This is a genomic window from Streptomyces sp. NPDC048636 (assembly GCF_040650655.1).
Taxonomy (GTDB): Bacteria; Actinomycetota; Actinomycetes; order Streptomycetales; family Streptomycetaceae; genus Streptomyces.
On the sequence record NZ_JBEZHR010000005.1, the window covers coordinates 333402 to 448744 of the forward strand.

The following is a 115343-nucleotide window of genomic DNA, read 5'->3' on the forward strand; positions in this document are numbered from 1 at the left end:
GCGTCCCATGTCGCCGGGACGCCCGCGGCCCGCGCGATGGTCGCGGTGACCGCCCCGGCCTCGGCCTGGTCGCGTGCCCCTGCCGGGATGCTCTGGGCGATCGCACGCCGGAACAGGCCCCGCGCCGCGGGTGCGGCCATCAGCAGGACGGCGGACGCTGCTCCCGCGGACTGGCCGAAGACGGTCACCTTGTCGCTGTCGCCCCCGAAGGCGGCGATGTTGTCCCGCACCCATCGAAGGGCGGCGATCTGGTCGCGCAGCCCGCGGTTGTCCGGCACACCGGGCAGATGTCCGAAGCCCTCGAAGCCGACCCGGTAGTTCATGGTCACGACGACCACTCCGGAGTCGGCGAGTGCGGCGGGGTCGTAGTGGGGCATGCTCGCCGAGCCGTGTTTCCACAGCCCCCCGTAGATCCACACCATGACGGGGAGGCTGGCCGCACCGGGGTCGGGCGTCCACACGTTCACCGTCAGGCAGTCCAGGCCGTCACCGGGCTCCCATATGGCCGGGGCGCCTGGTGCCGGGGCCAGCTGTGGAGGCGCGGCCCCGAACGCGCGGGCGTCCCGGAGTCCGTCCCACGCCGGGGGCGGTACGGGGGGCCGGAACCGCAACCGGCCCTCGGGCGCCGCGGCGAACGGGATCCCCTGGAAGCACGCGCCCCCAGCGCGTCCGGTCCCTCGGACACTCCCGGAGGACGTCACCACCACCGGATGCATGCGGGCCTCCTCGAGCAGAGCGGCTTCTCCGGCCACGACGGGCCCAGGGCGATCCTACGGTCGGCGACGCGGCCACTGCCGGACGAGGAGGGGTCCGTGGCGCTCCGCGGTCCGGTGCGCGCGGCGGTGCGGATGCCCGCATACACAAGTAATTGCCGTGTGTTGGAGACTCCGGGGACATATGGTTGCCGCCGCGTGTCCGATGAGGTGAGTGAAGGGGCGAGGCGGCGTGGGGATGGAAGAGCGGACTCGTTGGACCGGATCGGGGGTCAGGCTGCGTCGTATTTCGCAGTGCGAGGGCCGGTGGAACTGGCTGTTCGTCCCGGGCGGCCCTGGGCTGGGGTCGGAGTCCGTGCTGGGATTGGCTCGGGCGGCCGAGGTCCCGGGCGCGGTGTGGCTGGTCGACCTTCCGGGAGACGGTTCCAACCGTGGTGTGCCGCAGGTACCCGCTCGTCCCTACGAGCGGTGGCCGGATGCGCTGGCCGAGGCGGCCGACGCACTGGACGACGTGGTCATGGTCGGCCATTCCACCGGGGGGATGTTCCTGTTGTCCGTTCCCGGACTGGGAGAGCGGCTTGCCGGTATGGCCCTGGTCAGCAGTGCGCCCCACGCCGGATGGCGCGAGGCGTTCGGCCAGTGGTCCGAGGCCCATCCGATCCCGGGTATGGCGGAAGCGGTCGACGCCTACGGACGGGACCCGGGCGACGAGACCCTGGGCGCGCTCGCCCTCACCGCGGCCGAGTGGAACTTCACCCCCGAGGGCCTGGCCGCAGGCCGCGCCCTGCTGGAAGACCTTCCCTACTGCCATGACGCGGTGGCCTGGGCGGACGCCCACTTCGACGAGACCTACCGAGCCCGCTGGAAACCGCACGACACCGGGCTTGCGACACTCATCCTCAGCGGTGCCGAGGATCACGTGGTCGACCAGGACCTCTGGCAGGACGACCCCGCCTTCGACCAGCCGCATGTGTTGCGACGCACGATCGAGCGGGCCGGGCATTTCCCGTGGATCGAGAATCCACAAGCGGTCCGTACCGCGTTCGCGGACCTGACCTCGCAGCTGGACAGCACCAGCACCTGATGGCCATCCGCGGGCCGAGCCCGGACCAGATGGTCCGGGCTGATACTTGGCGTTCCGGTCGGCCCTCGAGTCCTTGAGCTGGGCCGGTTGTGCGTCACGGTTCGGGCGGGTGATCAGCACGGTGGCGGTGTCGTTCCGACGCGTGCCGGGGAGGCTCTGCGCGGGGGAGGCCGCCCGTCAGCGCCGCTTGTCCCAGGCAGCGCTGGTCAGAAAGTGGTTGTCGTAGCGCTCCTGCACCTCGAGGAGCGATTCTCGGCTCAACTCACCGAGCGCGACGCGCTGGAGGTGCCGGAAGTATGCGAAGCGCTCGACACCGGGTGTGATGACGATGAGCAGGTCGGCGTCCGAGCCGGGGACGGCGGCGAAGGCGTGGGGCATCCGTGGCGGTACCACGACCAGGTCGCCCTTGCCGGCCGTGATCACCTCGTCGCCCGCGAGGAACTCGGCCGCGCCGTCGAGCACATAGAACATTTCGGCGCTCTTCTCGTGGTGGTGTGGAGTCGCCCCGTTCGCACCGTCGCCGAGGGTCACGCGCTGCGTGGACAGTGCGCCGCCGGTGGCATTGCTGTCGGCGAGCAGCCGCACGGTCGTGGGTGCGCGGCCGACCACCTCGGCGTCCGCGGAGCGGACGAGCACGGACGAGTCGAACTCCGGGATGATGAGCGACATATGAGGGCTCCCTCGCTTCTTGAGACGGTGTCAGACGGCGAACAGCAGACCGGCGCTGATGAGGACCGTGACGGCGGTGGCGAAGTGGATGCCGAACGCGATCGCCTTCGTGCCTCCGTGGCGCAGCACTATCAGTGTGTCCCCGAGAGGCGCCAGCGCCACGAGGAGCATGAACCACGCCTCGGCGCGGGCGCCGGCGAACGCCAGCAGTGCCAGGCCCATGAGGCCGAAGGTGAGGTCCCGCAGCCCCTTGATGGTGAGGTACGCGGAGTCGCCGCCGCTCGGCGCCGCGGGCACGCCGTAGCCGGTGGCCGCCGCGACCGGCTGGAGCAGGAAGCGCGCTCCGATGACGACGACGAGCAGGTCGAGGACGACGGCGAGGGTGTACGCGGTGACGGTCATGACGGCTCTCCTTGAGCTCACTCGATTGCTAGCAGTGCTAGCGACAGGAGTGAAGCTATCAGAGCATGGACAGAAGTTCTAGCGTTGATAGAAAGCCGTGCATCGCGATCCAACAGGATCGTCGCCCGCACCCGCGCGTGTGACACTCTGGCCGCATGAGGTGGAACGGTGACGAGTACCAGTCGCGGTTTGACCGCATCGCCGCCGAAGGAGGGGACATTCACGGTGAAGCCGCGCTGGTCCGCTCCTTCGGGCCCATCACGGTCCTCGACGCGGGGTGTGGCACCGGCCGGGTGGCCATCGAGCTGGCCCGTCATGGGATAGACGTGGCGGGCGTGGACACCGATGAGTCGATGCTCGCCACCGCCCGGCGGCTGGCCCCGGAGATCAGCTGGTACCACCAGGATCTGATCGACCTCGACCTGGGGTTGTCCTTCGATGTCGTGGTGCTTGCGGGCAATGTCCCCCTGTTCACCCCGCCGGGAACGGAACCGGCGCTGGTGGCCGGGGCGGCGGCCCATGTGCGTCCGTCCGGCCGTCTCGTCGCGGGTTTCGCCCTGGATCGCGGTTACTCGCTGGACGCCTACGACGCGCATTGCCGTGCGGCGGGACTCACCCTTGAGGCCAGGTACGCGACCTGGTCCCGTGACCCTTATACCGACGGGACGTATGCCGTTTCCGTGCATGGCAAGCCCTGAATGCCCACCGGCGGGCCGACGTTCAGGACTGTCCGGGCCGGCCCGGCGGCCCGCACTGCTCCTCCGGGCGAATCCAGGTCCGGGCGAGCTCCGCGACCCAGGTGGCCGCCGCGTCGGGCGCGGGCGGGGGAGCGCCGACGACGACCAGTTCGGTGACGCCCGCCGCGGCGAGTGCGGGGAGGTGCTCCGGGGCGCCGTCGCTCAGCGCCACGGCGACCGTGAGCTCGTCGAAAGCGCGACCGTGGCGGGCGCACTCGTCGGCGAGAACGGCGATATGGGCCGGAACGTCGGCAGCCGGGACGTTGAAGCCGTACCAGCCGTCGGCGAGCCTGACCGCCCGGCGCAGGGCGGCGGCGCTGTTGCCGCCCACCACAACCGGGAGCCGGCCGCCGCGCAGCGGCTTCGGGTTGACCCGGATCGCGTCGAAGCGGGTGAACTCCCCTGTGAAGGAGGCCGGGTCCTCGGCCCAGAGGGTGCGCATCGCGGCAAGGTACTCCTCGGTGCGCCGCCCGCGCCCGGCGAAGGGGACTCCGAGCGCTGCGAATTCCTCGGTCGACCAGCCCACCCCGACCCCGAGGCTGAACCGCCCGGCGGAGAGCACATCGAGTGTGGCGGCCTGTTTGGCGACCAGGACCGGGTTGTGCTCCGGCAGCAGGAGTACGCCGGTGGCGAGCTCGATCCGGCTGGTGACCGCCGCCGCGAAGGTCAGGGCGAGCAGCGGGTCCAGCCAGTCCGCATCCGCGGGCACGGCGATCCGGCCGTCCGCGGAGTAGGGGTAGCGAGAGACGGGCGTGTCCACAAGGACCACGTGCTCGCCGCACCAGAGCCTGGCGAAGCCGTGCGCCTCCGCGGCCGTGGCCACCGCACGGATCACCTCGGGACGGGCACCGTCACCGATACCGAGCGCGTGGAATCCCACTCGCATGCTCCACCTCCGGGCGTCACCCTAAGCGCGAACCGCGGATGTGCTGGGGTGACGTGGCGCGGCGCGCACGGGCGTGGCGCGCCACGTCGTCCGGACGAGCGAGCCCACCCGCCCCGAGCTGCCGATGTCACCGATGATTTCGGGTGGCGGATCCGGTCTGCCCTTGCATGACCCGAATCATCGCTGACATCTCGGTCTCTCTGGACGGTTTCGTCACCGGGCCCGCGCCCGGCCCCGACAGTGGTCTGGGCACCGGCGGGGAGGCCCTGCACACCTGGGCGTTCTCCGACGACCCTGAGGATCGGCGGATCCTGCGGGAGGCGACCGCCCGCTCGGGCGCCGTCGTTCTCGGCCGTCGGCTCTTCGATGTGGTCGACGGCCCGAACGGCTGGGACGACACCCGTGGCTACGGCGCCGATGAGGTCGGCAAGCCTGCGTTCGTCGTCGTGACGAGCTCGCCGCCGGAGTCGGTGCGGCTCACCGACCTCGACTGGACGTTCGTCACCACCGGTCTGCGTGACGCCGTCGCCGCCGCGCGCGAGCGTGCCGTGGCCGCGTCGCAGGACAGCGGCAGGGACCTCGATGTCGTCCTCATGGGGGGTGGCGCCACGGTCGGTTCGGCGCTCGACGCCGGGCTGGTCGATGTACTGAGCCTGCACCTCGCGCCGGTCGTGCTGGGCGCCGGGACGCCGCTGTTCACCGGCGGAACGCCGCGTACGCTGGTGCGGCGGAGTGTGATCCCCACATCGACGGCGACGCACCTGACCTACGAACTCCTGTGACCCCATGCTGTAGTGGGGCAGATGCGCACTCTGCCCACGGCAGAAGCCTCTTGGCGTGATCGGGCCGCGCTGATTGAGTTCCGATATGGAACGCATGGAGATCCTTGTCCTTGGCGGTACGGCCTGGCTGGGGCGTGAAGTGTCCCGGCAGGCCCTCGACCGCGGCCACCGCGTGACGTGCCTGGCTCGTGGCGACAGCGGGCCCGTGGCGGAAGGCGCGCGGCTGGTGGCCGCGGATCGGCGCGACCCCGACGCGTACGCGTCCCTGCTCGGCCGGGAATGGGACGCTGTGCTCGAGGTGTCCTGGCAGCCAGGCTTCGTGCGGAGAGCCGTCGCGGCCCTGGGTGCGCGGGCACGTCACTGGACCTACGTCTCCTCGGTCAGCGCATACGCCTCCCACGGCGAGCCCGGCGCGGACGAGTCCGCCGCCCTGCTGCCCGCCACGGACCTCGAAGAGGTCGACCGTGACCTGTACGGCGAGGCCAAGTCCGCCTGCGAAGCGCTCACCGAGACGGCCCTGGCCGACCGCCTCCTGATCGCACGCGCCGGACTCATCGGCGGGCCCGGTGACCACACCGACCGCTCCGGCTACTGGGTCGCCCGCGCCGCCCGTGCCCCCCAGGCGCCGCTGCTCGTCCCCGACACCCCGAAAGCCCCGACGCAGGCCATCGATGTGCGCGACCTGGCGGCCTGGCTCCTCGACGCCGCGGCACACCGAACCACAGGCACATTCAACGCGGTTGGCCCGGCTGTGCCCTTCGCCGAGTGGATCGAGCTGTCCCGCGGCATCGGCGGACACACCGGACCGGTCGTCACCGTGGCGTCCCAGCAGCTCCTCGCCCACGGAGTGGCCGAGTTCATGGGCCCCGACTCACTGCCCCTGTGGGTGGTCGAACCAGGGTGGGAGGGCTGGTCGGCGCGCGACGGATCCGCCGCCACCGCCGCGGGGCTGCGCCACCGCTCCCGCACCGACCTCCTCGCCGACACACTGCGCTGGGAACGCGAGCAGGGGCTGCACCGGCCACGCCGCGCGGGGCTCGCCCCGGACCGGGAGCGTGAACTCCTGGCGTCCCTCGGATGAGAACCCGTCCGGCTCGGTGGCCGGACGACGCCGGGCGCCGCTGATCGGGCTGCGGCGCAGGCGGGGGAGGGGTACCGGGCTTCAGCGGTCTGCCGGGCGGCCTTCGGTGGTCAGGCCCGCCGTGAAGAGGGTCAGCCAGCGGTTGCGGGCGGATGCGGGCTGGTCGGTGGGGGCGGTGGAGAACAGCAGGTAGATGTCGTCGACGGTGACGTCGGGGTGGATGTCCCCGTCCGCCTGGGCGGCGCGGATGAGGTCGGTCACGGCGCCGCTCGCCCGCTGCTCGGCGGCAGGGTTGCCCGGCTCGGCGCCGAGCGACTGGGCGGCGGCCTTGACGGCGCGGTCGGCCGCGGACGTCTCGACCACGCGGCCGAGGAAGCCGGTCAGCTCGTCCAGAGCACGGGCACCGTCGGCGACCCGCCCGAGCGCGGCCTCGGCGTCGTCGGTGACGCGTGCGACGAATTCGGCGACCACGGCCGCGACCAGGTCGGTCTTGGTGGGGAAGTGCCGGTACAGGGTTCCCACGGCCACGCCCGCGGCGGCGGCGATCTCGTCCATGCCGACGTCGGGACCATGCGTGGTGATCTGCTCACCGGCCGCGGTGAGGATCTTCCCGCGGTTTCGGATCGCGTCCGCGCGGGGTGCCCTGGCTGGGGTCATGAGGTCGGTGCCCTTCCGCTCCGCTTGCATAAATGTGAACCGTGGTTCAGGATAAATGATGAACCAGCGTTCATCTTACCTGTGAGGACCCTTATGCCCGCCAAGACCGCCCTCGTCACCGGCGCCTCCTCCGGCATCGGTCAGGCCACCGCCCTGAAGCTTCAGGGTCTCGGCTACACCGTCTACGGAGCCGCCCGCCGCACCGACCGTCTCCAGGAACTCGCCGGCCGCGGCATCCGCCCGCTGGCCATGGATGTCACCGACGACGACTCGATGCGCGCCGGTGTCGACCGCGTCATCAGCGAGACCGGGCGGCTGGACGTTCTGGTCAACAACGCGGGCTACGGCTCCTACGGCGCCATCGAAGACCTCCCCCTGGACGAGGCCCGCCACCAGTTCGACGTCAACGTCTTCGGCGCCCTCCGCCTGACCCAGATCGCCCTGCCCCATATGCGCGCCCGGCGCAGCGGAACCGTCGTCAACATCACCTCGATGGGAGGCAAGATCTACACACCGCTCGGCGGCTGGTACCACGGCACGAAGTTCGCCCTCGAAGCCCTCAGTGACTGCCTGCGCATCGAGACCAAGCCCTTCGGTATCGACGTCGTCATCATCGAACCCGGCGGCATCGCCACCGAATGGGGCGCCATCGCCGCCGAGAACCTGGAGAAGTCCTCCGCCTCGGGCGCCTACTCCGACCAGGCCGACGCCGTGGCCGCCGCCCTGCGCTCCGAGGCCATGGCGAAACGCCTCTCCCCGCCCACCGTCATCGCCGACGCCATCGGCAAGGCCGTCACGGCCCGCCGCCCCAAGACCCGCTACGCCACCGGCTTCAGCGCCCGCCCCCTCATGGCCCTGCGCCGCCTGCTGTCCGACCGCGCCTACGACGCCCTCATCTCCAGGTCGGTCGGTCTGCCACGCTGAACCACTCGGGGGCGGGGCCTGTTGCTCACGGTGGGCGAGGCTCGGACCGGCTCGGGAACCGTTCCCCTGGATCCTGCGTGATCTCTGGTTGTGTTGTCGGTGGTGGGGCACGACCGGAGGGGACCGGATGAGAGCGCGGACGATGGTGGGCGTGGCGGTATCGGCCTGTGTGGCGCTGGCGGCCTGCGCGTGCGGCCCGGAGGAATCGAAGGGGGACGCGGACGCGAAGCCTTCGCGGCCGTCCACGTCCTCACGGGCAAAGGAACCGTCGGCCACGCCGTCCGCGTCCGCGCCGTCGGGGAAGCCGTCGCCCACCCCGACCGGCGGCCAGCCCGTGCCCAGGACGGAGGAGGGCGCGATCCAGCGGTACAAGCAGTACCTCCACGCCCTCGGCCGTGAAGACATCGACACGGTCTGCGAAGTGGCCGGGCCCGCCGCGAAGAAGGCACAGGACCAGGGACTCGGCCCGTGCACCAAGACCTACGCCACCGTGTTCCAAATGATCTCGCCCGCGCAGAAGAAGGCGCTGCGGACCGCGACGGTCGACCCACAGCGCATCACCGTACGCACACCCGCCAAGATCGAGATGCCGCCCCAAGCGGTCAACGCCTCCGTCACCTTCTCCGAAAACGATCTCGGCAGCTACACCCTGGAATATCTCAAGAACAATTGGTACATCACCGACTGAACCCCATGCGCCCTGCACGAGTACCCGCCCGCGGCCGGGCACGCGCGTCATTCCCGCGGCGTGCCCGGCCCTGGTGTGCGGAGCTACTCCGTGTCCGTGCCCATCGCCCTCAGCATCGGGACCGCCATCGCCTGCCGTCCCGGCCACAGTGAGGCGAGGACGCCGATCGCGGCGGTCGCGGCGAAGCACAGGGCCGCCCGGTCCCAGGGGATGACCAGGGGGACGCCCGGCTGGGTGAGGACGGTGGCCACGCCGATCGCGCCGCCCGCGACGAGCCCGAGCGCGGATCCGAGCAGGGAGATGGTCACCGACTCGATGCGCAGGATGGAGGCGAGCCGCTTGCGGTCGAGTCCGAGGGCGCGCAACATGCCGATCTCCCGGACACGTTCGGAGACGGCCATGCCCATCGTGTTGACCACGCCCAGGGCGCCGATCAGGACGGTGACGCTGAGCATGGCGTACATGATGTTCAGGAACTCGGCCGAGTTGCCGCTCGCGGCCTTCCGTACCTCCGCACGGTCCTGCACCAGGAGCGCGGGATTGTCGAGCGTGTGCCGGATGTCGCGCTGGAGGGCCGCCGTACGGCCGGGGTCGGCTTCGGCGATGACCTCGGCGATACGTGTCCGGTCACCGTGGTCGGCGCGGGGCAGCCTGGTACGCGAGACGAGCGCGGAGGCGAAGTCCTCACCCTCGTAGATGGCGACGACCGGGAGGGAGGACTTCCGCTCAGCTCCGGCGAGGCTGCCCGTGACACGGCTGCCGAGTGTCAAGTGGCGGGCCGCGGCGGTCTGTTCCTCGACGGCGACACCACGGTCGAGCCGCTCGAATGAACCCTCGCGGAGGGTGATGGGTGCCAGGCGCTCCACCGTGCCGGGGGTCACGGCCGCCACGGGGAGCATGTCGGCATCGGAGATTCGCAGATCGGTGTCGACGACGGCGGTGACGGCCGCGGCGTCCGCGAGGCGTGCGACACGGTCGGCGACATCGGCCCCGACCTCCCCGAAGGCGATGGCCGTGATCCGCAGGTCCGAGGCCATGGCCGCGTCGGCCTCCTCCTCGTCCATCCGGCTGATCGACGCCACGGCGACCGTGACCGCGGTGACCATGGCGAGGCCGACCATGAGGGTCGCGGCGGTGGCCGCCGTACGCCGTGGATTGCGGCGGGCGTTCTCCACGGCGAGTTTGCCGCGGATCCCCGCCAGCCGCCGCAGTGGTGTGCGGAGCACACCGGTGACACCGAGGGCGATGAGCGGGGTGAGGACGATCAGGCCGACGAGGAGCACCGGTGCGGCGGTGTAGAGCAGGTTCTCGTCCCCGCCGGCCGCCCAGAGCAGGAGCACTCCGAGTCCGGTGACGGTCGCGCCGATGATGCCGCGGCGGCGCAGTGACGCGGGTGTGGGCGGGCGGCTGGTGCGCAGCGCCGCCACGGGGGAGACGGCGGCCGCGCGACGGGCCGGGACGTAGGCCGCGAGCAGGGTGATGGCGATGCCGACGCCGAACGCGGCGAGTACGGGGGTGGGCTGAAGGATCCGCAACGGGGCGCTGGTGCCGCCCGTGGCCCCGAACAGGGTGCTCAGCAGCGCCGCGACCCCGATGCCCAGTGCGTAGCCCACCACCGAGGCGACCGCCCCGACGATCGCCGCCTCGGCGAGCACCTGGCGCAGCACATACCGGCGGGTGGCACCGACGGCACGGAGCAGGGCGTGTTCCCGGGCGCGTGCGGCGCTCAGCATGGTGAAGGTGTTGGCGACGAGGAAGGTGGAGACGAACAGGGCGACACCGGCGAAGCTCAGCAGCACCATGGTGAGCTTGTCGTCGGAGCCGGCCGTGGCCTCGGCGCGCAGTTGCGTGGCCGTGACGGCTTCGAGTCCGTCCGGCAGCAACCTGCTTATCTGTTCGGCGAGTTGGGTGTCGGAGGTTCCGTCGGCGGCGGTCAGGGTGATCGAGGTGTAGCCACCCTGCTCCGGGGCGAACTGCCGCAGCGCGGTGGCTCCGTCGAAGGCGGTGAGCGTACCGCCGGAGGCGAGGCGGCTGTCCTCGGCGGTGAGGATACCGACGACCCGGGCGTCGCGGGCCGTGCCGTCGACGACGATCCGGACCGTGTCGCCGACCCGTGTCCCGGCACGCTCGGCCGCCGCCTCGTCGATGGCGATCTCCCCGGCGGCGCGCGGACCGCGTCCGGCGGTGAGGGGGTAGCGCGGATCCTCGCCCCCCGGACCCGGGACGTAGTTGACGCCCGCGGACTTGTACAGGTCGCCGACGAGTGCGCCGTCCGACCCCGCCAGGAACGACGGGCCCTCGACCGTGCCGCGCGCGGAGACGGCTCCCGGTACGCCACGGAGCCGTTTCAGCAGTGACGGGTCGAGCCGGGGTGGTGCGTCGGAGGAGTCCGATGTGGACTGCCGGGTGGAATCCGTGGGCCGCACCGCGACGGACACATCGGGCTGGGAGTTGGCCCGGGCCTCGGCGATGGCGGAGCTGACGGAGTCACCGTAGATCAGGGATCCGGTCACGAAGGCGACGCCGAGCACCACGGCGAGGGCGGGCAGTGTGAACCGGAGGCGGTGCGAGCGCAGCGTGCGCAGGGCGGTACGGAGCATGGCGAACCTACGGGTCGAGGGAGGGGTGCGGGAAGTGGCGGGGCCCGGTGGCGACGGTGAGCCGGTCGGTGGCCCGGCCGCCGCCGTGGACCGTGGTCCGGCCCCGGTCCGCGACCGGGCCCATCGGCCGCCGCTCATCGGGCTGCCCGCTGCCCGGCGTCGAACGCCTTCATCTGCTCCAGCACCCCGGACGCGGTGGGGTGCGCCATCTCGTGGACGAGCCGTCCGTCGGCGAGGAAGAGCGCGCGGTCGGCGTAGGCGGCCGCGACCGGGTCATGGGTGACCATCACGACCGTCTGGCCGAACACCGTCGCGGACATCTGGAGGAACGACAGGACCTGCGCGCCCGCCCGGGAGTCGAGATTGCCGGTGGGCTCGTCGGCGAAGACGACCGCGGGGCGCGACGCGAGCGCCCGGGCGCAGGCCACCCGCTGCTGCTGGCCTCCGGAGAGCTGGTCCGGGCGGTGTCCGAGCCGGTCGGCCAGACCCAGGGTGCCGACGAGTTCCCGCAACCACGCCGGGTCGGGGGCGATCCCGGCCAGGTCGCAGGGGAGGGTGATGTTCTCCAGCGCCGTGAGCGTGGGCAGCAGGTTGAACGACTGGAAGACAAAGCCGATCCGCTCACGCCGCAACCTGGTGAGCCGGGACTCGTTCAGCGGGCCGAGGTCGGTGTCGCCGATCCGCGCACTGCCGGACGTGGGTGTGTCGAGTCCGGCGAGGCAGTGCATGAACGTGGACTTGCCCGAGCCCGAAGGGCCCATGATCGCGGTGAACTCGCCGGAGACGAACCGGGCGGACACACCGGCGAGCGCCGTCACCGCGGTGTCGCCCTCGCCGTAGACCTTGGTCAGGTGGCGGCCCTCGGCGACCACCGTGCCGATCGTGGGGGCGGACGCGGGGGCGTCCCATCGCTGGCTCATCGCACATCGCTCCTGCGTGACATCGGTTCTCGGGACGGTTCGCGGCCGGATCGGCACGACCGGGTGGACCGGCCGTCCCCGCGGGCCGCGAAGGCATCCATGGCGTTCGGAAGGGCGGGGCGGCGGCGTGGTCTTCCGCGGCCGTCCCACCGGACCGTTCCGATGCTGCCGGGCCGTGGCCGTCCCCTGGATCCACCGGACAGCCGAAGGGTGAGCCGCCCGCCTCGGCCGAACGGCCGAGGTGCGACAGGAACCGACTGTCGTAGCCTGACCTGCATGATTGCCGCGTTCCGGGCACGCTCCCTCCTTCAGCGAGCCCTTATCTGTCTGGTCGGTGCGGGACTGTTCGCCCTCGTGGTGGGTGAGGGCCACAACGCGCCGTACCCCGCCGTGGCGGCGGCGACGATCGTCACCGGTGCGCTGTCGCTGCTCGCGCTCTTCGCGCCGAAGCGCTGGTTCCGGCAGTACGTCGCGGCCGCCGTCGTGGCGTCCTGGGCGCTCTCGGTCGCGGAGACCCAGCTCGCGCAGCGCCCCGAGAACACACCCGGGATGGTGGAACTGGGTGTGCTGCTGCTGGTGATCACTCGTGCGGTGCGCCGCAGCCGTCCACTGGAGGCGATCGCACTTGCGGCGGCGGCATCCTGCGCGGCGGTGATCCTTCCGCTGCGGCTCGAGGCCTGGGACGACCACCTCTATCTGTTCATCTCCGTCCTCGCCGTCTGCGTCGTGCCGTTCATGGTGGTCCTCGGACTGGCGCTGCGGCTGCGCGACACCGTGCGGACGCGCGAGATCGACGACGTCCGCCAGGCCCAACGCCTGGAGTACGCGCGGGAGCTGCACGACTTCGTGGCCCACCACGTCACGGCGATCGTCGCGCAGACCAAGGCCGCGCGCTTCACGGCGGACGCCGGCCACACCCAGAGCCCGGAGGACCTGGACCGGATGCTGGCCCAGATCGAGCAGGCCGGGGCCCAGGCGCTGGGGTCGATGCGTGCGATGGTCTCCGTCCTGCGGGATCCCGCGGCTCCCTCGGCTCCGACGGCTCCCGCGTCGACACGTCCGGCGGGCCACCTGGGCGGTCTGCGCGCGCTCACGGAGAAGTTCTCCGTGGCGGGGCCGCCCGCGACGCTGACCGTCGACCCGTCGCTGTCCGACCGGCCCGTGCCACCCGAGGTCGCCGCCACGGTCTACAGCGTCGTCCAGGAGTCGTTGACCAACGCGCGCAAGCACGCGGAGGGGATGTCCTGCGTCGAGGTGAGGGTCGTGCCCCACCCTGAACAGCCGGACCGCGTGGAGGTGTCGGTGACCGACGACGGCCGCCGCTGGGGCCGGGGCACGCCCCCGGGGGAAGCCGCGGCGCGTGGCGGCGGTGCGGTCGGCGGGGGATACGGTCTCGTCGGTCTCGCCGAGCGGGTCGAGGGGATCGGTGGGCGGATCAGCGCGGGGGAGCGGCCGGACGGCGGCTGGCGCGTCCACGCAGTCCTTCCGTTGGACACCCTGACCTCGTACTGACCCCGGGGCGTCCCCTTGGGATCATGTCCTCCATGACGATTCGTGTCCTCATCGCCGACGACCAGCCCATGCTCCGCGCCGCCTTCCGTATGATCCTGGGCTCCCAGCCGGATATCGAGGTCGTGGCGGAGACCGCCGACGGGGCGGCCGCCGTCGAGGAGGCGCTGCGTCTGCGCCCCGACGTCTGCCTGGTCGACATCCGGATGCCGAAGCTGGACGGCCTCGAAGTCACCCGTCAGCTCGCGGGCCCCGGTGTGCCGGATCCGATGAACGTGCTGATCGCCACCACCTTCGACCTCGACGAGTACGTCTACACCGCGCTGCGCAACGGCGCGTGCGGGTTCCTCCTCAAGGACGGGGCGCCCGGGCTGCTGACCGAGGCCGTACGGGCCGCGGCCACGGGTAACTCCCTGATCTCACCGTCGATCACCGTCCGGCTGCTCTCGCATATGGCCCCGTCCCGTGAGCGGCCCGCCGCACCCCCGGTGCGCGGTGGTGCCGGTGCCGGTCCGGCCCGGCCCACGGAGCCGCTGACCCAGCGTGAACGGGACGTCGTCCGTCTCGTCGCCCGCGGCCGTACCAATGAGGAAGCGGCCGCCGAGCTCTATGTGACGCTGTCCACGGTCAAGACCCATCTCGCCAACGTCCAGCGGAAGTTGGCGGCGCGCAACCGCGTCGAGATCGCCGCCTGGGCGTGGGAGACGGGGCTCTGCGGCGGCGAGGGGCGCGTCTAGCAGCGCCCCCGACGGGCCAGCGGGCACCGCGTACCGGCCCGCGACGTGACCGGTCCGCGGCGCTCAACTCGTGGCGTAGCGCGGCTCGTACGGTGGGCGGGTAGTAGCTTGCCGGGGAAGCCGGGTGGGAGGTCCTCGGACGTACGTGCCCGTGTTCGCGCAGGCAGCCAACGAGCAGGAGAGCGCATTGGACACCACAGCCCCGCGGGGCGTCCCCGTTCCGTCACCTGAGCCCGGTGCGGTGCCGCTGCCCCCGGAGCTCGATCCGGCGGCTGTCGCGCGGTGGCGCGAAACCTCGGGGGCCGTGGTCGACCTGCTGGCCCTGGCGCGTGAGCTCGGCGGGGTCAGCGCGGTGCGGCTCGGTCCGCGCCCCACCGTGCTGGTCACCGACCCCGAGTCGGTCCAGCACGTCCTGGCCCTTCACCCCGACCGTTACGTCAAGCGTTCCCACCGGGCCCGCGTACTGGTCGGAGATGGGGTGCTCGCGGCCACCGGGGAACCGTGGAAGCGCCAACGGCGGCTGCTACAGGCCGAGTTCACCGGTAGCGGGATCCGCCGCTACGAGCGGCGGATCGTCGGCGCCGCGCGCCGCACCGCCGACCGCTGGGTGGATCGCGCCCGTACCGGCGAGCCGACCGACGTCGGCGAGGACATGCGCTTCTTCGCCCTGGACACCATCTGGCGCTCCCTCACCGGCCACCCCCTCGACGAGGCCACCAACCGTGAACTCGCCGCCGTCCACGCGGTGGGAGCCGCCCTCCCGGCCACCCCTTCCGCCTCGGCCGACCTGGCCGGACTGCGTGCCGCCGTGGCCGTGGACCTCGCCAGGATCGATGCCGTCGCCGAACACGCCATCGCGGCCGCCCGGCGGGGAGAGGCGGGACCCGAGGGTCCCGGTCTGTTGCGCGTCCTGGTGGAGGCCGGGGAGAGTCGGCCCGAATACACCGACCAGCTGATCCGCGATGAGCTGGTCACCCTGCTCGCCGCCGGTCATGAGACCACGGCCAACACCTTGTCCTGGCTGTATCTGCTGCTCGACCGCCACCCCGAGGCCCGCCGCCGGGCCCTGGACGGGGGAGCCGCGGGCTCGCCCGAGCGCGAGAGGGCCCTCCGGGCCCTCGCCTCGGAAACCCTGCGGCTCTATCCGCCGGCATGGCTGATCCCGCGTCACGCCACCGAGGACGACACCCTCGCCGACTACCGTGTCGCGGCCGGTACCGACGTCTTCGTATGCCCGTACCTCACCCACCGCGACCCGGAGCTGTGGCCCGAGCCCGAGCGCTTCGACCCCGCGCGGTTCACCGCCGCCGACGAAGGCCGCCGCTCCACCCGGCACGGCGCGTACTACCCGTACGGCATCGGTGCGCGGGCCTGCCTGGGCGCGCAGTTCGCCGTGCGCGAGATGACCGTGCTCCTGGACCATCTGCTGCCCGCCTTCGTCCCCACCTTCCACACCGCCCCGACCTCGGCCGTCTTCGGGTTCACGGTCCGCCCCGACGGCCCGATGCGCGCCACCATCACGGCCATGTAGCGGCACGGGGGCGGGGCGAGCACACCAGGTCGGCTCCGGGAGGGCGGCTCGAGGCGGATGGGAGCCGAACCGGGACGCCCCGCATTCCCGCCCCGCTCCGGCCGCACTCAGGCGCGGTCACGGACCGTAATCACTCGGCCACCTCCTCCAGGCTGCCGACAGGCGCCGGAGAGGGCATAGTGGGAACGTGGCGCGGCCTGCCGAGCGCACAGGCGCCGGCCCTACCCCTGCGGACGTCGGGTTTTCCCACCGGCCGACGCAGGTCAGGAGACCGCTCATGGCAGCAGGAGCGAGCAACACCACCGCGAATGCCGACTGGGGCAAAGCAAACTTCGACGACATCTACGACTGCCACGACCCACGGCCGTACTTCGCAACCCTGCAATCCCTCGAGTACCAGATACCCCACCATGGCCAGGCCGTCTTCCGGGCACTGGCCGATGCCCTGCGCCGCCTGCACCCCGACCGGGCGCCGCTGAACGTGGTGGACCTGTGCTGCTCCTACGGGATCAACACGGCCCTTCTCAACTACCGTGTCACTCTGGCGGACCTGTTCACCCGGTACACCTCCCCCCAGCTCTCCGCCCTGTCGGCGCAGCACCTGGTGGCCGAGGACCGGACCTTCTTCGCAGCGCGCCGCCGACCGGAGGCCGTGACGGCGACAGGCATCGACTCGGCGACCCGGGCCGTCGGATACGCGCGCGCCGTCGGTCTGCTCGACCACGCCTTCGCGGAGAACCTCGAAGTCGGCGAACCGAGCCCCGCCCTGCGCCGCACACTGACGGGCACGGACCTCATCACCGTCACGGGCGGCGTCGGGTACGTCTTCACCCGGACCTTCACCAGGCTGCTCGACTCCATGCCGACCCCGCCGTGGGTCGCGGCGTTCGTGCTGCGCACCGTGCCCTACCAGCCGATCGCCGATCTGCTCGCCCGCTCGGGCCTGGTGACGGAGAAGCTCTCCACCCGTACCTTCCGGCAGCGCCGCTTCGCCAACAGCGCCGAACGGTACGCGGCGTTCGACGCGCTGGCCGTGAACGGACTGCACACGGCGGACAAGGAAGCGGACGGCTACTACCACACCGACCTGTATGTCTCCCGGCCCGCTACCGACATCGCGGCGCTGCCGCTCGCGCGGCTGCTGTGACCCGAGGCGCGACGGCGGACGGTCCGGACCGCTACAGATCACGCTCCACGGCGGGCTGATAGGCGCTGAGCCAGAGATCGAGCTCGGTGAAGACGCGCTCGCGCACCTCGGGTGTCGACAGGACCAGGTCGTGCACCCCGTCCCGGACGCGCACGGTGGTGACCCGCGGGCCGAGCCGGGGTGCGAGGCGGGCGATGTCCTCGGCGCGCAGTACGCCGTCGGTGCGGAGCAGGGCATCGTCCCACTTCGTGGTGGCGGAGCTGTCGGTCGAAGCCATCACCAGGACCGGACAGTCGATCCCCAATCCGCGGCGCACCCGCCGCTGTCCCCGTTGGATCGCCGCCAGCCACCCGGCGTAGAGGGGGAAGCCCTCGGCCGGCTTGAGCGTCAGATCGAACTCCCAGCTGCCCCGGAAACCGCGGTGGAGACTGTGGACGTAGTGCGGATTGAGCGGAGCGGGAAGTCTGCGGGTGGCCGCGAAACGTCCGAGGAGGTCGACGGCCGGGGCGGCGAGGGTGCGTATCAGCGCGGGGGCGGGCAGGGAGAGGAACGGGCTGTTGAGGAAGAGCGCGTCGATGATTCCCCGCCCAGCCCGCCGGTCGGCGTACAGCGCGCTGATCAGGCCGCCCGTGGAGTGGCCGTTGAGCAGGAGGGTGTCATGCCCGTCGACCTCGCGGATGATACGGACGGCCTCATCGAGTTCCTCGTCGTAGATGTCGAGGTCGTGAACGTAGTTGGGCGAGTGGTGCGGGCGCAGTGAGCGGCCGTACTTCCGCAAGTCCAGCGCGTAGAAGTCGTAGCCGCGCTCGGTGTAGAAGTCGGCCAGGTGGGTCTGGAAGAAGTAGTCGACGTAGCCGTGCACATAGAGCACGGCACGACGGCTGCCCCCGGCCGCGCCACCGGGAGCGCCGGCCCGGCGCCGGACCAGGGTGGCGACGACATCGCCCTCGTTGTCTGCGGTGAGCGGCAGGTCGATCGCCTCGTAGGGCTCGCCCAGGATGTCGGTGAGGAAGTCCACGGCGCTGACTGTAATGGGCACGTCCGCTCCAACACCGCCGGAGCTCCGTGGCCTTGGTCACTGCTCGCACAGGCGTCGCTCGCGCCGCCATCCGGCCGGTTCGGCGTCCCGGTGGTGGGGGAGCCGGACGGGCCGGTTCCCCCACCGCACACGGTCAGCGGGGTGATGGATCGCCGCCCCTGTCAGCCGGGGACATGGGAGGCCCGCCCGTCCCGCTGCTCCTGCTGATCCTTCGCTTCGCGGGTGCGGAGCCAGTCCTGGACGGCTTGGGCGGTCGACTCCGAGTGTTCTTCCATGACCGAGAAGTGGTCGCCCGGGACGTCCACCAGGAGGTGGGGCCATGGCCACGTGGACCGCCACTGGTCGCCGCTGGCCAGCTCGGCCGAGGGGTTGGGTGGACGGCAGGCGTGCACCTGGAGCGTCGGTGCCTCCACCGGCACCGGGGACCAGTTGTCGAACGCCCGCAGATAGCCGCCCTGGCCGGTGAGTTGTGTCCCGGTCAGCAGCTCCAGCTCACCGCCGGGAGCCCGGACCATCCGCTCGACGATCTCGTCCAGCAGCACCGTCTTGAACTTGGCGGTGTCCGGGTACGTGTCGACCAGCACCAGGCCGTACGGTCGCAGTCCCCACTCCTCCAGCCGACCCGCGACGGCGTTCGCCATCCAGCCGCCCGAGGAGTAGCCGAGCACGACGAACGGGTCACTGCCGACATGGCGGCGTACCGCCTCGGCCTGGAAATCCACCGCGGGCTCCACCGTGGCCGGGATCAGCTCCCCGGGCCGGAAGCCCGGGTGCCGGAGCACCGTCACCTTCCGCTCGCCGCTGAAGACGGTCGAGAACCGGTAGAAGAAGTTCGGGCTGGCCGGGGCGATCACCGGGGGGATGCACACCAGATGGGTACGGTCCCCGGAGGTCAGCTCGACCGAGGGCAGCGGTTCGCCCGCCTCCTGAACGGTGCTGAACATGGGGCGCACCGCCGCGGCCGCCCGCAGCATGTTCAGGCTCTCGTCGTACCGGCGCAGTCTGAACCCCTGCCGGTACAGCACGCTGATGGTGTCGTCCGGCGAGGCGGCCGTGGCCACGGCGGTCTCCGCCGCTCCGCCGCCGACGGCCAGTTCGGCACGCAGATGCCGGGCCAGCCCCGTACTGGAGGCGTGATCGAAGATGAGGGTGGTCGGCAGGCGCAGCCCGGTCGCGTGGCACAGCCGGTTGCGCAGCTCCAGTGCGGTCAACGAGTCGAAGCCCCATGTGGGCATGGCGTCGGTCGCGGCCAGTGCGTCCGGTGAGGAGTGGCCGAGCACGGCGGCCGCCAACTCGCGCACCAGGTCGAGCAGTACGCTCTCCTGCTCGGCCTCGTGGAGTCCGGCGAGCCGCGTCGTCAGGTCGGCGGCGGCCGTGGCGGAAACCGCCCGGGCGCCGGTGGCCGCGTCGCCCGCCGCGGCGGCCCGCTTCGCCGGTGGCCGTACCAGCCCGCGCAGCACCGGTGGCACAGTGGCGGCCCGCGTCCGCAGCGCGGCCGGGTTCAGCCGTACCGGGGCCACCACGGCCGGGCCGGCCACCAGGGCGCGGTCGAAGAGGGCGAGCCCGTCCGCCACCGACAGCACATCGACACCCAACCGCGCGGCCCTCGCCACGTCGGCGCCGGTCATCTCACCGGTCATGGCACCGGCCCGCTCCCACAGACCCCACACCAGGGAGACGCCCGGCAGACCGGCCGCCCGGCGATGCTGGGCCAGGCCGTCCAGGAAGGCGTTGGCCGCCGCGTAGTTGCCCTGCCCGGGGCTGCCGAGTGTGCCCGCCATCGACGAGAACAGGACGAACCCCGGCACATCCAGCCGCCGCGCCAGCTCGTGCAGATGCCAGGCGGCGTCCGCCTTCGGCCGCAGCACCCGGTCGATACCGTCGGGGTCGAGGGAGTCGACCACCCCGTCGTCGAGTACTCCGGCAGCGTGGACGATCCCGGTCAGCGGCCGGTCGGCCGGTAGGGCGGCCACCAGCGTGTCCAGTGAGGACCGGTCCGCCACATCGCAGGAGGCGAGGGTCACCTCGGCGCCGAGCCCGGTCAGTTCGTCGCGCAGTTCCTCGGCGCCGACCGCCGCTGGTCCGCCGCGGCTGACCAGCAGCAGGTGGTCCACGCCGTACTCGGTCACCAGATGCCGGGCGAGGTGTCCACCGAGGGTACCGGTGCCGCCGGTGATCAGGACGGTGCCGCCCGGCCCGAACCCGGCACGCCCGCTCTCCGCGCCGTGGTCGGACGGCGCTGCCCGGGCCAGCCGGGGCACACGTGCCGCGCCGTCCCGGAGCGCCACCTGCGCCTCCTCACCGGCCAGCACCCCGGGCAGGGCATCGAGCGAAGCGGCGGACTGATCGAGGTCCACCAGGAGGAACCGGTCGGGGTGTTCGGACTGGGCGGACCGGATCAGACCCCACACCGCGCTGTATACGAGGTCGGTGACATCCTCCGCCGGGCCCGCCGCCACCGCACCCCGGGTCACCAGGGCCAGCCGGGCCCGTGCGAACCGCTCGTCCGCCAGCCACGCCTGAACGAGTCGCAGCGCACGGTGGACGGCCTCCCTGGCCGCGGCGGCCGGGTCGGGCGCGGGGCCGTGAGCGGCGTCGGTGCCGAAGGACGCCAGCACCACGGTGGGCGCCCCGGCCGTCCCCTCGTCGATGTCATGGGCGGCGTCGGCGAGATCGCGGCAGCGGTCCGCCTTCACTCCGGTGGCGGCGAACACGCCGCCCAGATCCAGGTCGTCCTGGCCGAGGAGGATACGGCGCCCCTCGGGAGCCACCGCGGCCCGCGCCGACGGCGCGACCCAGTCCAGCCGGAGCAACGGGCTGTCGGATCCCGTACGGCTCAGGGCGAGCCGGTCCAGGTCGACCGCCCGCACGACCAGCGACTCGACGGTGGCGACCGGCTGGCCCGCCGCGTCCGCCAGCTCCACCGTGACCGCGTCCGGGCCCGCCGGGGCCAGCCGTACCCGGACGGCTGCGGCGCCGACGGCGTGCCGGCGCACCCCGCGCCAGGAGAAGGGCAGCCGGGCCCGCCCCGGGGCCCCGTCCGGGCCATCGAGCCAGCCCATGCCGATCGCGTGCAAGGAGGCGTCCAGCAGGGCCGGATGAAGTCCGTAGGCGTCCGCCTCGGCACGCTGCTCCTCGGCGAGTTCGACCTCGGCGAACACCTCCTCCCCGCGCCGCCATGCCGACCGCAGCCCCTGGAACGCGGGCCCGTACGGGAACCCCGCGTCGGCCATCACGTCGTACGCCCCCTCCACAGGGAGGGGCTCCGCACCGGTCGGCGGCCACTCCGGGAGGTGGGCCGGGGCCGTGGCGGCGTCGAGGGCGAGGACACCGGTGGCGTGCCGGGTCCATGGCTCGGTCCCGTCCGCACCGGGCATGCCGTCCGCGTTCCGCGGATCGTCCGGGCGCGCGTCCAGCGTCACCGAGCGGTGCCCGGACCCGTCGTCCTCACCCAGCGTCAGCCGCAGCCGCACTCCGCCGCGCTCGGGCAGCGCCAGCGGAACGGTGACGGTCAGTTCGTCCAGCACCTCGCACCCGACCAGCGCGCCGGCCGCCAGCGCCAGTTCCACGAACACGGTGCCCGGCAGCAGCACCACGCCACCGACCACATGGTCGGCCAGCCATGGGTGTGCGGCCGACGACAGCCGGGCGGTGGCCACCAGGCCCTGTCCGTCGGCCAGTTCCACGGCAGCGCCCAGCAGCGGGTGTCCGGCGGTGGCCAGACCCAGCTCCGCGGCGGCCCGGTCGCCGACCGGTGTGCGAGGGGCGTCCAGCCAGTACCGCCGCCGCTGGAAGGCATAGGTGGGCAGCTCGACCGGTGCCCCCCGCCGCGGTGGCACCGGCCAGCTCACCGGCACCCCGCGCACATACGCCTCGGCCAGTGAGGTGTGGAACCGCCGCCGGTCACCGTCGTCGCGGCGCAGCGTGCCGAGCGCGACGCCACCGGTGTCCCGCAGCGTGTCCTGTACCGGCATGGTCAGCACCGGATGCGGGCTCACCTCGATGAACACCTCGTGCCCCGCGTCGGCCACGGCCCGTACGGCGCGCTCGAACTCCACGGTGTGCCGCAGGTTGCGGTACCAGTAACCGGCGTCCAGGGTGGTGGTGTCGAGCTGCTCGCCGGTCACCGCGGAGTAGAACGGCACACGCGCCGCGCGCGGCCGGATACCGGCCAGCGCCTCGGTCAACTCGGCCTCGACGGCGGCGACGTGCGCCGAGTGCGAGGCGTAGTCGACCGGCAGCCGCACCGCTCGTACGCCGTCAGCCGTGGCCGTGGCCACGAGCGCGTCGAGCGCTTCCGGGTCGCCGGACACGGCCACCGTGTTCGGGCCGTTGACCGCGGCGATCGACAGCCGGTCTCCCCAGGGGGCGATCCGCTGGGTCGCGTCGGCCACGGACGCGACCAGCGACACCATTCCGCCCCGCCCGGCCAGCGCGCGCAGCGCTTTGCAGCGCAGCGCCACGACCTTGGCCGCGTCCTGAAGGGACAGCGCCTCCGCCACACAGGCGGCGGCGATCTCCCCCTGGGAGTGGCCGACCACCGCCGAGGGCGTGACGCCGTGCGCCCGCCACAGCTCCGCCAGCGACACCATGACGGCCCACAGCGCGGGCTGTACCACGTCCACCCGGTCCAGCCCCGGGGCGCCGGGTGCGGAACGCAGCACCTCGAGCAACGACCAGTCCGTATACGGCGCCAGTGCGGCGGCGCACGCCTCCAGCCGCTCGGCGAAGACGGGTTCGGTGTCCAGCAGACCCAGCGCCATGTCCGCCCACTGCGCGCCCTGGCCGGGGAAGACGAACGCGACCCGCGGGGCCGCCGTCGCCTCGCCGCGTACCACCGACGTTCCGCCGGGGGCCTCCGGCTCGTCCCGCGCGAGTGCGGCCACCGCGTCGAGCAGACCGTCGCGGTCGTCGGCGAGCACGACGGCACGGTGATCCCAGGTGGCCCGGTCGGTGAGCAGGGCGCGGCCCACCTCCGCCGGATCCAGATCCGGTCGGGCCAGCACATGGGCGTGCAACCGCTCGGCCTGGCCGCGCAGCGCGGCGGCGGTGCGGCCGGAGAGCACCCACGGGACCGTACCGGGGGCCGGTGGCGCCGCGTCCATGGCCGCGGCGGAGGGTTCATCGGCCGCCGGTGCCTCCTCCAGGACGACATGGGCGTTGGTGCCGCTGATGCCGAACGAGGACACCCCGGCGCGGCGCGGGGCGCCGCTCCCGGGCCACGGCCGGGCCTCGGTCAGCAGCTCCACCGCCCCCGACGACCAGTCCACATGCGACGACGGCCGGTCCACGTGCAGCGTCTTCGGCAGCACACCGTGGCGCATCGCCTGCACCATCTTGATCACGCCGCCGACCCCGGCCGCCGCCTGCGCATGCCCGATGTTCGACTTCAACGACCCCAGCCACAGCGGGCGGTCGGCGGCCCGGCCCTGGCCGTACGCCTCGATCAGCGCCTGCGCCTCGATCGGATCGCCGAGCCTCGTCCCGGTCCCGTGCGCCTCCACCGCGTCCACATCCGGTGCCGCCAGTCCGGCCGCCGCCAGCGCCTGGCCGATCACCGCTACCTGCGCGGGCCCGTTCGGCGCCGTCAGGCCGTTCGAGGCACCGTCCTGGTTCACCGCGCTGCCCCGGATCACGGCCAGCACCGGGTGGCCCAGGCGCCGCGCGTCGGACAGCCGCTCCAGTGCGAGCATGCCGACGCCCTCGCTCCAGCCGGCGCCGTCGGCGGCGTCCGCGAACGCCTTGCAGCGCCCGTCCGGGGCGGCTACGCGCTGCCTGCTCGACGCGACGAAAGCCCACGGCGTGGACAGGAAAGTGGCACCACCGGTCAGGGCGAGCGAGCACTCCGCGCGGCGCAGCGCCTGGCAGGCCAGGTGCAACGCCACCAGCGACGACGAACACGCGGTATCCACCGTCACCGCCGGACCCGTCAGCCCGAAGGTGTACGAGATACGGCCCGACGCGACGCTGCCGGAGCTGCCGTTGAACAGATAGCCCTCGAAGTCCTTGGGCGCCCGCGGCAACCTGGACGCGTACTCGTGGTAGATGACGCTCAGGAACACCCCGGTCCGGCTGCCCCGTGCCCGCGTCAGATCGATACCCGCCCGCTCGCACGCCTCCCAGGAGGTCTCCAGCAGCAGTCGCTGCTGCGGATCCATGGCCATGGCCTCGCGTGGCGGGATCCCGAAGAAGTCGGCGTCGAAGTCGGCCGCGCCGCGCAGGAATCCACCGTGCCGGGTGTATGTGGTGCCGGGGTGGTCGGGGTCGGGGTGAAACAGGGTCTCCAGATCCCAGCCGCGGTCGGTGGGAAAGTCGCTCACCGCGTCCCGGCCGTCGAGCAGCAGCCGCCACAGATCCTCCGGCGATGCGACCTCGCCGGGGAAGCGGCAGCTCATCCCGATGATCGCGATCGGCTCATGCTCCCGCTCCTCGGCTTCGCGCAGTCGGCGCCGGGCGGTGTGCAGATCGGTTCCGGCTCGCTTGAGATAATCGCGGAGCTTGGCCTCGTTCTCCATCTGACGTCACTTCCTGATCTCGGTGGGGCCGGTCACTGGTCGGGGTCCTGGCTTTCGAGCTCCTCGTCGAAGAAGGCGAAGAGCTCACGGTCGGTCGCGGTGCTGAGGTCGCGCTCGGTGCCGGGCTCCGGCCCGCCGTCCCGGGTGTCGCCCCACTTGGCCATCAGGGCGCGCAGCCGGGCGTCGATCCTGTCGGCGGTGGCGGTGTCGTGCGCCGGGTCCCCGGCGAGGCCGAGTACGGCGGCCTCCAGCCGGTCGATCTCGGTGAGTACCTCCGCCCCCGCCCCGGGCCCGTCCAGCGGGCAGCGGGCGAGCACGAACCGGGCGATCGCGGTGGCCGACGGATGGTCGAACGCCAGGGTGGCGGGAAGGCTCAGCCCCGTCGCGGTGTTCAGCCGGTTGCGCAGCTCGATGACGGTCAGCGAGTCGAAGCCGAGGTCCTTCAGCGCCCGTGTCGGGGTGATCCGTTCGGTGTCGGCATGGCCGAGGACCTCAGAGATCTGGGTGCACACCACGTCCAGTACGAGCTGGTGGCGCTCGTCGTCGGGGAGCGCCGCAAGACGCTCCGGCAGGGACGCGGCCCGGGCGAGGACCGCCTCGGCCGGGCCGCGGCCGGCGGGCGCGGCGGTGGTGGTGGGACGTGCCACGGTGCGCAGCAGCGGATGCGGCCCGCCCGCCGCGGCCTGGTCGCGCAGCACGGCGTGGTCCAGCCGGACCGGCACCAGCAGCTCCCTGCCGTCGGCGAGTGCCGCGTCGAACAGCGCGAGTCCGTCCTCGGTGGCCAGCGGGGAGATGCCGGTCCTGGCCAGCCGCGCGTGGTCGGTGCTGCCGAGGGTGGCGGTCAGCCCGCTCTCCTCGGCCCACAGTCCCCAGGCCAGCGACACCCCGGGCAGCCCGGCCGCCCGGCGCCGACGGACCACGGCGTCGAGGGCGGTGTTCGCGGCGGCGTAACCGGCCTGCCCCGCACCGCCCATCACCCCCGCCGCCGAGGAGAACACCACGAAGTGCGACAGCTGCGCGTCCCGGGTCAGCTCGTCCAGGTGCAGCGCGGCATCGACCTTCGGCGCGATCACCCGGTCGATCCGTTCCGGGGTCAGCGAGCCGAGCACCCCGTCGTCCAGCACCCCGGCCGCGTGGACCACCGCACCCAGGGGGCGGTCCAGGGACGCCAACAGCCCCGCCACCGCTTTCCGGTCGGACACATCACAGGCCACCACCGCGACCTGGGCGCCCAGGGCCTCCAGCTCCTCCCGCAGCGCGTCCGCGCCCTCGGCCGCCGGGCCGCGCCGAGTGGTGAGCACCAGGTGGCGCGCGTGCCAGCCGGTCACCAGGTGGCGGGCGAGCGCGCGACCGAGTGTGCCGAGGCCGCCGGTGACCAGGACCGTACGCTCGGGGTCGAAGGTGGCGGGCACGGTGAGCACCAGCTTGCCGATGTGCGCCGCCCGGCCGATGAAGCGGTACGCGTCCGGAGCGCGCCGCAGATCCCAGGTCCGGGTCGGCAGCGGCCGCAGCGCGCCGCGCTCGAACAGCTCCACGAGTGTGGTCAGCATCTCCTGGATCCGGTCCGGACCGGGCCGGGCCAGGTCGAAGGTCTCGTACGCGACCCCCGGGTAGGCGGCAGCCAGCGTGTCGGGATCGCGTACATCGGTCTTGCCCATCTCCACGAACCGCCCGCCGCGCGGCAGCAGCCGCAATGAGGCGTCGACGAACTCGCGCACCAGGGAGTTCAGCACCACGTCCACTCCCCGCCCGCCGGTGGCGGCGGTGAAGCGATCCGCGAACTCCAGGTCACGGGAGGAGGCGAGGTGGGTGTCGGGCACCCCCGAGGACCGGACCGCGTCCCACTTCCCGGGGCTGGCCGTGGCGAACACCTCGGCGCCCCAGTGCCGGGCGAGCTGCACGGCCGCCATCCCGACGCCACCGGCCGCCGCGTGCACCAGCACCGACTCCCCGGCCCGTAGCCCGGCGAGGTCGTCGAGCGCGTAGTACGCGGTCAGAAAGGCCACCGGCACCGAGGCGGCCTGCACGAGGGACCAGCCCTCCGGCACCCGGACGACCATCCTGTGGTCGACCACGGCGAACGGGCCCGACGCGCCGATGACCATGCCCATCACCCGGTCACCCACGGCCAGTTCGGTGACGTCGGGCGCGACCTCGGTGACCACTCCGGCCGCCTCGCAGCCCAGCTCGTAGCCGTCCGGACCGGCGCCCAGGGTGAGCAGCACATCAAGGAAGTTCACCCCGGTGCTGTGCACGGCCAGGCGTACCTCGCCCGCCCCCAGCGGTCGGTCCGCCGCCGGGTCGGCGACCAGGGCCAGGCCCTCCGGTGAGCCCACGCGCTCGATGCCCAGCCGCCAGGCGCCGGTGGTCGACGGCACTGTCAGCGCGGGCCGCTGGGCGGCGCGGGCGAGCCGTGGCGCGGTGATCTCACCTGCCCGCAGCGCGAGCCTGGGCTCCCCGGTGGCCAGCGCCGCGGGCAGTGCCTGACGGGACGTCAACTGGGTGTCCAGGTCCACCAGGACGAAGCGGCCCGGGTGCTCGGACTGCGCCGAGCCCACCAGCCCCCACACCGCGGCCTGCGCCGGGTCGGGGGTATCGGTGTGCACCGCGCCCTGGGTGACGAACACCAACCGGCCGGGCTGCCCGGCCCGCTCGTCGGCCGACCAGGTCCGTGCCAGTTCAAGTGCCCACCCGGTGGCGGCGCGGACCGCCGCCGCGATGTCCGCGCCGTCGTCCGCGCCACACCGCACCGGGCAGGGCGCGAGCAGCACATCCGTCGCGGCCGCCCCGTCCGGTGTTGTCATCGGCTCCACCGGCAGACCCGCGGCGGCGAGATCGGGAAGGTCCGCGCCGAGCACCGCGAGCCGGTCGCCGGGCGGGCCGTCCGGGGCGGCGACCGGCACCCAGTCCAGCTCGAAGAGCGACTCGGCGACCGCGGTGCCCGGGCCGCCCAGCCGGTCCAGATCGGCCGCCCGCATCGCCAGCGCATCGACCGAGGCGACCGGGTGGCCCCGCTCGTCCGCGATGGCCAAGGCCATCTCGCCGGGGCCGGTCGGCGTCCAGCGCACCCGGAGGGCGGCGCCGCCCGGGGCGTGGAGCCGCACCCCCGACCAGCTCAACGGCAGCCTCGTCTCGCCGTCCTGCTCCATGGCATGCAGTACCGGCGCGTGCAGGGCGGCGTCCAGCAGCGCCGGATGCAGTCCGAACGCCTCGTCCCCGGTGTCCGCCCCCTCCGGGAGGGCGACCTCCGCGTACACGTCCTCGCCGAGCCGCCAGGCGGCCCGTACCGCCCGGAACGACGGGCCGTAGTGATACCCGAGCGCGGCGGTACGGTCGTACAGTCCGGTGATGTCCAGCGGGATCGCGCCGGGCGGCGGCCAGGCGGTGAGCTCCACCGGCCGCTGGTGACCCACCGTCAGTGTGCCGCTCGCATGGTGGGTCCATGGCATGTCCGGCTCCGCGTCCTCGGCGCGTGCGTGTACGTCCACCGGGCGGCGGCCATCGCTCGCGGTACCCACCGTGACGCGCAGCTGGACCCCGCCCGGCTCGGGCAGCACCAACGGGACGAGCAGCGTCAACTCCCCGACGGAGTCGAGCCCGTGCGTCCGTGCGGCGTGCGCCGCGAGTTCCACGAAGCCGGTGCCGGGGAACAGCACCCGGCCGCCCACCACATGGTCGGCCAGCCACGGCTGGGTATCCACCGACAGCCGCCCGGTGAACAGCACGGTGTCCGACTCCGGCAACGCCACCCGTGCGCCGAGCAGCGGATGGCCGGTGGTGGCCAGACCGAATCCGGCCGCCGCCCGGCCCGCCTCGGGCGCCACCGCGGTGTGCAGCCAGTAGCGTTCGCGCTGGAAGGCATAGGTGGGCAGATCCACCCGGCGGGCGGGTCGGCCGGCCAGGAACGCGGGCCAGTCCAGCGCCGTACCCCGCGCGAACAGTCGTGCCGCGGCGGTGGTCACGGCCGCGCCCTCCGGACCGTCGCCGTCCAGCGCGGGCACGAAGGCCACGTCCGGCGGCGCGCAGTCCCGGCCCAGTGCGGTGAGCGTGGCACCGGGACCGATCTCCAGCAGCGTCCGCACATCCTCGGCGAGCAGCGCGCCGATCCCGTCGGCGAACCGCAGGGTCTGCCGGACCTGCCGGACCCAGTAGTCCGGTGAGCACAGCTCCGCCGGGTCGGCCGGGCGGCCGGTCAGCAGCGAGACGACCGGAATCCGCGGCGGGCCGAATTCCGCCTTCTCCACCACCTGACGGAGGTCGGCCGTCAACGGCTCCAGCAGCGGCGACTGGAGCGCCCGGCGGCCCGGCAGCCGCTTCACCTTTCGGCCCTGTCGCCGGAACTCCGCCGTGAGAGCGAGCACCTCGGACTCGGCACCGGAGAGCACGAGCGCGGCGGGTCCGTTGACCGCGGCGATCCCCACCCGGTCGGAGCAGGCCGCCAGCCGCGCGGTGACCTCGTCCTCGGCGGCCGCCACCGCGACCATCGCGCCGCCTGTCGGCAGTGCCCCCAGCAGCGCGCCGCGTGCGGCCACGATGGCGCAGGCGTCGCGGAGCGGGAGGGCTCCGGCCAGGTGTACGGCGGCCAGCTCACCGACCGAGTGACCGGCCATGATGTCCGGCCGCAGCCCCCAGGACTCCCACAGCCGGAACAGCGCCACGTCGAGGGCGAACACCCCGGCCTCGGCGTGGCCGGGCTCGTCCAGCGGCACACCGTCGTCGCCGAACATCACCTCGCGCAAGGGAATGTCCAGCAGCGGGTCCAGCTGCGCGCACACCGCGTCCAGGGCATCGGCGAACACCGGATACCGTTCGTACAACTCCCGTCCCATGCCCGGTCGTTGGGACCCCTGGCCGGAGAACAGCACGGCCAGCTTGCCGTCCTCCCGGACCCCGTGCGCCACCCCGGGGGAGTCCCCTCCGTCCGCGATCGCGCGCAGCCCCGCCCGCAGTTCGGCCCCGGTGGCGCCGAGCGCCACCGCACGGTGTTCCAGTGCCGCGCGGCCGGTGGCCAGCGAGTAGGCGACGTCCTCGGGCGTCGGCTCGGGCGCGGCCTCCACGGCGGAGCACAGCCGCCGGGCCTGTGCCCGCAAGGCGGCGTCCCCGCGCGCGGAGAGCACCCACGCCACCACGCCGCCGCCGTCCCGGGGCGCGCCCGTCCGCCGGTCCGGCGGAGCGGCCCCCGGCTCCTGGTCCGCGGAGGCGATCGCCTCCGGCGCGAGTTCCGGTGCCTGCTCCAGGATGGCGTGCGCGTTGGTGCCGCTGACGCCGAAGGAGGACACCCCGGCCCGGCGCGGCCGGTCCGACTCCGGCCACGGCCGGGCCTCGGTCAGCAGCCGCACCGCGCCCGAGGACCAGTCCACGTGCGAGGTCGGCCGGTCCACGTGCAGGGTCCTGGGCAGCACTCCGTGCCGCAGCGCCTGCACCATTTTGATGACGCCGCCGATACCGGCCGCCCATTGTGTGTGGCCGATGTTGGACTTCAGCGACCCCAGCCACAGCGGTCGGTCGGCCTCCCGGCCCGCACCGTATGCCTCGATCAGCGCCTGTGCCTCGATCGGGTCGCCCAGTGTGGTTCCGGTGCCGTGTGCCTCCACCGCGTCGACGTCCGAGGCCGAGAGGCCCGCGTTCCCCAGCGCCTGGTGGATCACCCGCGCCTGCGCCGGACCGCTGGGCGCGCTCAGCCCGTTGGAGGCACCGTCCTGGTTCACCGCGGTGGCCCGTACCACCGCGAGCACCGGATGCCCCTGGCGGCGCGCGTCGGACAGCCGCTCCAGCAGCAGCAGACCCGCGCCCTCACCCCAGCCGGTGCCGTCGGCCGCGTCGGCGAACGGCTTGCAGCGCCCGTCCGGCGCCAGCCCGCCCTGCCGGCTGAACTCGGCGAACGCGGTCGGCGCGACCATCACCGCCGCCCCGCCCGCCAGCGCCATCGAGCACTCGCCGCGCAGCAGCGAGGCGCACGCCAGATGCAGCGCCACCAGAGAGGAGGAACAGGCCGTGTCGACCGTCATGGCCGGCCCGCGCAGGCCCAGTACGTACGCCACCCGCCCGGACAGCACACTCATCGCGTCACCGGTGAACCGGTAGCCCTCGGTGCCCATCGGGGCCCGGTCCAGCGGGCCGCCGTAGGCCTGCGCCGAGGCACCGACGAACACCGCGGTCAGGCTCTCCCGCATCGACCTCGGGTCGATGCCCGCCCGCTCGAACGCCTCCCAGGACAGTTCCAGGATCTGGCGCTGCTGCGGGTCCATGGCCAGCGCCTCGCGGGGGGAGATGCCGAAGAAGTCCGCGTCGAACTCGGCGGCGTCGTGCAGGAATCCGCCCTCGAAGGTGGTGCTGTGACCGGCCGCCGCGGCGTCGTCCTCGTACAGCCGGTCCAGATCCCAGCCCCGGCCGGTGGGGAATGCCCCGATCGCGTCCCGCTCCGCGACCACCAGGTCCCACAGCTCCTCCGGGCCACGCACCTCGCCCGGATAGCGGCAGGCCATGGCCACCACCGCGATCGGCTCGTCCGCGACCGCCCGGGCCGCGGACGCCGCCGCGCCCGGTACGTCGTGCGTACCCGAACCCATCAGGGCCTCCCGCAGATGGCGGGCCAGTGCCTGCGGTGTCGGATGGTCGAAGACCACCGTGGTGGGCAGCGGCAGACCGGTGACCTCGTTGAGTTTGTTACGGGCCTCCACGGCGATCAACGAGTCGAAGCCCAGCTCCCGGAACGGCCGGTCGGCGGCGATCCCCGCGACCTCCGACTGTCCCAGCGCGGCCGCGGCCCGGGTACGGACCAGATCGAGCAACACCCGCTGCTGCTCGGCCTCGGGGAGCCCGGCCAGCCGCTCGGTCAGCGCGGAGCCGGGGCCGGTACCGGCCCGGTCCGGGCCCGCCGCGGCATCGACGGCCAGCCGCGCCACCTCGGGGAGGTCGTCGAGCAGCGGGCGGGGCCGGGCCGCGGTGAACCCCGCGGCGAACCGTGCCCAGTCCACATCGGCCACCGTGACGGTCGTCTCGCCGCGGTCCAGGGCCGCCGCCAGGGCCGCCACGGCCCGCTCGGGCGCCATCGGCAGTAGGCCGCCGCGGCGCAGCCGCTCACTGCTCTCGCCTGCGGACATCCCCGCGCCGCCCCACATGCCCCAGGCCACCGAGAGGGCCGGCAGGCCACGCGCCCGCCGCCGCTCGGCGAGCCCGTCGAGGAAGGCGTTCGCCGCGCCGTACGCACCGAGACCGGCGCCGCCCCACACCGCGGACGCCGAGGAGAACAGCACGAACGCGTCCAGTTCCCGGCCGTCCAGCAACGCGTCCAGATGCGCCGCGCCCGCGGCCTTCGAGGCGAGCGCCGACGCCAACTCGGCGGCACCGGTGTCGGCCACCGGCACCGAGCATCCGACACCGGCCGCGTGGAACACCGACCGGACCGGTGTGCCCTCGGCGTCCAGCCGCTCCACCAGCGCGGCCAGGGCCGCCCGGTCGCCGGTGTCACAGGCGACCACGGTCACCTCGGCACCCAGCGCCCCGAGTTCCGCCACCAGTTCCCCGGCCCCGGCCGCGTCAGGGCCACGCCTGCCGACCAGGACCAGGTGCTCGGCGCCCGCACGGGCCAGCCACCGGGCCAGATGGCCGCCCAGCGCACCGGTGCCCCCGGTGATCAGCACCGTGCCGCGCGGACGCCAACCGGACCCCTCCACCGCGTCGGACACCGGCGCGGGGGTGAGGCGTCGCGCCGACACCCCCGACGCGCGTACCGCGAGCTGGTCCTCGGCGCCGATACCGGCGAGCACCGAGACCAGCCGCTCCCCGGCCCGGCGGTCCGCGACGTCGGGCAGATCGACCAGACCACCCCACCGGTCGGGGTGTTCCAGCCCCACCGCCAGGCCCAGCCCCCACAGCTGCGCCTGGGCGGGGCACTCCACGCGGTCGGACCGGCCGACCGACACCGCCCCGCGGGTGGCGAGCCACAGCGGGGCTCCGATCTCCGCGTCGCCGAGTGCCCCCACCAGCGCGGCCGTACCGGACAACCCGCGCGGTACGCAGGCGAACCCGGCCTCCGGACGCTCATCCAGTGCCAGCAGCGACAGCACCCCGGCAGGCGGTGAATCGGCGCTCGCCGCGCGCAGCAGGTCGGCGACCGCGGCCCGGTCCAGGCCCTCGCAATCCAGGGACACCACCTCCGCCCCGTGCCCGCGCAGAGCCTCGGCCGCCGCCTCGGCCCACGGATGACCGGCCACCTCCGTGGAGACGGCGAGCAGCCACCGGCCGGACAGCCCCCCGCCCGCGGGTGGCTCGACCGGCCGCCACGTGACCCGATAGCGCCAGGCGTCGACCGTCGCTTCCGCCCTCCGCCGCTGTCGCCAGTCGGCCAGCTTCGGCAGCAGCGTGGCCAGTGGCGCGTCACCGTCGACGTCCAGGGCCCGGCCGACCGCGGCCAGGTCCGTCCGCTCGACCGCGGACCAGAACGCGTCATCGGCGGCGTCATGGCGGTGCGTGGGCGCGGCGGGTTCGATCCAGTAACGGCGGCCCTGGAACGCGTAGGTCGGCAGCTCCACCTTCCGGGCGTCCGGATACCAGCCGCTCCAGTCCACCGGCACGCCGCCGACGAACGCCTCGGAGAGCGAGGCGGCCAACCGCTCCGGGCCGCCCTCGTCCCGGCGCAGTGTGCCGACCACGACGGCGTCCGTGGCGACCGCGTCCACCGTCTCCCGCACCCCCGTGAGGAGCACCGGATGCGGGCTGACCTCGATGAAGCCCCGGTACCCCGCCGCCGCCAGCCCGGCGATCACCCCCTCGAACTCCACCGTCCCGCGCAGGTTCCGGTACCAGTACTCCGCGTCCAGCTCGGTACCGGACACATACTCACCCGTCACGGTGGACAGCAGCGGCACCTCGACCGGCCGCGGCCGGATCGGCGCCAACGCCGTCAGCAACTCCTCGCGGACCCGCTCCACATGGCGTGAGTGCGAGGCGTAGTCCACCGGTACCCACCAGGTGCTCAACTCGTCGGCCGCACACGACTCGACGAGCTCCTCCAGCGCGTCGCGGTCGCCCGCGACCACCACCGACGCCGGGCCGTTCACCGCCGCCACCGAGATCCGGCCCGCCCACCGGGCCAGCCGTTCCCGTACCGGTCCCACCGGCAGTGCCATCGAGACCATCGCGCCGCTGCCGGACAGCGTGGTCAGCGCCCGGGCGCGCAGCGCCACCGCTCGCGCCGCGTCCTCCCGGGACAACGCCCCCGCCACACAGGCGGCCGCGATCTCGCCCTGGCTGTGGCCCACCACCGCCCCCGGGCGCACCCCCATCGACCGCCACACCGCCGCCAGCGACACCATCACCGCCCACAGCGCCGGTTGCACGACATCCACCCGGTCCAGGGACGCCGCGCCGGACACACCACGCACCACGTCCACCACCGACCAGTCCACAAAGGGGCGCAGCGCCTCCGCGCAGGCCAGCAGCTCGGTACGGAACACCGGTGAGACGTCCCACAGTTGGGCGCCCATACCGAGCCACTGCGAGCCCTGACCGGGGAAGACGAACACCACCTTCCGGGCACCGCTCCCGGCCCGGCCGGACACCACCCCGGCGGCCTCGTCCCCGGCGGCCACCGCGGCCACCCCGCCGACCAGGGCGGCCCGGTCCGCACCGATCACCACGGCCCGGTGGTCGAAGAGAGTCCGGGAGGTCACCAGTGAGTGGCCGATGTCCACCGGCTCCGCCTCGGGCCGTGCCCGCAGATGCGCCACCAGCTGCCGCGCCTGAACACGCAGTGCCGCCTCGCTCTTCGCCGACAGCACCCAGGGCAGCACGGCGGCGGCCTGCGGCGGTGTCCGCTCCCTCTCCTCGACGGGCTCCCCGGCCGGCGGCGCCTGCTCCAGCAGGGCGTGCGCATTGGTGCCGCTGACCCCGAAGGAGGACACCGCGGCCCGCCGCGGGCCGTCCGTCCCGGGCCAGGGCCGGGCCTCGGTCAGCAGCCGCACCGCGCCCGAGGACCAGTCGATATGCGGTGACGGCCGGTCCGTGTGCAGGGTCCTGGGCAACCGGCCGTGCCGCAGCGCCAGCACCATCTTGATGACACCGGCGATTCCGGCCGCGGCCTGGGTGTGGCCGATGTTCGACTTGAGCGAGCCGAGCCACAGCGGCCGGTCGGCGGGCCGGTCCCGGCCGTAGGTCTCGAGCAGCGCCCGCGCCTCGATGGGGTCGCCCAGCGGCGTACCGGTTCCGTGCGCCTCCACGGCATCCACCTGCGCGGCCGACAGCCCCGAAGCCCCCAGCGCCTGGGCGATCAGTGCCCGCTGCGACGGACCGCTCGGCGCGGTCAGACCGTTGGACGCGCCGTCCTGGTTCACCGCGCTGCCCCGGATCACGGCCAGCACCGGATGCCCGTGCCGACGCGCGTCGGCCAACCTCTCCACCACGAGCATCCCGGCGCCCTCGGCGATGCCGAAGCCGTTCGCGTCGGCCGAGAACGCCCGGCACCGGCCGTCGGGGGCCAGCGCCCGCTGACGGCTGAACTCGACGAACAGCCCCGGCGAGGACAGCACGGTGACCCCGCCGGCCAGCGCCATGGCGCACTCCCCGCGCCGCAGCGCCTGGCAGGCCAGGTGCAGCGCCACCAGCGACGACGAGCACGCCGTATCCACCGTCACCGCCGGACCCGTCAGCCCCAGGGTGTAGGCGATCCGGCCCGAGGCCACGCTCGCCGTGTTCCCGGTGAGCAGATGTCCTTCCAGGTCCTGGGGCGCCTCGTGCAGCCGCGGCCCGTAGTCCTGGGCGATCGCGCCGATGAACACCCCGGCGCGGCTGCCGCGCACCGTGGACGGATCGATGCCCGCCCGCTCCAGGGCCTCCCACGAGATCTCCAGCAGCATCCGCTGCTGCGGGTCCATGGCCAGTGCCTCGCGCGGCGAGATACCGAAGAAGGCGGCGTCGAACCGGTCGGCGTCCAGGACGAACCCGGCCTCCCGCTGGTAATAGCGGCCGGGCTGCCCGGGATCCGGGTCGTACAGCTCCCCGGTACGCCAGCCCCGGTCGGATGGGAACGGGGTCTGCGCCTCGCCCTCGGCCGTCAGCAGGTCCCACAGTTCCTCGGGGCCGCGCACACCACCGGGCAGTCGGCAGCTCATCGCCACGATCGCGATCGGCTCGTCGGGGTCGGCCACGGCCAGCGGCGACACGGCCTCGTCCTCGGCGGACCGGCCGGTGATGACCTGGTCGAGACGGTCGGCGATCGCGGCCACGGTGGGATGGTCGAACACCAGCGTCACCGGCTCGGACAGGCCGGTGGCGGCGTTCAGCAGGTTGCGCAGCTCCGCCGCGCCCGTGGAGTCCACGCCCAGTTCGGACAGCGGAATCTGCTCCTCGAGCGCGTCCGGTGTGTCGCCGCCGAGGACGGCGGCCGCCTTCTCACGCACCAGCGCCAGCAGCGCCTCGTGCCGCTCGGCCGGACCGGCCGCGGCGAGCCGCTCGCGCAGCGCGTGCGCCGCGCCGCTCGGGCCATCCGGAACAGCCGGACCGTCAGCTGTCGCGGGACCGGCGTGGAACGGGTACCCGGGCAGCGGCACCCGCCGTACGTCACCCCCCGCGAACACCCCGGACCAGTCCGGATCCACTCCGCGCACATACAGCTCGGCCAGCGCGGTGAACAGGCGCCGCGGGCCGCCCTGATGGCGGCGCAGGGTGCCGGACACCACCGCCGTGGATCCGATGTCGTCCACGGTCTCCTGGACGGCATGGGTGAGCACCGGATGCGGGCTGACCTCCAGCAGCACCTCGTGCCCGGCGGCCAGCACCGCGCGGGTGGCCCGTTCGAAGTCGACCACGCCGCGCATGGTCCGGCACCAGTGATCGGCGGTGAGCGAGCGCGGGTCGAGCCTGCCGCCGGTGGTCGGGGAGTAGACGGCCACATCGGCCGGGCGGGGCCGGAGAGAGCCGAGGTCGGCGCGGAGCCGGTCGAGCAGCGCATCGATCTGGTGGCTGTGCCCGGCCAGGCCGAGCCCGATCCGCCAGGTACGCACCCGCTCGGCGCCGAGTTCGGCGACCAGTTCGGTCACCGCCTCCTGGGTGCCGGAGACGACGACCGAGCGCGGTGCGTAGACGGCGGTGAGCTCCAGATCGCCGTCGAACCGCGCCAGCCTGGGGCGTACCTCCTCGGCGGGCGCCAGCACCGACAGCATCATCCCGTGGCCCAGCAGCGGAACCTGCGCCTGGCTGAACACCGCCACGGCCCGCGCCCCGTCGGCGACGGACAGCGCACCGGCCACGGTGGCGGCGGTGATCTCCCCGGCGCTGGAGCCCAGTACGGCTGACGGTGCCACGCCGAAGGACCGCCACAGCGCCGACAGCGCCACCGTGGTCGCCCACAGTGCGGGCTGAGCCACCTCCGGCCGACCCAGTGGGGGAGTGCCGGGCGTGCCCCGCAGCACGTCCAGCACCGGCCAGTCGACGTACGGGTCCAGCGCGTCGGCGCACGTGTGGAGCTGCTCGGCGAAGACCGGTGACGCCTCGAACAGTTCCTTGGCCATACCGGGCCACTGCGGACCGTGTCCGGGGCAAACGAAGGCGATCCCGCGCCGGTCACCGGTGATGCCGCGGACAAGCCGCGGGCAGTCCTGCCCGTGCGCCAACCGGTCCAGTGTCTCGGCGAGTTGGTCCCGGTCCTCTCCGATGGCCAGGGCCCGGTGGGGGTGGGCCGCCCTGGTGGTGGCGAGCGCATAGCCGATGTCCCCGAGCGGCAGGTCAGGATGAGCGTCCAGATGGGCGCGGAGATCGCGGGCCCGGGCCCGGAGCGCGACCGGGCTGTGCGCGGTGATCGGCAGCGGAACCGTCGACCCACCGTCGGTGGGGGCGGGCCGCCGGAGGCCGGGGCGCCCGTGCCGGAGTGCGTCATCGACCAGCTCCGGTAAGCCCCGGGTTCCCTCGGCGTGCGGCCGGACCGGATAGCCGAAGCCGTCGGCGCCGGTGGGGGAGAGGACCGCGGCCACCGCCCCCGGCGAACCTTCCTCCCGCTCCCCCGCGTCCGCTGCCGTCGGCTCGTCGGTGGCGACGACCAGCGCGAGGCGGCATTCCCCGGTCCGCAGGCTCAACACCGCGGCGGCCACCGGGTCCTGCCCGGTCCACCGAGGTCCGGGCGCGTCGAACAGCCTCGCCGGTCCGTCGAGACAGGCCTCGTCGGTACCGGCGGCGAACAGGCCCACCGGCCAGGTCAGCCGGTCGGGTGCCAGCCCCGCGTCCTCCACGGCCGCCCAGGCCGCTTCGAGCACCGGGAGCTGCCCGGCGGACGGCTCGGCACCGAGGAGAGTGCGGAACAGCTCGCGCCCGGCCGACGCGTGGACGCTGCCCGGCCCCGGCCGATCCGGTGTGCTGCGCGCCACCCCGACCACGGCGATCGCGTCATCATCCGGCAGACAGGTCATCTGCATACGGGTCCCCCTCGGCTGGTGCCCATGAATTGTCGCAATGGGCTAATTCAATGAACATCGGGTCGATTTCGACTTCGCCCCCGGAATGGGCTCTGCTCGCGGAACGTGCCGCTTGTCCAGCCAAGCCAGCACGGTTCCACGAGGTCAAGCGCGGCCGGTGTGCGTTAGGGAAAGCCCTGAACCTGCCCTGTTCCAGGCATTATTGCCCCCCTGGCCGACGCCTGGCGCGGACCGAGCCGGATTCAGCGGACATTCAAGTGCACGGGGATATCCAGGAGCTGAAAGTCGACGCAGAAGGCCCGAGATGAACCCCTGAAGCGTACGAAGCCAAAGCAAATGCAGCCATGGTGAACGCGGAAATCGACGAATGGACGGGAAACCGATGCGTATGCCGGCCGACTCCATACCCCCTACCGGTCAACGGACGTCCCGACCCTTCAGCTGCTTCCTGATAGGCGGGAACTCACTGGTCGTGACCTGCGGCGAGCTGCTGCTCAGCCGTGGACACCGGGTCCTCGGGCTGGTGTCACCGGACCCCGGCATCCGTGACTGGGCGCGACAAAAGCGCCTCCGCGCACTGGACTTCGGCCCCGACCTGCTGACGCGGCTGGCCGCCGAACCCTTCGACTACCTGTTCAGCATCGCCAATCTGCGTATGCTGCCCGCGCCGGTGCTCGACCTGCCGCGTGAGCTGCCGGTGAACTTCCACGACGGGCCGTTGCCCCGGCACGCCGGTCTGTACGCCACCACCTGGGCCGTCCTGGAACAGGCGAAGGTCCACGGCGTGAGCTGGCACGTCATGACCGAACGGGCCGATGAAGGGGACATCCTGGCCCGGCGGCCGGTCACCGTGACCGACGCCGACACCAGTCACACCCTCAACGCCAAGTGCTTCGAGGCGGGTTACGCCTCGTTCGGCGAACTGCTCGACGGCCTGGAGAGCGGCCGCGTACGGCGGTCGGCACAGGACCTGTCCGCCCGGAGCTACCACGGTCGCTTCGACCGTCCGGCGGACGGCGGGTTCCTCTCCTGGGACCAGCCGCCCGCGCGGTTGCACGCCGCCGTACGGGCCGCCGACCACGGCCCCTACGCCAACGAGTTCGGCACTGCGAAGGTTGTCGCCGGGGACGCCGCCCTCCTGGTGGCGGGCCTTGAACCGGTCCCCGGGCCGCCCGCGGGACCGCCGGGAGCCGTCCTGCGGGCCGGTGAGGGCAGCCTGCTGGTGGCGGCGGCGGGCGGGACGGTGCGGCTCACCGGGCTGAGCACCCCCACGGGCGAACCGCTGACGGCCACCGCCCTGGCCGGGTACGGCCTCCGCCCCGGCCACCGGCTCCCGGTCCCCGACCCGGCCCTGCTGACCGCCGCCGCCGACGCCCAGCAGCGGACCCTGCGCCATGAGACGTACTGGACGTGTCGGCTCGCCGAGCTCATGCCCGCCGAACTGATCGGCACCGAAGGCGCCGCCCGGGGTGGCGGGCACACCGCCCTCCCCGTCCTCGTCCCCTCCGACAGCGCTGACGCGGCCGCCCGCGCCGGGCTCCGGCGCGACCAGTGGCTGCTCGCCGCGCACCTGGCCTTCCTCACCCGGATCGGTGCGGACGCCGACACCGATGTGCACTGGCGCGCGGACCACCCGCACACCGGGCACCCGTCGGTCGACGCGCTGTACGCCCCGTTCGTCCCGCTGCGCATACCCGAGACGGAGGGGCAGGGCATGGCCGCGCTCGGCGCGCGGGTCGTCGAGCGGACGGCGGAGGCGGAGCGTCGCGGAACCCACCCGCACGACCTGTGGGTCCGTCAGCCAGGGCTGCGCGGGCGGCGGCACCCCGCCCCCGGCCTGCCCATCGCCGTCGAGATCTGCGACGACCTCGGCGTCCCCGCGGTCCCTGCCGAAGGCACCTCCCTGCTCATCCGGATCCCTCGCGGCCAGGACCCACAGCCGTGCCAGTGGGTGGTGCGGGACGGCACGTGGGACCCCCGCACCCGCGCCCTGCTGACCGAGTACGCGACCACTTTCCTGGCCGAAGCCGCGTCGCAGGCCGGGGCCCGGGACCTCAGCGGTATCCCGCTGGGCAGCGACGCCCATCGCGACGCCGACGCCCACGAGAACGGCACCCCCGCGACCGACCTCCCGCTGGATCACTGTGTGCACCAGCTGGTCGCGCGACAGGCACGGCGCCGACCGGACGCCCCCGCGGTGTCCTGCGCCGGACAGGTGGTCAGCTACGCGGAACTGGACCGCCGGTCCTCGGCGCTGGCCGGATACCTGCGGGCCCGGGGGATCGGCGAGGGGGACCTGGTCGGTGTGTTCCTGGAGCGGTCGGCGCAGCTGCCCATCGCGCTGCTGGGCATCATGAAGTCCGGGGCGGCGTACGTACCGCTGGATCCCATCTATCCGGCCGACCGTATCGCGTACATGCTCACCGACACCGCGCTGCCGCTGGTCGTCACAGAGTCGCGACTGGCCGCACGGCTGCCCGCGGGCCACGACAACGCCTTGGTCCTGGACCGGTCCTGGTCCGAGATCGAGTCGGCCGACCCGGAACCGGGCGACCGGGTGAACAGCGCCCAGGACGTCTATGTGCTGTACACCTCGGGCTCCACCGGCCGCCCCAAGGGGGTGACGATCAGCCATCGCGCGCTGACGAACCTGGTCTGCGACGTATGCCGCACACCCGGCCTGACCGAGCGGGACACCCTGCTGGCGGTCACCACCGTCTGCTTCGACATCGCGGGCCTGGAGCTGTACGCCCCGCTGGTCGCCGGAGGCCGGGTCGAGGTGGCGCCGACCCGGTCCGCCGCCGACGGCGCCGAACTGCGCGACCTGCTGGAGCACACCCGGCCCACCGTCATGCAGGCGACCCCCGCCACCTGGCGCATGCTGCTCGACGCCGGATGGCCCGGCCGGACGGACGCCCCGATGCCACGCGTCCTGTGCGGCGGTGAGGCGCTGACCACCGACCTCGCCGGGAGGCTGCTCTCGTGCGGCGCCCAGCTGTGGAACCTGTACGGGCCCACCGAGACGACCATCTGGTCGTCCGTCAAGCGGGTGCGCCCCGGTGAACCGGTGACCCTCGGCCGCCCGATCGCCAACACCGCCTTCCATGTGGTGGACCGCCGGCTCCGCCCGGTGCCGACCGGCGTCCCCGGCGAACTGCTCATCGGGGGAGCGGGTGTCGCCCAGGGCTATCTCCACCGGCCCGAGCTGACCGCCGAGCGGTTCCTTCCCGATGCCTACGGCGGAACGGACGGCACCGTCTACCGCACCGGCGACCTGGTCCGCCGTCGGCCGGACGGCGAGCTGGACTACCTCGGCCGCCTGGACAACCAGGTCAAACTGCACGGTTACCGGATCGAGCCGGGCGAGATCGAAGCGGCGCTGTGCGGGCATCCGGGCGTCGCCGAGGCGGTCGTCGTGGTGCGCGAGGACCGGCCGGGCGACCGGCGGCTGGTCGCCTATCTCGTCCCCCGTCCGCCCGGTGCCCGGCCCGCCGACCTCCGCACCCATCTGCTCGCCGACCTGCCCGACTACATGGTGCCCTCCGCCTTCGTGGAACTCGAAGCCATCCCGCTGACCGCCAATGGCAAGACCGACCGGGCGGCCCTGCCGCGGCCGCCCGGCATCAGCGGTCCGCGCGCCCAGCCCGCCGATCAGCTCGAGCGGACCATCGCCGGGATCTGGCGCGAGGTGCTGCTGGCGGAAGCGGTGGGACCCGAGGACAACTTCTTCGAGGCGGGCGGCAATTCGCTGCTGCTGATGCGTGTGATGGCCCGGATCAACGCCGACCTGGGCGGTTCGCTGACCCGGGTGGAGATGTTCATGTATCCCACCGTCCGCGCGCTGGCCCGGCATGTCCGCGACCGGCTGTCGGGCCTGCCCGGACGGCGCCCGGCGGTGCCCGGCCCCCGGGCCGCCAGGCCCTCCCGCACCGGCCTGGCCGACCTGCGCGGGAGACGGCAGCGGCACCACTCGGCCGATGAGACGCCCGCTTGAGATCCGGAAGGGAATCACCATGCGCGTGTGCAGCGTATGCGCTTTGCAAGAAGACCACCCAGGAGTCAGCCTCGACGACGACGGTGTGTGCAGTCTGTGCCGACTCGGCCTGGTCGGCGATCTGCTGGAGAACTTCAGCTACACCGAGCAGGTCCACGAGGAGTTCACCCGCAGCGGCCCGAATCCCGATGGACCGTACGACTGCCTCTTCATGTACAGCGGCGGCAAGGACAGCACCTACATGCTGGACAAGTTCGTCAACGAATACGGAAAGCGCGTCCTGGCCTACACCTTCGACGTACCGTTCGAAAGCACCCATGCGGCCGACAACATCGCACTGGCCCGGGAGAAGATTCCCGCCACCTTTGTTCTCGACTCGGACGACGACAGCATCAAGATGGTGATGCGGGAGGTGTTCAACCGGCCCGTCGCCAAACCGGGGAAGTATCTCGACGAAAAGCTCCCGTGCGTATCCTGCCGTTCCTTCTTCGTCATTCGGGCCATCTTGTACGCGGTCCGGCACCGCATCCCCTACATCGCCCTGTGCGCGGACCCGCAGCAGATCCTCACCATGGAATCCGATGTCCGGGAGGTGGTCCGGGGCTTCTACCAGACCTTCGGCGCCCGGCTGACCGACACGGTCTTCAAACACGAGGCCGAGCAGGTGCTCTTCGCCGACGAAGCGGAGCTGCCCAAGATCGTCTTCCCGTTCATCGCGATGCGCTACGCCTACGACCCCGACCGCATCGTCGCCGAGCTCAAGGCCAAGGGGCTGTACGACTCTTCCCCGCTCGAGACCCACTGCACCCTGTTCCCGCTGCTGAACTACTACTCGTTCAAGCACTGGGACTGCATGTTCTACAAGCTCAACGCGGCCAGCCAGCGCCGCGCGGTCCGGCGCAACAAGAACTACGACCGCTCCACCTTCAGCATCACCTTCCCCAAGGCGGCGGACCTGCCGGCGATCGAGGAACGGATGAAGCGAGTTGTCCTCGACATCGCCGAGGAACGCGGTGACCGGGCCGCGCAAGAGACCGAACTCGTGGCCCTTTTCCGCGAATTGGGCGCCACCGAAGACGCGGCACGGTTTGTCACCGACAGCTTCCTCGGGATGCGGACCGTGGCAGCCGACCTGGGCATCACCCTTTAGACACGAGAGGCGCAGCAAACATGGAGCAGGCAGCAGCGGTCAGGGAAACCGACATCGCCATCATCGGAATGGCATGCCGATTCCCGGGAGCCGCCACCACCGAAGCCTTCTGGAACAATCTGCGGGAGGGCCGGGAAAGCCTGGTGTTCTTCACCGAGGAGGAGCTGCTGGCCGCCGGGGAGGATCCGGCGGAGCTGCGCCGGCCCGGCTATGTACGGGCCGGGCATGTGCTTCCCGACCTGGAGATGTTCGACGCCGGGCACTTCGGAATCCCCGATGACGAAGCGGAGATCCTCGATCCGCAGCACCGCCACTTCCTGGAGTGCTCGCTGGCCGCCCTCGAAGACGCCGGGTACGAACCGTCGGGGTACCCCGACGAGATCGGCGTGTTCGCCGGTGCGGGTATGAACACGTACCTCCTCACCCACCTCGCCGAGCGGTTCCGGAACGAGTCGTCGGTGGGGCACTACCGGCTGATGCTCGCCAACGACAAGGACTTCCTCGCCACCCGGGTGTCGTACAAGCTGAACCTGCGGGGGCCGAGCCTGAGCGTCAACACCGCCTGCTCCACCGGGCTGGTCGCCGTCCACCAAGCCTGTCTGAGTCTGCTCGCGGGGGAGTGCCGGATCTCCCTCGCCGGAGCGGTCCATCTGCGCGTGCCACAGCAGCGGGGCTACCTCCACCAGGAGGGAATGATCTTCTCCCCGGACGGGCACTGCCGCGCCTTCGACACGGACGCGAACGGCACGGTCATCTCCAGCGGCGTCGGCGTCGTGGTGCTCAAGCGGCTGGCCGAGGCGGTGGTGGACGGCGACACCGTGTACGCCGTGATCAAGGGGACGGCGGTGAACAACGACGGTTCGACCAAGACCGGCTACACCGCCCCGAGCGTCGAACGCCAAGCCGATGTCATCCGCGACGCCCAGCGGGTCGCCGACTGCCCACCGGACAGCATCGGCTATGTGGAGGCCCACGGCACCGGCACCCAGCTCGGCGACCCGATCGAAGTGGCCGCGCTGACCCGGGCATTCGACGGGGTGCCGGCCGGCCGGGTACTCCTCGGATCGGTCAAGACCAACATCGGCCACCTGGACACCGCCGCGGGCATGGCCGGGCTGATCAAGACCGCCCTGATGCTCCGCCACCGCACCGTGGTGCCCCATCTGCACTTCCGCACCCCCAACCCGGATATCGACCTCGCCGAGGGCCCGTTCCGGATCGCCACCGGGACGGCGGCCTGGCCACGGGACTCCGGGCCCCGGCGGGCCGGCGTCAGCTCGTTCGGCGTCGGCGGCACCAACACCCATGTCATCCTGGAGGAGCCGCCCGCCCCGGCCCCCGTCCCGGCCCCCTCCGGCGGTTCCCACCTGCTGCTGCTCTCGGCGCGTACCCCCCGGGCACTCGACCGGGCCACCGGTGACCTCGCCCGCCACCTCAAACGCCACCCGGAGCTCGACCTCGCCGCGGTCGCCCACACCCTGGCCGTGGGCCGCCGCGCCCACGCCCACCGGCGGGCCGTGGTGTGCGAGAGCCTTGCCGACGCCGCCCTGGCCCTGGCGATCGGGGACCCGGCCCGGGTGCTGACGGGGCCGGTCGAGGGCGGCCCCGCCCGACTGGCGTTCGTCTTCGCCGCCGCCGGGCCCGTCCCGGACGCGCCCGAGCTCTACCACGCCCTTGCCCCGTTCCGGGAGGCGGTGGACGCCTGCGCCGCCATGCTGCCGGCCGACAGTCCGGACGGCCCGGCACTGCTGACCGGTGGCGGCGGTGACGAGCTCGCGGCGTTCGTCACCTCGTACGCCGCGGCCCGGGTATGCCAGGAAGCGGGCGTGTCACCGGCCGCGGTCGGCGGCTCCGGCGTCGGCCGGGTGGTGGCCGGATGCCTGGCCGGTGTGTTCGACCTGAAGGAGGCGCTCGCCCTCTTCGACGGCGGCTCTCCCGGCACCCCCGTGACCTGGGATCTCCCTGTGAGCCTGGGCGGCGGCGGCCGCTGGCTGAGCCCGCGGGAGGCCGCGCTCCCGGAGACCTGGACCGCCCCCGACCCCGACGAAGGGCGGGTGACCGTGTCCTGGTGGGCGGAGAAGGGCCTGACCCCGGTGGAGCTCACGACCCCCGCCGGGCCGGGGGCGTCCGTCCGCCGGACACTGCTGCACGTTCTCGGCCGCGCCTGGACCGATGGGGCTGAGGCGGACTGGGCGGCGTGGCATGAAGCCGAGCGCCGCGTACCGCTGCCCACCTATCCGTACGAGCGCGTGCGGCACTGGGTGGACACCCCTCAGCAGCACGCCGCCGACGCGGACGGGACGGTGGACACCACCCTGCGCGACCGCTTCGAGGGCGCCGATCCGGCCGGTCGCCGAACACTGGTGGAGGACTTCCTGCGGCGGCAGATCGCCGCCATGCTCGAGCAGGACGCGGACAGCCTCCCCGAGGCCGACGCCGACCTGTTCGCGCTGGGGATGGACTCGCTGATGCTCATCGATGTCATCGCCCGGCTGGGCGACGAGTTGGGGCGCACGGTCCCCGCCACACTCGACAGCGAACACCCCACCATCAAGGAGCTCGCCGACGGGGTGACCGGGTGACGGGTACGGGTACATGCTTCCTCACGAAGGTCGACGCCCGCATCCTGGAGGGGATGGCGGTCGGCCAGACCACCCTGAACCTGGCCTCCCGGCTCCACTTCAGCCGCCAGAACATCGACTACCACGTGACCGGCCTGCTGCGCAGATTCCAGGCACCCAACCGGACCGCCCTGGTCTCCCGCGCCTTCTGTACCGGCATGCTCGACACAAGCACCTGGCCACCGAAGGTGGTCGAGGACTTCGTCCGTTGAGCCCGCCGGCCGCGGCCGGGTTCCGTGTCCGCGGCACCTGCCCCGGGTGACCAGGAGGCGGAGACCCGCCTCTCCGAGAGAGACGGGTCTCTATGACGCCTGTGGTGCGGAGCTGAGTTGTCCGCCGGGTCACTTCAGAGAAGGCGGCGCGGCCCCCTCCGAGGTGCCCCATCCGGAGGGCTTCTCCCCTACGGTGAAGGCGAGTTCGCGGGCGTCACGAATGTCCTCGGTCGTCAGATACGTCGTGTCATGGGCGACCCCGTCCAGACGCGCCGACTGGATGTACCGCTTGCTGCCCGACGTGCCCGGTGCCTTCACCGTCAGAGTGCCGCGCGGGTAGTAACGGCGGTCGAGCCTGAGGTCCACACGATCGAAGACGGGCGTCGACAATCCCCAGGTGTCCGTACCCGGCTGGACCGGGAAGACGCCGATCGAGGACAGCACGTTCCACGCGGACATGGTGCCGAGGTCGTCGTTCCCGGTCATGCCCGTCGGGGTGTCGGTGAAGAGGGTGAGCGCGGCGTGCACCACGTCGGTCGTCTTCCACGGCTGGCCCGTCGAGAGGTACGTATACGGGGCGATCAGATCCGGCTCGTTCTGGGGGTTGTACTTGTCGGCGTTGTAGTAGTCGTAGGGGCCGTTGACCCACACCTCACGCGCGGTCTTCGACGGGTCCTCGAGCAGTTGCTCGTACGCGAAGAAGGAGTCGAGGCGGTCGGTCGCGGCCTTCTTCCCGCCGATCAGGTCGACCATGCCGGGCAGGTCCTGCGGGACCAGCCACTGGTACTGCCAGGACGTGCCCTCGTGGAAGCCCTCGCTCTTGACCGGATCGGCCGGGCCGGTGAAGGCTCCGGCGGCGTCCCGCGCACGGAAGAATCCGGTCGAACGATCGTAGATCTCGCGATAGTTCTGGGCGCGGGTGGCATAGCGCTTCGCGTCCTTCTCGTGCCCGAGGTCGCGCGCCATCTCGCCGAGCATGGCGTCGGAGAGGGCGTACTCCAGCGTCGCGGACGCACCGTGGTCATAGTCCGAGTCGCCGGGCTTGGCATGCGGGCGGCCCTTGATGTACGGGGCGAAACCCCGGGCCAGATACTCCTTGTTGGCCTCGCGCCCGACCGGCGCGGAGTCGGCCGGCGGCACCCCGTCGGCGTTCTTCTTCAAGGCGCGGTACGCCTCCTCCTCATGCCCCTTCAGCAGGCCCTGCTGATAGGCGTTGGTGAGGAACGGGGTGACCGGGTCGCCGGTCATGATGTTGGTCTCGACCGTGCCGTAGCCCCACTTCGGCAGCCAGCCGCTCTCCTCGTCGATCTTCAGGACGGAGAGCGCCATATCGCGGGACTCGCGCGGGGCGAGCAGCGAGAGGAGCTGCGCCTGGGTGCGGTACGTGTCCCACAGGGACCAGTTCTGGTAGTACGTGAACCCGCCGTCGTCAGCGGTGCGGTGGATCTTCTGGTCCCAGCCGGTGTAGCGGCCGTCGACATCGCTTCCGATGTTCGGCGCGAGGAACGAGCGGTACAGCGACGAGTAGAACGTGCGGCGCAACGCCTCGCTGCCGCCCCGCGCCCGTACGTCGTCGAGCCGGTCCTCCCACGTGGCGCGTGCCGCCTGCGCCACGTGGTCGTACGAACGGCCGCCCTCCACACGGAGGTTGCGGGCCGCGCCCCTGGCGTCGACGTACGAGAGCGCGGTCGTCGCCTCGACGGTGCGGTCCTCACGCGTGTCGAACCGGACGAAGGCACCGCTGCGCTCGTCGCCCGCGGACGTCTCCTTCGCACCTTCGGTGACCGTCCCGCCCTTCCAGGTGCCTGATGTCGTGAAGGGCCGGTCGAAGCGGGTGATCGTGTGGACCGTGTACGGCTCGGTGTCCTGGCAGAAGCCGCTGCCGGTGATCGAGGTACGCACGGTGCGGCTGTCGAGGATCTCGACCTTCGTCCGCACCGTCTTGTGCAGCGACTGGCCCGCGTTCAGCAGGACGTTGGCCTTGTCGGTGGCGGGGAAGGTGTAGCGCTGTACGCCGGTGCGCTTCGTCGCGGTCAGCTCGGCGCCGATGCCGCCCTCGAGACCGACCTGATAGCGGCCGGGGCTCGCGCTCTCGTCGTCGTGGCTGAACTCGGCGGCGTACTTCGCGTAATCGGTCTCCGTCACCTCACCGGTCGTGGGCAGCACCGGCAGATCGCCACCGAGTCCACAGCCGACGCCCGAGAGATGGACGGTGGAGAAGCCGCGGATATGGGTGTCGGAGTGGTCGTAGCCGGTGTTGTGCCCGGTATCGGGGGAGAGCTGCACCATGCCGAAGGGGACGGCGGCGCCGGGGTAGGTGTTGCCCTCGTTCTCGGTGCCGATGAACGGGTTGACCAGGTCGGTCAGGTGACCGGAGCGCGGGACGTGCGCCTCGGCCGACGGGGTCGTGAGGGCTCCGCCGAGGAGCGCGGCCGTCAGGGCCACCGTTGCCGCGCCGCGCAGCCGTTGGGTCCATCTCATGCGTGGGAACGCCTCCTCGGAAACTGCTGACAACGTTGTCACCGCACCGTTTGGCGACCATTCTTGGTTCACCCGCGTGCACCCGTCAAGGCCCCGTTCCGCCATCACTCCGACTTCCGCCACACACTTCAGGCCGTGTCTTCCAACGCGCCTACCCGCCCGGCCTGTTGCAGATATGTCGTTGACTGAGGGACGGCCCAGACACGAGAGTGTCACCCCGGTCGGGATCAACGTGACGACGTGATACGTGGGATGGTGTGCGGTGGCTGGCTCGGACATGGCCCGTGACGTGCGAGTCAAGGAGACCCCGTCTGATCCGCCGCTGTGGACGGCGGACTTCCGGCTGTTCTTCACCGCCCGCACCACGTCTCTGCTGGGCGACGCGATGCTCCCCGTCACCATCACGGCTGCCGTGCTCCGGGCGGGATACGGGACGAGTGGGGTCGGCTACGCGCTGGCCGCGCTCGTGGCGCCGTTCGCAGCCCTGATCATCTTTGGTGGGGTGCTGTCCGACCGCTTCGGCGCCCGGCGGCTCATGGTCGTCTCGGACACGGCCCGGCTGTGCGTTCAGACGGTGCTCGCGCTGCTGTTCCTGCTGGGTACGCCGCGGCTGTGGCAGATCCTGGTGCTGCTGGCCCTGGTCGGGGCGGGTAGCGCGATCTTCCAGCCGGGAGTCGCCAGCATCACCCCGCGCATCGCCCGGGACGTACTGAAGGCGAACGCAACCCTGCGCATCTCGGAGTCCGTTACCGCCGTGATCGGCCCGTCGCTGGCCGGTCTGCTGCTCGTGGTTTCCTCACCGGCGACGGTGGTCGCCCTCGACGCCCTGACCTACGGCATCAGCGGCGCCTGCCTCCTCCTGCTCCGCTCGGTCCCGATGGGTCCGGCCGCGCGGGACGGCGTATCGTCGTTCCGGGCCGATCTCGCCGAAGGGTGGCGGGAGTTCCGGGCCAGGACCTGGCTGTGGAGTGTCATCGCCGTCTTCATGCTCTGGCAGCTGGCAGGCGCCGGCCCCACCATGACCCTCGGCAACAGTGCCCTGGTCACCGACTACGGAGCATCGACGTTCGGCTTGGTCATGTCGTCCCTCGGGGCGGGAAGTGTGCTGGGCGGGCTCGTCGCGATCAGGCTCCGCCCGCGGTATCCGCTCCGGGCCGGCGCCCTCTCCATGATCCTCTGGATGCTGATGCCGTTGGGGGTCGCTCTCGGCCTTCCCGCGCCGCTCATCGCCGGGTGTTACGGAGTGAGCGGCGTGGGCATGGCGTTCTGGATCGTCATGTTCCACACGAGTGTGCAGACGCATATCCCGCAGGAAGTCCTCGGCAGGGTGCACGCGTACGACGCGGCAGGCTCGCTGGTGATGAAGCCGGTCGGGCAGGCGGTGGCGGGGCCGCTCGAGGTCGTCGCGGGGACGGTGCCGCTGCTGTGCGTGTCCGCGTCCATGGCGCTCGTCGCCTGCTTCCTGCTCCTGGCGATCCCGGCCGTGCGCGGCCTGAAGCGGGTGGAGCGCTAGCTGGTGTTGTGCCACATGGGTTCACCGGGTTGATGCGTGCCGGGACGTGGGAGGCCGCCGCCCCGACACTCGGTGGGCCTGGATCTGGACTGCGTTCTTATGGCAGGAGCGACGCTTCATCTTCAGACCTTCGGCGACGTCGCGGGGGTTCCGGTGGTCGCCGTGCACGGTGTGTACGGGTACGGAGGTCGCTGGCGGGAACTGGCCACGGGGCACCTGGCCGACTTGTGTGTATGCGCCTGATCTCCGTGGGCAGGGTCGGTCCCTGTGGTCTCCGCCGTGGACACGGGAACAGCATGTCGCCGATGTGGTGGCCACGATGGACATGCTTGGTCTGCGCCAGGTCGACGTGCTCGGATTCTCCTTCGGCGCTGCGGTGTCGTCGGATCTGGCCCATCAGGCCCCCGAGCGAGTGCGCCGACTGGTCCTTCTCGACCCCGCGGTCGGTCTCGAAGCCGAGGGCGCGGCCACAAGCGCCGCGAAAGCGCTGGAGGCGCCTTCGTTCCTCGATCCGGCCGAGGCACGGGCGACGGTGGCCGACGTCGACTCCGGCCACCAACTCCTGCTGGAACGCCCCGCAGAGACTGGCGTACTTGTGCGGAAGTTCCTCGACGCCTGAGCGCTGTCCCGTGACTGGGGATGGCCCCAGCCCCGTTGTTCCACGGCATCGCCCAGCGGACCGACCGCAAGTGTCGTGCCGACTGTCCTGGCAGTTCCGTGCCGGTGGAACAGCCACCAGCAGCACCCGGTCCGCCAGCGACAACCCCCACGGACGGCCGAACCGCAGCGGCTCAACGCCCCACCCATGCACGGTGGATGCCCGCTGCACGGCCTTCCGCGACACGCCTGAGAACCGCCACGGCTCAGCCGCGTATGGTCACTCCGTGGCTCGTGCGCAGTCGGCGCAGTTCCCACAGGGAGAGCGCGGTCACCGACAGCGGGCCGCCGAACAGGGAGCAGAACTGCGCCCACAGCGGCCCGCCCGGCATACCGCTCCCGGTCACGTTGAAGACGGCGATGATCCAGACCATCACCACGGTGATCACGGCTGGCAGCGCGGCGTGCACATAGGCGGTGTTGAAGGCGGAGCGGGCGATGTAGGCCGAGGCCAGGAAGAAGAACGGCAGCAGCCACAGCACGAACCAGAGCGCCGGGACGGCGGCCACGAACAGCCATACCCCGTGCAGCCCGTGCAGCAGCGTGGTGCCCAGGACCAGGTACATCAGGCCGGCGAGGACGGCCACGGTCAGGACGTACCAGCCGACGGTCTTGAGCGGGACGCCCAGCCGGGAACGCAGCAACGGCCGCCGCTCCGCGGGCGCGTAGCGGATGAAGAGGGCGATGACCACCGGTCCGCCGAGGATCAGCAGGATCGGGGTCAGGATGAGTTGGCCGACGCTCTCGTTGGCCTTGCCCTCAAGGCCGTCGTCCGACCCGTACGCGTAGTAGAGCGCGAGCGTCGCGAGGACGCCGAGCACGGTGCGGATGATCTGAACGCGGTTGACCACGGGGTCGTGGACACGCCCGCCGCCTTCCTGGTCGAACAGCCGCCGCGCGGCCCGGTGAATCGAGCGGGCCAGGGGGACGACCAGGACGAGGATGGGCACCCGCCGGTACCCGCGCCGACCCCTGGGCGCCGGCCGGTAGGGCCCGGGTGGCGGGGGCGGTGGCGGTCCGTAGGGGTTCGGCGGTGGCGGCCCGTATGGACCGGGTGTCGGTGCCGGTCCCCAGCGATTGCCGCCCTGCCCGGGGTCGTTCGGCAGACCCCATCCCCCCGTTGCCATCGCGGCTCCTCCTCATCCCTGCGCTCGACCACGCGTTTTTCGCCAGTGGCCGGGGAATTGTAGGGTATGAAGACGAACCGCGCACTGCGCTGGCAGTCCACATACTGGCACCACGCTCCCCAACGGGTGGACGGGACCTCCGCGTTGCGGCTCGGGCGGCGGAGCCGAAGCGTATGGCGATGCTCGGCCCTTCTCGGACTTGCCGCGGCCATCAGTGGGAAGTGGCGCCACTCCGAGGCTTGTGCGGGCGACCCGAACAGACCCCGAGTGGCGCACCAACCCACCCCGCCCACCGAGGAGACGGAGCCTCCGCAAAAACCTGTTGGCGGACCGCGGGGACCACTGTTAGTTTTTTGCCGGCCGTGCGAGAGAACGAGGAGGTGGTACCCGTGAACGCAGTATCGACATGGGTGCTCCCCTCAGGGGTCACGGTCGGGCGATAGGTCGTCCGGGAGCGCCGTTCAAGCGCACTCCCGAAAGGCACGACCATGCGATTCACTTCTGAACAGCGCCTCGACGACGGCGTCCACGAACGCGAATTCACCCTCGGTGAGATCCCCGGTGTCCTGTGGACGCCCGGATCGGCTCCGGCCCCGCTGATCCTTATGGGTCACAACGGCGGCTTGCACAAGCGGGAATCACGGCTGGTGGCCCGGGCCCGGCACTCCGCGGCGGAATACGGCTACGCGGTGGCCGCCATCGACCACCCCGGGCACGGTGACCGGCCCCGTTCCGCCGTCGACGAGCAGGCCCGCGCCGCTCTCCGCCGGGCGATGGCGGCGGGAGAGCCGGTCGAGGAGATCTTCGAGTCCTTCGTCGTCCCGCTGGTCGAAAAGGCGGTCCCGGAATGGCGGGCCACCCTGGACGCCCTCCTTTCGCTGCCCGAGATCGGCGGACCGATCGGGTACTCGGGGATGGCCGCCATCGGCATTCGGCTGGCGGTGGTCGAACCGCGCATCTCGGCCGCCGGTTTCTTCGCCGGGGGATACGTGCCCCGCGCCCAGCGCGAGGAGGCCCGGCAGGTCACCGTCCCGCTCCAGTTCCTTATGCAGTGGGACGACGAAGGTAACGACCGGCAGCGAGCCCTGGACCTGTTCGACGCCTTCGGCGCCAGGGAGAAGACGTTGCACGCCAATACGGGCGGGCACGCCGGTACCCCGTGGTTCGAGGTGGACGCCGGGAACCGGTTCTTCGCCCGGCACCTGAAGTGAGGCCGGGCCGTCGGACTGCCTGGCCGGACGGTTGGTACAGATCGATCTCGCGGTATCCCGTCGAGCATCACTGCCCCGCATCCTTAATGCATGGTGACGTGCATTAATATCTCTGGCACAGTGCGGGTTCGGCGACCCATCCCGCTACGCGGTCCGGATGGGTTCGCGCGAGATGAATGACCGTCGTCGAGCGCGCCGTGCCCGGCTGCTGCCTGGACCAGGGCGGAGCGCGGGCGGCGAGTAGTCCGGGGGTGGGGGTGAGGATGGCGGCGGCGACATCGGCGGTCGAGGGCCGAGGGCCGAGGGCGCTGGCGCGACCGTGGCGACGCGGGCACGCAGCCCCCACCCCATGCACCGGGCACCCCCTGCACCGGCCCGAGGCGCTGCCCATCCGGCGCCGGGCCGGTGCACGGCCGGGACGGGGCCACCACGCCGTCGTCGCCCTCCCACCCCATGCGCCAGCCATGCCGGCGCCATTCACCGACGCTCCGGAAAGAGATATGACCAGCATCGCTCCCGTCGGTACGACGGCCTCCATATCCGACCCCGCCCAGGCCCAGTCCCACATCCTGCGCGTCCTGATCGCCTCTCAGATCCTCAGCGGCGCGGGCCTCGCCGCCGGAGCCACCGTCGGCGCCCTCCTCGCCCAGGACATGCTCGGCTCCACCAGCACCGCCGGGGCGGCCCTCGCCGCCATCGGCGTCGGCCGTATCTCCCAATCCCGGGGCAGACGCCCCGGCCTCGCCGCCGGCTACCTCACCGGCGCCATCGGTTCGGTCGGCGTCATCATCGCCGCCATCCTGGACAGCCCCGTCCTGCTGTTCACCGCCCTCTTCGTCTACGGCGCCGGCACCGCCACCAACCTCCAGGCCCGCTACGCCGGGGCCGACCTCGCCACCCCCGACCACCGCGCCCGCGCCGTCTCCACCGTCCTGGTCGCCACCACCCTCGGCGGCGTCGCCGGACCCAACCTCGCCGCCCCCACCGGCCATCTGGCCGAAACCCTCGGCATGCCCAACCTCGCCGGGCTCTTCCTCCTCTCCGGCCTCGCCTACGCCCTGGCCGCCCTCGTCCTCGCCGTCTGGCTGCGGCCCGACCCGCTGCTTCTGGCGCGCACCCTCGCCATGTCGAAGGAGACCAAGGCCGCCGGCGTGACCACCGCGGACGACGTGGACACGCGGGAGGGCCGCAAACGCGTCGTCCTCGGTGCGCTCGTCATGGTCCTCAGCCAGATCGTCATGGCCGCGATCATGACGATGACACCGGTTCATATGCACCACCACGGCCACAGCACCGCCGCTTCCGGCCTCGTCATCGCCATCCACATCGGCGCCATGTACCTGCCCTCACCACTGACCGGCTGGCTCGTCGACCGCTACGGCCATATGAAGATCGTTGCCGCCTCCGGTATCACCCTCATGGCCGCCGGCATCCTCGCCGCCACCGCACCCGGCGACTCCGTCGTGCTGCTCGCGCTCGCCCTGGCCCTACTGGGGCTTGGCTGGAACTTCGGCCTGGTGTCCGGCACCGCGATCATCTCCGACACCGTCCCGCTCGCCACCCGTGCCAAGACCCAGGGAGTGGTCGACGTCTCCATCTCCATCGCCGGTGCCACCGGCGGCATGGCCTCGGGATTCATGGTCGCCGCCACCAGCTACCCCGTCCTCGCCTTTACCGGCGGCATCCTCTCCCTCGCCCTCCTGCCCGCTGTCGCCGCCACCGCCTACCGCCGATGAACACCCCGACGCATCCCACCGCGCCCCGCACCCCGACACCACCCGCACCTGACATGAGCGGCGCCGCCCGGCCGGCAGCCCGCGAAATCAGGCTGCCGGTCCCGATCAGCGACGGCAGAGTCTGACGCCATGCCCTTCCTGCACTGCGAAGCCGTCCGATGGGTCGGCGACGAACCCTTCCCCGGCCTGGTCGAGGTCTGCTTCACCGACGCTCACCACCAGCAGCGGAGCGTCATCGACAAGGCGCCGGTATTCGACGACTCCGACGCCCTCACGCCGACCGCGGACTACCCCGTCACGGTCAACGTCCTCTGCGACATCCTTCAGCGCACCGCCAGCCACTCCGCCACGCGGACAGTGACCGTTTCCCTCGCCCCGTGGGGACTGGAGTCGGTCGACGGCGATGTCGAGTTCCAGGTACGTGCTGATCAATTGACTACCAGCTGAGAGCGTCAACAGCGCGGGGTGTCGGGCAGCTCCCGGACCAGCCATGGTCGCGGCGAGGCCGCGTCCGACACGTGGATCATGTTCCTGCCATCTTTGGCGGGCAACACTCCCATGTCGACGAACCGCCCCTACGATCAAGCCGGTTGGCAGCGGACGTGATCTCACCACACACCCGGTGTGCCGTCCGGTCGAGTCGAAGGGGCTGGAAAAGTGAAGAGCCGCATAAGAATCGCCGTCGCGTCGGCAGCGTCCCTGGCCGCCCTGCTGGGCGTGACAGGGACGGCGACGGCACAGGACTCCGGCACGGGTGCGAAGCCCTGTCACGGTGTCCGGCTGACCGGCGACCTCCCGGCTCCGTCGGCGGGCCGAGCCGTTTCACGGCAGATCACCATCGGCCCCGACTGCGAGGCCACTCTCGGGCCGGTGCGGCACACCGCGGCGTCCCCCGGGGCTCGTCGGGCCGCGGCCCCCGCCGCCGCTGTTGCGGGCCATCAGCTGCGTGGCTGGAACGAGATGTACGACTGCTGCAACATCCGCATGACCGGTCTGTACACCACCTCAGCCTGGGACACCACGGACCAGCGCATCACCAAGGCCACCACCACCCCGACGCAGGAGTGGAACCGGGAGCCGTGGGGCGCCGGGTGGTCCCTGGCGTCCCACACCTCCAAGGACGACTGCGCGGCCGACTGCCCCGCGGTGAACTCCCAGGCGGACGCCGACTTCACCTACAAGGGCGTCTTCGACCCGATCGGCAGCTGGTACGCCAACGTCCACCACTCCACCGTCCGGCTGAACGCCGACGGGACCTCGAGCTGCCACTTCGATGTGGAGCTGCGGCACACCTTCGTCGGCTGGAACTGGCGGTACGGCTGCGAGTGAGCCGCCCGGCCGGGCCGGCCCCTCGGCGGGCCGACCCGGCGTGCGCGGCGGACTGCTCTCCCGCGGCCACCCGGTCGGCGCGACCGGGACGGCGCAGATCCGCGAGCCTTACTGGCAACTGACCGACCAGGCGCACGGCGGACAAGCCGAGCGGGCCGAGGTGGGGCTCGCCTACGGCAACGGCGGCTCGGTCAGGGGAACCGACGGTGCTTCGGTGACCACCGTCGTCATGACCCGCTGACCCAAGGGAGTACGGAGCCCGGCGCGAGGGGCGGTGTGCCGCACCCGGAAACGGCACGGCCCGGCCATGGCCCGGTGCGGGGGCCCGGCCGCCGTCCATGGGGGGGCGCCGCACACCCAGGCACGGCTGGGCCTGGTTGCCGGAGCGGGCCCCGAGGAGGCTGATGGCCAACGCCCCTCGGCGCCTGATTCCCCTCCCGACCCCTGAACGGACCACTCTCGTGAACCACGACGCCACCGCGCCCCAGGCCGTCCTCGATCAGTTGCGCCGTACCGCTTCCGACCCGCACCGTCGCATCCTTCTGACGGGCGCCACCATCGTCACCATGGACCCGGAACTCGGTGTGCTCCAGGATGCCGACCTGCTCATCGAGGGTCGTACCATCGCCGCCGTCGGCCGCGACCTGCCCGCCGCCGACAACGCGATCGTCATCGACGTGACCGGCACGATCCTCACTCCGGGCTTCGTCGACACCCACCGCCACGCCTGGGAGGCCCAGCTTCGGCGGATCATGCCCGACGTCGACGACCTGGGCGCCTATGTGACCACCACCCTCCTCGGCTACGCCCCCGCCTACCGGCCCGAGGACATGTACACCGGCACGAAGCTGGCCGCGCTGACCGCGCTCGACAGCGGAATCACCACGATGCTCGACTTCTCCCACAACTCCCGTACGCGCGCCCACTCCGACGCCGCCGTGCAGGCCCTGGTGGACACCGGCATCCGCGGGATCCACGCGGCGATGGGCCCGCACTTCGGCGAGTGGGACCGCCAGTGGCCGGCCGACCTGGCACGTGTGCAGGACCAGTTCGGCAGCGATCTGCTGTCCTTCCGTCTGGCCACACTGGCGACCGACGAGATCGCGGGTCCGGAGCTGGCCTACGGTCCCGAAATCGCCCGCCTGGCGAAGGAGTTCGGGGTCGGTGTGAGTGTCGACGCGGTCTTCGGCGCGTCTTCCTCACAGGCGATCCTGAAGTGGGAGCGCGAGGGCCTGCTCGGCCCTGATCTCACCCTCATCCACTCCACCGGACTGACCGGTGAGGCGTGGAAGGCCATCGGCGACAGCGGCACCACGATCTCCCTCGCCCCGACCTCCGACGCCCAGATCGGACTGGAGACCGCGATCCCGGCGGTGGACGAGGCGCTCGCGGTGGGGGTGCGTCCCGGGCTGAGCATCGACGTCGAAGTCGCCCTGGCCAGCGATATGTTCACGCAGATGAGGGCTCTGCACGCCATTCAGCGCATGCGCGCGGTCAACGCCGTCCACGGTACCGACCGCGCACCGGTGCGCATCGGCACGGCGGATGTGCTGGACTTCGCCACGTTGCAGGGCGCGCGTACCAACGGGCTCGAAGACACCGTCGGTTCGCTGACCCCCGGCAAGCAGGCCGACCTTCTGGTGATCACCGCGGAGGAGATCAACAACATGCCGTTGAACGACGCGGTCGGCACCGTCGTCCTCGGCTCGGACACCCGGAACATCGACGCCGTCTTCGTCGCCGGTCAGGTCCGCAAGTGGGACGGCCGTGTCCTGGACGTCGACCTCCAGGCCCTGCGCCGCGAGGTGGCCGCCTCCCGCGACTACATCCTCGCCACCACTGCCTCCGCCTGACCCACCACCCCGAGGCGGGCCGGGGGCGCTCGTCGCACCGTGCGGCGCTGCTGGAGGCGACGGCGGTGTTCGCCAACGGTGTGTGGTGGTCCGGCGCCGAGGCTCGCCACGCCTTGCCCGCCCCGGCACTGCCCCCCGGCGCCATCGATGACGAGCCCTGAGAGCCGGGCGGGGCCCGCGGTCGGGGCCGGGCCCCGGACCGCTCGGCTCAGCCCAGCGCGTCCATCAGGGCGGTGACATAGCCATCCAGCCGCTCCTCCACGACCGGTGTCGTCAGCTCTGTCCTCCCTGCCTCCCGCCATGGCTGCGACACCCACCGCACTTCTTCCGAGAACGCCAGCCCACTCCGCACCCGCCAGTACAGCTGCTCGCTCGCGGTCGCGGCCAGCACCCCGCCGGCCTCCTCATACGCCTCGGCGAACCGCTGACCCCACGCCGGGCCGTGCAGCAGCGCGAGATTGGTCGAGCAGTGCGCCACATCGAGATCCGTCGGGCCCCAGGAGGTGGCCGCCCAGTCGACCACGCCGGTGATGCGAGCACTTTCTGGTCGTGAGGGCGGCACGTCGAACAGCACGTTGCCGGGTTGGAAGTCCCGGTGCAGGAAACGCCCTTCATAGGGCGGCGCGGGCCTGCGGATCACGTCGATCGCGGCGGTCCACACCGCCGCGTCGGCGCCCTTCGGCGTCACGACGGTGTCGGCGGTCGTCAACGCCACATACTTCCGGGGCCGCTCAGTGGGGCGCACCGCGTGGATCGCCACGAGTTGACGGGCCAGCAGAGGAACGCGCGTCTCCAACCCCTCATCGTCGAGGACCGTCCGGCCCGCCAGATGTGTCATCAGGAGCGAGGGATACTCGCACTGCGCGGCGGTCGGATCCACCGCGACCAATCCAGGAGCAGGTACGCCGGTCCCCGTGAGCAGGGTCAGGGCGCCGGTCTCCCTGTGCAGCCACTCCTCGGCGCGCTCCATGTCGACGAAGCTCCGCAGCACCAGGTCACGGGTGCCTCCGTCCCGCGTGCCGATGGTCAGCCTCCGCATTTCGGCGGTGATGCCGCCGTGCAGCGCCTCGGTTCCGACGATCCGTTCGCCGACCTCCAGGTGTCGGCTCACCCAGGCGAGTGTCAACGGTCGGACAGCCGCCGCCTCATCGTGGTTGGTCACCGTGCCACCCCATCATCCGCACGACGGCACGCGCAAAGGCCTTTCGTCGGTGAGGACCTCGTCGCGGCGCAATCGCAGCACGCCGTCGGGCAGCATCCGGCTCGCGGTGGGCGCCGCGGTCTCCAGCCGTGCGGAGGGCAGCAGTTCCAGCTGCTCACAGTGCCATCCGCCGGTGTCGAAGACGGACAGGTCGGTGAGGCCGTGCATCTCCAGCGGTGCCCCGGCGGCCCGCGAGGCATGGGTGAGGCCGCGCGCGGAGGAAACGGAGAGGACATCGCAGATCCAGCTCGCGCCCGTGCCCAGGCGGGCCACGGCAACGGCGAGGTCCCGCACGGCGCTCCGCGGCAGGTAGGTCAGCAGCCCCTCCGCGAGGATCACACACCGCCGCCCGGCGGTACGAGGCAGCAGCAGGTCGGCGAGCCGGTCGGTGTCGCGGAGGTCGGCGCGCAGCCGCTCGACGGGGACCTTCGCGTCGGCCGACGGCAGGAGCCGGTCCTTGAGGTCGAGTACCGGAGCGGAGTCCACCTCGATCACCCGGCAGTGGCTCGGCCAGCCCATGCGGTAGGGCCGTGCGTCGAAACCCGCACCCAGGTTGACGCAGACGTCCACTCTCCCCCGTGTGAACACCTCGGTCAGCATGCGGTCGATGAGGACCGTGCGCGCCACCACGACCGACGTTCCGGCGGTGTGCCGGGTGACCCCGCGGATGGTCGCGGGGCAGAGGTCGGCGAACCGGGCCGCGAACGGATCGTCGAGGGCGCTGTCCGGATCGGCCGTCGCCCGGGCCCGGCCGACGGCGGTCAGGAAGGCGGTGGCGGGGATATGGCCGGTGGACACCGGCTACTCCCAGCGGAAGAGCCGTACGGCGGCGGCCGCGGCCAGCGCCAGCAGACCCGCCAGCACGCCGACGTCGAGGGCGACGTTCGTGGCGCTGTCCAGCCAGGCGTGCTGAAGGAGCTTCACGGCGTAGGTGGCCGGTACGGCATCGCTGATCGCCTTCATCGTGGAGGGGAAGATCTGGAGCGGGATGGTCGCCCCGGAGAGGAAGATCATCGGGAAGTAGAGCAGATTCGCCACGGCCGTCGCCGACCGCTCCGAGGGCGCGACCGCCGCGACGACCCCGCCGATCGCGTACATCACCAGCGTCACCAGAACCAGCGAACCGGCGGTCGCCACCGCCGCGCCCGCCGAGTCCGGCAGGTGCAGATCGAAGAAGAGCCAGCCGGTCGCGACCAGCAGTACGGCGCCCAGCAGGCTGAGGGCGATGTTCACCAGCCCCTGGGCGATCAGCAGGGCCGAGGCGCCCAGGGGAGTCGCGCGGAAGCGCTTGAGCACCTTGCGGTCCCGGTACTCGGCCAGTCCGAGCGGAAAGCTCATCAGCCCGGTGACCGCGATCACCAGGACCAGGTAGGCGGGCACCGACATGTCCACCGTGCCCCGTCCGTCGAGACGGCTGGAGGGCTCGTTGCCGTAGATACCGCCGAACATGCACAGCATCAGCACCGGAAAGGCGAGTGCGAAGAAGACCGGCGCGAAGTTCCGCATCATGCGCCGTGATTCGAACCTGACGACCTGCCAGAGCAGTCCCATGTGTCAGTCGCCGCCCTTCTCGCTGGAGTCCTTCTCGGTCCCGGCACGGTCGGTCGTGGCGGTGTCGGTCCCGGCGGCTTCGCTGCCGATGCCGACCAACCCGAGGTAGGCGTCTTCGAAGCTCGGTGCGCGGTGGCTCACCGCGGAGGGCGGCAGGTCGGCCGCCACCAGCCGCTGGAGGACACGGTCGTAGTCCGTGGGGAAGCTCGCCGCGTACGCGACGTGCCGGTCCGTCCCGGTGGCCAGCCGGGTCAGCCCGAGTTCCTCGAGCTGTCGCTCGATGCCAGGAGCCGCGTCGACATCGACCGAGATGGTGGCCGGTCCGCCGTGTGCCGAGGCCAGCCGTGCCGGGCTGTCCAGCGCGACCAGTTCGCCGCCGCGCAGCACCCCGACCCGGCCGCACAGCGCCGCCACCTCCTCCATCGAATGCGAGGTGAGCAGCACCGCGACACCGCGCGCGGCCAGATCGAGCACGGCGCGCCAGGTTCCGCGGCGCTGCTCGGGGTCGAGGCCGGTGGTCAGTTCGTCGAGGATCACCAAGCGCACCTCGCCGACCTGCGCCAGCGCCAGCGCGAGGCGTTGACGCATCCCTCCGGAGAGTTCGGCGATGAGGCTGCGCCGCCGATCGGTGAGGCCGAAGGTGTCCAGCAGCCGCGCCGCTGCTCCCGGGGCGGAGTAGAGCGCTTCGTAGAGGTCGCACAGTTCACCGACGCGGGCGCGGCTGGGAAACTGCGACTCCTGCAACTGCATGCCGATGAGGCGGCTGGCGTTCTGTCGGTCGCGGTGCGGATCCAAGCCGCAGACGGAGATGGAGCCTTCGCGGACGGGCCCGCGCAGGCCGCCGACCGACTCGGCGATCGAGGTCTTGCCTGCGCCGTTCGGTCCGACCAGCCCGAGGATCTCCCCGGGGCCCACCTGGAAGGAGACGTCGCGCACGGCGACGAGGGAGCCGTAGGCGACGCTCAGCCGCTCGACCCGCACCACCGGGCCGTCCTCCGCGGCCGCCGCCGGCCGGGGCACGGACGCCCCGGAGTTCTTCGGTATCACAGGCTCAGCCTCCTGGGTGCTGACGAGGCGCGCGCACGGGAGGTGGCGCTCAGGTTGGTGTAGAAACCGGCGAAGGACATGTGCAGGGCCAGCGCGGGCAGGACGCTCCCGGTGGCGGCGGTCAGCAGACTGCCCGTCGTGCCGAGCACGAGGCTGGACATACCCAGCACATAGGCCTGGACCCAGGTGGAGACCAGGACGACCTGGCCGACGGCGAACAGCACGGTGCTGAACGCCGCCGCGCACACGAAGCCGCCGCCGGTCGCGCCGAGCCCCAGCAGGACGGCGCCCCGGAACACCAGCTCCTCGACCAGCGCGGCCACGGCGGGGACCGCCCAGTGCAGATGCCGGGGCAGGGACAGGATCGAGGAGATCCACTGCACCCGGGTGATCTCGCCGGGCACATCCACCCGCGGGTTCGCCCGGTACAGCAGCGAGACGCAAAGGATGTTCAGACTCGACGTCCCGCACACCGCGAGCAGCAGGGCGAGCAGCGCGTCGGCCGAGGGCCGGCCGACGAGCCGCTGGACCGAGAGTCCGGCGAACGCCATGAGCAGCGTCAGTGCCGCGACACCCAGCAGCAGGTAGAGCACCGTCCCGAAGAGCGCGAAGGCCGCGTCCGGACGCAGCCCCGTCCTGTCCGCGAGCCACAGCCCTATCCGCCGTCGGCGCGCCGGATCCCCGAACGGCAATCGGTACAGCGCCAGCCAGCCACCGATCGTCGCGACGCACAGCCATGCGTAAGGAACCACGTTCACCGGCGCACCGCCTGACGTACCGCCAGGACATGGACCGTCAGGTTCTGTGCGAGGTGGCCGAGCACCGGTACGAGCAGACTGCCCGAAGCGACCAGCAGCACCCCGAACACCACCCCGGACAGCGCCTTCTGGACCATGGCGAGGCCGCCGAAGAAGAGGTGTCCGAGCGCGTAGCCGACCGCCGCGCAACAGACCGCCGCCCATGTGGGCAGGTCCAGCCACTCTTCGAGACCGCCGATCCACAGTCCCCGGTAGAGCAGTTCCTCGGCCACCGCGGTGAGCAGGATCGAGGCCAGATACCCGGCCCCCGCGGGAGCGCCCCCCTGGACGGAGAGGCGCAGGCTCCGCTCCCCGCGCAGCAGCTTCGGCGCGGCCCCGAGCGCGAACTCGGCCCCGACCAGGACGACCCCGGACCCGAGCGCGATCAGGAGCCAGAGCGGACCGGTACGCCATGCGCCGAGGCGATCGGGTACGAGGTGTCCGGACGCGACGACGGCGAGCGCCAGCCCGGTGACGACCAGATACGCCAGGGGAACGCCGACCGTCGCGGTCCGCGCGCGGTTCCCGGCATGGTCCTTGCCGGTGCGGAACGATCCCGCGATGCGGACCAGCTCGGCGGGGGCCACGGTCGCCACCAGCACCAGGCTCTCAAGGGAGCGGGTGGGGGACCACATGCGTCACACCCCCGTAGCCGCGCATCCGGGGATGGCCGCTCGCGGGGAAACCGGGAAGGCACATGCTGAGCAGCTCCGGGATGAGTACCCGGACCACCTTCCATGGGGTGTCCGCCAACGCCGGCGGAGTGATGTCCAGGTAGCCCGCCCATTCGCTGATCGCGGCGATCTCGGTCAGCAGGGTGCGGATGGCGGACTCGTCGTCGGGGGCGTAGGGGTTCACCGAGCCGAGCTCCATGCGTCCGGCCGTGCGGCTCTCGACGGCGGCGAGTTTGCGCTCGGCGTCGTGCGGGGCGGCGAAGTACAGCACATTGGTGTCGAGATCCGTGAACGCGGAGCTCGTCTGCGCGAAGTGCACATGGGGGAGGTCGAAGACGGTGCTGAACATGCCGATGGCGAGGATGGCCGTCGCCTCGGCCGCTCCGCGCAGCAGTGCCTGGCGCGGATCCGGATCGGCCTGTAGCCCGAACGCGATGTACGGCAGCTCCCGGTCGCGCCGTACCAGGGTGACGCCCACGTTGGGGAGCGACAGCTCGGGCCTGGTCAGGTAGGTGGCCCGGACCTCGTACGGCCCGTCCGGCTCCAGTCCGGCGGCCGCGAGCAGCGCGCGCCCGTCCGCGTCCGGCTCGATCACGGGGGCCTTCGCGTCCGTGTACCAGTTGAGGATGAACGCGTCGATCTGCACGGCCTCGATCAGCGCGCTGAGCAGCGCCTTGTCCAGCGAGACATGCGCGGCCGTACCGGTGGAGAAGGACGGGGTGAACAGTTTGTCCCCGTACGCGGCGTTGCTGCGGAAGCCCAGGAAGAACAGCTGCGCGGGCAGATAGACCTCCTCGCCCTGCCGGGTGAGCGACGGGCAGGCGATCCACGCGATGACGTCGTCCTCCTTCGGCAGCTCGGGGGAGTAGCGGTGCATCATGCCCGCGATGCGCTCCTGTTGCGCCGCTTCGAAGATGCCGAGCAGCTCCATCGGCATACAGCGGTGGCGTGAGGAGAGCGAACGGTAGGAGGCGTACTCGATGCGGTGCTGGAAGAGCGGCATCGCCATCATCGCGGCGTACCGCTCGACCGACTCACCGGTCAGCCGGGTCACCGCCTCCTCGTTGGTCGACCCGTAGCCGGCGAGGTGGTACTGCATCTGCATATGGGGGTCCCGCAGCGCCAGCCGGTGGTACTGGGGCATCGCCGCGGTCGCCGACCGCAGGTTCGGTTCGCCCGCGACCGCGGCGGGGGAGACCAGCATGCCGGGAAGGATCCCGCCCTGGTTGCCACCGATCCGCGCGTACCGGGCGAGCGCGGTGGTCATCCCCGGGTAGCCACGGGTCGGGATGGGGCTCATCGCGTTCCCCCGAGCGCGTTGCGGACATGGCGGTCGATGACGACCCGGCTGCTGAAGTTGATCTCTTCGACGATGTCCCGTGAGACATGTCCGCAGGCCGGGCAGGTGCCGATGCGCAGTACGTCCTGGGCCTGCATCTCGTACGTCGGCAGGTAGATGCTCAGCGCACGGCCGAGGAAGCGGGAGGTGCCCAGCGAGCGCAACAGGACGGCCTCGTTGACCAGGAACGCGCACAACAGCCACTCGACGCCGCTCGGCCCGCCACCCGCTTTGGGCACGGTGGCCCCGACGAACGCGTGGTAGCCGATGTGGTCTTCCAGCCGGGCCAGTGAGCGCTGCTCGAAGCACTCCAGACAGCCGGTGCGCGGGCTCTCTGCCCCGACCACCGTGGCGAACGGGCCGTCGATCAGCCCCACCAGTACCGGCTTCTCCAGCTGACAGGCGAGGCGGTTCAGATTGCGCAGCGTCAGGATCGATGCCTGGCTGATACAGACGATCAGCGAGTCGCAGTGCTCGACGTACCCGCTCAGCCGCTTGAGCGCGTCGGCCGCCGCCAGGCCCCCCATTCCGGATGTGAGATCGGCCTGGCCCAGCTCGGCCAGGAACTCGGCGGGCAGCAACTCCACCGGCGTGCCGAGGGCATCGGTCTGACGGGACATATAGGCGGTGGCACTGGGGGAGTCGGCCACGAAGGCGACCGTGGCCCTGGACGACTCGGCGGCACCGAAGAGATCCAGGTTTCCGAGCAACGCCCGCGCCATCTCGGCGCCGTGTGCGGAGGGGCGGTCATGGGCGAGGAAGCCCGCCTGCCGCAGCTCGGTCACCGCCAGCCGCAGGTTCGCGCGCTCGACGGGGGAGAGGCCCGTGGCGCCGTCGAAGGACCCGTCGGCCGTTTCGCCCGCGGCCAGTGTGTCGAAGAGCGCGGTCATGGCGGTACGGACGGCCGGAGATTCCGCCCGCAGATCGACGGTCACCTCGGAGAAGTTCCATATGCCCCAGCGGAGTCGGATGACGCCCGGCTCGACGGCCAGGAGCCGCACGGATGTCGCCAGGACGATTCCCGGCTCGGAAGCTGCAACGGTCATTGCGGGTTCTCAGACCTCTCCGTGTCCGATGAGCGTGAAATGGACGACATGGCGTGACGTCCCGTCGTACCCCAGCGTCTTCTCGAGGCTCTGCTTGTTGTATCCGCCCTGGTCGCAGCCGATCAGGCCGAGCGCGGTGCGGGCCAGATGGATGTTCTGGGAGATCCCGCCGACCTCGATCAGGGCGAAGACGACCCCGCTGTCCCCGTATTTCTGCGAATTGACATAGAGGTCGTAGACGTACACGAGCGCGAAGGCCACCTTGTCGAGCTCCACGTCCGCCGTCCACAGCTGCGCGGACAGGTCGACCGGGCCGGGGGTCCGGTGCAGGGGGTACAGGGTGTGGCTCTGCGGCTGGTACTCGTACGCCCCCGGCTCCAGCCCCTTGACGTGCTGCGCGAGGACCGCGAGCCGTACCGGGTAGAGGCCGCCGCCGGACGGCACGGTGCGCAGCGACACCGCCGCGTCGGTGTCCTGGGCGGTCGGGACCGGCAGGCTGCCCGTGACGCCCTGCCCGTGCCAGAGCACGGTGGCCAGCTCGTCCAGCGACGCCGACCGTCCGGAGAACTGCCGGCCGCTGCGCCGGCCTTCCACGGTCGAGGTGAGTCCACCCCTCAGCCGACGGGGCCCCGGCAGCGCGAGGGCGCGATCCTCCCGCTCCCGCAGATCGCTGTGCGCGCTGGAGAGCACGGCGTCATGGGCGTAGTAGCGCGAGACGCCGAGCTGCATGCCCAGATCACGGCCGCTCCGGCGGTGATTGAGCAGCAGCTCCTCACCGACGAACCCCTCCACGGCCGGGCTCCACCGGCCCCGCACCACTGCCTCCGGCGCTCGCACCACCGTGGACGGGCTGTACACGGAGACCGAGGTGTGCTGCTGTCCGAACGCTCCCGTCGTCGCTAAATGGCTTTGCTGGTCCAGGTATTCGGAGACCGCTTCTTGGGAGTCTTTGAGCGACATCCTCGGGCCCTTCACTCAAGGAGTGGTGTGGAGATCGAAATGCGGTGGCGCGTGTCCTCGCGGACGAGTCGGGCGGAACCGCCGAGGCTGCCCCGCCCGACGGTTTGCCTACCAGCTACAGCAGGACGTGCAGGAGCAGTTGCCGCCACCGCATGTAGTGCTGGCACCCGGTGCGACCTGGACGAACGCGCCACCGGTGGCGGTGCTGCCGACCTGGCTGGAGAAACTCAGCATGTTGCTTCACCTCCGATCGGATAGGGAAGAGTGATGCCCTATAACTGACCGGTTCGGAGGCTAGCAGTCGGGGTGCATGACCGGGAACGGGCGAGAAGGAGGAAATTCCCTAGTCATGTCCCCGAAGTGTTCGCCTTCGTAATGGAATTGAGGGGCGGGGCGCTGCTCGTCGCCCATCCCTTCACGGATTGCGGCGCCATCTTCTGCGGGAGGGTCTGCGCCTGCTCGCCGTTGTCGTATGCCCATGTCCCGAACGCACGCCGTCCGTGGCTCTTCCGCCAGCCCGCATGTCCGGCGTGTCCCTGAACAGACCCTTTGCGATACCTGCCGCATGGGGACATGAGTGAAACTGGTAAAACTGTGGTGGCGGAGAGCCTCTCGCGCGTGGACACTGTTCACCGGCCACAATGCATCCGGACGGAATGGTTCCCACCTGGTGACCGTGATCCCAGGCCCGGCCGTCTCATCGCATGGTGATGAGCCGTCAGGATGCATTCGCCCGTCCGCGTCGGTCCCCCGGGATCGCCCCGGTCGCTGTCGATGCCCTCGCGCGCGCGTACCACCCGCCCTCACCCCGGCTCGATGGCTGGTCACGGGAACGGCTTTTCGGGCGCGGCAATCACCGATGCGGCTTCACGTGGCTTCGGCATTCGGAGACCACCCCGAAGAACAGCTCGTCGACCCACTCGCCTTTGGCGTGGCGGTTCGATTTGCGAAGGCTCCGAACCGGAACCGACTCTCTCGAGCAAGGCCGCGGACCGTGGATGTTCCGCGCGTCGCAGTCCGCAGAGATGCGACGCAAGCCTCGTGCGAGATAATCGTCGACAGTAGCCGCCGTCGCCTCTGTTGCAAGTCCCATGCCTTGATGAGCGGGAGCCAGGGTGAAGCCAATGTCCGCCTGCATCATGTTCTGGTGGAGGTGGACGCCTATTTCCCCGATGAGCAGGCCGCTCGCTTCGGCCTCGATGGCGTACAGGAACCATCCAGGTGCAGAGGGGTCCGTTCCTCCGTATTCCGTACGATGGTTCGTTCCGAGTGATTTCCCTAGCGCATGCTCCACGGGCGGCGCATGCGGTCGCGGACATCCTGGTCATTGAGGAGAGGAGGTCCTGTCGTCGGGCGGGGAGCTCGCGAATAGGGTCCGCAGCCCACGGCCAGCAGGGCTGGCTGCGATGAGGCGGCCGCGGCGTAGGCCGACACCGCGCGGGGCGGCCACGCGGCGGGTGTCGGAGGACCTGCTGACACCGGCGCGGCGGCCGGTACCGGGCCCGTGGACCGGAGTGCGGCCCGGCCGGAGGACGATCCTGGACCGCTACGACGCCGGGTTCAGCGACTACGCCCGCGGTCTGACAAGGACGCCCGAGCATGTCGAGGAGCACCTCCTCGAAGGACCGGCCCTCACCGTGGACACGGCGTGTTCCTCGTCCCTGGTGGCCCTGCACCTGGCGGCCCAGGCGCTGCGCCGGGGCGAGTGTGCCTTCGCGTTGGCGGGCGGCGCCACGGTGAGGTCAGGGCCCTCGTCGTTCGTGGAGTTCAGCCGTCGGCGGGCGCTGGCACCGGACGGCCGCTGCAAGGCGTTCGGCGCGTCCGCCGACGGCACCGTGTGGGTCGAAGGCGCTGGAATGCTGCTGCTGATCCGGTTGTCCGAGGCGCGCCGCGCCGGACTTCCGGTCCTGGCTGTGGTGCGTGGCCCGGCGGTGAACCAGGATGGGGCGAGCAATGGAATGACCGCACCGCACGGACCGGCGCAGCAGCGGGTGATCCGGCAGGCGCTCGCGGACGCGGGGCTGAATCCCGGGGACATCGACGCGGTAGGGTGCGACAGGTTCCGGGTCCGGCCTCGGTGGCCAGTCAGATGTCGGGCAGGAGCGTGCCGGGGCTGCGGGCCCAGGCACGACGGCTGCACGACCATGCGGTCGCCGCCCCCGATGCGTCCCTGGTGGACCTCGGGTACTCGCTCGCCACCACGCGTGCGGTCTTCGATCACCGGGCCGTGGTGGTGGCCCGGGACCGTGCCGAACTGCTCGACTCCCTGCGGGCCGTGACGGAGGGCGACGGTCGCCCGGAGTCCACACGGGTCCCCCCCCCGCCACCACGGCCCGGCGGCCCTGTTGTTCACCGGCCAGGGCAGCCAGCGCCCCGGCATGGGACGTGAACCGTACACGTCGGGGCATCTGTATCCGGCCTTTGCCCGTTCGCTGGACGAGTGCGTGCCCTGCTCGACCTGCTGCCGCCGGTGCCCCCGCGGACCGTGATGTTTGCCGGGCCCGGTACGGAGACGGGCATGCAGCCGGAGACGACCCCGTTCGCGCGCAGTCGGCGTTCTTCGCCCCGGACTCAAGGCTGGTTGGCCACCTGCCGCAGGCCATACATCCCCCTAGAGTCGTCCCATGAATAGCCTTCGTACGCCTGATGAGCGGTTCGACAACCTTCCGGACTACCCCTTCGCGCCCCACTACACGGACGTGGCGGCGGGCGACGGCAGCGACGAGTCGCTGCGGGTGCACTACGTCGACCACGGCGACCGTTCCTCGGGCGAGACCGTGTTGCTGCTGCACGGGGAACCGACGTGGTCCTACCTCTACCGGCACATGATTCCGGTCCTCGCCGCGGCGGGACACAGGTGCGTCGCGCCCGACCTCGTCGGATTCGGCAGGTCGGACAAGCCGGCACTGCGCTCGGACTACACCTACCAGCGCCACGTGGACTGGATGTGCGAGGCACTGTTCGACCGGCTGGACCTGCGTGGCATCACCCTGGTGTGCCAGGACTGGGGCGGACTCATCGGCCTGCGCCTGGTGGCGGAGGCACCCGACCGCTTCGCGCGAGTGGTCGTGGCGAACACCTTCCTGCCCACCGGGGACCGCGATCCCGGCGACGCCTTCCGCGCATGGCGTGAATTCAGCCAGAAGACCCCGGAGTTCCGCGCGGGCGACATCGTCAACGGTGGCTGCACGACCGCACTCGCTCCCGAGGTCGTCGCCGCCTATGACGCGCCGTTCCCCGACGAGACGTTCAAGGAGGGGGCGCGGCAGTTCCCGCTGCTGGTACCCGTCTCCCCGGACGATCCCGCCGCCGAGCCCAACCGCAGGGCGTGGCAGACGCTTCAGAGCTTCGCCAAACCCTTCCTGTGTTCCTTCAGCGACCAGGACCCGATCACCCGCGGTGCCGACCGGGTCTTCCTCAAGCTCGTTCCCGGCTGCGCGGGGCAGGAGCATGCCGTGGTGAAGGACGGCGGACACTTCCTCCAGGAAGACCGGGGTGCCGAGTTCGCGGAGATCGTGAACCGCTTTATCGCCGCAAGCTGACTTCCCTGGCGCCGTGCGCCTCCCCAGACACACGAGGGGCGATGCCACCCCGGTTCCCGACCGTCGTCCGGCGCGGTCTTCCGCGTCAGACGGCTCGGTACCCCCGGCAGCCGTCCGGCCCGACCTCATATCGTCTGGACCGGACGGCCGTCGGCGCGGGAGTACTCCACCCATCTCGTGGGGGTTCAACTCGCAACCCGTTGTGCGGCATGCTCTGGGGCGGCCCAGAGCTGGCACACGGGAGACAGTTGCCAGGAGCGGCTGGCAGATCTCGCCGAAGCTGTCAGATCACCACAAACGCGCGTTCTCCGGTCAAAAGATGACCGGCCCCGGCTTGACCGCGTGCGGCATATCCAGGTGACGGATCGAAACCGAATCATCCCCTATCGCGTGCTGGTCAAGGATCAGCACACTGACCTGCGTGGAATCGCCCGTCCCCCACCACTTCGGGTCGTAGCACAGTCCCTCGGCCTCATGTGGATTGCCGACCGGGCCGTCGCTCGTGTCCGGAACGACGTAAGTTCCCTCGTACGTCATCGGTTCCCGGTCTTCAACACCATTCGTGTTGCGACGGCCGAACCTGTAGCAGCGGACCTCGCATGAGCCGTCCTCGGGCTCGATGGACAAGTAGAGCCGACCTTCCATCACAAACCCGCCGGCGATGCCGTCAATGGTGTGCGGAAGCCGGGACGTCCGGGCGATCTTCATGTAAGGAGGGCGCGAGGCGGCGCCAGGAACCATCTTGTAGCCATAGATGATGTGGTCGCTGCTCTGGGATGTGTAGAGCAGGCCACCGCCACCCTGATCAGTGCGAACGGGGGCAGAGGAAGGCGTTTGGTCGGGTGAGCACCAGGCGAACGTATTCTGATGCCAACTGTCGCTGGGGTGGCCTAAATTGTAGATGGAGCCCTTGGAGCCAAGGTTTTCCGGAACGCACCAGACTCGCGGCTGCGGACCGTGCTCGATGGGGACCCAGATGTTGCCGTGGTACAGGTCGTGCTGAGGAGCGCCGATGTGGTGATTCCCATTGCCGTCAGGCCACCAGGACTCGTTCCAGATCAGCGACTTGTCCGGGGTGTATTCCCCGTTCAGGCGCCAGATGCCCTTGTATCCAAGGTCGGCGTCCGCGTTGGTGGTAACCCACCTGTATCCGTTCTTGCCATCAGAGGTGATGCCCTGGGCTTCATCCGTCCAGGGGGATCCACCCCGCTCTGTCACACGCTTCTGAAACCAATCGGCCAGCCGGCCGTCGTCGGCGGCGGCGGGCGTTGCACCGCCAAGTGCGAGGCCTTCACCGATCGCGACGGCACCAAGAGCACCGGCACTGGCTGCGAGGAATCTTCGGCGATCCATACATGTCTCCCTGAACAAAACCCATTGACGCCCCGTCGGATGCGCCGGTGCCCCATCGTGTGACTGACCGATTTGCGGGCGATACAGTATGTGCTACTCACAACAGCCCCCGGCAGCGCGGCAGTGTGCGGCTCCCGGTCGCGGGTTCGGCCCGCCTCCCGCGGGTCTCGCGATGGACATCTGCCCATGATCCCGGGTGGGCCACGACGTGGTTCTTGAGTACGAAACACTCTGATCAGGTCGCAGAGTGCCCATGGATGATCGATCTCGTTCATGTCACTCGCGCAAGATCAGGAACCGGCCTCGCATGTCCAGAGAGACCACCTCGCCCGATCGTCACCGGTTCTCTCCGCTCGGCGCTCGCCGGTGGGATCGGTTTGCCCTCGTGGTCTGCGCGGTCCTGGCGCTTGTGGTCGGGCTGCTGTCTCGAGAGAACACTTCTCATCACTTGTGGGGAGTTACGGCCGCCGCGGGGTACCTCTGCGCGGCCCTGTACGCGGCACGGTCATCCGTCCCCTGGGCACATGGCTCTGCCGTGATCGCGGTCATGGGCGCGGTTGTCCTGCCGCTGGTGTGGCTGACAGCAGTCGGTAAGGCTCAGATGGAGGTCGGCGTCGTCGAGAGGGGCGCGCATCTGCTGCTCTCGTCCGGGAGCCCCTACCAGGAAACGCCGCACGAGGTGCGCGACTTCAACCCCTACCTGCCGGGCATGTCGCTCTTCGGCATACCCCACGCGTTGTTCGGCGACGGACTGTTGGCCAGCGCCCGCTGCTGGCTTGTCCTTGGCTTCCTCGCAGTCCTCTTCGGCGCCGGCCGCATCGTCAAGAAGGGCGGGAGCAGCACGGCGGGCCGCCGTGCCCCAGGCTCGTGGGCGCTGTGGCTGACGGCCTGTCCGCTCGTCGCTCTGCCACTTGCCATCGGCGGTGTGGATCCGCCCGTGGTGGCACTCGTGTGCCTGGCGCTGACCTGCGCGCACTTCGGCCTTCCTGGCCGGGCGGGCCTGGCGCTGGGTGCCGCGGCGGCACTGAAGTGGACTGCCTGGCCCGCGGTGCCTGTGGTGATCATTCTGCTCGCTGGACGCGGAGGCGGACGAGACGCCGTGAAGTGTGCCACCGGAGCCGCGGGAGCCGCCTTGGCCGCCGTTCTCCCCGTTGCCCTGGCGGACGGACGGGGTTTCATGGAGAACGTCGTCCGCTATCCATTCGGGCTCAGCGACACTCCATCCACCGCCGCGAGTCCGCTGCCCGGACGCCTGATCGCCACCGGGCTCCCGCACGGGAAGGCCGTCGCCGTGGCTCTCCTTGTGCTGGCCGCCTTGGCCATAGGGATGTCGCTGCTGTTGCGTCCACCTCGGCATGCCATAGCAGCCGCCGACCGGCTGACCATGGGGCTGACCTTGGCCATCGCACTGGCGCCTGCTTCGCGGGTCGGCTACGCCATCTACCCGATACTGCTCCTCGCATGGCCTCGCCTTCTCCTGCTGTCGTCGGTCAGACCGGCGTCGCCACGAGCAGCCATAGCGGATCGCTCCCTGACTCAGCCCGTGTGACAGCCCTGCGCACCGCGGGCACGGTTCGTCTCAGCGCGACCGGTCACGCTCTTGGTCGAGAGTTGCTTCGATCGGAGACACTCCGCCATCCGCTGGTGCGGTCGGTGCGATGCCGCCCGGTCCGTCCCCTTCAGCTGGATCTTCATCCTCCAGGCGCCACGCGAGAATCGCCGTCGGCAGCCAGATCAACATCTCCAGAAGCAAGAAGATCCCGACGCTGGCGACGCGGACCGGGTGTCGTCCGATACTGAACAAGAAGAGGGCCAAGACGACACACGCAGCCGCCGTGATGATGCCGTAGGCACGGCGATAAGCGCTGTGAACCTGCTGAAGTTGCAGTTCGTCCAGCAGGTGCGAAGGAGCGAGGGACAGACCGCGGATCCCGCGCCAGGCTATCCAGCGGAAGGCGCCCTGGCCAAGGACAAGTCCCGCAAAGAGCCACCACCCCACCTGCCACGGATTCATCACGGCCACCGTCATGGCGATGACGCTCAGCGCCAGGATGATGAGCAGAACCCGTCGTGTACGCCTCCGCAGCATGGGTTCTGGCGCCGACTGGCCCAGCCGGAACAGACGTTCATTACGCAGGAACGTGTTACGGACCATGGAGGCTCTTCTCCTCGGAAGTGACGGATGCCGGCGGACCAGGCTCCGCCGGTTGGGAGGGCGGATCGGTGACGAGGGCCTCCCCGGTGAGCCGGGGGAAGGGGTGCGGAGAAAAGACGGCCTCCACGGGGAGGTCGAAGCAAGCGCAGATCCGGAAAACCAGCTCCAGGCTCGGGTTGTATTCGCCCCGCTCCAGGTAGCCGATGGTCTGGTAGTTCACCTTGGTGACCTCTGCGAGGTCACGTCGCGACCAACCGCGCTCGGCCCGCAGCATCGCGAGCCGGTTGTAGATGCGCATCGGTTGATCGTTTGACCCCCGTGTCTTCCTCATGCTGTCGAGTGTTGCATTTATGCAACATGCGGGTCAATGAGTAGACCGAGCTGTCGGATCTATGGGAGCCGCGTTGTCAGCGGCTTGCCTCGCCCTGGGCGACTTCGATGTCCTGGTGGATGCTGAGTGCGCCGGTCGTCGCGGTGGCGCAGGAGAACACCGCGCAGGCGGCGAGGAGAACGGCGATCCACGGCGCGACGCGCGGTGTTCGTCCGACGGGGGACAGGAGGGCGGCTACGCGCCGGGGCACGGGGCCCGTGGTCGCCGCCGGTGTGAACGCCGGGCGATCCGAGTCCGCCGCGTGCGCGGCCAGGGCGGCTCGGGCGATGGCGCGGGCGGTCAGGCGCCGGTCGCCGACAGCAGTGGCGGCCGCCTCGTCGGCGGCGCGTTCCGCGACCAGCCGGACAGCCTCACGGACCGGCCGCAAGGCGGGGTGGCAGTGGGCGGCGAGCTCTGCCGCGGCCAGGAAGAAATGGTGGCCACCGGTGTTGTGGGCACGCTCGTGCGCGAAGAGGGCTTCCCGTTCGTCCGGCCCCAGGGCACGCAGCATGCCGGTGGTGACGACGATGCGGTGCGGGCGGCCGGGCAGGGCATAGGCGTCGGGACGCGGGGAGTCCACGACGCACAGGTCGCCCACGGCGGCCCGGCATGTGGCCTGGGAGCGGGCACTTCGCAGACCGGCGGCCTGGCGCACGGCCGAGCGCCCGAGCGCAAGCGTGCCGAGCGTGAGCAGGCCGGCGGCCAGCGCGGCCACGGGCAGGACCAGCCGTTCGGAGGGCGTCCGCAGAGGGTGGATCAGCTCGCCCAGCGCGGCAATGGCCGGGACCTTGAGCAGGCCGGTCATCGCGAGGGTGCCGAGTGCCGCGACGGTACCGCCCGCGAGGAGGAGCGCGGAGACGGTGAGGGCCCACAAGGCGGCTACCGGTGCGCAGTGATCGAGAATCCGGCGAGCCAGGGGTGGCGCCACAGAGGGCAGGAAGAGCGGGATCAACAGAAGCGTGATCGTCATAGGCCCTCCTCCAGCAGCCGCCGCAGGACCTGCTCGTCGTCCGGGCTGAGCTGGGCGACGAAGCGGGCCAGAACGGTCTCCCGGTCGCTGTCGCGATCGAGTTCGCCGCGCATGCGCAGAGCGGTCAGACCCTGCGGGTCCTGTGTGGGGCGGTAGGCGTAGCCGCGGCCCTGCCGCTCCCGCTCCAGGGTTCCCTTCTCATGCAGGCGGGAAAGGATCGTCGTCACGGTCGTCCGCGCCAGGCCCGAGCCGAGTTCAGCCTGGACCTGTGCGGAGGTGAGCGGCGTGTCCGCAGCCCACAGGGCGGCCATCACGGCGGCCTCCAGCTCACCCGCGGGTCGGCGCTCGTCCTTCGAGTCGGTCATGGGAACGATTCTCACCCCATCATCGTCTACAGTGACGTAGACCGTCTACAGAATTGTAGTCGGTCGGGGTGCCGTGTATCCGGTCGTCCGCCGGGAAAGGACTCACGCCGATGACCACACCCGTGGCTCTATCGTCGCAGCTTGCTGTGAACCCACTCGCCGCTCACTCGCTCGACGCGCACTCGTCGCTGGCCGCCTTCGGCGTACGGGGTGTCGGCGCCCTGGCCGGTGCGCAGTGCGGCGATGACCGCTGTCCGCTGCCGCTGGTGACGCTGACCGGCGTGATTTCGCTGATTCCGCTCGCCGCCGAGCCGTACCGCAACCACGGGCGGGCCAGGGCGAAGGAGTCCCGCGGATGACCTTCGCGTTCGGCGGAGCGTCGATCGACGGCTCCGCGTATACGCATGCGGTGGACCTGGCGCGGCGCTCGCCCGACTGGCTGGACACCGCGGTGACGGCGTGGTCGGCGTACGGGCTGGCGGTGTTCGCGCTGCTGATGACCCTGGGCTGGTGGCAGGCCCGGCGGATGGGAGCCGTGGCGGCGGTGACGGCGTTGGCCGTTCCGGTGGTCGTGGTCCTGGCCTACGGCGTCGATACCGTCCTGAAGCTGGCGGTGCGCGAGGACAGACCGTGCCGGAGCCTGCACATGAGGACACTGGAGGCGTGCCCGGCACCGGGTGACTGGTCCTTTCCCAGCAATCACGCGGCGATCGCCGCGGCGACCGCCGTGGCGCTGGTGTTCGTCTCACATCGCCTGGGAGTGCTCGCCGCCGTCGCCGCGCTCGCCATGGCGGCCTCCCGGGTCTGGACCGGCGTGCACTACCCGCACGACGTCGCGGTCGGAGTGCTCGTGGGCGGGATGGTGGCCTTCGCCGCGATGATCCTCTTGCGGCGGTGGGCGCAGACGCTCGCCCGTCGCCTCAGTGCCACTGCGCTGCGTCCGCTCCTGGCCGCCCCGTGAACCGCAGGGACGCCGCGGAGGTGGCGGGCAGCGTGGGCTTCGGTGCCTGGACGGCGCTGGGAGTGCTGACCACGGTGGTCGTGGTGGGCGGTGGTGCTCCGCTGTGGCTGGACGACGGTCTTCTCTCGTGGTCCGTCGGCCACCGTCCCGATGTGGCGCTCGCGTTGGCACGCGGGCTGACGGCCACCGGAACCGGTGTCATCCCGTACGTTCTCGCCCTGCTGGCAGGCGTGGTGATGGTGCGGACGGTGCGGCGCAGGCTGCTCGCCGCCGCGCTCTGTACGGCCTGCGTCGGTGTCGGACAGGCGCTTCGGTACGGCGCGATGGAGCTCATCCACCGGGCCCGCCCGCCGCGGGACGACTGGGCCACGCACGCGAGCGGCTGGGCGTTCCCGTCGGGCCACGCCACCACGGCCGCACTGACCGCCGGGCTGCTGATCGTGGCGCTGAGCCTGCGCGCCCCCCGCGGGGGGACGGCCCTCGTCGTCGTCGTTGGCTGCTGGGGCCTGCTGGTCGGATTCACCCGCGTCTACCTCGGGGTGCACTGGTTCACCGATGTCGTCGGCGGCTGGCTGTTCGCCGTCGGCTGGCTCGGAGCGTGCCTGTGCGCCGCGGCCCACTGGCTGCCCCCATCCTTCCTCAGCGACTCGACCCACCCGGCCGCACGGCCAGCGGAGGAGGACCATGCGCCCCAGAATCCTGGTCGTCGAGGACGATCACGCCCTGCGTGACGTCCTGCGGCGCGGGCTGTACGACGAGGAGTTCGACCCCGTCGCCGCCGCCGACGGCGCCACCGCCCTGCGGCTGGCCACGGCGGACGTCGCGGCGGCCGTGCTGGACATCGGCCTGCCCGACGCGGACGGACGGGACGTGTGCCAGGCCTTCCGCGCGAACGGGTTCCTCGCCCCAGTGATCTTCCTGACCGCTCGGCACCACCTCACCGACCGGCTGTCCGGGTTCTCCGCAGGAGGCGACGACTACCTGCCGAAGCCGTTCCACCTCGCCGAACTCGCCGCCAGGCTGCGAGCCGCACTCAAGCGGTCCTCCCCGCGTTCCACGGCCGCGGCCGGAGACCTGACGCTGGACGCGGTCCGGCACCGCGTGACCGTTGGCGACACCCCCGTCGCCCTGACCCCGACAGAGTTCCGGCTGCTGGCCGCGCTCGTCGCCGCGAGCGGAGACCTCGTGCGCCGCCGCGACCTGGCCAGGGCCGGCTGGCCCGAGGGCGCGCAGGTCAGCGACAACACCCTCGACCAGTACCTGACCCGGCTGCGCCGCAAGCTGCGCGAAACCGGCAGCGCGCTGACGATCGGCACGGCACGCGGGATCGGCCACCGGCTCTCATGAGGCCCTTCCTGCGCCCCCTGGCTCCACGCACGCTGCGGGGACGGCTCTCGCTCATCGCACTGACCACCGCCGCCCTGCTGATGACGGTCCTGACCGTGGTGTTCCACACCATGGTCGACCGACACCTGCATCACCAGGCGGACGACGAACTGCGGACCCGCGCGGACGCGGTGGCCACCACCGTCGACACCCACGGTTCACGGGTACGCGTGCTGGAGACCGCCAACGACCAGCTCCTCGACACCAATGTCTGGATCTACGACGGCACCCACCTGCTCGAACAGCCGGCCCCCACCGCGGCCGACAGCCCGCTGACCCGGGCCGCCGCCCGGCTGGCCGCACAGGGCGGTCCCGCGTGCGCGACCGTCCACGCGGACCGTCCCCACTCCGTCCGTCTGTGCTCCCGGCCCGTATCCGGCCGTCACCACTCGGCCATGGTGGTAACGGCATTGGACCTCGCCCCGTACCGGAACTCGTCCGACACCCTGCTGCTGGGATCGCTCGTCCTGGACGCCGTGATGCTGATCTGCACCTATGCGCTGACCCGCCTCTCGGTGGGCCGGGCACTGCGCCCCGTGCGGGCCATGACCGAGCAGGCCACCCAGCGGAGTGCGGTGGCCGCCGTGGACCGCTTCGGCCTCGAGGAGCACCCGGCCGAACTCGCGGCCCTGGGCACCTCCCTCGACGCACTGCTGGACCGCATACGCGCGGTGCTCCGTCACGAGCGGCAGCTGACCGGAGAGTTGTCCCACGAACTGCGCACCCCGCTCACCCGCATCATCGTGGAACTCGACTGGTGGCGGGGACGCCCCCGCTCCGCCGAGCAGACCCGCGCCAGCCATCAGGTGATAGCCGAGGCCACCCAATCCATGCTCACGATCTGCGACACGTTGCTGAACGATGCCCGCGAGAACGCGCTGAACCCCTCAACGGTCCCGGGCACGACCGGTGTTGTCCCTGTTCTGCGCCGTCTTGCCCAGCGGCTCGACGCACCGCGTCAGGTGAGGACCGCGGTGGAGGCGGCCTGTCCGGAGCCGGAGGCAGGTGTCACACCGGCTCTGCTCGAACGTATCGTCAGCCCGCTGCTCTCCAACGCCGTCCGATACGCCCGCTCGCGCGTGACCATGTCCGTGCACCGCGGGCCCGGCTCCGTTCTGATCGACGTCGTCGACGACGGGCCCGGTGTACCGGAGACGTTCTCCGGCGAGCTGTTCCAGCCGGGTCGGCGCGCCACCGCGACGGACGGGCACGACGGCGCGGGACTGGGGCTGCCGCTCGCACGGCGCTTGGCCCGCGCCGTCGGCGGCGAGGTGTCCTACGATCCCGGGCACACGCCAGGGGCCCGGTTCACGGTCACCCTGCCTGCCGGGTGAGGGGCTGCCACGAGGACGGCGAGCGCACCGGAGACGAGGAGAGCGCCGCCCAGCTAGCCGAGGCCGGAACTGTCCGACAGGAAATCACCCATGGAGGTGCCGAGGGTGTTGGAGACCAGGATCGCCCACCAGAACGGGACCTCGCCGCGAAACGTGACGATGTCGCGGATCTGGAACGTCATTCCGGACACCTTCCAGACCGCGAAGATGACCAGCAGGATCGAGATCAGGATCGCCGCGCCGGTCGGGTAGCCCAGGCCGAGGCCCTGCGGACCCCAGCCGAGCGAAGTGGCGCCTTCCGACAGGAACTTGGCGCTGGCATCGCGGTTCATGAAGTCGGACATCGTGGTGCCGGCCATGCTGGTCGACAAGATCACGGTCCAGTAGAAGAACGGGTTGTAGTGTCGCGATCGAAGCTGGACCACCAGGGTCACCACGAAGATCAGGAACAGGGCGATCGTGGTGAGGAAGTAACCCGGCTTCAGCGTCTGCGCGAACAGGTCACCGGCCGTCTCACCCAGCGTTGTCGCGGCGATCTTCATGACCCAGAAGGCCAGGGTGACCTCCGGCAGCTTCTTCATCACCGACGTGGTCATGCCCGCCGCGGACCGGTGCGTGCTCGCGACGTCGAGGTCGGTGTGGAGTTCGGGGTTCTCCAAGGTCGACGCTCCTTGTCGAGTGGAGGCTACGACGACAGGGCGCTCGCCCCCCAGTGGCGCGGGCGCCCTGTGAGCTCGGCCGACCGCCCGCGGCGGCCGAGGCGTTCGACGCTGTCAGATGCCGCCTGAAGGCATCCTGAACGCCTTTCACGCCGGTCAGGCCGCTCGGCGTGCCGCACTCTCCGGCTCGACGACATCCCCGCGGGTCACTGTCAGGTACACCACCAGGCCGAGAATGACCGCCAGGAAGAGCGCGCTGGTGACGACGGTGCCGAGGCCAAGACCGCCCTCTGCGTGCGGCTGGGAGAGGTAGTCGCCGATCGAGGCACCGAGGGGGCGGGTGAGAATGTAGGCGATCCAGAAGCTCCATACCGCGTCCAGACCCAGCGCGAAGCGCGCGACCGCCACCGCGGCGATGGCGAGGGCGAACAGGACGGCGGAGAGCCAGTAGCCGAGGTCCATACGCTCGGAGACCAGGTCACCGGCCGCCGTACCGAGGGCGAAGGTGAACAGCACCGCCAGCCAGTAGAACGACTCGCGGCCGGTGGTGTCGACGCGGTGGATGGACAGGGTGCCCTCGCGCCGGTACCAGACCACGAACACGAGGGCGAGGACGAGTGCGAACGCCGCGGTGCTCTTCTCCAGCGGGACGCCCATATTGTCGGTGAGGTTGTCGCTGATCAGCGTGCCGACGACGCTGATGAGGGCGACGGCGGGCCAGTACACGCCCGCGCGGTAGGCGGCCGTACGGAACTGGAAGACGAGCACGACCGCCAGCACCACGCTCATCAGCACCGATACACCGGTCAGGCCCAGCCCCGCCTTCTCATTGAGCAGGTCGGCCGCGGTTTCGCCGACCGTGGTGCACAGCACCTTGATGATCCAGAAGTAGAGGGTGACCTCGGGCACCTTGCTCCAGCGCAAACGATGTCCGTGCCGGGCGGGAGTGGTGCCGCCCCGTGCGCCTTCGGGAGTCTTGGACAGCTCATACGTCATGAGGCCAGACCGTGCCATCGGCTGCCTGAAAACATCCTGACCGCGCCCGGCGGCCCACCCCTTCCGCGCGGAGCAGCGAACTGAGCCCAAGCCCTGAGGCGGGTCGAACTACCTACAGATCAGCGACGACAAGCCGGTATCCGACGTCGAGTGTTTCTCGGCCGAGCAGGTCGGCGTGGCGTTCGTGCCAGCGGCGGGAGGACAGGTCGTCCGCGAGCCTGGCGAGCCCCGCCCGGAGGACTCTCTCGCCGGTCAGAGCGAGGTGTGACATCCCGGCCCGCACCACCGGATCGAGATATGCCTCGGGCCGACGCCAGTACGCGGCGCCGAATCCGTCGGTGCAGTCGTGCGGGATCGGGACGGTCTCGATACGGGCACCTCCCAGCAGTTCGACAAGTCGGTCGATAGCGACGGCCCGCGTCTCATCGAACGCTGCCGCTTCGGGCACGTACTCGTCCAGCAGCCAGAACTTACGGCTGATGTTCTGGTCCCACGTGAGGATGACGATGCGTCGTCGGGCGATCCGGCGCAGTTCCCTGACGCCGGCCGTCAGGTCGGACCAGTGGTGCACGGTCAGCAGCGCCATCACCGCGTCGGCCGCGCCATCCGTCACAGGGATGGACTCAGCAGTCGCCTGTATGGCCGGCGCGGACTCTGCCGGACGCTGGGCGATCATCGCCGAACTGGGCTCGACCGCGAGCACTGTCCGCGGCGGCTCGTAGGAACCGGCTCCGGCCCCCACATTGATCACTGTCTCGGCGTCGCCGAGTGCCGCGTGGATCTGCACCGCAACCCGAGGGTCCGGTCGGCGCGTGCTGCGATAGGTCCTACCGATGGTGTCGTATGTCGTCACGGCGGCCAGTATGGCGCGGCTACGCAAGCCGTCCAGCGCTGCGTTGGGCCATTCACAAGCCGTGAGGTGCCAGCGTTTCAGGTCGCGCGGATAGGTGGTGTCTTCGATGCCGGGGGCGAGTCGGTCCAGGACGGTCCGGGCAGGGAGTGCGGGTCGGCACCACCCCGCCCGGAGTGTTCCCTCGAGGCTCACCGGACATCGGCATGGTGCGAGGCCATGTGGCCGCGGCAGGTGACCCTGACGCAGGGGCAACCTCTCAGGGTGGGGGGCATGACGACGAGAACCAATGCCATCGAGGTCGCCGGGCTGCGCACGTCGTACGGCGACCATGAGGTCGCGGCGTCTCTACCGGACCCGGGCCGCGAACTAGGAGACTCGTCTGATGCTGACCATCGGCGAGCTGGCGTCGTATGCCGGGGTGACGGTGCGCGCGGTGCGGCACCATCACGCCAAGGGGCTGCTCCCGGAGCCGGAGCGCGACCACTCCGGCTATCGGAGGTATGGCGCCAGCGCCGTGGTCGAGTTGGATCACTCTGGTGACCACCCCTCACAGGTCCTAACGTGGGCCCATGCTCAAGATGCCGTCACGGGTCGACCTGCGCCCGCTCACTCTCTCCGACCAGGACGAGTTCTGCACGCTGGTGCAGGCCAGCTCCGAGCTGCACCGGCCATGGATGCAACTGCCGGCGACCGCGGAGGAGTTCCGGGTCTGGATGCGTCGCTTTGACGACGGCACCAACCTGGGCTTCCTGGTCCGTGTCCGGGAGACCGGTGCGGCCGCCGGCATGGTCAACCTCAATTCGATCATCCGGGGCCGCTACCAGGGCGCGTCCCTCGGCTACGCGGCCTTCGCCCCGTCCGCGGGGTACGGGTACATGACCGAAGGACTCGCCGTCACCGTGCGGCGCGCTTTCACCGATCTGCGGCTCCACCGGCTGGAGGCCAACATTCAGCCGGCCAACAAGGCGTCTTTGGCCTTGGTGCAGCGGCTGGGCTTCCACTACGAAGGGGTTTCGCCCGCCTACCTCTACATCGACGGGGACTGGCGGGACCACGAACGCTGGGCCATCACGGCACCGAACCCCTGGACACCCGATCCATCCCTTCCCGAGGTCTGAGTCGCAGCGGAGCCGCTGAGGCAAGCCCTCCAGGGCTGACGGTCCGTGCACACCGCGGCTGGCTCCTGGACACCATGTCGTACAAGATCCAGACTGGCGCTCCGTGGAACGGCAGGCATGCTGAGGCTCGCCGTCCGTTGCCCACACCACGACAGAACAGGGATGACGACGTGAACATCAACCCACCTTCCGCCACTGGCCAGTTGGGAGAGGACGCGGCGGGCGAGCGCGCTCGCCTGGAGTCCATCCAGCGCAACGTGGACGCTTTCACCATCGGCCTCATCGAAGACCTCCGCATCGATGCATCCTGGAACTGCCTGGAACTGGGCGCGGGTGCCGGTTCCATCGCCTACTGGCTTGCCGGGCGTTGCCCGGACGGCCGTGTCGTGGCCGCGGATATCGACACCCGCTACCTGGACGCGGGTCGAGCCGCGAACCTCCATGTCCAGGAAGCCGACATCTCCGAGGAGGGCTATGCGCCGGGCAGCTTCGACCTCATCCACGCCCGTTACCTGTTCTGCCACCTGTCCACGCGGGACGAGCTGATCAGGCGGGCCGCAGGCTGGCTGTCGCCCGGCGGCTGGCTCGTCGTGGAAGAGCCCTACCACCTTCCGGCCGAGACCTCGCCCTTCCCTCTCATCCAGCGGCTCCTGGCCGCTTATCAGCGCAAGTACAGTGAGCACGGGGCCGATATGACGTGGGCGCGTGGTCTTCCCGCCCACCTCGCCCGCTGTGGGCTGAGCGAGGTGTCCTATTCCGGGAACCTCGGCCGCATGGGTGGCGGCATTGAGAAGGACCGCTGGCTTCCCCTCATCACACAGGCAGCCCCGGACCTCATCGCCGACGGGCTCATCAGCGAGGCGGATCTGATCGCGTTCTCAGATCTGCTGAAGGACCCTGCCTTCATCGACATTCCACAAATCACCATCTCCGCGTGGGCCCGCCGTCCGTGGGACACGTCGAAGGTGTCCCAGAAGGCCGACACGGACCGAAGTGGTCTGGAGGCGCTGCGGGTTGAGTGATCGGATGTTCACGGTTCGTCGCGCCGACGCACAGGACGGGGAAGCCCTCGGTGAGATCCACGCCGCGGCCTGGGAGGCGGCTTACGCCCCCTTCTTCGATCCGGAGTTCGCCGCGCGTGCTGTCCGGAGCAGACGGATGCGATGGCACGAGAGGATCGCGGAGGGAACGGCGACGATCCTGCTGGCCGAATATGAGAGCCGTCCTCTGGCGATGTCCGCCTACGGCCCGTCCTCCTCTCGGCCGGGTCTTGCCGAGATCCTCACCTTTTACAGCCACCCCGACAGCTGGGGCAGCGGGGTCGCCGCCGCATTGATGACCGAGACGCTGCGCTCCCTGAGCGACAACGGTTTCGCCCAGGTTCACCTGTGGACACTGCGCGACACCCCGCGATCCCGTCGCTTCTACAGCAAGTGTGGCTTCACCGAGCGCGGTACCGCCCGCGCCTTCGACTTCGGCGATGGGAACCCCCTTGACCAGGTCGAATTCGAGCGAGTGTGTTGATGCCGGTGGAGGTGACCGACTCTCGGTATGGGCGTGCGGACTTCGCTGACGTCATTGAGCGCGTGCGGCCTGCGGGCCGCGTACGTGGGACCTCAGATCCGTCACCGTGTGCCGCGTAGTCGAAGGAGGTAGGCCGCGGTCAGCGCGACGGCACGGTCCTCGTCGTGCGACAGCTTCCTGAGGGCGCGTGACGCCGTCGTCCCCGGGACGGCGGCCAGCGCCTGCGTCAGCCGTCCGCGTGCGGGCGCTTGAGTGGTGTGGTGGGCGAGACGGTCGACGAGCTCGGTCGCGATCCGCTCGGCTGCCGCGGTGTCGCTCGCCAGCACGCTCAGTGCGTCGGCCGCATCGGTGTCGTTCCTCCCTTCCACGATCATGTCGATGAGGATCGGGACCGTATCGGCCACTCCGCGTGGCCCGAGCGCCAGAGCCGCGTACCCACGGACCACGGCGTCGGTGTGTGTGAGAGCGTGCCGCAGATGCGCGGTGGCCTCACCGCCGGGCATCTCGGCCAGGGACCGTACGGCACGTTCCCGCACCGCGGCCACTGGTGAGCCGAGGCCCTCCGCCAGCAGTGCCGGGCCGCCATCGCCCGATCGCGCCAGCGCCCATCGAAGCGCCCCGGCGGCGTTCGGATCCGTCTCGTTCAGTACCGCCTCGACCAGGGCCTCCACCGGCATCGCAACCTCGTCGGCCGAGGAAAGGGCCGCGCGCTGGCGCGCACCGGCACTCGTGGACTCCAGTGCGTGGAGGAGAGCCACGACCTGGAGGACGTCCTCCCAGCCGGTGGAGGCCGCGGCCTCGATCCGGCGCAGCCGCGTGAGCAACTCGGTCTCGGCCGTGATGCGTTCGCGGGTCTGAGCGATGAGGTCGCCGACGAGCGCCGAGGGCGTGAAGCCGGGATCGTCCAGTGCCTGCCCGATCTCACGCAGCGACAGCCCCAGCGACCGCAGGCTCTCGATGTGGAAGATCCGCCGGATGTCCTCCCCGGAGTACTCCCGGTAACCGGAGCCCGTACGGCCCGAGGGCCGCACCAGACCGAGCGACTCGTAATGCCGGAGCATGCGGGCACTTACCCCGGACCGTCGCGCCACCTCACCGATCAACACACCCCATCATCCCTCCTGGCCGGACCCGCCGAGGGCCACGACCCGCTTCGCCTCCTCGATCGCGGACTCGAATCCGGTGTCCGGCTCGCGCAACAGCCGTCCCGTGGCCAGCGCGTGCGCGCGCACGCGCGGGTCAGGGGCCGTCGTCGCGGCACGCAGAGACGGCTCGATCACTTCCCCCAGCTCGACCAGAGCCCGGCTGAGACTCAACTGCGTCTGGCGCCCACCGCGCCCGAGCTGCCTCGCCAACGCCCCGGCCAACGCGGACTTCTCACCTTCCGGCACCAGCACGACCGCGGCCCGCCAAGCGCTCCGCGCCACCTCGTCGTCGGCGTCGGACAACAGCGCCCACGAGATCGCCGGCCACGCCTGCGGGTCGCCGATCTTGGACAGCGTGTGCAGCGCCTGGCTCCGTGCCTGCGCACGCTCCGAGCGGACTTCGCGGACCACCGCGGGAAGCGCCACGGACACCGGGTGGCGGGTGAGCGCCCAGGTCAGCATGTCGCGGACGAAGAACTCGGGCTCGACCGCGCATCGCTCGATCAGCTTGCCGACGAAGCGCGGATCCGGTGTCGTGCCGACCGCCAGCGCGGCCCGCAGCCGCACGGACGAACGGTCGTCCTCCAACTCCCGGAGCACTCGTATCGCATCCGGGTCCAGTCTCGTGACGGTCATCGAGACCACCTCCTCGACGAGCAGTGAAAGCCTTGTCACCGTGTCAAGGTCAAACAAGGGCCCGCGGCTCGCTTCCGTCGACCGGCCGCCCCCGGCACGTGTGGCATTCGTGGGAATGCTCCTTAGACGGGGCGAGACCGCTGATGGCCGGGGCCGTGCGGACCTGTTCCGGGGCAGTTCGGCAGCGCTGCCGGGCTGGTCGGCTGTGAGAAGGCGCTGCTAGGCAGCGGGAACAGCTTGGTGGTGGGTGAATCGAGTCCGCAGGCTCGTCTGGTAGCGGCGTAGGAGCAGGATGGCGGTGGTGGCGAGGCCGGTGAGGAGGCCGAGCCAGATGCCGAGGGTGTGCAGCCCCGCGGCGTAGGCCAGGAGCCATGCGGCGGGGAGGCCGATGGCCCAGTAGCCGATGAGGGTGATGCGGAAGCCGCTCTTGGTGTCGTCGAGGCCGCGAAGGAGTCCGACGCCGATGTTCTGAGCGCAGTCGAAGAACTGCAAGACCATGATGACGAGGAGCAGGTGGGTGGCGATGGACACCGCCTGCGCGTCGCGGGCGCCGTTGGTATCGAAGAAGGGACTCAGCACGAGGTCGGGCAGCGTGGCGTAGACGATGCCCACCAGGGTCATGACGGCGGCGGCGCAGGCCAGCGCGGTGTTCTTGATGCGCAGGGCTGCCTCGGGCCGGTCGAGGGCGAGTTCGCGGCTGACGTTGATGGACGCGGCGTGGGAGAGGCCGATGGCGACCTGGAAGACGATGTAGACGAGTTGGTTGACGGCGGTGTGCGCGGCCAGGGCGGCGCTGCCGAAGGAGCCGGCCATCAGTGCGGTGACGGAGAAGAATCCGGCTTCGGAGCCGTAGGTCGCGGCGATGGGTATGCCGAGCTGGACCAGGCGGCGGATGGTGGCGCGGTCGGCCTTGGTGATGTCGAGGCTCAGGAGGGGGCCGAGGACGGTGTCCTTCCTTGCCGACAGGTAGAGGGCGAGGAAGGACAGCAGGTAGACCAGAGAGGTGGCGACACCGACGCCGGGCAGGCCCAGTTCTGGCAGGCCCCATGTGCCGTGGATGAGTACCCAGTTGATGCCGGCGTTGACAGCGACGGAAGCGAGGGTGATCCGGAGCAGTGTCTGAGGGCGGCGCATGCCCACGGTGAACTGGCGGATCGCCTGGAACCACAGGCAGGGCAGGAGACCAGGGGCGAGGGCCAGCAGCATGGTCTGCGCGCGGTCGACGATGTCGGCTTCCTGCCCCAGGAAGGCCAGGGCCTGGCCGATGAGGAGCATCAGCACGGCCCCGGCAAGACCGGCGAGAGTCGCCACGGCCAGGCTGGCGCGGACGATCTTACGTATCTCCTGGTCGTCGTCGTGCTCGGCGCTGCCCCCGGTGTTGTTCTCCTGGGCCGCTTCGGCGCGTGCGGCGGCGCTGGCTATCTGGTTGCCGACGGAGGTGACGAGACCGACGCCCATGGTGCGCAGCTGGTTGAAGATGACGATGGCCAGTCCGCCTGCCGCGAGGTCGGCGGTGCCGAGCATGCCCATCATCACGGTGTCGGTGGTGGTCAGGGCCACCTGTGCGAGCTGGGTGAGGATAAGGGGGACGGCGAGGGTGGCCAGGGCGCGACTGTCGCGGAGAAGAGTGGTCAGCTGCATGGCGGCTATCAAATCCTGCGGAGTTTGGTGATCTTCTCGTCGATCTCACCCTCGATGGCGAGATCGATGAGGTTTCGGGCATGCATCCAGTCGTCGTTGAAGACGGTGTCCATGTATTTTTCGCCGCCGTCGTTGACCAGCGCGACCATAGTGGTGTCCGGTGGGAGGGAGGACAGCCGGGTCAGGGCCTCGTAGACGACTCCGCCGGCGGAACCGCCGATCAGCAGCCCGGTGCGGGCCACGGCGCGTGCGGTGGCGAAGGCTTCGACGTCGCCGACCTTGGCGCCCTCGTCGATCAGGTCGAAGTCGACAAGCGCACCGATCTCGGCGCCCTCGGGGGTGCCGGTCCCGGACTGGTAGTAGTCGTGGGCGGGACCGCCGAAGGCGATGGAGCCTTTGGGCTCGACGCCGATGGTGGTGAAGTCGGGGTGGAGCTTGCGCAGCTCTCGGGCGGTGCCGCAGAGCATGCCGCCTGTGCCGACCGCGCCGATCAGAACGTGGATGTTCCCGCCCAGGGCCTGATGGAGTTCGTGGGCGACGGGGAAATAGCCGACGCCGTTGGCGGGGTTGTTGTGCTGTTCGGTGAAGACGGTGTTGTCCTGGCCGCGGGCCATTTCCTCGGCGAGTTCCTCGCGGGCGGCGGTGGCCAGCTCTTCGGTGCCGTCATCGACGACGTAGACGAGTTCGGTGCCCAGGGCTTTCATACCGCGCAGCTTGTCCGCGGCGGCGTGGTTGTCGACGACGGCGGTGAAGGTGTAGCCGCGCTCGGCGGCGAGGACGGCCAGGCCCAGGCCGGTGTTGCCGGAGGTGGATTCGATGATGCGGCCGCCCGGGCGCAGGGTGCCGTTCTGTTCGGCGGCGTCGATCATCGCGCGAGCCATGCGGATCTTGGCGGAGCCGGTGGGGTTGTACATCTCCAGTTTGAGCAGGAGGCGGCTGCCGGTCTCGGTCCGGCAGAGCTCCAGCAGCGGGGTGTATCCGATGAGGTCGGATATGCGGGAGACCACGGCGGGGCGCGCGAGGGCCTCGTTCATGGGAAGACTCCAGGCAGGTCGAAGGTCACAGGGCGGCGCGGCGGTCGAGGCGCCAGCGCGGGCGGTCGCCCAGGCGGTCCAGTACGACCTTGGGGGGCAGCGGCAGGTCGTGGAAGGGCGACTCGTTGGAGTCCATCTGGTATCCGGCCGTGTTGGGGTAGACCAGCAGGTCACCGACGCCGGGGCGGGCCGGGAAGGGGATCTTGCGCCAGGTGAGCATGTCCGACTCCAGGCAGGACGCGCCCCCGACACAGGCGGGGTGGAGGCCGTTGCCGACGGCTCGGCCGGCCGGGGTCAGCAGCTGCGGATCGGGCAGGTATTCGCTGTTGAACCACTGCTCGGACAGGCTCAGGCTGGTGCCGTCGACGGTGACGATCTGGTAGTCCTCGCGGTCCTTGACGCCCTGGACGCGGAAGACAGAGGCTCCGGCGCCGTCCAGCAGGGCGCGGCCGGGCTCCATCATCAGGAGCGTGCCGGTGTCCTTCAACTGCGCCGCGAGAGTGCTCTGTCCGCCCTCGGGGACGGTGGACAGGATGGCACGCAAGGCGTCAGCTCCGGCCACGGGTGAGTGGTAGGGGTAGAAGTCGTCGCTGTGGAACGACTTGCTTGCGTGGTAGTGCTCGGGGCGCTGTTCGGCGAGGAAGGTGTGCCAGTGCTCGGCGGAGCTGTAGTCGACGGCGAAGCCGCCGCCGATGCTGATCCGGTCGGCCGGCAGCCCCAGCACCCGGGCCTTCAGACACAGGTTGAGGAGTTCGCCGGCGAGGTCGGCACGTGGCCGGGTGGCGTAGCCGGACAGGTGGAAGCTGAAGCCTTCCATTCGCACGGCGTCCCCGTTGCGCACGCAGCTGTCCAGCGCGATGCCGATTTCGGCGTCGTTCATGCCGAAGCGGCTGTGCGACGGGGCGGGCGGCAGCCGGCGCAGCAGCACCCGGGCAGGGCGTACCGCACCGGTCAGGGCGAGCGTGACAAGCCGGTCGAGTTCGTCCAGTGCGTCCACGGCGATCAAAGAGCCGTGGAAGAGTGCGAGGCGCAGTAGTTCGTCGCTCTTGGCGGGGCCGGTGACGACGATGTTCTCGCCGCGTACCCCGTGCCCGAGGGCTTCGCGCATCTCTCCGGTGCTGGCGGCGTCGACGCCCGCTTGGTGGGCAGCGCAGCGTTCCATCCATACGGCTGCCTTGTTGGCCTTCTTCGCGTAGTACACCCGCCCCTCCACACCGGCGTCGCTCAGGGCGGTGCGGAAGGCGGTGAGGTTGCTGTCGAAGCGGTGCGGCAGCAGGAAGTGGAAGGGGCCGCCGAAGGCGTAGGACAGTTCGTGGAGCAGACCGCTGTCCAGTGTCCGGTCGGTGTCCGGGTCCGTGTGGGCGGGGAGTGTCGGGACGTTCGCGGTGGGCGGGTGGATTACTGCCACAGCGGCACCTGTGTTCCCAGGCCCTGGTCCAGGGCGAGTTGGGCGAAGCGGTGGCCCAGCGCGATATCGGTGACGACGAGCCCGCTGTTGTAGGCGAAGACGCGTTCCTCCGCCGATCGGCGGCCGGCGGCGATGCCTGCGATGACGGGCGGGAACTCGGCGTCGACGGTGGGGAAGTCGCCGTTCTCGTCGGCCATGTCGGTGCCGGTCACCTTCATCTGTGCCTCGCTGGTCGCCACGACCCGGTCGGCACGGTGAAGTGTGGAGGGTGCCAGCCCGTGGCCGACGAGGATCGAGAGCGCACCGGGCCTGAGCCAGTCTGCCTCGACGGCCGCCGGGGTGTGGCTGCCGGCGGTGGCGACGACGATGTCGGCATCCGGCGCTGCGGCCCGCGGATCGGTGACGATCTCCACGTCCCGGTCGGGGAAGTGTGTGCGAAGTTCCTCGCGTACCGCGGCGATACCCTCGGCGTGGGTGCCGAAGAGCATCAGTCGGTCGAGGTCCGGCAGCGTCGTCAGCAGGAAGGGCAGTGCGAGCCGTCCTTGGGTGCCGGTGCCGATCACCAGCGCGCTGCGGGCGCCGGGCCGGGCGCATTCCCGAGCCAGCAGGGCGGACACGGCCGGGGTGCGCAGCGAACCGATCCGGCCGCAGTCCATCATGGCCACGGGCAGGCCGGTGACGTCGTCGTACAGGGTGAGCGCGGTGTAGTAGTGCTGCTCCTCGCGGCCTTTGTCGAGCCCGTGCTTGTACGAGGTCTTGATCGCGACGACGTCGCGGGAGCCGTCCCGGCCGAGCATCGCGTAGGAGACGGAGTGTCCGTCCTCAGGCTTGACCGTGAGTTTGCGGGGGTTGTCCGACTTACCGGCATGCAGGGTGCGGTAGGCCTCCTCCACAGTGGCGACGACATCGGCCAGGGATATGTCCAGCCCGGCGAGGTCGCTGGTGGACAGGATACGCAGGGTCTTGTCGGCGGGCAGGGAGTGGGCCTCGTCGGCCACGGCGGTCTCGGTCATATCCGTCCTCGGTGCGGGGAATCAGGGCGGGAAGTATCAGGCGGCGTGGGCTTCGATGGCGGCCTGACCGTAACCGTGCTCGTCCTGTTCGGCCAGGGGGCGTGTACGGCGTCCGGGGACACGGACGGAAGCACGCTTCAGCCACCGGTCGGTGCCGTCGTAACGCGCCTGGAAGGGCACGCGGCCATGGACGACGAGGTCGTTGTCGACGATCAGGACCTCGCCGGGGCGCAGGCTCACGGACCGCGAGACGCGGCTGAGTTCGGACTCCAGCCGCCGGTAGGCGGCCCGATGCGCGGGGGAGGCGTCATCGAGCGGTGTGTAGGCGGGGTCGAAGCGGAGTGTGAGTCCGTCCTGGGCGTGGAAGAGGGTGGGAACGCCCGTCGGCGGGGCTCCCTGGAAGTTCTGCGCCTCGGTGTAGGCGTCATCGGGGAGGATCGGCAGCCGTGGCCGGGTGAGCAGCGCGATGTCGGCTTCGGAGAGCCGGACGTTGCGGATGCTGGCCGCGGTGGTGGCGATGTGATCGTGGTTGCGCATGCAGCCGAGCATCAGCAGGTGAGCACGGCCGGGGTGGAAGGCGTCCTCGGTGTGCGGGCTGAGCAGGACGGTGCTGCTGGCGCCTGTCTGCTCGGTCTCGTGTCCCGGAGCGGGGACGATGTTGTGCACGAACCGGCCGTCCTGCTGGCCTTCCCAGGCGATGGGGTTGCCCATGGCGGTGGCGAGCAGCAGCAGCACGATGTCGTGGACGGCGCCGCTGTCGTCGGCGTTGCGCCAGCTGGAGGGTGTGGGGCCTATCTCGGTGTCGTCGACCTCCAGCCCTCGCAGGACGAACAGGCCGTCGTCGGTGTCGACGGGGCGCAGTTCGCGGCGGATCGGTTCGCTCAGGTCCCCGGCGGCTTCGCCGACGCGGGCAAGGAGTTCGGGGGACGTGGCCGAGGCGCCGAATTCGGCGAGGATCTTCTCAGCGGCCTGACGCAGTTCGCCAACGCTGGTGGTGTCGAGCTGACGGACGGGTGCGGCTCCCGTACTCATGTCGGATCAATCCGTTTCCGTTGGAGGCGGGGTGAGGCCCGGTGTGGCGCTGCGCATCCTTGGCGCGGCACGCTCACCGCACCGGCGCGGGGTGTTATGGGGGTTTTGCTCCATGCCGGTGCTCGGTGGACGGTGACGAAGGTACCCACGACTCTTAGGTAAGGCAAACCTAACTGAGATTTCCGGGGCTTTGTCTGGCCTCGTGGAACTCTCGCCCGCTAAGGGCTGGTTGACGTTCATCAATCAAGGTGGTGGGCGTCGCGCGAGCTTGCGGAAACGGTTGTCATTAGGGTAGGCAACCCTAAGCAATCGGAACTCAGTGGAGCGAGGCAACGTGGACTTCAACAGGCGACAGATGCTGTGGGCCAGCGGCGGCATAGGCGCGGCCGCGCTGCTGGCCGCCTGTGGTGGCGGCGACAACGCGGCCTCTTCGGGCTCCGGCGGGAAGCCGAGAAAGGGCGGCACACTCCGCATCGGAGCGCTCGGCCGCTCCTCGGCCATCACCCGTGACCCGCACGGCAACCAGGGCAATGAAAGCGACTACCTCATCATCGCCCTCGTCTACGACACCCTCACCGCCCCTGGTCTGAAGGACAACACCGTCGGCCGCCTGGCGACCACCTTCAAACCCTCGAAGGACCTCAAGACCTGGCGTTTCACCGTCGCCAAGGGCGCGACCTTCCACGACGGGAGCCCGGTCACCGCCGACGATGTGGTGTGGTCCCTGCGCCGCCTGCGCAACACCCCCGCCGGCGCGGCCCGTCTGCCCGGCATCAAAGCGGACAACATCACGGCCGAGGGCAAGGACACCGTCGTCCTCGTGTCCGACTTCGCCAACACCGAACTTCCCATGCTCACCCGCCTGTCGACGTTCATCCTGAAGAAGAACACCCCTGAGAAGGAGATCGCCAAGGCACCGGGCACCGGCCCCTTCAAGCTCGACTGGTACCGGGGCGGCAACGCCCGGCTGGTGCGCAACGACCACTGGCACGGCGGCAAGGTCTACCTCGACGCCATCGAGGTGACCATGTTCGAGAGCCCGCAGGCGATGGCGAACGCGATGATGTCCGGCCAGATCGACGTCGCCTCCAACGCGGGGCCGATCGCCGCCCGCACCGCCGACGCGCGCGAGGACATCAAGGTCATCCGCCGCCCCAACGACATGGCCATGCCGATCGTGATGCGCACCTCCAGCGGCCCGTTCGCCGACGCCAGGGTCCGCGAGGCGATGAAGCTCGTCGTGGACCGCGAGGCGATGGTCAAGCAGGTCCTGTCCGGTTACGGCACCGTGGCCAACGACATCCTGGGCACCGGCGACCCCGACTACGCCAAGAGCATCCCGCAGCGCCACCGTGACCTCGCCAAGGCCAAGAAGCTCCTGAAGGAAGCGGACTTCGACTTCTCCAAGACCTACGAGCTGGTCACCACCGAGGACATCGCCGGGCTCGCGGAGTCGGCGACACTGTTCGCCTCCCAGGCCCGCGAGGCAGGCATCAAGGTCAAGGTCGTCAAGCAGGAGTCCGGCACCTTCTACCAGAAGACCTGGCTCAAGGGCGACTTCTACACCAACTACTGGGGCACCAACGACTCCGTGGTCTTCTTCGCCTCCAAGACCATGACCAGTGGAGCCGGCCAGAACGAAGCCGACTGGTCCGACAAGGACTTCGACACCCTGTACCACAAGGTCCTCGCCACCGCCGAGCCCAAGGCCCGCACCGCCGCCCTGCACGACCTCCAGCAGATCGAACACGACACATCCGGCTACCTCCTGTGGGGCATGGCCGACGGCATCGACCTGGCCGCCCCCAAGGTGCATGGACTGCCCACACTTCCCGGCTACGGCCGCGTCCAGCTCGAAAACGTCTGGCTGGCCCCGTGACCGGCTCCACAGCGCCTCAGGCCGAGGCCGCCACGCAGCCCGTGGCGGCCTCGCCCGCGCACCGCCTCGGAAGAGCAGGAGTGCGGCTCGCCACGCTGCTGGGCAAACGCATCCTGATGCTGGTGGTGCTCCTGGCCGTGGTGTTCGCCGCGATCGAGCTGCTGCCCGGCGACGCGGCCTCGGCCACCTCCGAACGCGGCGAGGGCGCGGCCGGTCTGGCCGCCCGACGGCATCTGCTCGGCCTGGACCGGCCGCTGTGGGAACGCTTCTCGGACTGGATCACCGCCCTGCCCTCCGGAGACCTCGGCACCTCCGCCCATGGCGAGCAGGTCACCGACATGCTCGCCGACCCCCTGCCCAACACCATCGTGCTGGGCGCCACCGCCTTCGTCCTGACCGTCGTCTTGGCCCTTGCCCTCGGAATCTGGGCCGCCGCCCGACCGCGCGGAGTCGTCGACCGCACGGTGGACCTCACCTCGACCGCGGCCTTCGCACTGCCCGAGTTCGTCGTCTCCATCGGGCTGCTGCTGGTGCTCTCGCTGTGGACCGGCTGGCTTCCCGCCGCCACCGTCACCGGCGGCGACGGCGCTCCCACCAGCTGGACCATGCTCGTGATGCCGGTGCTGGCCCTCACCATCCCGCAGACCGGCTGGAACACCCGCATCGTCCGTGCCGCCCTCGCCGACCAAGCCGCCACTCCACACGTCGAGGCCGCCCACCTGGACGGACTGCCCCTGCGCCGTGTGCTGCTGCGCCACGCTCTGCCCGGCGCTTGGCCCGCCATCGCCACCGGGATCGCCACGTCCACCGGCATGCTGCTCGGCGGAACGGTTGTGGTGGAGACCCTCTTCAACTACCCAGGAATCGGAACCGTGCTGGCCGGTTCAGTCGCCGACCGGGACACCCCGGTCATCGCGGCCGTCGTCACCTGCGCCGCCGCTCTGATCACCGTCGTTCTCCTCCTCGCCGACCTCGTCCGAGCCCGCACTCTGGGAGCCCGCACATGACCGCCACCGCGGTCCTCGACAAGCGCGCCGCGCGTCGTCCCTGGCCAAGGATCATCCTGCCCGTCATCCCCGCCGTCCTGCTCGTCCTGGCGGCGGTCCTGGGGCCGTTGCTGGCCCCCCACCCCCTCGACAAGCCCGTCACCGCCCCGTACGGCGCATCGGGTACGGACGCTGCCCTGGGAGGCGACCAGCTCGGCCGTGACGTCCTCAGCCGCCTCCTGCACGGCGGCAGTGCACTCATCGGAAGCGCCCTGACCGTGGCGGTCGTTGTCACCTTCCTGGCCACTCTGCTCGGATGCTTCGCCGTGCTCAGTCCCCGGCTCGGGCGCATTGTCGAGCGGACCGCGGACACCGCCATCCTGCTGCCCCCGGTCCTGGGCATCATGCTCTTCGCGCTGGCCTGGCCCGACGGCGGACGGTTCGCCATCACCCTGGCCGCGATCGTCCTCGGCACCCCTTATGCGGTACGCATCGTGGCCAGTGCGGCGGCCCCGTTCACCACCGCGGGTTTCATCGAGGCGGCGATCGCCAGTGGCGAGGGCACCGCACACCTGGCACTCCGCGAAATTCTGCCCAACCTCCGCGCCACGATCCTGGCCCTGTTCGGCCTGCGCTTCGTCGACGCCGTCTACGTCATCTCCACGGCGGGCTTCCTCCAGCTCGGCCCCCAGCCGCCGGAGGCCGACTGGGCGCTGATGATTCGCGAGAACGGGCCCGGCATCATGCTCAACCCCTGGGCCGTCGTCGCCCCCGGCCTGGCCATCGGCTTGCTCGCCATCAGCGTCAACCTCGCTGCCAACGCACTGGCCCCGGCCACTGCCCGCAAGGCGGCCCTGCGATGACCACCACCGGGCCAGCCGCACCCATACCCCAGGACATGCACGTGGACTCTTCCCACACCCCACCGCCCGTCAGGGTCACCGACCTCGAAATCGGTCCGGCGGGCGGACCGGCCCTCCTGAGCGCCATCAGCCTCACTCTTCGAGCAGGCAAGATCACGGCGCTCACCGGCCCCTCGGGCTCGGGCAAGACAACCCTCCTGCGCGCCCTCATCGGCGACACCCCCCACGGCGCCGACGTCACCTCAGGCACCGTCCAGGCGCTCGGCCAGGACGTCTTCACGCTCGCCCCGGACGCGTTGCGAGCGCTGCGCCGCCGGAGCGTCGCCTACGTCGGCCAGGACCCCGGCTCCGCCCTCAACCCCCGCATGACCGCGGCACGCCTGATCGCGGAGGTCGCCACCGCCCCGACCCCCAAGACCGTCACAGCACTGATGGCCGAGTGCCGCCTCGACGAAGCTCTCGTGCATCACCGCCCCGGCCAGCTGTCCGGGGGGCAGCAGCGCCGCCTCGCCCTGGCCCGGGCGCTGGCCCGGGAGCCCGAGGTACTCCTGCTCGACGAGCCCACCGCGGGCCTCGACGCCGTCCTGCGTGAGGAGATCACCGGCCTGCTCCGGCGTCTTGCCGACCGGGGCCTGACGATCGCCCTCGCCTGTCACGACCCGCACGTGATCGAGACCTGCGCCGATACCGTCATCACCCTCGGCGGACCCACCCGGCCCGGTCACACCGACCAGTCGAAGGCCCGTCCTCGCCTCCCCGCACCACAGTCCACACCAGCTGACGGTCTGCGCGCCCGCGGGCTACAGGTGGCCTTCACACACAGAGGTCACACCCACGAAGCGCTCAAGGACGCGGACTTCCACGTCCGCGCGGGGACCTCGACCGGCATCATCGGCCCCTCGGGGTCCGGGAAGACCACGCTGTTGCGCGTCCTGGCCGGACTTCAGACCCCTGCCGCCGGAACCCTCACCTGGAACGGCCAGGTGCTGCCTCCCACAGCCCGCAAACGCACCCGGGACCAGCATCGCCGCATCCAATTCATCCCGCAGAACCCCCTCGGCGCCCTCAACCCCGCGCGAACCGTGGGCGCTTCGATCGCCCGCCCACTGCGGCTCCACCGCGTCGTCGCGAAGGCGGACGTTCCGGATCGGGTGCGCACACTTCTCGACGACGTGGGCCTCCCTGAGGAATTCGCCCGTCGCTATCCGCACGAACTGTCAGGCGGACAGCGCCAACGCGCCTCCATCGCCCGTGCCTTGGCCACCGAGCCCGAGCTGCTGCTCTGTGACGAGGTCACTTCCGCGCTCGACCCCTCGACCACGGAGAGCGTGATGAGGCTGCTGACCCGGCTGCGCACCGAGAACGGCCTCGCCCTCGTCCTCGTCAGCCACGAACTGGACGTCATCGCGGCCCACTCCGACACCGCCCACCGCATCGACGGCGGACACCTGCACGCCGCGGTGCCCAGCACTGACCTCAGCCTCGGAGCCCCCTCGTAGCGCTGGCCCGCAGCCGAACGTGGCTGTCGACGAGGAACGAAGCCGAGGGGCGCGTCATCGGTGGTGTTCGACCACGTCCCGAAGACACGGCCTCGTTGCCGGTCGTGCCGTCGAGCATCTCGCGCAGGATGTCCAGGTGGCCGTTGTGGCGGGCCGTCTCCTCGGTGAGGTGGAGGAGGATCCAGCGCAGGTCGACGTGGCGACCGCCGCGGACGGCTCGCCGGGCCTGACTGCCCAGGTCATTCCCGGCGACCAGTTCGCGGTAGCGGGCGCTCTGTTGGGCGTATGCGTCGAGCAACTGGGGGAGGGGGAAGTTGACGGCGATACGCATCTCGCGGTCGGGGTCCTCCTCGGTCCAGGGGCCGTGGTCTTCCTCGCCGAGGAAGACCACTTGGAACCAGCAGTACTCGGCCCAGCGGAGGTGGTTGATCACTCCGCTCATGGTCATCAGCGGTGAGCCCGGCAGGAGCGCCTTGCGAGCGTTCTCCGCGGAGACGCCAGCGCACTTGGCGCGGGCGGTGTCACGCGTGTAGTCGAGAAACGTGGTGAGCTGGGTGCGCTCGTCCCACGCGGGCGGCGTGTCGTCGATTCTGGTCATCGCGCGAAGCGTCCCCGATCACCGCGCCCGACGTCGAGGCATTTACCGACGAGCCCCTCCGCTCCACCTGGCTCCCCGTCCGGCGGGTGCCGGCCCGCGACGTCCGGCTCCTCCTCGTGCGGGAGCGCGGCGGGAACGTGCTCAGCGAGTAGCGCGGCTCCCAGCAGCCTCTGCGGGCCTCCTCTGGCTTGATGCCAGAACACGTTCAAGTGCCGCCCGGCCCGCGGGCCCCCACGTCGGCTTACCACCTGGCAGGCCCTGCTCCCCGGCCCGGCCCATGAGGATGAGGAAAAGGCTCTTCGCGGCAGCCCACCCTCGTGCGCGCCGGATCATCGCCTCGTCCGCGTCTGCGTACACGTCGAAGAAACGTGCGGCCGCCCCCGCGGGAAGGAGCACCCAGGCAGCCGCGAGATCGACCGCCGGATCGCCGGCGCACATATCACCGAAGTCGATCACGCCCGTGAGTGTCCCTTCCGAGGTGACGACATTCGCTGGATGAAGGTCGCCGTGCAGCCATACAGGCGGGCCTTCCCCATCGGGAGCCGCAACGGCCTCGTCCCAGACGTCCCGGACACACCGGAGTTCAGCGGCATCGCCTCCGGAGGCGACTTCCGCGAGTCCCTTTTCGAAGGCGTCCGAGAGCGTTTTGAGGGGTACGCCGCGATCCTGACTGACCGGTGCGTCTGCGGGCGCCTTCACATGGAGTGCCGTGAGGAAGCCCGCCAAAGTGTCGGCCGCGCTGTCGTGGCTGAGGGGGGCGCGGTCGGCTGGTTCGCCGGGAACCCATGTCGCGATGGTCCATGGCCGCGGGAAGCGTGCGGACGGTTCACCGATCCGCAGGGGGGTCGGGACGGGAAGCGGTAGACGCGAGGCCAGGGCGGGCAGCCACCGGAACTCGTTGCGCAGGAGGGACGGCGCACGCTCCGTGCGGGGCATGCGCACGGCCAACTCCTCCCCGAGTCGCCACAGTTGGTTGTCCCAGCCGCCGACCACCTCACGCAGGTCCAGGTCTGCAAGGTCCGGATGCTGCTCACGCACCAGGGAGCGCACCAAGTTCTCATCGATCTCGAAGCTGTCCATGATCTCACTCAACCATCGATGGCACCGCACCGACGATCGATGGCAGGGGACGCTGATTCGCTGACGACGGCTCCCGCTGACGGCGACCCTCTCGGCTAGGAGCCCTCTTGGTCGGCTATCCAGTTGCCGTGGAAGCCGGACGGCACCCGGGAGGGCAGGTGGATCGTCGCGACCGGGGTGGCGGCGAGGTCGTGGGCGTCGAGGAGGGCCAGGTCGCTGCGGTCGGTGGTGGCGTCGTAGACATAGGTCATGAGCCAGCCGGGGCCGCCGGGCGTGTCGTCGGCGGGGGCGAACGACGCTTCCGAGGGGGTGCGGCCGGGACCGAAGTCGTGGCAGACGGTGCCGCCGGTGGTGAGGTCGTAGTGGACGAGCGAGGTGCCGCTGGTGATGTGCCCCTGCCCTGAGGCGAGGCTGATCAGGCGATCGTCGATCCGGGGGAATTCGCCCGGCCGGTCGTCGACTTGGTCCTCGCGGACTGTGCCGGTGGCCGGATCCAGGGTCCACTTCCACAGGACGGCCGCCTTCATCGGCAGGGTGCTGCCGTCGGCCGCGCGCCGCCACAACTCCGGGTAGCGCATGACGTGCAGCACGATCGTGCCGTCCGGTGCGTCGTAGGCGTTGAGCGAGTGGAAGACGTAACAGGGGTCGATGGTGAACCACCGGACGTCGCCGTTCGGGTCGTCGCGGCGCAGGATGCCGAGCCGGGCGCCGTACCCGTCGTCCCAGGAGTAGGGCATGGTGCCCGCTTTGGCGGCCTGGAGGTCGAAGACGACGGGCAGGTCCATGAAGACGACGTGACTGGCGGTGAGTGCGAAGTCATGCATCATCGTCGGCCCGGGCACCTCGATGGGCCTGCTGATCACCAGCTCCCCACTGGCGTCGGCGCGGTGGTAGGTGAGGTGGACGGGGCCACGGGAGCCGTAGCCGAAGAAGTGCAGTTCTCCGGTGACCGGGCAGGTCTTGGGGTGGGCCGTCATGGCGGTGCGCAGGCGGCCGTCGAAGTCGTAGGGGCCCTTGGTGTCGAGGTCGCGGGTCAGCTCGTAGGGCAGGGCGTTCTCGACGAGGGCGAAGGTGCGGCCCGCGTGCCGGACGACGTGGGTGTTCGCCGCTCCGGCGGTGAGGTCGAGCGTGCCCTGGTCGTCGTACATCCGGGCGCCGTCCGTGAACCGCGTGGTGCGAACCCAGCGGTTGCGGTAGGCGACGGCGCGTCCGTTCTCGATGCGGACGCCGTGGACCATGCCGTCGCCGAAGAACCAGTGCCCGGAGGCGGCGTCGGCCGGGTTGGGACCGTTGCGCAGGTACCAGCCGGACAGCTCGGGCGGGATGGTGCCGGTCACCGGCAGGTCGTACGCGGTGAGTTCCTCGGTGACCGGGGCGTAGTTGCCGGAGAGGTGCTTCGGAGGCGTGTTCATCGGGTCACCTGCCCCGTCGCGGGCGAGACCAGGGTCATGATCGTGGACTGTCGGGGTTGCATGCGCGTTCCTGCTTCCTTGTGTGGTGTGCCGGACTTCTCTTTCGCCGGGCTGCGCGGCCGGAGGGTGGTTGCCGAGACCCGGACGGACGGGTGCCGCGGGGCTGAGGGGGCGCGGGGCTGACGGGGCCGCGTGGCTGGCGACCGGGGTCAGGGTTGGGTCTGCGGCGCGCGGCTCCTGCTCTCCTGCGCGATGGCCTTGGCCCGCTTCATCGCGGCCATGCCGAGCAGCAGCGGGATGACCCAGTTGAGCAGCAGGTTGAGAGTGCCCAGCGCGCCTGCGAGGAGATGGCAGATGCCCGCGCCGAAGACGACCCCGGCCCAGAGGAGGGAGATGCGGCGGTTCACGTCCCGGAAGGCCGGGCTGTTCCAGTGACGACGGTCGACGGACGCCCGGGCGTACTGCTGCGTGAACGGCACCGTGGCGACGGAGATCAGCATGATGGCGGCGAGGACGAAGGCGGAACCGGCGCGTCCGTAGTCCACCAGCAGCTCCCGGGTGTGGTGGCCGCCGCTCAAGCCGAGCGCCGCCAGCGCGCCGAACGTCAGTACACCGGCCGATTCGATGATCTTGAAGCTGTTGGTCAGCGCACCGCGAATCGTCAGGGCCGCACAGATCAGGCAGGAGATCAGGGCGGCCACGCCGACGGTGTCCGCACCCAGGCTCTGGGTGACGAAAGAGAACAGGACCCAGGGGATCAGCCCGAACAGGAGCTGGGTGGATTGCATACCTTTTCTCCGAGTCTCTTGGGATGGCGCCACATGGCGCTGTGGCAGTGCGGTCGGACCCGACATCTGTCGAGCGGTCCGTTGTTCAGGCGAGACGGCCGAGGGGCGGTGACCCGGGAAGGCGTGCATCCGAGCGCGGCCGGGCCCCCGGCACGGCACGACCTCGCTCCGCGCTCAGCCCGCTCGCCTGCTCGTCGGTCGTCGTGTCGGCAAGCCTGTTGCGATCGTGAGCGGAACACCTGGACCCATGGGTGGAGACGGGGGTGGAGATCGGCAGACCGGCGGCGCACCACCGCTCGTCACCGTCGATCGGACGGGATCTCCGTACCTGGGCGGCATCGGGCACGCGAGCGCTTCCCCGGCCGGGCCCGCTTCCGGGGAACGCGGTGGGGGAGGAGATCTCCACCCATGTCTCCATCCGTGGGTCCAGGCGCGTCGTGCCCGGTCGGAGCAGGCTACGGGGCATGACAACGACCGAATGGATCACCGATCTCGCCCTCATCCTGATCGTCTTCCGCCAGCTCCGGGAAGGACGCCTGGGGCCCAAGTCGTACCTGCTCCCGCTCGGGATCGTCTCCTTCGTGGGCTACAAGTACCTCCACACCGTTCCCACCGGCGGCAACGACCTGGTGCTGATCGGCACCCTGGTGGGAGTGGGCGCCGTGCTCGGTGTCGCGGGCGGCGTCTTCACCCGGATACGTGTCGTCGGCGAGCATGTCCTCATCAAGGCCGGGGTGATATCGGCGGCCCTGTGGGTGATCGGTATGGGCGCCCGCCTCGGCTTCCAGCAGTGGGTGGAACACGGCGGCGCGGACGACGTGGCACGGTTCAGCGCGGATCACCACATCACCGGTGAGCAGGCGTGGGTGGCGGCGCTGCTGCTGATGGCTCTGACCGAGGTGATCACGCGTCTGGCCACCATCTTCGTACGGAGCCGACTGCTGCCGCGCCCGGACAGCTCCGGGGCGGTGGTCCAGCCGGAGGCTGCCGCCGCCCGGGTGGGCTGACCATGGGTTATGGTCGCGGCATGCCAGCAGTGCGGTCCGGTCGCCCCGCCGACACGTTCGGCCCGGCCGACGGGCGGCTGCCCGAATGGACCACCCGTACGCAGTGGGTGCTGACGGCCGCGGTCATCGTCGCCGGGATCGTGACGATCCGGCCGATGGACTTCAGCGGCCGGGGGCTGGGCGTGGTCCTCCTCTTCCTGGTGAACTGCGCGGTGATGGCCGCACGTCTGCTGCCCGAGAACCTGCTTCCCGAACGGTTCTCCCTCGCCTGGATGCTGTCCGGCATCCTCGCGGCAGCCGCCCTGATCGGGGTCAGCCGCACCGGTACGGCCTATCTCTTCGCGTTCTTCCTCGCCGCCTACATCGGGTACCGGCTCGACACCAGACCGGCCCTTGCGCTCGCCGTGGCGTGCAGTCTCCTCTGCGGTGGCGCGCTCGCCCTGGGGGGCGGACCGGACGCCCCGTCCATGGTCGTGGGATTCGCCGCCGGTGCTCCGGTGCTGGCGGGGATAGCCGGACGCAGCCGGAACCAGGCCACCCAGGCGGTGATCGCAGCCGCCGAAGCCTCCGAGCATGCCGCCCGGGCCGAAGCCCGGACAGCCGTGCTGACCGAGCGCGGCCGGATCGCGCGGGACATCCACGACGTCCTGGCCCACGCGCTCGCCGGTGTGAACATGCAGCTGGAACTGGTCGACGCCCTGATCGACACCGGAGACCTGGACAAGGTGCGTGCGGCCACCGGCAAGGCGCACAGCCTGGTCAAGGACAGCCTGCGACAGGCCCAGTGGACCGTCCACGCCCTGCGCGAAGACTCCCTGCCGCTGGTGGAGAGCCTGGCCGCGATGCTCGAATCATCCGGCCATCGCAATGCCCTCACTGTCACCGGCACCGTGCCTGAGCTCCCGGCGCAGGTGACCCAGGGCCTCCTGCGCATCGCCCAGGAGGCCCTGACCAACGCCACCCGGCACGCCCCCGGTGGTGTGGTCAGCGCACAGCTGACGTACTCCGGCAGATCGACCACACTGGTGATCCGCAACGGTCCCGCCACTGAGCGGGTGACGGAGGGCTGGGGGAGCGGGATGGGACTCATCGGGATGAGAGAACGTGTGGCCCTGCTGGGCGGGACCATCACCACCGGGCCGGTCACCACCGGGGCCGACCGGGGAGGCTGGCAGGTGGAGGCGGTGATCCCCGGATGAGTGAAGCAGACACCGGCTCGGGACCGGTCAAGGTGATCGTGGCCGACGATCAGGCCGCCATCCGGGAACCGCTCGCCGCCGTCCTCGCACTGGCCTCCGACATCGACGTCGTCGCCACGGCGGCGGACGGGACCGAGGCGCTGGCCGCCGTGGCCGCCGGTCCCGTGGACGTCGTACTCATGGACCTGAGGATGCCCGTGATGGACGGGACCGAGGCGACCCGCCGGCTGAGCGAGTCCTATCCGCAGGTGGCCGTGGTCGTGCTGACCACCTTCGCCGACGACGAATCGATCATGGCGGCGATGAGCGCGGGGGCCCGTGGCTATCTGACGAAGAACGCGGGGCGCGAGGACATCGCCCGGGCCATCCGGGCCGCCGCGGCGGGACAGTCCGTGCTCGACCGTGACGTACAAACCCGGCTCCTCGCCGCCGCCCGGACACCCCGGCCCATGCCGGAACGGCCGCTCCCCGCGGACCTCACCCCCCGCGAACGCGAAGTGCTCACCCTCATCGGGCAGGGTCTCCCGAACAGGGCCATCGCGGAGACGCTTTTCATCAGTGAGGCCACGGTCAAGACCCACATCAACAACCTGTTCGCCAAAGCGGACATCCGGGACCGTGTCGACGCCATCCGCCGCGCCATCGCAGCCGGGCTGGCATGACCGGCTCGGTGTGATGCCGGGTCCGTCCGATCGCAGTCCTGACAGGATGGCGGTATGGAACGTGTACTTGGCATTGGTGGCTACTTCATGCGGGCTGCCGACCCGGCGGCCCTGAGCGCGTGGTATCGCGACTGTCTGGGCCTGGACGGGGATGAGAACGGTCTGTGGCGTCAGGCAGCCGGGCCGACGGTGTTCGCGCCGTTCGAGTCCGGGACCGACTACTTCGGATCCCGCGCCCAGCAGACGATGCTCAACTTCCGGGTCGGCGATCTGGATGCGATGCTCGCGCAACTGCGCGCCAAGGGAGCCGACGTGGCCGAAGAAACGCAGGACATGGAGGGTGTCGGTCGATTCGGCTGGGTCACCGATCCAGAGGGCAACCGAGTCGAGCTGTGGCAGCCCGCCTGACCACGCCTTTCCGCAGGGCGTGACGTGCCGGCGGACCATCGCTGTGGTCTCGGGCGCCTGGGTGGAGGACGCGATCGCCGACGTCCGGCCAGGAGGCGCGGGCGCCCCGGCGGTCAGGGGCGGGCGGAGGCGCGGGTGGCGCGGCGGCGTCGGGGGCGGGGGGCCTGGAGGTCGATGCGCCGGACGCCGGGGTCGGGCAAGGGCCGGAACGGCAGTTCAGCGGCGTAGCCGACGGCCAGAGTGATGTGGCGGGCGGCCAGCCGCCTGGCGTCGGCGACGGTCAGCCCGCCCGTCTCGGTGATGAGCAGGTGGGTCAGGCCCTCAAGGAGTGCCATGGCGATGGTCGCGGTTTCGTCCGGGTCGCAGTCGCTGAAGTCGCCGGCCTCCAGTCCGGCGCTGATGGCGCTGGCGATCGGTTCGAGGAACTGCCGACGCAACTCGGCCAGCGTACGGCTCAGTTCGGCCGATCCCGCGGAGCGGATCTTCAGCTCGGCCCACAGGCGGCATTCGAGAACGTCGTCGTGGGTGAGCGGCAGCCCGAAATCGATGAGATCGGCCAGCCGCTCGACGTGGCTGTCACGGTGGGACTTGCGGGCGTTGCGTTCCAGGCGGGCCTTTTCGCGGGTGAACGAGTACGCGAGGGCATCGGTGAGCAGCCGCTCACGCGAGGCGAAGTGGTAGTGGACCAACGCACTGGACACGCCGGCGCGGGCAGCGATGTCGACGAGGCGTACGCCGTCGAGGCCGTCCCGGGCGATGAGCTCGACGGCGGCTTGGAGGAGGCTCTCCTTGGCCCCGCCCGTCCGTGCCTCCACGCCCTCTTCGGGGTCCGCGTCGGTCTCGCCCGTCCTCTCGTCCATGGCATCAGATCCTGCCACAGCCCTTGCCTCCCTCCAGTCCCTGACTTTAATGTCAGGGCGTCTCCTGACTTTATCATCAGGCGACGGCCTCCGGAGAGCTAGGAGAGCTTCCATGAGTCGCTACGGAGCGCTGTACGGCCCCGATGTCACCTTCCGCGGGGTCGGCCCCTGCGCGCTGGACGAGCCCGGTACGTATGAAGGGGCCGACGTGGTGATCCTCGGCGCGCCCCTCGGTGACGGGGTCGGCCACCGGCCGGGCACCCGGTCCGGCCCGGCGACGGTGTGCTCCACCGGCCGCGGCGGCCCTCGCCCTCCCCGGCCGTCGCTGCCACTGCGGGTGGACGCGCTCCGGGATCTTCGGGTGCGCGACGCCGGGTGTGTGGAGCTGTCCGGCAAGGACACCGAGGGCGACATCGCCGCGATCGAGGAGGCCGTCACGATGATCGCCAGGTCCGGCGCGGTGCCCTTCGTCCTCGGTGGCGACCACACGATCGCCCTGCCGGACATCACCGGCGTGGCACGACACCACGGCATGGGCCGGATCTCGGTCATGCGCTTCGGCGCACACGCCGGCACCGGGGAGATCGCGTTCGGGCATCCGCGCGGTCACGGTCCACCGTTGCGCCATCTGCTGGAGTCGGGCGCCGTACGCGGGGACCGTGTCCTCCCCATGGGTCTGCGAGGCCACTCGCCGGGACCCGGAACCCCGGACTGGATCGCCGACCACGGCATACGCGGCTACGCGATGAGCGATGTCGTCACCTACGGCCTCGACGCGTGCCTGGACGAGGCGATGGCGACCGCCGTCGACGACTGCGACGGCGTCTTCCTGTCCGTCAGCCTCGACGTGGTCGACCCGGGGTCGGCCCCGGGTGCCCGTACCACCGGGCAAGACGGACTGACCTCTCGCCAACTGCTCGACGCGGTGCGCCGACTGGCATGGGAGCTGCCGGTCGTCGGCATGGACGTGGCCGAGGGCTCCCCGTCGTACGACCGCACCGACGTCACCGCATTCCTCGGCAACCGCATCGTCCTGGAGGCCCTCTCCGGTATGGCCGCCCGCCGCCGTGGCGACACCTGGAGACCCGCCCGCCCGCTGCTGGAGGGACACGGCACCATCGCCCCCCGCGGATCACCCGCCCCGCAACGCCCCGACCTGGCCTCGCCCATGCTGACTCTCGCGGCCTCGGCCCGGTGACCGATCCCCGTCTCCCGTGCTGCCGAGAAGGCGCCCGCTTCCCCCCCTCGGGCCGGGGCTCCCACCATCGAGGAGGCCACTCTCGCAGCCGATGCACCGTGGGCCACGGCAACCGAACGCCGCGTCATCCCACGCCTGCGGGGCCGGAGTTCACCTCGGCGCACCGTGGACACGCTCCCGCGTTCGGGTGGGCGGGTTCGGCGTAACGCGGTCTTCAGGATGTCAGCGAGGCGCGGCGTGCCCGCGTGCCGCGCCGTTGGGCTGGGGGAGCGCCCGGGTCGGCCGACGGTCGTACTGCTCCTTCACCAGCTCCAGATGCGTCCAGGACTGGACGTCCCGCACATCGTCGATCTCCCGGATCCGGTCCAGGGTGTCGAGCGTCTCGGCGCGCGTGCGGGTGACCAGTGAGCCCACCGCGTCGCAGCGCCCCAGGGTGCGCGCCAGGAAGTCCACGCCGTCGAATTTACCGATCATGCTGAGCGCTCTGGCGCCCTCGGTCTCCAGGCGGAGTTGGAACCCGCACATCTGGGTCATGCCGTATGCGGTCGGGTTCACCGTGGCCGTGACGGCGACAACGCCCGTCTCGAGCATGCGCAGCACACGGGTGCGTGTCGCGCCGCGGGACAGTCCGACCTGGTCGGCCAGGTCGGCGAACGCCATCCGACCGTCCTCGCGCAGCAGATCCAGGAGGTGGCGGTCGGTGTCGTCGTACTGATCGAGGTTCCCGGGCCCCTGCGCCGGGAAGTGCGGCTCCTTCACCAGGTGGGTGTAGATCAGCGTGTCGACGAGCTCGACGCCGTCGATGGCCCGGATGAGGCTCACCGTGTCGGAGAGGTGTGCCACGTCTGAGGACCGCAGTTCGGCGATGATCGAGTGGCGGCCGGACACGATCGAGACGAACGGTGTGTCGGGGAGCTGGGCGATCGCCGCCGCGACCTGCGCCGTGGCTCTGCCGTGCACGGCGACCGAAACGTGCCCGAACGCGTGGATCCCCTCGAATTCCGGGTGGACGATGGCGGCGACGCGCAGCAGGCCGGAGTCGACGATGCGCTGTACCCGGGCGCGGGCGGCCGTGCGTGACAGCCCGACTCGCGCGCCGAGCGCCTCGAACGAGGCCCTTCCGTCGATGCGCAACTGCTCGATCAGGGCGAGATCGAACTCGTCGAGCTCCATGCGAGTCCTTCCTGGTCGGCCTCCCCGGCACGCCGGACCTTAGCAACTCGGCACAGAGGGTGGGCACCACCACGTCACAGATCGAATGCGATGCGACCGCGAAACACTCACTCGACCAACGTTTCGTTCTCTGTACTCAAACTATGCGACCGAATAGGTATTGACGAGGCGCCTGGACGGTCGTAGCGTCGCCGCCATGCCGACGAACTCCAACACCGTCAGTGCCCGAAAGAGCGTGCTGTCGTCGTTGTTCGCTCCCAAGACCGTCGCGGTGGTGGGAGCGTCGAACGACGCGACGAAGATGGGCGGGCTGTACTTCCAGCACCTGCTCCAGTCGTTCGAGGGCACCAGCTATCCGATCTCTCGCAGTGGCGGGCTCGTGCAGGGCGTGGCGTCCTATCCGTCGCTCACCGCACTTCCCGAGGTGCCGGACGTCGTCTTCGTCGCCGTGCCGGCCACCGCCGCGGCGGCCGTGACACGGGAAGCGGCCGACCTGGGCGTCCCGGTGGTGGTCCTGCACACCGCCGGCTTCGCCGAGGTCGACCGGGCCGGTGAGCTCGCCGAGCGTGAGCTCACCGAGTACGCGCGGGCTCGCGGGACCCGGGTGGTCGGGCCCAACTCGATGGGTGTCTACGGAGGTGCGACCGGGGCCAATCTGCTCGGCCTGTCCGTGCGGCCGGGCGGCGTGGCCTTCATCTCGGCCAGCGGTTCGCTCATCGAATCGATCGCGCCGAAGCTGCGCGCCGCCGGACTCGGGTTCCGCAATGTGGTCGGCTTCGAGAACCAGGCGGACATCGAGATCCACGAGTACGTGGAGTACTGCGCGAGCGACCCCGGAGTCGAGGTGATCGCCGTCTACCTGGAGGGGATCAAGAACGGAAACGGACGGCGCTTCGTCGACGCCCTCGACACCGCGGCGCGCGGCAAACCCGTCCTCGTCCTGCGCGGGGCCCAGACCGGCGCGGGGCAGCGGTCCGCGGTGTCCCACACCGCCGCGATCGTCTCGCCGTCGATGATCTATGAGGGACTGCTCGCCCAGGCCGGTGTCATCGAGGTCGAGGACGAGTCACAGCTCATGCCGCTGATCGAGGCACTGTCGATCGCGCCCCGCGCCGGCAACGACCGGGTCGCGATCGTCGGCAATGGCGGCGGTTTCGCCACGCTGACAGCCGACGCGGTCGAGCGGGCGGGACTGCGGGTCCCGGAGTTCTCCGCGGACGTCCAGACGGCCCTGCGCGCGGCCCTGAACCCGCTGGCCGCGGTCGGCAATCCGGTCGACGCGGTCATCGACAACGACGGGGACGGTTCGCTGTGGGCCGACCTGGTCGAGATCATTCTTCGGGACGACATCGGAGCCGTGCTGAAGTTCGGTCTCTACAAGGACGAATCGCAATCGCGCGATATCTCCTCGATCGTCGGTGAAGCGCGAGCCCTCGGCCGGGTCAGCAAGGCGACGAAGACCCCGGTCCTCGTCTACTCGCCGTATGGCGACGCCGATGACGCCATCGTGCGGGCCTTCTTGGACGAGGGCATTCCGGTGGTGCGCGCCCCACGGATCGCCGGTCGGGTACTGGCGGCGAACGCGGTCATGGGAGCGGTGAGCGCCGCCGAGGGAGTCGGCACGAGCCGCTCCGAGAAGCCGGACGCCCATCACCACGACGGAGGGGCGACAGCCCTACCCGAGTTCGAGAGCCTGGCGATGGTCGAACGCCTGGGGCTGCGGGTTCCCGCCCGCCAGTTCCTGACCGCCCGCGAGCTGAGGAGTGGCGAACCGACCGACCTCACGTTCACCGCTCCCGAGGTCGTCCTCAAGGTCGCCATCGACGGTATTCACCACAAGTCCGAGATCGGCGGGGTGCGCACCGGCGTGCCCGGTGACCAGGCGTGGGCCGCCGCGCGCGCGATGCTCGAGAGATTCCTCCCGAGCGAGAACTACGAGGTCAGCGGCGTCATCGCCATGGAGCAGGTGACGGCGGACGGGCCCGAACTCCTCCTCGGCGCGCGGCGGGACCCTGCCGTGGGTCCGGTCATCACCGTGGGTGCCGGTGGTGTGCTGGCCGAGCTGATGCGCGATGTCCACACATTCGCGGCTCCGCTCACCGAGACCGAGGCCAGCGCCCTCCTCAACTCCCTGCGGATCGCGCCTCTGCTCCACGGCTACCGGGGCTCGCCCGGCGTGGACGTCGCCGCGCTCGCGGCCCGGATCGCCGCCTTCAGCCGGGTGTTCGCCGAGGAACGCACCGTGCGTGAGGTCGAAGTCAACCCGCTGATGACGGGCCCGGAGGGGTTCTGGGCCGTCGACGCCATCGTTAGCCGAGAGGACCACGTCACATGCTGAGCACACATGACGTCACCCATGAGAACATCCCCGACCTGCTCGGCAGGGTGATCGAGAGTCCGTACCTCACCATCGACACCCGGCTTCGGACTCTGTTCGAAGAAGCCACCATGATCGATGAGTTCATGACCCCCGAGGACCGGAAGCTGTACCCCGAAGGGCTACTCGAAGGCTTCCACCTGCTCGGACTGCTGGATCACTTCATCAGCAAGTACATCAACTGGGACAAGAGCTCGACCTACGGGCTGAACTACGGCCTGGACCGGGTCCGCTTCGTCTCTCCCATGCAGGCCGGCCGACCGCTGCGCTTCCGCACGACCGTCACCGCGGTGGAGCCGAAGCACAACGGCCACCTGATCCGGTTCGATTGCGTTCTCGAGCACGAGGACGCCGACCGGCCCGGGATGACCGCCAGCTGGCTCTGCTACCAGCTGCCGACGGCCGAGCCGCCCCTCGACGCGACCGGCGAGAGCGACACACGGTGACCTCCCTCGCCGAAAGGCTCCGCCACGGCCCGGCGGAACAACTTCCTCCGATCGCCGCCCGGCGGCACTCCTGGCGGACCGGCTTCGCCGTGTTCCTGCTGGTCGCCGCGGGCTGGTCGCTGTACCTGCTCTCCCAGAACCAGCGGTTCGGCTGGGACGTCGTCGGTACCTACCTGTTCGCCGGATCCGTGCTGGACGGCCTGGTCCTCACCTTGTGGCTGACGGTGGTCTCGATGGTGATCGGCATTCTGCTCGGTGTGGTGCTGGCGGTGATGCGCGGTTCGGAGAACTCCGTCATCTCGGGCCTGGCCTCGGTCTACATCTGGTTCTTCCGCGGTGTGCCGCTGCTGGTCCAGCTCGTGTTCTGGTACAACCTCGCCGCGCTGTTCCCGACGATCGGGGTGGGCGTGCCCGGCGTCTTCTCGGTGGTGGATCTGAACACGAACGCCCTGATCACCCCGGTGGCGGCAGCCATCATCGGCCTGGGCCTCAACGAGGCGGCCTTCATGAGTGAGATCGTCCGCGCCGGTATGCGCTCGGTCGCCCAGGGGCAGGTCGAGGCGGCACGTTCGCTGGGCATGCCACCCCACCTGGTGCTGCGCCGGATCGTGTTGCCACAGGCGATGCGGCTCATCATCCCGCCGACCGCGAACGAGATCGTGAACATGCTCAAGACCACCTCGCTGGTGAGCGTCCTCGCGGTCGCCGACCTCATGTACTCGGTCCAGCAGATCTACGCCAGCAACTTCCAGACCATTCCGCTGCTCCTCGTGGCGAGCATCTGGTATCTGGTGCTGACCTCGGTGCTCAGCGTCGGACAGTACTTCCTGGAGAAGCGCTACTCGAAGGGCGAAGAGGTCCGTAAGCCGCGACTCGTCCGTCGACGAGCCGAAGGAGTGTCCGGATGACAATCTCGACGGTGCCCCCGGACACGGTCGTCCGGGTCTGCGGGATCCATAAGCGGTTCGGTTCCCAGAAGGTCTTGAGCGGGGTCAGTCTCTCGGTTGAGCGCGGGGAGGTCGTCTGTGTGCTCGGGCCGTCGGGGTCCGGAAAATCGACGCTCCTGCGCTGCGTCAACCACCTGGAAAGGGTCGACGACGGCATCGTCGTCGTCGGTGACCACACGATCGGATACGAGGAATCGGGCGGTGTACTGCGCGAGTTGAGCGAGCGCAGGGTCTGTGAGCAGCGCACCTCGGTCGGAATGGTGTTCCAGCGCTTCAACCTCTTCTCGCATATGACGGTCTTGGAAAACGTCGTGGAAGCGCCGGTGCGCGTCCACAAGCGCAACCGGTCCGTTGTCGAACGGGAGGCCGTCGCGTTGCTGCGACGCGTCGGGCTGGAGCAGAAGACGGCCGCCTACCCGGAACAGCTCTCCGGCGGCCAGCAGCAACGCGTCGCCATCGCGCGGACCCTCGCGATGCAGCCGGAGGTGGTGCTGTTCGACGAGCCCACCTCCGCACTCGATCCCGAACTCGTCGGTGAGGTACTCAGCGTCATGCGCGATCTCGCCACCGACGGCCTGACGATGATCGTCGTCACCCACGAGATCGGATTCGCCCGCGAGGTCGCCGACCGCGTCGTGTTCATGGACGGCGGCATCGTGGTCGAGGAAGGCCCTCCGGCCGAAGTCCTCGACAGGCCGCGCAAGGAGCGCACCAAGGCGTTTCTCTCCCATGTCCTCCACTGAACCGCGGTCCCGCGGCCGCGACACCTCGCGCGTCACCCCGGAAACCAGGAGCCGAACCATGGCCCGATTCATGAAGTATCTTCCTCTCGCCCTGCTCGCCACGACGACGCTGAGCGCGTGCAACTCGGATGTCGTGGCTGACGATTCCGGCCCGAAGGGCAATCCGAAGGTCGTGGCCCTGCTACCGGCAGACATCGCCAAGAGCAAGACCCTGCGTGTGATGACCGATCCGACCTACCCGCCGCTGGAGTCCATCGACGCCTCGGGGAAGATGATCGGCTCCGACATCGACCTCATGAACGCGGTGGCCAAGGAAATGGGCGTCACGGCCGACTGGAAACGCGGCTCGTTCGCCGGGATCATCCCCGGCCTGTCCGCGGGACGGTTCCACGCGTCAATCGCCGGCATGTACATCACCGAGGACAAGTTCACCTCGGTCACCATGGTGCGGTACGCCAAGGCGTTCGACCAGATGATGGTCCCGGCGAACTACAAGGGCCCGGAGCTCAACTCGTACGCGGCGCTGTGCGGGAAGAGGGTCACCATCCAGCAAGGGGCCACCGAGATTCCCTTGCTCAAGGACGCGTCGAAGAAGTGCACCTCCGGTGGCAAGTCCGCGATCGAGGTCCGGACATTCGAAAACGCGAACAACGCACTGCTCGCGGTGACGAGCGGCCGGGCCGACACCGCGCTCGTGACCAATGTGAACGCCGACTATGTCGTCGGAAAGCTGAAGGCGGACCTGAAGGTCCACGGCACTCTGCCCGGAGAGTTCCCGATGGGCATCACGGTGTCCAAGGAGTCGGGGAAGCTGGCCAAGGCGATCTCGACGGCCCTTCAGGAAGTGAAGAAGTCCGGCGAGTACAACAAGATCATGGAGAAGTGGGAGCTCGGCGACTCCACCGTGACCTCCTTCCCGGTGAACCCGAAATCCACGCTCTCCGAGTAACCGGTCCCTGTAACCGGTCCCTCGGCCCGTCGCGCCCCCGCCCCGTCCACCTCCGCTCGATGAGCGACGGGTGATCGCGACTCGGCGCATCGATACACCGATCATCCATGCGCCCGCGTGTCGCGGAGGCGCCCACTGACGAAGGGTAGGGACGACCATGTCGCAAGACCGCACACTGCGCGGTGTTGCCGCCATCACCGGAATCGCCGAGGAGGTGTCCCCCACGGGGGAGCTCGACACCTGGGGCAGGGCGCTCGAAGCCCGGGTGATCAAGGCCGCGCTCGACGACGCGGGCCTGACACTCGCCGACATCGACGGCGTCGCACACACGGGGTCCTCTCTCGCGCTGGCGGAGTTCCTTGGCATCGCGCCGGTGTTCAGCGAAGCGACGTACAACGGTGGTTCCAGTTTCGAGCTCTACGTCGAGAAGGCGGCATCGGCGATCGCGGCCGGGCTCGCCGAGACCGTCCTCATCGTGTACGCGGCGACACCGCGTGGCGATCGTCGCCGCGGAAGCGGTGGCTGGGTCGATCCACCCGGCCCGAGGGACGAGTTCGAAGTGCCGTACGGGCTGGGTCTGATCGGCTCGTACGCCCTGGCGGCGGACCGGCACATGAGGACGTTCGGCACGACTCCGGAACAGCTCGCCGCCATCGCGGTGAACACCCGACGGTGGGCGGCGCTGAATCCGAGGGCCAAGCTGCGCGAACCGATCACGGTCGACGATGTCCTGGCCTCTCCGCCGATCTGTTCACCCCTGCACCTGCTGGACTGTTGCCTGTCCACGGACGGCGCGGGAGCGGTCGTGGTCACGTCCGCGGAACGCGCTCGCCACCTCAGGAAGCCGCCGGTGTACGTCCTGGGCGCGGCCACCTCGCACTCGCACAGCATGATCCATGCGATGCCGGACCTGACGGTGACCCCTGGCACGGTCTCGGGACCGCGCGCGTTCACGGCCGCGGGAATCGGTCACGCCGACGTCGACCTGCTGATGGCCTACGACTCCTTCACCATCACGGCGCTGCTCCATCTGGAGGATCTCGGCTTCTTCAAGAAGGGCGAGGCAGCGGGCTTCGTGGCGGAGGGCGGAACGGCTCCGGGCGGCTCGCTGCCGATGAACACCAACGGGGGCGGGCTCTGCTACACGCATCCCGGCATGTACGGGATCTTCCTCCTGACCGAGGCGGTCCGCCAGCTGCGCCGCGAGGCCGGTGATCGCCAGCTGAGCGCACCGGACATCGCCGTCGCCCATGGCACGGGCGAACATCTCTCCGCGACCTCGACGGTCGTCCTGGGCACGGAGGCCACGCTATGAGCCAGACCGACTACCTTCCGCCCGCCCGGCCGGCCACGGCGCCGTACTGGGAGGCCACCCGCTCGCGGGTGCTGGTGCTCCAGCGCTGCCGGGCGTGCGGGCTGCTGATCCACCACCCGAGAGAAGCCTGCCCGAACTGCCTCGGGCAGGACTTCGCGTGGCAGGCGTCGACCGGCCGCGGCGTGGTGCACGCCGTCTCCGTGCACCACCGCCCCTTCGAGGTCATGGGCCCGGAGGAGTGTCCGTACGTCGTGGCCTTCGTCGAGCTCGACGAAGGTGTCCGCTTCCTGTCCAACATCGTCGGCGCGGACCGCCTCGCAGCCGCTGCCGGAGACCGGGTCCGGCTGGTATGGAAGCCGGTCGCCGAGGGCTACCACCTCCCCGTCTTCGCACGCGAAGACACCACGGACCAGTAAGCACTCCGTGCCGACTCACCGCGTCCGGGGCGGACCCGGACGCGGTGAGTCGGCCGTGGCTGTCTTCCTGATCACGAAAGGAGACCACACGTGGAAATCAAGGTTCCGCGCTACCTGGAGGACCTCCCCGCGGGAACGTCGTTCGGCACAGCCGGACGGACCGTCACGGAGGCGGATATCGTCACCTTCGCGGGTCTGGCCGGCGACTACGCGCCCATGCACGTCGACGACGCCTGGAGCCGGGCGAACCATCCGTTCGGCTCACGCTTCGCGCACGGAATGCTGGTCGCTTCCCTGTCATACGCGCTCCGCACCCCGATGCTCGACCATCTCCATGTGGTCGCCTGGTTGCAGACCACCCGGCGCTTCGTGGCGCCGGTCAGGCCCGGAGACACGGTCAGCGCGACCTGGACGGTCGCCGAGGCACGCGAGCGCGCCTCCGACCACCGTACGGGCGTCATCACCGCCGACATCGCGGTCCTCAACCAGGAGGGCGTCGCGGTCCAGCAGGGCACCG

Annotated in this window: 91 protein-coding genes and 3 pseudogenes (2 of these 94 cut by a window edge); 51 read left to right on the forward strand and 43 right to left on the reverse strand. The window is 70.8% G+C overall.

The features are described from left to right. A protein-coding gene (locus tag AB0C66_RS16870; protein ID WP_362438245.1) for a carboxylesterase family protein crosses the window boundary here: on the reverse strand, positions 1-716 show its 5' portion. It extends 712 nt beyond the left edge of the window; only the first 716 of its 1428 coding nucleotides appear in the window; the start codon lies at positions 714-716; its stop codon lies off the left edge, out of view. A 235-nt stretch (positions 717-951) separates the two neighbouring features. Here AB0C66_RS16870 and AB0C66_RS16875 point away from each other — a divergent pair, with 235 nt between their 5' ends. After that, the gene (locus tag AB0C66_RS16875) at positions 952-1797 is read left to right on the forward strand and encodes an alpha/beta hydrolase (protein WP_362438248.1); all 846 of its coding nucleotides are present in this window, start codon (positions 952-954) and stop codon (positions 1795-1797) included. 177 nt (positions 1798-1974) lie between these two features. On the opposite strand, the gene AB0C66_RS16880 is transcribed toward AB0C66_RS16875, so the two are convergent. After that, a complete protein-coding gene (locus AB0C66_RS16880) occupies positions 1975-2466 on the reverse strand; it encodes a cupin domain-containing protein (RefSeq protein ID WP_362438251.1) in 492 nt (163 codons plus the stop codon). A 30-nt stretch (positions 2467-2496) separates the two neighbouring features. Continuing rightward, positions 2497-2868, reverse strand: a complete 372-nt coding sequence (locus AB0C66_RS16885) for a DUF4267 domain-containing protein (RefSeq protein ID WP_362438254.1) — start codon at positions 2866-2868, stop codon at positions 2497-2499. 155 nt (positions 2869-3023) lie between these two features. Here AB0C66_RS16885 and AB0C66_RS16890 point away from each other — a divergent pair, with 155 nt between their 5' ends. Further along, the gene (locus tag AB0C66_RS16890; protein ID WP_362438257.1) at positions 3024-3566 is read left to right on the forward strand and encodes a class I SAM-dependent methyltransferase; all 543 of its coding nucleotides are present in this window, start codon (positions 3024-3026) and stop codon (positions 3564-3566) included. Positions 3567-3588: 22 nt separating this feature from the next. Here the strand turns inward: AB0C66_RS16890 and AB0C66_RS16895 are convergent, their stop codons facing one another. Then, positions 3589-4491: an LLM class F420-dependent oxidoreductase gene (locus AB0C66_RS16895; protein ID WP_362438260.1), complete on the reverse strand. Its 903-nt coding sequence runs from the start codon at positions 4489-4491 to the stop codon at positions 3589-3591. A 167-nt stretch (positions 4492-4658) separates the two neighbouring features. Here AB0C66_RS16895 and AB0C66_RS16900 point away from each other — a divergent pair, with 167 nt between their 5' ends. Next, the gene (locus tag AB0C66_RS16900) at positions 4659-5273 is read left to right on the forward strand and encodes a dihydrofolate reductase family protein (RefSeq protein ID WP_362438263.1); all 615 of its coding nucleotides are present in this window, start codon (positions 4659-4661) and stop codon (positions 5271-5273) included. A 94-nt stretch (positions 5274-5367) separates the two neighbouring features. Next, positions 5368-6354, forward strand: coding sequence for an NAD-dependent epimerase/dehydratase family protein (locus tag AB0C66_RS16905; protein WP_362438819.1), 987 nt, complete (start codon positions 5368-5370; stop codon positions 6352-6354). 81 nt (positions 6355-6435) lie between these two features. On the opposite strand, the gene AB0C66_RS16910 is transcribed toward AB0C66_RS16905, so the two are convergent. Beyond that, positions 6436-7011 (reverse strand): TetR family transcriptional regulator, encoded by a 576-nt coding sequence (locus AB0C66_RS16910; protein ID WP_362438266.1) that lies wholly within the window; start codon positions 7009-7011, stop codon positions 6436-6438. A 93-nt stretch (positions 7012-7104) separates the two neighbouring features. Here AB0C66_RS16910 and AB0C66_RS16915 point away from each other — a divergent pair, with 93 nt between their 5' ends. Further along, positions 7105-7935 (forward strand): oxidoreductase, encoded by an 831-nt coding sequence (locus tag AB0C66_RS16915; RefSeq protein ID WP_362438268.1) that lies wholly within the window; start codon positions 7105-7107, stop codon positions 7933-7935. 127 nt (positions 7936-8062) lie between these two features. After that, a complete protein-coding gene (locus AB0C66_RS16920) occupies positions 8063-8623 on the forward strand; it encodes a hypothetical protein (RefSeq protein WP_362438271.1) in 561 nt (186 codons plus the stop codon). A gap of 83 nt (positions 8624-8706) precedes the next feature. Here AB0C66_RS16920 and AB0C66_RS16925 read toward each other — a convergent pair whose 3' ends face one another. Together AB0C66_RS16925 and AB0C66_RS16930 are read right to left on the reverse strand one after the other, a co-directional pair. After that, positions 8707-11223 (reverse strand): FtsX-like permease family protein, encoded by a 2517-nt coding sequence (locus AB0C66_RS16925; protein WP_362438274.1) that lies wholly within the window; start codon positions 11221-11223, stop codon positions 8707-8709. Between the two features lie 134 nt (positions 11224-11357). Next, entirely contained in the window at positions 11358-12143 is a 786-nt protein-coding gene (locus AB0C66_RS16930) for an ABC transporter ATP-binding protein (RefSeq protein ID WP_362438276.1), read from the reverse strand. Positions 12144-12419: 276 nt separating this feature from the next. Here AB0C66_RS16930 and AB0C66_RS16935 point away from each other — a divergent pair, with 276 nt between their 5' ends. The 4 genes from AB0C66_RS16935 to AB0C66_RS16950 all read left to right on the forward strand — a co-directional run bounded on the left by AB0C66_RS16935 (position 12420) and on the right by AB0C66_RS16950 (position 17067). Beyond that, complete coding sequence (locus AB0C66_RS16935) at positions 12420-13655, forward strand: histidine kinase (protein ID WP_362438279.1); 1236 nt, start codon at positions 12420-12422, stop codon at positions 13653-13655. 32 nt (positions 13656-13687) lie between these two features. Then, positions 13688-14389 carry a response regulator transcription factor gene (locus tag AB0C66_RS16940; protein ID WP_362438282.1) on the forward strand — a complete coding sequence of 234 codons (702 nt, stop codon included), beginning with the start codon at positions 13688-13690 and terminating at the stop codon, positions 14387-14389. 304 nt (positions 14390-14693) lie between these two features. Then, positions 14694-15920: a cytochrome P450 gene (locus tag AB0C66_RS16945; RefSeq protein ID WP_362438822.1), complete on the forward strand. Its 1227-nt coding sequence runs from the start codon at positions 14694-14696 to the stop codon at positions 15918-15920. Between the two features lie 277 nt (positions 15921-16197). Beyond that, positions 16198-17067 carry a hypothetical protein gene (locus tag AB0C66_RS16950; RefSeq protein WP_362438285.1) on the forward strand — a complete coding sequence of 290 codons (870 nt, stop codon included), beginning with the start codon at positions 16198-16200 and terminating at the stop codon, positions 17065-17067. Between the two features lie 31 nt (positions 17068-17098). Here the strand turns inward: AB0C66_RS16950 and AB0C66_RS16955 are convergent, their stop codons facing one another. The 3 genes from AB0C66_RS16955 to AB0C66_RS16965 all read right to left on the reverse strand — a co-directional run bounded on the left by AB0C66_RS16955 (position 17099) and on the right by AB0C66_RS16965 (position 38027). Beyond that, on the reverse strand, positions 17099-18085 hold the full coding sequence (locus tag AB0C66_RS16955; RefSeq protein WP_362438289.1) for an alpha/beta hydrolase: 987 nt from the start codon (positions 18083-18085) through the stop codon (positions 17099-17101). A 182-nt stretch (positions 18086-18267) separates the two neighbouring features. Then, positions 18268-24621 (reverse strand): type I polyketide synthase, encoded by a 6354-nt coding sequence (locus AB0C66_RS16960; protein ID WP_362438292.1) that lies wholly within the window; start codon positions 24619-24621, stop codon positions 18268-18270. Positions 24622-24653: 32 nt separating this feature from the next. After that, a complete protein-coding gene (locus tag AB0C66_RS16965) occupies positions 24654-38027 on the reverse strand; it encodes a type I polyketide synthase (protein WP_362438294.1) in 13374 nt (4457 codons plus the stop codon). A gap of 472 nt (positions 38028-38499) precedes the next feature. Between AB0C66_RS16965 and AB0C66_RS16970 the strand changes: the two genes are divergently transcribed. The 4 genes from AB0C66_RS16970 to AB0C66_RS16985 are packed head-to-tail and all read left to right on the forward strand — an operon-like array spanning position 38500 to position 46004. Further along, positions 38500-42021 (forward strand): amino acid adenylation domain-containing protein, encoded by a 3522-nt coding sequence (locus tag AB0C66_RS16970; RefSeq protein ID WP_362438297.1) that lies wholly within the window; start codon positions 38500-38502, stop codon positions 42019-42021. Between the two features lie 43 nt (positions 42022-42064). Then, complete coding sequence (locus tag AB0C66_RS16975; protein ID WP_362438300.1) at positions 42065-43171, forward strand: OzmP; 1107 nt, start codon at positions 42065-42067, stop codon at positions 43169-43171. Between the two features lie 20 nt (positions 43172-43191). After that, a complete protein-coding gene (locus AB0C66_RS16980; RefSeq protein WP_362438302.1) occupies positions 43192-45753 on the forward strand; it encodes a beta-ketoacyl synthase N-terminal-like domain-containing protein in 2562 nt (853 codons plus the stop codon). Beyond that, positions 45750-46004: a LuxR C-terminal-related transcriptional regulator gene (locus AB0C66_RS16985; RefSeq protein ID WP_362438305.1), complete on the forward strand. Its 255-nt coding sequence runs from the start codon at positions 45750-45752 to the stop codon at positions 46002-46004. The genes AB0C66_RS16980 and AB0C66_RS16985 overlap by 4 nt, the downstream gene beginning before the upstream one ends. A gap of 129 nt (positions 46005-46133) precedes the next feature. Here AB0C66_RS16985 and AB0C66_RS16990 read toward each other — a convergent pair whose 3' ends face one another. Continuing rightward, positions 46134-48485: a GH92 family glycosyl hydrolase gene (locus AB0C66_RS16990; protein WP_362438308.1), complete on the reverse strand. Its 2352-nt coding sequence runs from the start codon at positions 48483-48485 to the stop codon at positions 46134-46136. A 289-nt stretch (positions 48486-48774) separates the two neighbouring features. On the opposite strand from AB0C66_RS16990, the gene AB0C66_RS16995 reads away from it, so the two are divergent. Together AB0C66_RS16995 and AB0C66_RS17000 are read left to right on the forward strand one after the other, a co-directional pair. After that, positions 48775-49998: an MFS transporter gene (locus tag AB0C66_RS16995; protein ID WP_362438311.1), complete on the forward strand. Its 1224-nt coding sequence runs from the start codon at positions 48775-48777 to the stop codon at positions 49996-49998. Between the two features lie 229 nt (positions 49999-50227). Beyond that, positions 50228-50617 carry an alpha/beta fold hydrolase gene (locus tag AB0C66_RS17000; RefSeq protein ID WP_362438314.1) on the forward strand — a complete coding sequence of 130 codons (390 nt, stop codon included), beginning with the start codon at positions 50228-50230 and terminating at the stop codon, positions 50615-50617. 244 nt (positions 50618-50861) lie between these two features. Here AB0C66_RS17000 and AB0C66_RS17005 read toward each other — a convergent pair whose 3' ends face one another. Continuing rightward, the gene (locus tag AB0C66_RS17005; protein ID WP_362438317.1) at positions 50862-51605 is read right to left on the reverse strand and encodes a hypothetical protein; all 744 of its coding nucleotides are present in this window, start codon (positions 51603-51605) and stop codon (positions 50862-50864) included. Positions 51606-52270: 665 nt separating this feature from the next. Here AB0C66_RS17005 and AB0C66_RS17010 point away from each other — a divergent pair. The 6 genes from AB0C66_RS17010 to AB0C66_RS17035 all read left to right on the forward strand — a co-directional run bounded on the left by AB0C66_RS17010 (position 52271) and on the right by AB0C66_RS17035 (position 57911). Continuing rightward, on the forward strand, positions 52271-52993 hold the full coding sequence (locus AB0C66_RS17010; RefSeq protein ID WP_362438319.1) for an alpha/beta hydrolase: 723 nt from the start codon (positions 52271-52273) through the stop codon (positions 52991-52993). Positions 52994-53493: 500 nt separating this feature from the next. Next, a complete protein-coding gene (locus tag AB0C66_RS17015; protein ID WP_362438322.1) occupies positions 53494-54729 on the forward strand; it encodes an MFS transporter in 1236 nt (411 codons plus the stop codon). Positions 54730-54858: 129 nt separating this feature from the next. Further along, a complete protein-coding gene (locus AB0C66_RS17020; protein ID WP_362438324.1) occupies positions 54859-55176 on the forward strand; it encodes a hypothetical protein in 318 nt (105 codons plus the stop codon). Positions 55177-55386: 210 nt separating this feature from the next. After that, positions 55387-56058 (forward strand): hypothetical protein, encoded by a 672-nt coding sequence (locus tag AB0C66_RS17025; RefSeq protein WP_362438327.1) that lies wholly within the window; start codon positions 55387-55389, stop codon positions 56056-56058. Between the two features lie 40 nt (positions 56059-56098). Beyond that, positions 56099-56299 carry a hypothetical protein gene (locus tag AB0C66_RS17030; protein WP_362438330.1) on the forward strand — a complete coding sequence of 67 codons (201 nt, stop codon included), beginning with the start codon at positions 56099-56101 and terminating at the stop codon, positions 56297-56299. Positions 56300-56519: 220 nt separating this feature from the next. After that, positions 56520-57911, forward strand: a complete 1392-nt coding sequence (locus tag AB0C66_RS17035; protein ID WP_362438333.1) for an amidohydrolase family protein — start codon at positions 56520-56522, stop codon at positions 57909-57911. Between the two features lie 208 nt (positions 57912-58119). Here AB0C66_RS17035 and AB0C66_RS17040 read toward each other — a convergent pair whose 3' ends face one another. The 10 genes from AB0C66_RS17040 to AB0C66_RS17085 form a co-directional block, all read right to left on the reverse strand. Continuing rightward, positions 58120-59073 (reverse strand): aminoglycoside phosphotransferase family protein, encoded by a 954-nt coding sequence (locus AB0C66_RS17040; RefSeq protein ID WP_362438336.1) that lies wholly within the window; start codon positions 59071-59073, stop codon positions 58120-58122. Positions 59074-59085: 12 nt separating this feature from the next. Continuing rightward, a complete protein-coding gene (locus tag AB0C66_RS17045) occupies positions 59086-59910 on the reverse strand; it encodes a class I SAM-dependent methyltransferase (RefSeq protein WP_362438339.1) in 825 nt (274 codons plus the stop codon). A gap of 3 nt (positions 59911-59913) precedes the next feature. Next, positions 59914-60663 carry an ABC transporter permease gene (locus AB0C66_RS17050; protein WP_362438342.1) on the reverse strand — a complete coding sequence of 250 codons (750 nt, stop codon included), beginning with the start codon at positions 60661-60663 and terminating at the stop codon, positions 59914-59916. Between the two features lie 3 nt (positions 60664-60666). Then, positions 60667-61710: an ABC transporter ATP-binding protein gene (locus AB0C66_RS17055; RefSeq protein ID WP_362438345.1), complete on the reverse strand. Its 1044-nt coding sequence runs from the start codon at positions 61708-61710 to the stop codon at positions 60667-60669. After that, a complete protein-coding gene (locus AB0C66_RS17060) occupies positions 61707-62468 on the reverse strand; it encodes a CPBP family glutamic-type intramembrane protease (protein ID WP_362438348.1) in 762 nt (253 codons plus the stop codon). Before AB0C66_RS17060 ends, AB0C66_RS17055 begins: the two co-directional genes overlap by 4 nt. Further along, on the reverse strand, positions 62465-63142 hold the full coding sequence (locus AB0C66_RS17065; RefSeq protein ID WP_362438351.1) for a CPBP family intramembrane glutamic endopeptidase: 678 nt from the start codon (positions 63140-63142) through the stop codon (positions 62465-62467). The genes AB0C66_RS17060 and AB0C66_RS17065 overlap by 4 nt, the downstream gene beginning before the upstream one ends. Then, entirely contained in the window at positions 63117-64481 is a 1365-nt protein-coding gene (locus AB0C66_RS17070) for a YcaO-like family protein (protein WP_362438354.1), read from the reverse strand. The genes AB0C66_RS17065 and AB0C66_RS17070 overlap by 26 nt, the downstream gene beginning before the upstream one ends. After that, positions 64478-65566 (reverse strand): hypothetical protein, encoded by a 1089-nt coding sequence (locus tag AB0C66_RS17075; RefSeq protein ID WP_362438357.1) that lies wholly within the window; start codon positions 65564-65566, stop codon positions 64478-64480. Before AB0C66_RS17075 ends, AB0C66_RS17070 begins: the two co-directional genes overlap by 4 nt. Positions 65567-65575: 9 nt before the next feature. Next, the gene (locus AB0C66_RS17080; protein ID WP_362438360.1) at positions 65576-66526 is read right to left on the reverse strand and encodes a SagB/ThcOx family dehydrogenase; all 951 of its coding nucleotides are present in this window, start codon (positions 66524-66526) and stop codon (positions 65576-65578) included. 853 nt (positions 66527-67379) lie between these two features. Continuing rightward, on the reverse strand, positions 67380-67820 hold the full coding sequence (locus AB0C66_RS17085) for a GNAT family N-acetyltransferase (RefSeq protein ID WP_362438363.1): 441 nt from the start codon (positions 67818-67820) through the stop codon (positions 67380-67382). A gap of 322 nt (positions 67821-68142) precedes the next feature. Here AB0C66_RS17085 and AB0C66_RS17090 point away from each other — a divergent pair. Together AB0C66_RS17090 and AB0C66_RS17095 are read left to right on the forward strand one after the other, a co-directional pair. Then, positions 68143-68967: pseudogene (locus AB0C66_RS17090) on the forward strand (beta-ketoacyl synthase N-terminal-like domain-containing protein); the annotation flags it as partial. A 183-nt stretch (positions 68968-69150) separates the two neighbouring features. Then, positions 69151-70068, forward strand: a complete 918-nt coding sequence (locus AB0C66_RS17095) for a haloalkane dehalogenase (RefSeq protein WP_362438366.1) — start codon at positions 69151-69153, stop codon at positions 70066-70068. Between the two features lie 312 nt (positions 70069-70380). On the opposite strand, the gene AB0C66_RS17100 is transcribed toward AB0C66_RS17095, so the two are convergent. Beyond that, positions 70381-71421, reverse strand: a complete 1041-nt coding sequence (locus AB0C66_RS17100) for a hypothetical protein (protein WP_362438369.1) — start codon at positions 71419-71421, stop codon at positions 70381-70383. A 535-nt stretch (positions 71422-71956) separates the two neighbouring features. Here AB0C66_RS17100 and AB0C66_RS17105 point away from each other — a divergent pair. After that, positions 71957-72970, forward strand: coding sequence for a glycosyltransferase 87 family protein (locus AB0C66_RS17105; protein ID WP_362438372.1), 1014 nt, complete (start codon positions 71957-71959; stop codon positions 72968-72970). Positions 72971-73000: 30 nt separating this feature from the next. On the opposite strand, the gene AB0C66_RS17110 is transcribed toward AB0C66_RS17105, so the two are convergent. From AB0C66_RS17110 to AB0C66_RS17125, 4 genes are all read right to left on the reverse strand, one after another. Then, on the reverse strand, positions 73001-73576 hold the full coding sequence (locus AB0C66_RS17110; protein ID WP_362438375.1) for a hypothetical protein: 576 nt from the start codon (positions 73574-73576) through the stop codon (positions 73001-73003). Beyond that, positions 73566-73874: a helix-turn-helix transcriptional regulator gene (locus tag AB0C66_RS17115; RefSeq protein WP_362438378.1), complete on the reverse strand. Its 309-nt coding sequence runs from the start codon at positions 73872-73874 to the stop codon at positions 73566-73568. Before AB0C66_RS17115 ends, AB0C66_RS17110 begins: the two co-directional genes overlap by 11 nt. 109 nt (positions 73875-73983) lie before the next feature. After that, positions 73984-74916, reverse strand: a complete 933-nt coding sequence (locus AB0C66_RS17120) for a M48 family metalloprotease (protein WP_362438381.1) — start codon at positions 74914-74916, stop codon at positions 73984-73986. After that, complete coding sequence (locus AB0C66_RS17125; RefSeq protein ID WP_362438384.1) at positions 74913-75281, reverse strand: BlaI/MecI/CopY family transcriptional regulator; 369 nt, start codon at positions 75279-75281, stop codon at positions 74913-74915. Before AB0C66_RS17125 ends, AB0C66_RS17120 begins: the two co-directional genes overlap by 4 nt. A gap of 146 nt (positions 75282-75427) precedes the next feature. On the opposite strand from AB0C66_RS17125, the gene AB0C66_RS17130 reads away from it, so the two are divergent. From AB0C66_RS17130 to AB0C66_RS17150, 5 genes are read left to right on the forward strand one after another with little or no spacing between them, the layout of a single operon-like run. Continuing rightward, positions 75428-75640, forward strand: coding sequence for a hypothetical protein (locus tag AB0C66_RS17130; protein ID WP_362438387.1), 213 nt, complete (start codon positions 75428-75430; stop codon positions 75638-75640). Further along, positions 75637-76242: a phosphatase PAP2 family protein gene (locus AB0C66_RS17135; RefSeq protein ID WP_362438390.1), complete on the forward strand. Its 606-nt coding sequence runs from the start codon at positions 75637-75639 to the stop codon at positions 76240-76242. The genes AB0C66_RS17130 and AB0C66_RS17135 overlap by 4 nt, the downstream gene beginning before the upstream one ends. Next, positions 76239-76973, forward strand: a complete 735-nt coding sequence (locus tag AB0C66_RS17140; RefSeq protein WP_362438393.1) for a phosphatase PAP2 family protein — start codon at positions 76239-76241, stop codon at positions 76971-76973. Before AB0C66_RS17135 ends, AB0C66_RS17140 begins: the two co-directional genes overlap by 4 nt. Beyond that, positions 76927-77589, forward strand: a complete 663-nt coding sequence (locus tag AB0C66_RS17145; RefSeq protein ID WP_362438396.1) for a response regulator transcription factor — start codon at positions 76927-76929, stop codon at positions 77587-77589. The genes AB0C66_RS17140 and AB0C66_RS17145 overlap by 47 nt, the downstream gene beginning before the upstream one ends. Beyond that, entirely contained in the window at positions 77586-78962 is a 1377-nt protein-coding gene (locus AB0C66_RS17150) for a HAMP domain-containing sensor histidine kinase (protein WP_362438399.1), read from the forward strand. The genes AB0C66_RS17145 and AB0C66_RS17150 overlap by 4 nt, the downstream gene beginning before the upstream one ends. Before the next feature lie 53 nt (positions 78963-79015). On the opposite strand, the gene AB0C66_RS17155 is transcribed toward AB0C66_RS17150, so the two are convergent. The 3 genes from AB0C66_RS17155 to AB0C66_RS17165 form a co-directional block, all read right to left on the reverse strand. Next, the gene (locus tag AB0C66_RS17155) at positions 79016-79621 is read right to left on the reverse strand and encodes a hypothetical protein (protein ID WP_362438402.1); all 606 of its coding nucleotides are present in this window, start codon (positions 79619-79621) and stop codon (positions 79016-79018) included. Between the two features lie 156 nt (positions 79622-79777). Further along, the gene (locus AB0C66_RS17160; protein ID WP_362438405.1) at positions 79778-80617 is read right to left on the reverse strand and encodes a hypothetical protein; all 840 of its coding nucleotides are present in this window, start codon (positions 80615-80617) and stop codon (positions 79778-79780) included. Between the two features lie 112 nt (positions 80618-80729). Beyond that, a complete protein-coding gene (locus AB0C66_RS17165) occupies positions 80730-81662 on the reverse strand; it encodes a methyltransferase domain-containing protein (RefSeq protein ID WP_362438408.1) in 933 nt (310 codons plus the stop codon). A gap of 190 nt (positions 81663-81852) precedes the next feature. On the opposite strand from AB0C66_RS17165, the pseudogene AB0C66_RS17170 reads away from it, so the two are divergent. The 4 genes and pseudogenes from AB0C66_RS17170 to AB0C66_RS17185 form a co-directional block, all read left to right on the forward strand. Then, a pseudogene (locus AB0C66_RS17170) lies at positions 81853-81996 on the forward strand (MerR family DNA-binding transcriptional regulator); the annotation flags it as partial. 43 nt (positions 81997-82039) lie between these two features. After that, on the forward strand, positions 82040-82588 hold the full coding sequence (locus AB0C66_RS17175; RefSeq protein WP_362438411.1) for a GNAT family N-acetyltransferase: 549 nt from the start codon (positions 82040-82042) through the stop codon (positions 82586-82588). A gap of 170 nt (positions 82589-82758) precedes the next feature. Next, a complete protein-coding gene (locus AB0C66_RS17180; RefSeq protein WP_362438414.1) occupies positions 82759-83610 on the forward strand; it encodes a class I SAM-dependent methyltransferase in 852 nt (283 codons plus the stop codon). A gap of 4 nt (positions 83611-83614) precedes the next feature. Continuing rightward, complete coding sequence (locus tag AB0C66_RS17185; protein WP_362438417.1) at positions 83615-84112, forward strand: GNAT family N-acetyltransferase; 498 nt, start codon at positions 83615-83617, stop codon at positions 84110-84112. Between the two features lie 101 nt (positions 84113-84213). Here AB0C66_RS17185 and AB0C66_RS17190 read toward each other — a convergent pair whose 3' ends face one another. From AB0C66_RS17190 to AB0C66_RS17220, 7 genes are all read right to left on the reverse strand, one after another. Further along, positions 84214-85218 carry a MerR family transcriptional regulator gene (locus tag AB0C66_RS17190; RefSeq protein ID WP_362438419.1) on the reverse strand — a complete coding sequence of 335 codons (1005 nt, stop codon included), beginning with the start codon at positions 85216-85218 and terminating at the stop codon, positions 84214-84216. Between the two features lie 6 nt (positions 85219-85224). Then, positions 85225-85893 (reverse strand): HEAT repeat domain-containing protein, encoded by a 669-nt coding sequence (locus AB0C66_RS17195; protein WP_362438422.1) that lies wholly within the window; start codon positions 85891-85893, stop codon positions 85225-85227. A 219-nt stretch (positions 85894-86112) separates the two neighbouring features. Next, the gene (locus AB0C66_RS17200; RefSeq protein ID WP_362438424.1) at positions 86113-87534 is read right to left on the reverse strand and encodes an MATE family efflux transporter; all 1422 of its coding nucleotides are present in this window, start codon (positions 87532-87534) and stop codon (positions 86113-86115) included. Positions 87535-87542: 8 nt separating this feature from the next. Beyond that, entirely contained in the window at positions 87543-88568 is a 1026-nt protein-coding gene (locus AB0C66_RS17205) for a cysteine synthase family protein (protein WP_362438427.1), read from the reverse strand. Between the two features lie 25 nt (positions 88569-88593). Continuing rightward, complete coding sequence (locus AB0C66_RS17210; RefSeq protein ID WP_362438430.1) at positions 88594-89976, reverse strand: Y4yA family PLP-dependent enzyme; 1383 nt, start codon at positions 89974-89976, stop codon at positions 88594-88596. Then, entirely contained in the window at positions 89967-90989 is a 1023-nt protein-coding gene (locus AB0C66_RS17215; RefSeq protein ID WP_362438432.1) for an ornithine cyclodeaminase family protein, read from the reverse strand. Before AB0C66_RS17215 ends, AB0C66_RS17210 begins: the two co-directional genes overlap by 10 nt. Positions 90990-91025: 36 nt before the next feature. After that, a complete protein-coding gene (locus AB0C66_RS17220) occupies positions 91026-92021 on the reverse strand; it encodes a TauD/TfdA family dioxygenase (RefSeq protein ID WP_362438435.1) in 996 nt (331 codons plus the stop codon). Between the two features lie 334 nt (positions 92022-92355). Here AB0C66_RS17220 and AB0C66_RS17225 point away from each other — a divergent pair, with 334 nt between their 5' ends. From AB0C66_RS17225 to AB0C66_RS17240, 4 genes are all read left to right on the forward strand, one after another. Beyond that, positions 92356-93900: an ABC transporter substrate-binding protein gene (locus tag AB0C66_RS17225; RefSeq protein WP_362438438.1), complete on the forward strand. Its 1545-nt coding sequence runs from the start codon at positions 92356-92358 to the stop codon at positions 93898-93900. An 80-nt stretch (positions 93901-93980) separates the two neighbouring features. Next, positions 93981-94907: an ABC transporter permease gene (locus tag AB0C66_RS17230; protein ID WP_362438441.1), complete on the forward strand. Its 927-nt coding sequence runs from the start codon at positions 93981-93983 to the stop codon at positions 94905-94907. Next, positions 94904-95749: an ABC transporter permease subunit gene (locus AB0C66_RS17235; RefSeq protein WP_362438444.1), complete on the forward strand. Its 846-nt coding sequence runs from the start codon at positions 94904-94906 to the stop codon at positions 95747-95749. Before AB0C66_RS17230 ends, AB0C66_RS17235 begins: the two co-directional genes overlap by 4 nt. 41 nt (positions 95750-95790) lie before the next feature. Continuing rightward, positions 95791-97248 (forward strand): ATP-binding cassette domain-containing protein, encoded by a 1458-nt coding sequence (locus tag AB0C66_RS17240; protein ID WP_362438447.1) that lies wholly within the window; start codon positions 95791-95793, stop codon positions 97246-97248. Positions 97249-97342: 94 nt separating this feature from the next. On the opposite strand, the pseudogene AB0C66_RS17245 reads toward AB0C66_RS17240, so the two are convergent. The 4 genes and pseudogenes from AB0C66_RS17245 to AB0C66_RS17260 all read right to left on the reverse strand — a co-directional run. After that, positions 97343-97846: pseudogene (locus AB0C66_RS17245) on the reverse strand (DinB family protein); the annotation flags it as partial. Positions 97847-97987: 141 nt separating this feature from the next. Beyond that, positions 97988-98926 (reverse strand): aminoglycoside phosphotransferase family protein, encoded by a 939-nt coding sequence (locus AB0C66_RS17250; RefSeq protein ID WP_362438450.1) that lies wholly within the window; start codon positions 98924-98926, stop codon positions 97988-97990. 95 nt (positions 98927-99021) lie between these two features. After that, positions 99022-100338: a carotenoid oxygenase family protein gene (locus tag AB0C66_RS17255; RefSeq protein WP_362438453.1), complete on the reverse strand. Its 1317-nt coding sequence runs from the start codon at positions 100336-100338 to the stop codon at positions 99022-99024. 209 nt (positions 100339-100547) lie between these two features. Beyond that, positions 100548-101126 carry a hypothetical protein gene (locus AB0C66_RS17260; protein ID WP_362438456.1) on the reverse strand — a complete coding sequence of 193 codons (579 nt, stop codon included), beginning with the start codon at positions 101124-101126 and terminating at the stop codon, positions 100548-100550. A gap of 464 nt (positions 101127-101590) precedes the next feature. Between AB0C66_RS17260 and AB0C66_RS17265 the strand changes: the two genes are divergently transcribed. From AB0C66_RS17265 to AB0C66_RS17280, 4 genes are read left to right on the forward strand one after another with little or no spacing between them, the layout of a single operon-like run. Beyond that, positions 101591-102133, forward strand: a complete 543-nt coding sequence (locus AB0C66_RS17265) for a hypothetical protein (protein WP_362438459.1) — start codon at positions 101591-101593, stop codon at positions 102131-102133. 20 nt (positions 102134-102153) lie between these two features. Further along, complete coding sequence (locus AB0C66_RS17270; RefSeq protein WP_362438462.1) at positions 102154-103332, forward strand: histidine kinase; 1179 nt, start codon at positions 102154-102156, stop codon at positions 103330-103332. Then, on the forward strand, positions 103329-103994 hold the full coding sequence (locus AB0C66_RS17275; RefSeq protein WP_362438465.1) for a response regulator transcription factor: 666 nt from the start codon (positions 103329-103331) through the stop codon (positions 103992-103994). Before AB0C66_RS17270 ends, AB0C66_RS17275 begins: the two co-directional genes overlap by 4 nt. A 54-nt stretch (positions 103995-104048) precedes the next feature. Further along, on the forward strand, positions 104049-104402 hold the full coding sequence (locus tag AB0C66_RS17280) for a VOC family protein (protein WP_362438467.1): 354 nt from the start codon (positions 104049-104051) through the stop codon (positions 104400-104402). 113 nt (positions 104403-104515) lie between these two features. On the opposite strand, the gene AB0C66_RS17285 is transcribed toward AB0C66_RS17280, so the two are convergent. Continuing rightward, entirely contained in the window at positions 104516-105262 is a 747-nt protein-coding gene (locus AB0C66_RS17285; protein ID WP_362438470.1) for a TetR/AcrR family transcriptional regulator, read from the reverse strand. A gap of 112 nt (positions 105263-105374) precedes the next feature. Here AB0C66_RS17285 and AB0C66_RS17290 point away from each other — a divergent pair, with 112 nt between their 5' ends. Then, entirely contained in the window at positions 105375-106460 is a 1086-nt protein-coding gene (locus AB0C66_RS17290) for an agmatinase family protein (RefSeq protein WP_362438473.1), read from the forward strand. A gap of 222 nt (positions 106461-106682) precedes the next feature. Here AB0C66_RS17290 and AB0C66_RS17295 read toward each other — a convergent pair whose 3' ends face one another. Beyond that, on the reverse strand, positions 106683-107633 hold the full coding sequence (locus AB0C66_RS17295) for an Lrp/AsnC family transcriptional regulator (protein ID WP_362438475.1): 951 nt from the start codon (positions 107631-107633) through the stop codon (positions 106683-106685). Positions 107634-107829: 196 nt separating this feature from the next. On the opposite strand from AB0C66_RS17295, the gene AB0C66_RS17300 reads away from it, so the two are divergent. The 8 genes from AB0C66_RS17300 to AB0C66_RS17335 form a co-directional block, all read left to right on the forward strand. Beyond that, positions 107830-109971 (forward strand): acetate--CoA ligase family protein, encoded by a 2142-nt coding sequence (locus tag AB0C66_RS17300; RefSeq protein ID WP_362438478.1) that lies wholly within the window; start codon positions 107830-107832, stop codon positions 109969-109971. Beyond that, positions 109965-110456, forward strand: coding sequence for a hypothetical protein (locus AB0C66_RS17305; protein WP_362438481.1), 492 nt, complete (start codon positions 109965-109967; stop codon positions 110454-110456). Before AB0C66_RS17300 ends, AB0C66_RS17305 begins: the two co-directional genes overlap by 7 nt. Further along, positions 110453-111364: an amino acid ABC transporter permease gene (locus tag AB0C66_RS17310; RefSeq protein WP_362438484.1), complete on the forward strand. Its 912-nt coding sequence runs from the start codon at positions 110453-110455 to the stop codon at positions 111362-111364. Before AB0C66_RS17305 ends, AB0C66_RS17310 begins: the two co-directional genes overlap by 4 nt. Beyond that, positions 111361-112146, forward strand: coding sequence for an amino acid ABC transporter ATP-binding protein (locus AB0C66_RS17315; protein ID WP_362438487.1), 786 nt, complete (start codon positions 111361-111363; stop codon positions 112144-112146). Before AB0C66_RS17310 ends, AB0C66_RS17315 begins: the two co-directional genes overlap by 4 nt. A gap of 70 nt (positions 112147-112216) precedes the next feature. Continuing rightward, positions 112217-113095 (forward strand): ABC transporter substrate-binding protein, encoded by an 879-nt coding sequence (locus AB0C66_RS17320; RefSeq protein ID WP_362438490.1) that lies wholly within the window; start codon positions 112217-112219, stop codon positions 113093-113095. Positions 113096-113252: 157 nt separating this feature from the next. Continuing rightward, positions 113253-114410 carry an acetyl-CoA acetyltransferase gene (locus AB0C66_RS17325; protein ID WP_362438493.1) on the forward strand — a complete coding sequence of 386 codons (1158 nt, stop codon included), beginning with the start codon at positions 113253-113255 and terminating at the stop codon, positions 114408-114410. Further along, positions 114407-114826: an OB-fold domain-containing protein gene (locus tag AB0C66_RS17330; RefSeq protein ID WP_362438496.1), complete on the forward strand. Its 420-nt coding sequence runs from the start codon at positions 114407-114409 to the stop codon at positions 114824-114826. The genes AB0C66_RS17325 and AB0C66_RS17330 overlap by 4 nt, the downstream gene beginning before the upstream one ends. 90 nt (positions 114827-114916) lie before the next feature. Continuing rightward, positions 114917-115343, forward strand: the 5' portion of a protein-coding gene (locus AB0C66_RS17335; protein WP_362438499.1) for a MaoC/PaaZ C-terminal domain-containing protein. The gene runs 35 nt beyond the window's last position; only the first 427 of its 462 coding nucleotides appear in the window; the start codon lies at positions 114917-114919; its stop codon lies off the right edge, out of view.

Excerpts from the sequence above, each read along its gene's own strand:
- AB0C66_RS17315 (WP_362438487.1), top strand. The coding sequence starts at position 111,361 with ATGACAATCTCGACGGTGCCCCCGGACACGGTCGTCCGGGTCTGCGGG.
- AB0C66_RS17065 (WP_362438351.1), bottom strand. The coding sequence starts at position 63,142 with ATGTGGTCCCCCACCCGCTCCCTTGAGAGCCTGGTGCTGGTGGCGACC.
- AB0C66_RS16940 (WP_362438282.1), top strand. The coding sequence starts at position 13,688 with ATGACGATTCGTGTCCTCATCGCCGACGACCAGCCCATGCTCCGCGCC.
- AB0C66_RS17100 (WP_362438369.1), bottom strand. The coding sequence starts at position 71,421 with ATGGATCGCCGAAGATTCCTCGCAGCCAGTGCCGGTGCTCTTGGTGCC.
- AB0C66_RS17010 (WP_362438319.1), top strand. The coding sequence starts at position 52,271 with ATGCGATTCACTTCTGAACAGCGCCTCGACGACGGCGTCCACGAACGC.
- AB0C66_RS17125 (WP_362438384.1), bottom strand. The coding sequence starts at position 75,281 with ATGACCGACTCGAAGGACGAGCGCCGACCCGCGGGTGAGCTGGAGGCC.
- AB0C66_RS16965 (WP_362438294.1), bottom strand. The coding sequence starts at position 38,027 with ATGCAGATGACCTGTCTGCCGGATGATGACGCGATCGCCGTGGTCGGG.
- AB0C66_RS16935 (WP_362438279.1), top strand. The coding sequence starts at position 12,420 with ATGATTGCCGCGTTCCGGGCACGCTCCCTCCTTCAGCGAGCCCTTATC.
- AB0C66_RS17270 (WP_362438462.1), top strand. The coding sequence starts at position 102,154 with ATGCCAGCAGTGCGGTCCGGTCGCCCCGCCGACACGTTCGGCCCGGCC.
- AB0C66_RS17020 (WP_362438324.1), top strand. The coding sequence starts at position 54,859 with ATGCCCTTCCTGCACTGCGAAGCCGTCCGATGGGTCGGCGACGAACCC.
- AB0C66_RS17305 (WP_362438481.1), top strand. The coding sequence starts at position 109,965 with ATGCTGAGCACACATGACGTCACCCATGAGAACATCCCCGACCTGCTC.
- AB0C66_RS17145 (WP_362438396.1), top strand. The coding sequence starts at position 76,927 with ATGCGCCCCAGAATCCTGGTCGTCGAGGACGATCACGCCCTGCGTGAC.
- AB0C66_RS17325 (WP_362438493.1), top strand. The coding sequence starts at position 113,253 with ATGTCGCAAGACCGCACACTGCGCGGTGTTGCCGCCATCACCGGAATC.
- AB0C66_RS16910 (WP_362438266.1), bottom strand. The coding sequence starts at position 7,011 with ATGACCCCAGCCAGGGCACCCCGCGCGGACGCGATCCGAAACCGCGGG.
- AB0C66_RS16905 (WP_362438819.1), top strand. The coding sequence starts at position 5,368 with ATGGAGATCCTTGTCCTTGGCGGTACGGCCTGGCTGGGGCGTGAAGTG.
- AB0C66_RS17200 (WP_362438424.1), bottom strand. The coding sequence starts at position 87,534 with ATGCAGCTGACCACTCTTCTCCGCGACAGTCGCGCCCTGGCCACCCTC.
- AB0C66_RS17135 (WP_362438390.1), top strand. The coding sequence starts at position 75,637 with ATGACCTTCGCGTTCGGCGGAGCGTCGATCGACGGCTCCGCGTATACG.
- AB0C66_RS17205 (WP_362438427.1), bottom strand. The coding sequence starts at position 88,568 with ATGAACGAGGCCCTCGCGCGCCCCGCCGTGGTCTCCCGCATATCCGAC.
- AB0C66_RS16890 (WP_362438257.1), top strand. The coding sequence starts at position 3,024 with ATGAGGTGGAACGGTGACGAGTACCAGTCGCGGTTTGACCGCATCGCC.
- AB0C66_RS16895 (WP_362438260.1), bottom strand. The coding sequence starts at position 4,491 with ATGCGAGTGGGATTCCACGCGCTCGGTATCGGTGACGGTGCCCGTCCC.
- AB0C66_RS16920 (WP_362438271.1), top strand. The coding sequence starts at position 8,063 with ATGAGAGCGCGGACGATGGTGGGCGTGGCGGTATCGGCCTGTGTGGCG.
- AB0C66_RS17175 (WP_362438411.1), top strand. The coding sequence starts at position 82,040 with ATGCTCAAGATGCCGTCACGGGTCGACCTGCGCCCGCTCACTCTCTCC.
- AB0C66_RS16915 (WP_362438268.1), top strand. The coding sequence starts at position 7,105 with ATGCCCGCCAAGACCGCCCTCGTCACCGGCGCCTCCTCCGGCATCGGT.
- AB0C66_RS16925 (WP_362438274.1), bottom strand. The coding sequence starts at position 11,223 with ATGCTCCGTACCGCCCTGCGCACGCTGCGCTCGCACCGCCTCCGGTTC.
- AB0C66_RS17265 (WP_362438459.1), top strand. The coding sequence starts at position 101,591 with ATGACAACGACCGAATGGATCACCGATCTCGCCCTCATCCTGATCGTC.
- AB0C66_RS17250 (WP_362438450.1), bottom strand. The coding sequence starts at position 98,926 with ATGGACAGCTTCGAGATCGATGAGAACTTGGTGCGCTCCCTGGTGCGT.
- AB0C66_RS17080 (WP_362438360.1), bottom strand. The coding sequence starts at position 66,526 with ATGTCGCTCAAAGACTCCCAAGAAGCGGTCTCCGAATACCTGGACCAG.
- AB0C66_RS17295 (WP_362438475.1), bottom strand. The coding sequence starts at position 107,633 with ATGGAGCTCGACGAGTTCGATCTCGCCCTGATCGAGCAGTTGCGCATC.
- AB0C66_RS17160 (WP_362438405.1), bottom strand. The coding sequence starts at position 80,617 with ATGACGTATGAGCTGTCCAAGACTCCCGAAGGCGCACGGGGCGGCACC.
- AB0C66_RS17150 (WP_362438399.1), top strand. The coding sequence starts at position 77,586 with ATGAGGCCCTTCCTGCGCCCCCTGGCTCCACGCACGCTGCGGGGACGG.
- AB0C66_RS17185 (WP_362438417.1), top strand. The coding sequence starts at position 83,615 with ATGTTCACGGTTCGTCGCGCCGACGCACAGGACGGGGAAGCCCTCGGT.
- AB0C66_RS17120 (WP_362438381.1), bottom strand. The coding sequence starts at position 74,916 with ATGACGATCACGCTTCTGTTGATCCCGCTCTTCCTGCCCTCTGTGGCG.
- AB0C66_RS16950 (WP_362438285.1), top strand. The coding sequence starts at position 16,198 with ATGGCAGCAGGAGCGAGCAACACCACCGCGAATGCCGACTGGGGCAAA.
- AB0C66_RS17320 (WP_362438490.1), top strand. The coding sequence starts at position 112,217 with ATGAAGTATCTTCCTCTCGCCCTGCTCGCCACGACGACGCTGAGCGCG.
- AB0C66_RS17255 (WP_362438453.1), bottom strand. The coding sequence starts at position 100,338 with ATGAACACGCCTCCGAAGCACCTCTCCGGCAACTACGCCCCGGTCACC.
- AB0C66_RS16875 (WP_362438248.1), top strand. The coding sequence starts at position 952 with ATGGAAGAGCGGACTCGTTGGACCGGATCGGGGGTCAGGCTGCGTCGT.
- AB0C66_RS17015 (WP_362438322.1), top strand. The coding sequence starts at position 53,494 with ATGACCAGCATCGCTCCCGTCGGTACGACGGCCTCCATATCCGACCCC.
- AB0C66_RS17220 (WP_362438435.1), bottom strand. The coding sequence starts at position 92,021 with ATGAGTACGGGAGCCGCACCCGTCCGTCAGCTCGACACCACCAGCGTT.
- AB0C66_RS17275 (WP_362438465.1), top strand. The coding sequence starts at position 103,329 with ATGAGTGAAGCAGACACCGGCTCGGGACCGGTCAAGGTGATCGTGGCC.
- AB0C66_RS16885 (WP_362438254.1), bottom strand. The coding sequence starts at position 2,868 with ATGACCGTCACCGCGTACACCCTCGCCGTCGTCCTCGACCTGCTCGTC.
- AB0C66_RS17330 (WP_362438496.1), top strand. The coding sequence starts at position 114,407 with ATGAGCCAGACCGACTACCTTCCGCCCGCCCGGCCGGCCACGGCGCCG.
- AB0C66_RS17195 (WP_362438422.1), bottom strand. The coding sequence starts at position 85,893 with ATGACCGTCACGAGACTGGACCCGGATGCGATACGAGTGCTCCGGGAG.
- AB0C66_RS17050 (WP_362438342.1), bottom strand. The coding sequence starts at position 60,663 with ATGGGACTGCTCTGGCAGGTCGTCAGGTTCGAATCACGGCGCATGATG.
- AB0C66_RS16980 (WP_362438302.1), top strand. The coding sequence starts at position 43,192 with ATGGAGCAGGCAGCAGCGGTCAGGGAAACCGACATCGCCATCATCGGA.
- AB0C66_RS16880 (WP_362438251.1), bottom strand. The coding sequence starts at position 2,466 with ATGTCGCTCATCATCCCGGAGTTCGACTCGTCCGTGCTCGTCCGCTCC.
- AB0C66_RS16960 (WP_362438292.1), bottom strand. The coding sequence starts at position 24,621 with ATGGAGAACGAGGCCAAGCTCCGCGATTATCTCAAGCGAGCCGGAACC.
- AB0C66_RS17290 (WP_362438473.1), top strand. The coding sequence starts at position 105,375 with ATGAGTCGCTACGGAGCGCTGTACGGCCCCGATGTCACCTTCCGCGGG.
- AB0C66_RS16990 (WP_362438308.1), bottom strand. The coding sequence starts at position 48,485 with ATGAGATGGACCCAACGGCTGCGCGGCGCGGCAACGGTGGCCCTGACG.
- AB0C66_RS17285 (WP_362438470.1), bottom strand. The coding sequence starts at position 105,262 with ATGGACGAGAGGACGGGCGAGACCGACGCGGACCCCGAAGAGGGCGTG.
- AB0C66_RS17300 (WP_362438478.1), top strand. The coding sequence starts at position 107,830 with ATGCCGACGAACTCCAACACCGTCAGTGCCCGAAAGAGCGTGCTGTCG.
- AB0C66_RS17280 (WP_362438467.1), top strand. The coding sequence starts at position 104,049 with ATGGAACGTGTACTTGGCATTGGTGGCTACTTCATGCGGGCTGCCGAC.
- AB0C66_RS17095 (WP_362438366.1), top strand. The coding sequence starts at position 69,151 with ATGAATAGCCTTCGTACGCCTGATGAGCGGTTCGACAACCTTCCGGAC.
- AB0C66_RS16900 (WP_362438263.1), top strand. The coding sequence starts at position 4,659 with ATGACCCGAATCATCGCTGACATCTCGGTCTCTCTGGACGGTTTCGTC.
- AB0C66_RS16930 (WP_362438276.1), bottom strand. The coding sequence starts at position 12,143 with ATGAGCCAGCGATGGGACGCCCCCGCGTCCGCCCCCACGATCGGCACG.
- AB0C66_RS17070 (WP_362438354.1), bottom strand. The coding sequence starts at position 64,481 with ATGAGCCCCATCCCGACCCGTGGCTACCCGGGGATGACCACCGCGCTC.
- AB0C66_RS17215 (WP_362438432.1), bottom strand. The coding sequence starts at position 90,989 with ATGACCGAGACCGCCGTGGCCGACGAGGCCCACTCCCTGCCCGCCGAC.
- AB0C66_RS17235 (WP_362438444.1), top strand. The coding sequence starts at position 94,904 with ATGACCGCCACCGCGGTCCTCGACAAGCGCGCCGCGCGTCGTCCCTGG.
- AB0C66_RS17075 (WP_362438357.1), bottom strand. The coding sequence starts at position 65,566 with ATGACCGTTGCAGCTTCCGAGCCGGGAATCGTCCTGGCGACATCCGTG.
- AB0C66_RS17110 (WP_362438375.1), bottom strand. The coding sequence starts at position 73,576 with ATGGTCCGTAACACGTTCCTGCGTAATGAACGTCTGTTCCGGCTGGGC.
- AB0C66_RS17260 (WP_362438456.1), bottom strand. The coding sequence starts at position 101,126 with ATGCAATCCACCCAGCTCCTGTTCGGGCTGATCCCCTGGGTCCTGTTC.
- AB0C66_RS17115 (WP_362438378.1), bottom strand. The coding sequence starts at position 73,874 with ATGCGCATCTACAACCGGCTCGCGATGCTGCGGGCCGAGCGCGGTTGG.